General features: G+C 57.6%; 108 protein-coding genes and 2 tRNA genes (2 of these 110 only partly in view). 32 read left to right on the forward strand and 78 right to left on the reverse strand.

Annotation, left to right across the window (positions count from 1 at the left end; all coding sequences use genetic code 11):
- A protein-coding gene (gene ppsR, locus ACP2AU_RS02395) for a posphoenolpyruvate synthetase regulatory kinase/phosphorylase PpsR (protein ID WP_426374169.1) crosses the window boundary here: on the forward strand, positions 1–803 show its 3' portion. Its footprint begins 13 nt before the window's first position; only the last 803 of its 816 coding nucleotides appear in the window; the start codon falls outside the window, past its left edge; its stop codon occupies positions 801–803.
- Positions 804–843: 40 nt separating this feature from the next.
- Here the strand turns inward: ppsR and ACP2AU_RS02400 are convergent, their stop codons facing one another.
- Positions 844–3768 carry an insulinase family protein gene (locus tag ACP2AU_RS02400; RefSeq protein ID WP_426374171.1) on the reverse strand — a complete coding sequence of 975 codons (2925 nt, stop codon included), beginning with the start codon at positions 3766–3768 and terminating at the stop codon, positions 844–846.
- A gap of 99 nt (positions 3769–3867) precedes the next feature.
- On the opposite strand from ACP2AU_RS02400, the gene ACP2AU_RS02405 reads away from it, so the two are divergent.
- The 3 genes from ACP2AU_RS02405 (at position 3868) to ACP2AU_RS02415 (ending at position 6873) form a co-directional block, all read left to right on the forward strand.
- Positions 3868–4329 (forward strand): hypothetical protein, encoded by a 462-nt coding sequence (locus tag ACP2AU_RS02405; protein WP_426374173.1) that lies wholly within the window; start codon positions 3868–3870, stop codon positions 4327–4329.
- A gap of 114 nt (positions 4330–4443) precedes the next feature.
- Positions 4444–5724: a PEGA domain-containing protein gene (locus ACP2AU_RS02410; RefSeq protein WP_426374175.1), complete on the forward strand. Its 1281-nt coding sequence runs from the start codon at positions 4444–4446 to the stop codon at positions 5722–5724.
- Between the two features lie 51 nt (positions 5725–5775).
- Positions 5776–6873 carry a response regulator gene (locus ACP2AU_RS02415; protein ID WP_426374177.1) on the forward strand — a complete coding sequence of 366 codons (1098 nt, stop codon included), beginning with the start codon at positions 5776–5778 and terminating at the stop codon, positions 6871–6873.
- On the opposite strand, the gene ACP2AU_RS02420 is transcribed toward ACP2AU_RS02415, so the two are convergent.
- Entirely contained in the window at positions 6853–7560 is a 708-nt protein-coding gene (locus tag ACP2AU_RS02420; protein WP_426374179.1) for a nucleotidyltransferase family protein, read from the reverse strand. The genes ACP2AU_RS02415 and ACP2AU_RS02420 overlap by 21 nt on opposite strands.
- Here ACP2AU_RS02420 and ACP2AU_RS02425 point away from each other — a divergent pair.
- Positions 7552–8406, forward strand: coding sequence for a 6-pyruvoyl trahydropterin synthase family protein (locus ACP2AU_RS02425; protein WP_426374181.1), 855 nt, complete (start codon positions 7552–7554; stop codon positions 8404–8406). The genes ACP2AU_RS02420 and ACP2AU_RS02425 overlap by 9 nt on opposite strands.
- Positions 8407–8535: 129 nt before the next feature.
- Here the strand turns inward: ACP2AU_RS02425 and ACP2AU_RS02430 are convergent.
- The 3 genes from ACP2AU_RS02430 to gltX form a co-directional block, all read right to left on the reverse strand.
- Positions 8536–8611: transfer RNA gene (locus ACP2AU_RS02430), tRNA-Glu, on the reverse strand.
- A 7-nt stretch (positions 8612–8618) separates the two neighbouring features.
- Positions 8619–8694: transfer RNA gene (locus tag ACP2AU_RS02435), tRNA-Ala, on the reverse strand.
- A gap of 116 nt (positions 8695–8810) precedes the next feature.
- On the reverse strand, positions 8811–10292 hold the full coding sequence (gene gltX, locus ACP2AU_RS02440; protein WP_426374183.1) for a glutamate--tRNA ligase: 1482 nt from the start codon (positions 10290–10292) through the stop codon (positions 8811–8813).
- A 145-nt stretch (positions 10293–10437) separates the two neighbouring features.
- Between gltX and ACP2AU_RS02445 the strand changes: the two genes are divergently transcribed.
- Entirely contained in the window at positions 10438–11349 is a 912-nt protein-coding gene (locus ACP2AU_RS02445) for a zinc ABC transporter substrate-binding protein (RefSeq protein ID WP_426374184.1), read from the forward strand.
- Here the strand turns inward: ACP2AU_RS02445 and ACP2AU_RS02450 are convergent.
- Positions 11329–12243: an AEC family transporter gene (locus ACP2AU_RS02450; RefSeq protein ID WP_426374434.1), complete on the reverse strand. Its 915-nt coding sequence runs from the start codon at positions 12241–12243 to the stop codon at positions 11329–11331. The genes ACP2AU_RS02445 and ACP2AU_RS02450 overlap by 21 nt on opposite strands.
- 319 nt (positions 12244–12562) lie before the next feature.
- Here ACP2AU_RS02450 and rnk point away from each other — a divergent pair, with 319 nt between their 5' ends.
- Both rnk and ACP2AU_RS02460 read left to right on the forward strand, forming a co-directional pair.
- Positions 12563–12949: a nucleoside diphosphate kinase regulator gene (gene rnk, locus ACP2AU_RS02455; RefSeq protein ID WP_426374185.1), complete on the forward strand. Its 387-nt coding sequence runs from the start codon at positions 12563–12565 to the stop codon at positions 12947–12949.
- A 103-nt stretch (positions 12950–13052) separates the two neighbouring features.
- A complete protein-coding gene (locus ACP2AU_RS02460) occupies positions 13053–14207 on the forward strand; it encodes a cytochrome P450 (protein ID WP_426374186.1) in 1155 nt (384 codons plus the stop codon).
- 60 nt (positions 14208–14267) lie between these two features.
- Here ACP2AU_RS02460 and selD read toward each other — a convergent pair whose 3' ends face one another.
- Positions 14268–15332: a selenide, water dikinase SelD gene (gene selD / locus ACP2AU_RS02465; protein ID WP_426374187.1), complete on the reverse strand. Its 1065-nt coding sequence runs from the start codon at positions 15330–15332 to the stop codon at positions 14268–14270.
- A 68-nt stretch (positions 15333–15400) separates the two neighbouring features.
- Here selD and ACP2AU_RS02470 point away from each other — a divergent pair, with 68 nt between their 5' ends.
- The gene (locus tag ACP2AU_RS02470; RefSeq protein ID WP_426374188.1) at positions 15401–16573 is read left to right on the forward strand and encodes a trans-sulfuration enzyme family protein; all 1173 of its coding nucleotides are present in this window, start codon (positions 15401–15403) and stop codon (positions 16571–16573) included.
- A 13-nt stretch (positions 16574–16586) separates the two neighbouring features.
- Here the strand turns inward: ACP2AU_RS02470 and ACP2AU_RS02475 are convergent, their stop codons facing one another.
- Positions 16587–17390, reverse strand: a complete 804-nt coding sequence (locus ACP2AU_RS02475) for an SDR family oxidoreductase (RefSeq protein ID WP_426374189.1) — start codon at positions 17388–17390, stop codon at positions 16587–16589.
- Positions 17391–17598: 208 nt separating this feature from the next.
- Between ACP2AU_RS02475 and ACP2AU_RS02480 the strand changes: the two genes are divergently transcribed.
- Complete coding sequence (locus tag ACP2AU_RS02480) at positions 17599–18039, forward strand: methylglyoxal synthase (RefSeq protein WP_426374190.1); 441 nt, start codon at positions 17599–17601, stop codon at positions 18037–18039.
- Between the two features lie 204 nt (positions 18040–18243).
- On the opposite strand, the gene ACP2AU_RS02485 is transcribed toward ACP2AU_RS02480, so the two are convergent.
- Complete coding sequence (locus ACP2AU_RS02485; protein WP_426374191.1) at positions 18244–19158, reverse strand: ROK family protein; 915 nt, start codon at positions 19156–19158, stop codon at positions 18244–18246.
- A gap of 210 nt (positions 19159–19368) precedes the next feature.
- Here ACP2AU_RS02485 and ACP2AU_RS02490 point away from each other — a divergent pair, with 210 nt between their 5' ends.
- Entirely contained in the window at positions 19369–20001 is a 633-nt protein-coding gene (locus ACP2AU_RS02490) for an HPP family protein (RefSeq protein WP_426374192.1), read from the forward strand.
- Between the two features lie 33 nt (positions 20002–20034).
- A complete protein-coding gene (locus ACP2AU_RS02495; RefSeq protein WP_426374193.1) occupies positions 20035–20529 on the forward strand; it encodes a hypothetical protein in 495 nt (164 codons plus the stop codon).
- Positions 20530–20612: 83 nt separating this feature from the next.
- Here the strand turns inward: ACP2AU_RS02495 and ACP2AU_RS02500 are convergent, their stop codons facing one another.
- The 4 genes from ACP2AU_RS02500 to ACP2AU_RS02515 form a co-directional block, all read right to left on the reverse strand.
- Positions 20613–21617, reverse strand: coding sequence for a phage regulatory CII family protein (locus ACP2AU_RS02500; protein ID WP_426374194.1), 1005 nt, complete (start codon positions 21615–21617; stop codon positions 20613–20615).
- Between the two features lie 45 nt (positions 21618–21662).
- Positions 21663–23162: a hypothetical protein gene (locus ACP2AU_RS02505; RefSeq protein ID WP_426374195.1), complete on the reverse strand. Its 1500-nt coding sequence runs from the start codon at positions 23160–23162 to the stop codon at positions 21663–21665.
- A 140-nt stretch (positions 23163–23302) separates the two neighbouring features.
- On the reverse strand, positions 23303–23554 hold the full coding sequence (locus ACP2AU_RS02510; protein WP_426374196.1) for a hypothetical protein: 252 nt from the start codon (positions 23552–23554) through the stop codon (positions 23303–23305).
- A 61-nt stretch (positions 23555–23615) separates the two neighbouring features.
- Complete coding sequence (locus ACP2AU_RS02515) at positions 23616–24119, reverse strand: hypothetical protein (protein WP_426374197.1); 504 nt, start codon at positions 24117–24119, stop codon at positions 23616–23618.
- A gap of 404 nt (positions 24120–24523) precedes the next feature.
- Between ACP2AU_RS02515 and ACP2AU_RS02520 the strand changes: the two genes are divergently transcribed.
- The 7 genes from ACP2AU_RS02520 to ACP2AU_RS02550 all read left to right on the forward strand — a co-directional run bounded on the left by ACP2AU_RS02520 (position 24524) and on the right by ACP2AU_RS02550 (position 31506).
- Positions 24524–24988: a PEGA domain-containing protein gene (locus ACP2AU_RS02520; RefSeq protein WP_426374198.1), complete on the forward strand. Its 465-nt coding sequence runs from the start codon at positions 24524–24526 to the stop codon at positions 24986–24988.
- A 669-nt stretch (positions 24989–25657) separates the two neighbouring features.
- Positions 25658–26833, forward strand: a complete 1176-nt coding sequence (locus tag ACP2AU_RS02525) for a hypothetical protein (protein ID WP_426374199.1) — start codon at positions 25658–25660, stop codon at positions 26831–26833.
- Between the two features lie 197 nt (positions 26834–27030).
- A complete protein-coding gene (dusA, locus tag ACP2AU_RS02530; protein WP_426374200.1) occupies positions 27031–28035 on the forward strand; it encodes a tRNA dihydrouridine(20/20a) synthase DusA in 1005 nt (334 codons plus the stop codon).
- Positions 28036–28152: 117 nt separating this feature from the next.
- Entirely contained in the window at positions 28153–29118 is a 966-nt protein-coding gene (gene tal, locus ACP2AU_RS02535; RefSeq protein ID WP_426374201.1) for a transaldolase, read from the forward strand.
- Between the two features lie 26 nt (positions 29119–29144).
- Positions 29145–29594, forward strand: coding sequence for a TerB family tellurite resistance protein (locus ACP2AU_RS02540; RefSeq protein WP_426374202.1), 450 nt, complete (start codon positions 29145–29147; stop codon positions 29592–29594).
- A gap of 14 nt (positions 29595–29608) precedes the next feature.
- Positions 29609–30736, forward strand: coding sequence for a 3-deoxy-7-phosphoheptulonate synthase (locus ACP2AU_RS02545; RefSeq protein WP_426374203.1), 1128 nt, complete (start codon positions 29609–29611; stop codon positions 30734–30736).
- Entirely contained in the window at positions 30733–31506 is a 774-nt protein-coding gene (locus ACP2AU_RS02550) for a glycerophosphodiester phosphodiesterase (protein WP_426374204.1), read from the forward strand. Before ACP2AU_RS02545 ends, ACP2AU_RS02550 begins: the two co-directional genes overlap by 4 nt.
- 30 nt (positions 31507–31536) lie before the next feature.
- On the opposite strand, the gene sthA is transcribed toward ACP2AU_RS02550, so the two are convergent.
- The 10 genes from sthA to ACP2AU_RS02600 form a co-directional block, all read right to left on the reverse strand.
- Complete coding sequence (gene sthA / locus ACP2AU_RS02555) at positions 31537–32928, reverse strand: Si-specific NAD(P)(+) transhydrogenase (RefSeq protein WP_426374205.1); 1392 nt, start codon at positions 32926–32928, stop codon at positions 31537–31539.
- A gap of 70 nt (positions 32929–32998) precedes the next feature.
- Positions 32999–33241 (reverse strand): (Na+)-NQR maturation NqrM, encoded by a 243-nt coding sequence (gene nqrM / locus ACP2AU_RS02560; RefSeq protein WP_426374206.1) that lies wholly within the window; start codon positions 33239–33241, stop codon positions 32999–33001.
- Between the two features lie 11 nt (positions 33242–33252).
- Positions 33253–34302 carry an FAD:protein FMN transferase gene (locus ACP2AU_RS02565; protein ID WP_426374207.1) on the reverse strand — a complete coding sequence of 350 codons (1050 nt, stop codon included), beginning with the start codon at positions 34300–34302 and terminating at the stop codon, positions 33253–33255.
- Positions 34303–34311: 9 nt separating this feature from the next.
- The gene (gene nqrF, locus ACP2AU_RS02570) at positions 34312–35538 is read right to left on the reverse strand and encodes an NADH:ubiquinone reductase (Na(+)-transporting) subunit F (RefSeq protein ID WP_426374208.1); all 1227 of its coding nucleotides are present in this window, start codon (positions 35536–35538) and stop codon (positions 34312–34314) included.
- 37 nt (positions 35539–35575) lie between these two features.
- Positions 35576–36184 (reverse strand): NADH:ubiquinone reductase (Na(+)-transporting) subunit E, encoded by a 609-nt coding sequence (gene nqrE / locus ACP2AU_RS02575; RefSeq protein ID WP_426374209.1) that lies wholly within the window; start codon positions 36182–36184, stop codon positions 35576–35578.
- A complete protein-coding gene (locus ACP2AU_RS02580; protein ID WP_426374210.1) occupies positions 36184–36849 on the reverse strand; it encodes an NADH:ubiquinone reductase (Na(+)-transporting) subunit D in 666 nt (221 codons plus the stop codon). The genes nqrE and ACP2AU_RS02580 overlap by 1 nt, the downstream gene beginning before the upstream one ends.
- 2 nt (positions 36850–36851) lie before the next feature.
- Positions 36852–37655, reverse strand: coding sequence for a Na(+)-translocating NADH-quinone reductase subunit C (locus ACP2AU_RS02585; RefSeq protein ID WP_426374211.1), 804 nt, complete (start codon positions 37653–37655; stop codon positions 36852–36854).
- Entirely contained in the window at positions 37648–38856 is a 1209-nt protein-coding gene (locus tag ACP2AU_RS02590; protein ID WP_426374212.1) for an NADH:ubiquinone reductase (Na(+)-transporting) subunit B, read from the reverse strand. The genes ACP2AU_RS02585 and ACP2AU_RS02590 overlap by 8 nt, the downstream gene beginning before the upstream one ends.
- 4 nt (positions 38857–38860) lie before the next feature.
- On the reverse strand, positions 38861–40207 hold the full coding sequence (locus ACP2AU_RS02595; RefSeq protein WP_426374213.1) for a Na(+)-translocating NADH-quinone reductase subunit A: 1347 nt from the start codon (positions 40205–40207) through the stop codon (positions 38861–38863).
- A gap of 323 nt (positions 40208–40530) precedes the next feature.
- The gene (locus tag ACP2AU_RS02600) at positions 40531–42000 is read right to left on the reverse strand and encodes a glyceraldehyde-3-phosphate dehydrogenase (RefSeq protein ID WP_426374214.1); all 1470 of its coding nucleotides are present in this window, start codon (positions 41998–42000) and stop codon (positions 40531–40533) included.
- Positions 42001–42169: 169 nt separating this feature from the next.
- Here ACP2AU_RS02600 and mfd point away from each other — a divergent pair, with 169 nt between their 5' ends.
- On the forward strand, positions 42170–45691 hold the full coding sequence (gene mfd, locus ACP2AU_RS02605) for a transcription-repair coupling factor (RefSeq protein WP_426374215.1): 3522 nt from the start codon (positions 42170–42172) through the stop codon (positions 45689–45691).
- A gap of 61 nt (positions 45692–45752) precedes the next feature.
- On the forward strand, positions 45753–46517 hold the full coding sequence (locus ACP2AU_RS02610) for a CsiV family protein (RefSeq protein ID WP_426374216.1): 765 nt from the start codon (positions 45753–45755) through the stop codon (positions 46515–46517).
- Here the strand turns inward: ACP2AU_RS02610 and ACP2AU_RS02615 are convergent.
- The 5 genes from ACP2AU_RS02615 to ACP2AU_RS02635 are packed head-to-tail and all read right to left on the reverse strand — an operon-like array spanning position 46498 to position 50721.
- Positions 46498–47283 carry an S-methyl-5'-thioinosine phosphorylase gene (locus ACP2AU_RS02615; RefSeq protein WP_426374217.1) on the reverse strand — a complete coding sequence of 262 codons (786 nt, stop codon included), beginning with the start codon at positions 47281–47283 and terminating at the stop codon, positions 46498–46500. The genes ACP2AU_RS02610 and ACP2AU_RS02615 overlap by 20 nt on opposite strands.
- Positions 47280–48506 carry a mechanosensitive ion channel family protein gene (locus ACP2AU_RS02620; RefSeq protein WP_426374218.1) on the reverse strand — a complete coding sequence of 409 codons (1227 nt, stop codon included), beginning with the start codon at positions 48504–48506 and terminating at the stop codon, positions 47280–47282. Before ACP2AU_RS02620 ends, ACP2AU_RS02615 begins: the two co-directional genes overlap by 4 nt.
- A 24-nt stretch (positions 48507–48530) precedes the next feature.
- Complete coding sequence (locus ACP2AU_RS02625) at positions 48531–49031, reverse strand: L,D-transpeptidase family protein (protein ID WP_426374219.1); 501 nt, start codon at positions 49029–49031, stop codon at positions 48531–48533.
- 58 nt (positions 49032–49089) lie between these two features.
- Positions 49090–49767: a TetR/AcrR family transcriptional regulator gene (locus ACP2AU_RS02630; protein ID WP_426374220.1), complete on the reverse strand. Its 678-nt coding sequence runs from the start codon at positions 49765–49767 to the stop codon at positions 49090–49092.
- Between the two features lie 60 nt (positions 49768–49827).
- Complete coding sequence (locus tag ACP2AU_RS02635; protein ID WP_426374221.1) at positions 49828–50721, reverse strand: hypothetical protein; 894 nt, start codon at positions 50719–50721, stop codon at positions 49828–49830.
- 177 nt (positions 50722–50898) lie between these two features.
- Between ACP2AU_RS02635 and ACP2AU_RS02640 the strand changes: the two genes are divergently transcribed.
- Positions 50899–51516 (forward strand): riboflavin synthase subunit alpha, encoded by a 618-nt coding sequence (locus tag ACP2AU_RS02640; protein ID WP_426374222.1) that lies wholly within the window; start codon positions 50899–50901, stop codon positions 51514–51516.
- A gap of 1 nt (position 51517) precedes the next feature.
- Here ACP2AU_RS02640 and ACP2AU_RS02645 read toward each other — a convergent pair whose 3' ends face one another.
- The 5 genes from ACP2AU_RS02645 to ACP2AU_RS02665 form a co-directional block, all read right to left on the reverse strand.
- Positions 51518–52657 (reverse strand): class I SAM-dependent methyltransferase, encoded by a 1140-nt coding sequence (locus ACP2AU_RS02645; RefSeq protein WP_426374223.1) that lies wholly within the window; start codon positions 52655–52657, stop codon positions 51518–51520.
- Positions 52658–52718: 61 nt separating this feature from the next.
- Positions 52719–53774: a methyltransferase gene (locus ACP2AU_RS02650; protein WP_426374224.1), complete on the reverse strand. Its 1056-nt coding sequence runs from the start codon at positions 53772–53774 to the stop codon at positions 52719–52721.
- Positions 53775–53905: 131 nt separating this feature from the next.
- Positions 53906–54079 carry a hypothetical protein gene (locus ACP2AU_RS02655; protein WP_426374225.1) on the reverse strand — a complete coding sequence of 58 codons (174 nt, stop codon included), beginning with the start codon at positions 54077–54079 and terminating at the stop codon, positions 53906–53908.
- 124 nt (positions 54080–54203) lie between these two features.
- Positions 54204–54881 (reverse strand): carbonate dehydratase, encoded by a 678-nt coding sequence (gene can, locus ACP2AU_RS02660; protein ID WP_426374226.1) that lies wholly within the window; start codon positions 54879–54881, stop codon positions 54204–54206.
- Between the two features lie 68 nt (positions 54882–54949).
- Positions 54950–59827 carry an NAD-glutamate dehydrogenase gene (locus tag ACP2AU_RS02665; protein WP_426374227.1) on the reverse strand — a complete coding sequence of 1626 codons (4878 nt, stop codon included), beginning with the start codon at positions 59825–59827 and terminating at the stop codon, positions 54950–54952.
- A gap of 144 nt (positions 59828–59971) precedes the next feature.
- On the opposite strand from ACP2AU_RS02665, the gene ACP2AU_RS02670 reads away from it, so the two are divergent.
- Genes ACP2AU_RS02670 through ACP2AU_RS02695 form a run of 6 tightly spaced genes read left to right on the forward strand, consistent with a single transcriptional unit; the run spans position 59972 to position 66944 of the window.
- Positions 59972–60934 (forward strand): AAA family ATPase, encoded by a 963-nt coding sequence (locus ACP2AU_RS02670; protein ID WP_426374228.1) that lies wholly within the window; start codon positions 59972–59974, stop codon positions 60932–60934.
- Between the two features lie 30 nt (positions 60935–60964).
- Positions 60965–61906, forward strand: a complete 942-nt coding sequence (locus tag ACP2AU_RS02675; protein WP_426374229.1) for a DUF58 domain-containing protein — start codon at positions 60965–60967, stop codon at positions 61904–61906.
- A complete protein-coding gene (locus ACP2AU_RS02680) occupies positions 61903–62370 on the forward strand; it encodes a DUF4381 domain-containing protein (protein WP_426374230.1) in 468 nt (155 codons plus the stop codon). Before ACP2AU_RS02675 ends, ACP2AU_RS02680 begins: the two co-directional genes overlap by 4 nt.
- Positions 62367–63389: a vWA domain-containing protein gene (locus ACP2AU_RS02685; RefSeq protein ID WP_426374231.1), complete on the forward strand. Its 1023-nt coding sequence runs from the start codon at positions 62367–62369 to the stop codon at positions 63387–63389. Before ACP2AU_RS02680 ends, ACP2AU_RS02685 begins: the two co-directional genes overlap by 4 nt.
- Positions 63382–65214, forward strand: coding sequence for a VWA domain-containing protein (locus ACP2AU_RS02690; RefSeq protein WP_426374232.1), 1833 nt, complete (start codon positions 63382–63384; stop codon positions 65212–65214). The genes ACP2AU_RS02685 and ACP2AU_RS02690 overlap by 8 nt, the downstream gene beginning before the upstream one ends.
- Positions 65208–66944, forward strand: coding sequence for a BatD family protein (locus ACP2AU_RS02695; RefSeq protein ID WP_426374233.1), 1737 nt, complete (start codon positions 65208–65210; stop codon positions 66942–66944). Before ACP2AU_RS02690 ends, ACP2AU_RS02695 begins: the two co-directional genes overlap by 7 nt.
- Positions 66945–67003: 59 nt before the next feature.
- Here the strand turns inward: ACP2AU_RS02695 and ccmI are convergent, their stop codons facing one another.
- The 9 genes from ccmI to ccmA are packed head-to-tail and all read right to left on the reverse strand — an operon-like array spanning position 67004 to position 74248.
- Positions 67004–68278: a c-type cytochrome biogenesis protein CcmI gene (ccmI, locus tag ACP2AU_RS02700; RefSeq protein ID WP_426374234.1), complete on the reverse strand. Its 1275-nt coding sequence runs from the start codon at positions 68276–68278 to the stop codon at positions 67004–67006.
- Positions 68279–68313: 35 nt separating this feature from the next.
- Complete coding sequence (locus tag ACP2AU_RS02705) at positions 68314–68796, reverse strand: cytochrome c-type biogenesis protein (protein WP_426374235.1); 483 nt, start codon at positions 68794–68796, stop codon at positions 68314–68316.
- Positions 68796–69332, reverse strand: coding sequence for a DsbE family thiol:disulfide interchange protein (locus ACP2AU_RS02710; RefSeq protein ID WP_426374236.1), 537 nt, complete (start codon positions 69330–69332; stop codon positions 68796–68798). The genes ACP2AU_RS02705 and ACP2AU_RS02710 overlap by 1 nt, the downstream gene beginning before the upstream one ends.
- Positions 69329–71326: a heme lyase CcmF/NrfE family subunit gene (locus ACP2AU_RS02715; RefSeq protein ID WP_426374237.1), complete on the reverse strand. Its 1998-nt coding sequence runs from the start codon at positions 71324–71326 to the stop codon at positions 69329–69331. Before ACP2AU_RS02715 ends, ACP2AU_RS02710 begins: the two co-directional genes overlap by 4 nt.
- Positions 71327–71360: 34 nt before the next feature.
- Positions 71361–71840, reverse strand: coding sequence for a cytochrome c maturation protein CcmE (gene ccmE / locus ACP2AU_RS02720; RefSeq protein ID WP_426374238.1), 480 nt, complete (start codon positions 71838–71840; stop codon positions 71361–71363).
- A gap of 14 nt (positions 71841–71854) precedes the next feature.
- Positions 71855–72091 (reverse strand): heme exporter protein CcmD, encoded by a 237-nt coding sequence (ccmD, locus tag ACP2AU_RS02725; protein WP_426374239.1) that lies wholly within the window; start codon positions 72089–72091, stop codon positions 71855–71857.
- A gap of 3 nt (positions 72092–72094) precedes the next feature.
- Positions 72095–72838 carry a heme ABC transporter permease gene (locus ACP2AU_RS02730; protein ID WP_426374240.1) on the reverse strand — a complete coding sequence of 248 codons (744 nt, stop codon included), beginning with the start codon at positions 72836–72838 and terminating at the stop codon, positions 72095–72097.
- Between the two features lie 55 nt (positions 72839–72893).
- Positions 72894–73619: a heme exporter protein CcmB gene (gene ccmB, locus ACP2AU_RS02735; protein ID WP_426374242.1), complete on the reverse strand. Its 726-nt coding sequence runs from the start codon at positions 73617–73619 to the stop codon at positions 72894–72896.
- The gene (gene ccmA, locus ACP2AU_RS02740; RefSeq protein WP_426374244.1) at positions 73616–74248 is read right to left on the reverse strand and encodes a cytochrome c biogenesis heme-transporting ATPase CcmA; all 633 of its coding nucleotides are present in this window, start codon (positions 74246–74248) and stop codon (positions 73616–73618) included. Before ccmA ends, ccmB begins: the two co-directional genes overlap by 4 nt.
- A 160-nt stretch (positions 74249–74408) precedes the next feature.
- On the opposite strand from ccmA, the gene ACP2AU_RS02745 reads away from it, so the two are divergent.
- Both ACP2AU_RS02745 and ACP2AU_RS02750 read left to right on the forward strand, forming a co-directional pair.
- Positions 74409–75773: a flagellar hook-length control protein FliK gene (locus tag ACP2AU_RS02745; RefSeq protein WP_426374436.1), complete on the forward strand. Its 1365-nt coding sequence runs from the start codon at positions 74409–74411 to the stop codon at positions 75771–75773.
- Positions 75770–76090, forward strand: coding sequence for an EscU/YscU/HrcU family type III secretion system export apparatus switch protein (locus ACP2AU_RS02750; protein ID WP_426374246.1), 321 nt, complete (start codon positions 75770–75772; stop codon positions 76088–76090). The genes ACP2AU_RS02745 and ACP2AU_RS02750 overlap by 4 nt, the downstream gene beginning before the upstream one ends.
- Here the strand turns inward: ACP2AU_RS02750 and ACP2AU_RS02755 are convergent.
- The 16 genes from ACP2AU_RS02755 to flhA form a co-directional block, all read right to left on the reverse strand.
- Positions 76070–77173 carry an ATP-binding protein gene (locus tag ACP2AU_RS02755; protein WP_426374248.1) on the reverse strand — a complete coding sequence of 368 codons (1104 nt, stop codon included), beginning with the start codon at positions 77171–77173 and terminating at the stop codon, positions 76070–76072. The two genes, ACP2AU_RS02750 and ACP2AU_RS02755, sit on opposite strands and share 21 nt — an antisense overlap.
- On the reverse strand, positions 77170–79449 hold the full coding sequence (locus ACP2AU_RS02760) for an ATPase, T2SS/T4P/T4SS family (protein WP_426374250.1): 2280 nt from the start codon (positions 79447–79449) through the stop codon (positions 77170–77172). The genes ACP2AU_RS02755 and ACP2AU_RS02760 overlap by 4 nt, the downstream gene beginning before the upstream one ends.
- A gap of 26 nt (positions 79450–79475) precedes the next feature.
- Entirely contained in the window at positions 79476–79868 is a 393-nt protein-coding gene (locus tag ACP2AU_RS02765) for a DUF2802 domain-containing protein (protein ID WP_426374252.1), read from the reverse strand.
- 62 nt (positions 79869–79930) lie between these two features.
- Complete coding sequence (locus ACP2AU_RS02770) at positions 79931–80419, reverse strand: chemotaxis protein CheW (protein ID WP_426374254.1); 489 nt, start codon at positions 80417–80419, stop codon at positions 79931–79933.
- 128 nt (positions 80420–80547) lie between these two features.
- On the reverse strand, positions 80548–81324 hold the full coding sequence (locus ACP2AU_RS02775) for a chemotaxis protein CheW (protein ID WP_426374256.1): 777 nt from the start codon (positions 81322–81324) through the stop codon (positions 80548–80550).
- A complete protein-coding gene (locus ACP2AU_RS02780; RefSeq protein ID WP_426374258.1) occupies positions 81317–82114 on the reverse strand; it encodes a ParA family protein in 798 nt (265 codons plus the stop codon). Before ACP2AU_RS02780 ends, ACP2AU_RS02775 begins: the two co-directional genes overlap by 8 nt.
- A 189-nt stretch (positions 82115–82303) precedes the next feature.
- Complete coding sequence (gene motD, locus ACP2AU_RS02785; protein ID WP_426374260.1) at positions 82304–83086, reverse strand: flagellar motor protein MotD; 783 nt, start codon at positions 83084–83086, stop codon at positions 82304–82306.
- A gap of 18 nt (positions 83087–83104) precedes the next feature.
- Positions 83105–83845, reverse strand: coding sequence for a flagellar motor protein (locus ACP2AU_RS02790; RefSeq protein ID WP_426374262.1), 741 nt, complete (start codon positions 83843–83845; stop codon positions 83105–83107).
- Positions 83845–84993: a protein-glutamate methylesterase/protein-glutamine glutaminase gene (locus ACP2AU_RS02795; RefSeq protein ID WP_426374264.1), complete on the reverse strand. Its 1149-nt coding sequence runs from the start codon at positions 84991–84993 to the stop codon at positions 83845–83847. The genes ACP2AU_RS02790 and ACP2AU_RS02795 overlap by 1 nt, the downstream gene beginning before the upstream one ends.
- Positions 84994–85026: 33 nt before the next feature.
- Entirely contained in the window at positions 85027–87159 is a 2133-nt protein-coding gene (locus ACP2AU_RS02800) for a chemotaxis protein CheW (RefSeq protein ID WP_426374266.1), read from the reverse strand.
- Positions 87160–87177: 18 nt separating this feature from the next.
- Positions 87178–87963, reverse strand: coding sequence for a protein phosphatase CheZ (locus ACP2AU_RS02805; RefSeq protein WP_426374268.1), 786 nt, complete (start codon positions 87961–87963; stop codon positions 87178–87180).
- Positions 87964–87984: 21 nt separating this feature from the next.
- Positions 87985–88368 (reverse strand): chemotaxis response regulator CheY, encoded by a 384-nt coding sequence (gene cheY / locus ACP2AU_RS02810; protein ID WP_426374270.1) that lies wholly within the window; start codon positions 88366–88368, stop codon positions 87985–87987.
- A gap of 154 nt (positions 88369–88522) precedes the next feature.
- Complete coding sequence (locus tag ACP2AU_RS02815) at positions 88523–89266, reverse strand: RNA polymerase sigma factor FliA (RefSeq protein WP_426374272.1); 744 nt, start codon at positions 89264–89266, stop codon at positions 88523–88525.
- 32 nt (positions 89267–89298) lie between these two features.
- Positions 89299–90111, reverse strand: a complete 813-nt coding sequence (locus ACP2AU_RS02820) for a MinD/ParA family protein (RefSeq protein WP_426374274.1) — start codon at positions 90109–90111, stop codon at positions 89299–89301.
- Positions 90112–90181: 70 nt separating this feature from the next.
- Positions 90182–91477 (reverse strand): flagellar biosynthesis protein FlhF, encoded by a 1296-nt coding sequence (gene flhF / locus ACP2AU_RS02825; protein ID WP_426374276.1) that lies wholly within the window; start codon positions 91475–91477, stop codon positions 90182–90184.
- A 55-nt stretch (positions 91478–91532) separates the two neighbouring features.
- Positions 91533–93707: a flagellar biosynthesis protein FlhA gene (flhA, locus tag ACP2AU_RS02830; protein WP_426374278.1), complete on the reverse strand. Its 2175-nt coding sequence runs from the start codon at positions 93705–93707 to the stop codon at positions 91533–91535.
- A gap of 222 nt (positions 93708–93929) precedes the next feature.
- Between flhA and upp the strand changes: the two genes are divergently transcribed.
- Positions 93930–94568: a uracil phosphoribosyltransferase gene (gene upp, locus ACP2AU_RS02835; RefSeq protein WP_426374280.1), complete on the forward strand. Its 639-nt coding sequence runs from the start codon at positions 93930–93932 to the stop codon at positions 94566–94568.
- A gap of 2 nt (positions 94569–94570) precedes the next feature.
- A complete protein-coding gene (locus ACP2AU_RS02840; protein WP_426374281.1) occupies positions 94571–95827 on the forward strand; it encodes a uracil-xanthine permease family protein in 1257 nt (418 codons plus the stop codon).
- 52 nt (positions 95828–95879) lie between these two features.
- Here the strand turns inward: ACP2AU_RS02840 and flhB are convergent, their stop codons facing one another.
- The 20 genes from flhB to ACP2AU_RS02940 form a co-directional block, all read right to left on the reverse strand.
- Entirely contained in the window at positions 95880–97016 is a 1137-nt protein-coding gene (gene flhB / locus ACP2AU_RS02845) for a flagellar biosynthesis protein FlhB (protein ID WP_426374283.1), read from the reverse strand.
- Between the two features lie 2 nt (positions 97017–97018).
- Complete coding sequence (gene fliR, locus ACP2AU_RS02850) at positions 97019–97804, reverse strand: flagellar biosynthetic protein FliR (RefSeq protein ID WP_426374285.1); 786 nt, start codon at positions 97802–97804, stop codon at positions 97019–97021.
- Positions 97805–97808: 4 nt separating this feature from the next.
- Positions 97809–98078, reverse strand: a complete 270-nt coding sequence (fliQ, locus tag ACP2AU_RS02855) for a flagellar biosynthesis protein FliQ (RefSeq protein WP_011785457.1) — start codon at positions 98076–98078, stop codon at positions 97809–97811.
- Positions 98079–98087: 9 nt separating this feature from the next.
- Entirely contained in the window at positions 98088–98849 is a 762-nt protein-coding gene (gene fliP, locus ACP2AU_RS02860) for a flagellar type III secretion system pore protein FliP (protein WP_426374288.1), read from the reverse strand.
- A 4-nt stretch (positions 98850–98853) separates the two neighbouring features.
- A complete protein-coding gene (gene fliO / locus ACP2AU_RS02865; protein ID WP_426374290.1) occupies positions 98854–99303 on the reverse strand; it encodes a flagellar biosynthetic protein FliO in 450 nt (149 codons plus the stop codon).
- Between the two features lies 1 nt (position 99304).
- Positions 99305–99799 (reverse strand): flagellar motor switch protein FliN, encoded by a 495-nt coding sequence (fliN, locus tag ACP2AU_RS02870; protein WP_426374292.1) that lies wholly within the window; start codon positions 99797–99799, stop codon positions 99305–99307.
- Entirely contained in the window at positions 99792–100790 is a 999-nt protein-coding gene (fliM, locus tag ACP2AU_RS02875; protein WP_426374294.1) for a flagellar motor switch protein FliM, read from the reverse strand. The genes fliN and fliM overlap by 8 nt, the downstream gene beginning before the upstream one ends.
- A 40-nt stretch (positions 100791–100830) precedes the next feature.
- On the reverse strand, positions 100831–101331 hold the full coding sequence (locus tag ACP2AU_RS02880; RefSeq protein WP_426374296.1) for a flagellar basal body-associated FliL family protein: 501 nt from the start codon (positions 101329–101331) through the stop codon (positions 100831–100833).
- A 179-nt stretch (positions 101332–101510) separates the two neighbouring features.
- Entirely contained in the window at positions 101511–102686 is a 1176-nt protein-coding gene (locus ACP2AU_RS02885) for a flagellar hook-length control protein FliK (RefSeq protein WP_426374298.1), read from the reverse strand.
- Between the two features lie 94 nt (positions 102687–102780).
- On the reverse strand, positions 102781–103131 hold the full coding sequence (locus ACP2AU_RS02890) for an Hpt domain-containing protein (RefSeq protein WP_426374300.1): 351 nt from the start codon (positions 103129–103131) through the stop codon (positions 102781–102783).
- 9 nt (positions 103132–103140) lie between these two features.
- A complete protein-coding gene (locus ACP2AU_RS02895; protein WP_426374302.1) occupies positions 103141–104880 on the reverse strand; it encodes a SpoIIE family protein phosphatase in 1740 nt (579 codons plus the stop codon).
- 4 nt (positions 104881–104884) lie between these two features.
- Positions 104885–105190, reverse strand: a complete 306-nt coding sequence (locus tag ACP2AU_RS02900) for an STAS domain-containing protein (protein WP_426374304.1) — start codon at positions 105188–105190, stop codon at positions 104885–104887.
- Positions 105191–105327: 137 nt separating this feature from the next.
- Positions 105328–105771, reverse strand: coding sequence for a flagellar export protein FliJ (gene fliJ, locus ACP2AU_RS02905; RefSeq protein ID WP_426374306.1), 444 nt, complete (start codon positions 105769–105771; stop codon positions 105328–105330).
- Positions 105771–107162, reverse strand: a complete 1392-nt coding sequence (gene fliI, locus ACP2AU_RS02910; protein ID WP_426374308.1) for a flagellar protein export ATPase FliI — start codon at positions 107160–107162, stop codon at positions 105771–105773. Before fliI ends, fliJ begins: the two co-directional genes overlap by 1 nt.
- On the reverse strand, positions 107143–108030 hold the full coding sequence (locus tag ACP2AU_RS02915; RefSeq protein WP_426374310.1) for a flagellar assembly protein FliH: 888 nt from the start codon (positions 108028–108030) through the stop codon (positions 107143–107145). The genes fliI and ACP2AU_RS02915 overlap by 20 nt, the downstream gene beginning before the upstream one ends.
- A complete protein-coding gene (fliG, locus tag ACP2AU_RS02920) occupies positions 108030–109073 on the reverse strand; it encodes a flagellar motor switch protein FliG (RefSeq protein ID WP_426374313.1) in 1044 nt (347 codons plus the stop codon). The genes ACP2AU_RS02915 and fliG overlap by 1 nt, the downstream gene beginning before the upstream one ends.
- Positions 109066–110772 carry a flagellar basal-body MS-ring/collar protein FliF gene (fliF, locus tag ACP2AU_RS02925; protein WP_426374315.1) on the reverse strand — a complete coding sequence of 569 codons (1707 nt, stop codon included), beginning with the start codon at positions 110770–110772 and terminating at the stop codon, positions 109066–109068. Before fliF ends, fliG begins: the two co-directional genes overlap by 8 nt.
- Before the next feature lie 15 nt (positions 110773–110787).
- The gene (gene fliE / locus ACP2AU_RS02930) at positions 110788–111156 is read right to left on the reverse strand and encodes a flagellar hook-basal body complex protein FliE (RefSeq protein WP_426374317.1); all 369 of its coding nucleotides are present in this window, start codon (positions 111154–111156) and stop codon (positions 110788–110790) included.
- Between the two features lie 259 nt (positions 111157–111415).
- On the reverse strand, positions 111416–112861 hold the full coding sequence (locus tag ACP2AU_RS02935; protein WP_426374319.1) for a sigma-54-dependent transcriptional regulator: 1446 nt from the start codon (positions 112859–112861) through the stop codon (positions 111416–111418).
- 23 nt (positions 112862–112884) lie between these two features.
- Positions 112885–113538 carry the 3' portion of a sensor histidine kinase gene (locus tag ACP2AU_RS02940; protein WP_426374320.1) on the reverse strand. The gene runs 582 nt beyond the window's last position, so the window shows 654 of its 1236 coding nt (coding positions 583–1236); its start codon lies beyond the right edge, outside the window; it ends in the stop codon at positions 112885–112887.

The raw sequence follows: 113538 nt of genomic DNA on the forward strand, positions 1-113538 counted from the left end.
CGTTTTTTATCTCTGACGGCACGGGCCTCACCGCCGAAGCACTGGGGCATGCCTTGTTGGCCCAGTTCGAGAAAATCGATTTTGAGCGGATTACCGTGCCCTATATTGATGATGAGGAAAAGGCCCGGGACCTCGTCAGTCGCATTAATAAGGCGTCGGAAACCGACGGCGAAAGGCCGCTGGTGTTCGACACCATTGTGAACAGCGACATCCGGGAAATCATCAGTCGCGCCGACGGTTTCATGGTCGACATCTTCGGCACCTTCCTGAATCCGCTGGAGCAGGAACTGAACTCCTCGTCATCCTACACCGTGGGTAAATCGCACGCGATCAACAACGAGGGCAGCTACGAGCGCCGTATCCACGCCGTCAATTTTGCGCTGGATAATGATGATGGTGCAAGAACGCGCCATTACGATGAAGCAGATCTGATTCTGATTGGCGCATCCCGAAGCGGCAAAACGCCCACCTGTCTCTACCTGGCACTGCAGTATGGCATCAAGGCAGCCAACTACCCGATCACCGAGGAAGATCTCGACGACCAGAAGATGCCAACCGCCCTCAAGCCACACAAGCAGAAACTCTACGGCCTGACCATCGAGCCCGAGCGCCTGGCCACTATCCGGAACGAGCGGCGGCCCAATTCACGCTACTCCTCATTACAGCAGTGTATGCATGAAATCGAAGAAATCGAATTGATGTACAGACGGGAGCGGATCCCTTACCTCAACACCACAGCGTATTCTGTTGAAGAAATTTCAACACGAATTATGGTGGCAACTGGGCTGAAACGGCACCGCTAAGAAACCCGGGCAGGGAGCCGCAAGCCCCCTGCCCGGGCCATCAGAGTTCCTGGATTGCCAGGCCCAACGCCGCAGCGGTTCCGCGGTTTTCCGGGCTGGTCACCACGGCCACGTTTGCCGCCTCCGGAGTCAGCCAGGTTTCCGCCACCCGCTTGAGTTCATCCAGGGTGACGCCAAGCACCCGCTCGCGGAAACGCGCCCGCTGTTCCGGTGTTCGGCCAAACAACTGGTTATGGAAGGCGTGTCGGGCCGCTCCTGCCGGCGAGCGAGGCCGGTCCAGCTGGCCGATTACACCCAGAATCGCTTCTTCCAGTGCCTGGGGTTCGTGTTCGGCGGTATACAGCCAGTCCAGGGCGGCGTCGAAATCGTCCAGCGTTTCCGACAGGCGCGGATCCCGGTACGAGAAGAACCGGAAAACGCCATTCACGCTATCCTGGCCGGCCCCACCGCCATAGGCTCCCCCTTTCTCACGAATGGCACGATGCAAATAGCCGTTGCGCAGGAATCCCCCGAGTACGGTCAGTGCAGCTGCATCTGTGTGATCCACGGCGACGGTCCGATAGGCCTTGGCGCAAAAGTTCACCTGCGTTGACGTCAGCCAGGCTTCCCGGGTTCTGTAATCAACCGGCGCCATCGACCATTCGCTCTCATCCGACGCCGCACGGTCGGCCCAGCAGTCTCCCACCTCGCTCAGCATCGGCTTCAGCTGCTCATCCTCGCCAATCAGCAGGAAGTTCCGGCTCTGGCTGCGTATGCGGCTGTGCAGCGCGCCCAGCTTGCTGCAAAAATCGGCAAGCCCCTGCTCATCCTTGAGTTGCTGATCCAGCGCTTTGGTGGCCCGGATACCGGCAAGACCGCCCAATCGGTAGGACAGCCATGCTCCGGAACTCAAGCCCTGGGCTGCGGCACTCATGGCCAGCGCGTGACCGCTGCCGGTCACCGCTTGCTCACGCCGGGCGCGAATCTGGGCAATGATTTCGCGGATACGTTCTTTCTCGTCGAAACGGATACCGGTATACACATCTTTCAGCAAGCGGGTAAGTGCCGCGCTGTTTCGAGCCAGCGCCTTACCGCTGAAAATCAGGTAGCCGGACATAGCCTGAACATCATCGATCCGGCCCTTGGCAGTAAACGATGCGCCAATACCGCCCGATTCCGCCGATATACGGTCCTGCATCTGGAGATAATCCAGCTCGCCACAACCCACCTCGGAAATCAGCGCGGTGTAATAGGGCAGGAGCAGCAACTCCTCTTCTGTCAGAGCCGGCAGCGGCAGTACCACCTGCTGGTACACCAGACCGTTGGTCCCCCGGGAATACACGGTAGCACCGGTTTCCGCGTCGTACCGGCCCTCAGGCTCAGGCATCTGCAGTGGCACATCCCCAAGCCCCACCTTGGGCAGGATAGAATCATCGTCCTTGCGCATCTGGCGCTCTTCCAGCGCCTGCGCTCTCTGCACAATGTGATTGATTTCGTCATCAGACAGCTGAGCCTTGCGCCTGGCCAGGGCATCCTTGATGGCCTGCTGGCGCCGCCCCTCCAACTGTTCATCCGGGCGTAAGGTCAGCGTTACCCGGTGCGGGTTGTCCAGCAACTTGCGGCGAATCAGGCCGGGTACGTAGTCCGGATCTTTGATCTTCTCCCGCAGCGATGCCAGGACCGGCTCAAGATCGAGTAATTCGACAGGATCGCCGCCATGCACCATGGGTGCGATTGCACTCATGATCAGCTGCAAACCATACGGAAACTGGTCACCGGCGATTTCACGCTGATGCAACTCCAACTGATGCAGAATCGCTTCCAGGCGGTCCTGACTGACCCCTTCTTCAATAACGGTCTGCAGTGTTGATTCAATGAGCTGCTCCAGCGCCGCGCGATGCTCCGGCTCACTGCCCTCAATCCCGCAAACAAACGTCATTTCCCGGTTGGAGTCTTCCAGGCCGCACATCGGCGATGGCGCATGGCCGAGATCCGTGGTTTCCAGCGCCCGCATCAGAGGCGATGCGCTGTTTTCCAGTAAGACGGCAGACAGCAACTGGCCTTCCAGGTTTTCCTGCAGGTCGAAGCTGTGCCCCAACAACCAACCCATGACCATATGAGTCTTGTTCTCGGTTCCCTCGCCTTCATTAACGGCGTAGCCCTGCTCCACGCGAACCGGCGCGAACATACGCTTTTCGTCTTTAACCGGCAGCTCAATATCCAGCCGATCAAACCGTTTCAGGGCCAGTTCCTCGAACTTTTCATGATGCTCACGGGCCAGAATATTGCCGTACGTCGCAAATATGGCGTTGCTGGGGTGATAGTGGTGGCGATAGAACTTCAGCAGGTCCTCGTAGTCCAGGTCTACGATGTGGTCTGGCTCACCGCCACTGTTGTAATGGTAGGTCGTTGTCGGGAACAGGTGGCTGCTGAGGTTCTGCCACAGCTGCGAGGTGGGCGCACTCATAGCCCCTTTCATCTCGTTATAGACCACGCCGCGATAAACAAGATCACTGGAGGGGTCGTCCGGTTTCTCGAACTCCAGGCGATGGCCCTCCTGGGCGAAATCAAGCGGGTCCAGTTTCGAGAAAAAAACGGAGTCCAGATACACCGTCAACAGATTATCGAAGTCCTTCCGGTTCATGCTTGCGAACGGGTACGCCGTCCAGTCGCTGCTGGTGAAGGCATTCATGAACGTATTCAGCGACCGCCGGATCATCATAAAGAACGGATCGCGAACCGGAAAACGCTCACTGCCACACAGGGCGGTATGCTCCAGAATGTGCGCGACGCCGGTCGAGTCCATCGGGAAGGTCCGCAAGCCAACGAAAAAGACGTTCTCGTCATTATCCGCTGCCAGATGAAGATGGCGCGCACCGGTCTTTTTGTGACGATACTCCTCAACCTCCAGATTGAGGGTATCAATCCGGTGACTGCGAAGTTTCTCGAAAGCCGGATGGGTTGCGTTATCAGTCTCTGCAGCCATTAATAAATCCTGTGTATAGAACGATTGGAGAATTACAGGGTAACACGTAGTATCGGATATCATGCACCGAACGGACTCAACAAGGTAGCCTGGCCATCCATGACAGAACGCAGCCCAGACACACCCCATATCGACGCCCCGGACGTTGCCGCCTGGTGGGCGGAAAGACGCGACTACCTGGAGCGAATCCGGAAAAGCCCGGAGGTCCGACAACGATTCTGGCGGGAAGTTGCCATTTATCTTCTGCGCCGGCTGCTGTGGTCCTACGGGTTCTTTCCGGTATTTATCGCTTTCTGGCTGCCCTTCGTTCTCGCCAGCTTCAACCCGGTCGTCATGGCCGGCGATCTTATACCGCTACTGCAGGATTTCGTTAACTCGAATCCCGAGGAGCAAGCCACCGCCATCAGCACCCTGATCATTGCCTGGCTCTCCATAGGTACTTTTTTCCTTGTGTTCGATTTTGTTCTGACGCCGTTCCGCTCACCCTATCAATATGAAGCCGATGTCTACATAAAGTCCTGGGAGCAACTCAACCATGAACGACTTCCGGACAAAGTGTGATACGGCCTGCATTCTGATCAAGTTCAGACACTTTCTGTTACATAACGTTGCAGACAGTGTTTAAGATAAAGCCATAACAAAGCATCCGGAACACTTGGATCACGAGGTTTTGTCATGGTCGATTTCAGGCCGCTGCTGTTTCTCAATGCGCTTGCACTCATGCTGCTGGTAACCGCCGGTTTTGCATCGGTTCGCACCAATCCTGCTGCGCCCGATGCCACACCACCCGCCGTTGCCCAGACTGCAGAGCAAGCCACAACCCGGGGCACCTCCGCGCCGGAGCCGGAGCCTGACACCGCATCATCCAAGGTTCAGCCGCCCCCCCCGCCTGCAACGCTAAGTGAGCCCTTCGCCGTTGCCCCCCTGCCCGAGCGCTCCCAAATGGTGGCCAAAGCCGAGCCGGTTACCGCGATACAGCCCCAGCGCGACGTACCAGCAACGTCCCCGAAACCGGAGCCTCCGAAAACCGGCACACTCGTACTGCGTTCCAACGTGGTTGGCGACCAGGTCACCATCAACGGCAAAGCCTATGGCGCCACCCGGCTGGATCTGCAGCTTGACCCCGGCCGCTATGACATCACCATCCAAAAGCCCGGATACCAGTCCTGGAGCGACTCTGTAGCACTTGAAGCCGGCCAGGAAATGACCCTGGTCGGTAAACTCGAGGCCTTTACCACCGTTAATTACCAGGACGGTGAGTGGCGCGGCGGCATAACAACCGGCGATGGCACCTGGGAGGACACATCCGGCCTACGCTACGAGGGGCATTTTGTGGATGGCAAATTTGAGGGTACCGGCACCGCGTGGTATGCCGACGGCAGCCGTTACGACGGTGACTGGAAAGCGGGCCAGCGACACGGTGAGGGTCGCTGGCGCGACGCAGATGGCACCACGTATACCGGGCAGCTCCGGAACGACCAGTTCCATGGCAGGGGCACCCTCACACTTGCCAACGGCGACATACTGACCGGCGCCTGGGAACAAGGCCGTATGAATGGGCACGGCTCTCTCACCACGAGCGATGGCATGCTCTATGTGGGCGGATTCCGGCAGGACGAGTTTCACGGTCAAGGTGCTCTCACCTATCCCGACGGCCGATCTTATGAGGGGGAATTCTCGAATGGTGAGTTCCATGGCAGCGGGTCGGAGATTTTTGCTGACGGGAAAAAATACGACGGCCAATACATGGAAGGTAAATTCCATGGCAAGGGCCTGTTGCGCAACCCCAATGGCAGCTCCATTCAAGCAACATTTCGTCATGGCGAACCCTATGGACAGGTTCGCCTGACTACAGCGGCCGGTGAAGTGTTCACCGCCCGCACTACAGAACCCGGTGTCTGTTATCGGGAGAAAAGCTATCGGGCTACGCAATGCCCGTCTCTGGAAGGCTGGTAATTACCCGGTCACAGCACACACGCGTTTGCAGTAACAGGTTGAGGTAGTGACATGGCAATCAAAAATGCTCTGCTGGTGGACGACTCTAAAGTTGCCAGATTTGCTTTAAGCAAACTGCTCGAGAGTCGGGACATGGAAGTGAACATGGCAGGTTCTGCCGAAGAAGCGCTGGATTTCCTGAAAAGCCATAACCGGCCAGATGTTATCTTTATGGATCACCTGATGCCCGGTATGAATGGCGTGGAAGCCACCAAGGCCATCAAGAATGACCCTGAGACTGCTGACATTCCCATTATCATGTGTACATCCAAAAAGTCCTCGACTTTTATGGAGGAAGCCCGCAATTTCGGTGTCTATAACATTCTCACCAAGCCCCCGCACAATGAGGGCCTGAACCTGATGCTGCAGCAACTGGATACAGACGTCACAGAGGGCAATGTACCGGAGGCGCCATTCGCGATGAATGGTCATAATCCGGAGACACTCCAGGACGAGCCCATAGACATACCAGGCGATGCCGCTGTGCAGATGTCCCCCAAAGCAGACAGCAACCACAACGGCCAGAGCCAGGCAAACGTCGTCCCCCTGACCAGCGACCTGATTGAGCAAATTGCTCGATCGGCGGTAAAAACCCACATCAATAACCGCCTGCACGAACTGCTGAGCTCTTTGTTCGATGAACAATTCGATCACCTCAAGCGAGCGCTCGATGAGACTCGCCAGAAACAGGAAGAAACGATTGAGCTGCGCCTGGAATCACTTTCCAGAGTCCTGGACGAGCGCACCGTCAACCTGCGCGATGAGGTGGCTGCAGAAGTAAACCTTAACCTTGGCCGTGAGCTGAACTCCCTGAAAAAAGAACTGTCCAGAAATGCCGGGTTCACCGCCGAGCACATGGCAGAGCTGAAAGACCACATTACCAGCGTACAGACCATCGACACCGAATTCTGGCAAACTCTGCAGTCCGAAGCGATCCAGCAGGCTCACGAAATCTCGCGGGAGACCGCAGAAGACATTGCCCAGCGCACCATAGACCTGTACGTATCCCAACAACGCTCTGCCAACTCCAGAATCTACACCGTTGGCCTGGCCGTCAGCCTGAGCATTTTCAGCGTGGGTATCGCATGGCTATCCGGCCTGTTCGGTTAACTGCCGCCGGACTTTCAGCCAATCCTGAGGGGTGTCGACGTCCTGTTGCACCCCGGCAATATCAACCGGGTTTGCACCCACGAGATTAAGAACCCGCCCGGCTCCCACATCCCCTTCAAGAGCACGCAAATCCTGCCAGAGCGCCTTCGGTATCCAGGCCGGCACGCCAACCCGATTGCCGTAACGGGCTGCCCAGGCAACATCGGGCCGGCGACGGGCGCTTGCCGATAACGTGCCAAGCCCCTCGCGCGCCAGCAATGGCTGATCAGCCAGCAAAACAAACACCCCCAGAGCCTCTGCCGGCAGGTATTGCAGCCCCGAGATCAGTGAAGAAGACAATCCCTCCGCCCAGCGTCTGTTATTTATCCAGACCGCTGGAACGCGCCGACAGCGAAAACGCACCAGCGGGTAACCCGCACCGGCCACAACCAGAGTCTGCGCCGACAACTGCCGCGCCTGCCCGATGGCGTGGCTCAGCATCGTGGCACCTCCCGGCAGCTGGAGCGCCTGCTTCGGGCGCCCCATGCGGCTTGCCTTCCCGGCCGCCAGCACCAGTGCCGGAAACTGCGGATCCTTACGTCTGGGATTCGTGTTTATGATTCTTCTCCTGAACCTGCTGATTTCGGCGATTTTTGCTAGAATTCGGCCTTCATGCAACCTGACCACGCCGGAACTTTCATGGACCACCTGTTTGTTGACAACCTCACCGTCATTGACTTCGCCTATCTGGACCCTACTCGCGGGCTTGTGGGTGAAAGCTGGATTGCCGACGTGGTCCTCGGGGGCGAGCTGGACGAGCAAGGCATGGTGTTTGATTTCAGTAACGTCAAACGCACAATCAAGCGTGTCATTGACGAGCGAGTAGACCACCGGCTGGTGATTCCCCGTGGCTACGAAGGCCTTCACTGGAACGAGGACAGCCCCCACACGTTCCGCTGGTCACTCACCGGCGGCGGGGTTATCGAACACACTTCACCAGATGAAGCGGTGGTCTGGCTGTCGTCGGACCGTGTACTGCCATCGGCCGTCGCGCGCCTGCTCGAAAGTGAACTGAAAGCCGTTCTGCCCGGCAATGTCACTTCAATTGAGATCAGTCTGCGCGAAGAAGTTATTCAGGGCGCTTACTATCACTACGTGCACGGTTTGAAGAAACACCTGGGTAATTGCCAGCGTATTGCCCACGGCCACCGCTCACCTATTCGTATCGATCGCAATGGCCATCGGGCCTATGACCTCGAGCAGCACTGGGCGAACCTCTGGCAAGACATCTATGTGGGAACCGAAGAAGATGTCGTGCGGCGCTTCATTGGCAACGACGGCCTGGCCTACATTACCTTTGAATACGAAGCCAACCAGGGCGAGTTCGCCCTGACCCTGCCCGAACACCGGGTTTATATGCTCGATACCGACACAACCGTAGAATTGATTGCCGCGCATATTGCCGACGAACTCAAAAGCGAGTTTGCGGGTGACGAGGTTCGGGTAAAGGCTTTCGAGGGGGTAGGCAAAGGCGCCATTGCCGTAAGAGCTTAATCCGGCGCAGACCCCATTGGCGCGCCCTTTGATGGGGCGCCGCCAATTCGGCTTATTCCAGACACAAAAAAACCGCCCGAAGGCGGTTTTTTTGATGGCTATCCGGCGGACTAAACCGTCAAGCCTAATTGGCGTCCCCTAGGGGGTTCGAACCCCTGTTGCCGCCGTGAAAGGGCGGAGTCCTAGGCCACTAGACGAAGGGGACTAGAAATTGGTGGAGCCAAGCGGGATCGAACCGCTGACCTCAACACTGCCAGTGTTGCGCTCTCCCAGCTGAGCTATGGCCCCTCAACGGATGCGTATATTAAGGATCCGACCTGGGGGCGTCAACCGTTAATTTTCACTTTTTTCCATTTTTCTGAACATCCCTGTTCAGACCGATTACTTCTTAAACAAACCGCTCATCAAATGTCCAAAGCGGCGTATTCCTTCTCGACTTTCTTGGTTTCTTTCTTGGAAAAACCGCCCATCACCTCCAAAGCATGGCGCAAACGAGAGCGCGTCATGTCCGGCCCCATCAGCGCCATAGAATCCATAACCGACCAGGAGTTGGGGGTGCCCGCAATGGCAACGAAGATTGAGAACATGAAATCCCCCATCTTCAAATCCATCGCCTTTGCCAACGCCTTGATATCGGCAAAGATCGAATCCTTGCTCCAGTGGCGCTGGGCCTCCAGCTTCCAGAGCGTGAACTGCAGCACACGTTTAACCTGAGCCTCGTCGAGTTTCTTGTGCTCGAAATCAGATGGGCTGAGGTCCAGCATGCCACTGAACATGAACTGCGCCATAGGCGCCACGTCTGCAAAGACCTCGGCACGGCCTTTGATATGGGGCACCAGTGCCTTGAGCGCGTCCTCGTTAAACCACCACTGGCGCAGTCGGGCCATAAACTGCTCGTCAGTCAGTTCTTCGCGGATCCACTGGCCGTTCAGCCAGCGCAACTTCTCAACATCAAAGACCGGGCCACCCAGTGATACCCGCTGGATATCAAAGTTCTCGATCATTTCATCCAGCGTGAACTTTTCCCGCTCATCGGGCATGGACCAGCCCATGCGCCCCAGATAGTTGGTCACCGCTTCCGGCATAAAACCCATGCGCTCGTAGAAGTTAATGCTGGTGGGATTCTTACGCTTGGAGAGTTTGCTCTTGTCCGGGTTGCGGAGCAGCGGCAGGTGGCAGAGCTCTGGCATATCCCAGCCAAAATACTCGTACAACAGCTTGTGCTTGGGTGCAGAGTTGATCCATTCCTCACCGCGCAACACATGGGTAATCTTCATCAGATGATCATCGACCACGTTGGCCAGATGATAGGTTGGCATGCCGTCGGATTTCAGCAAAATCTGGCAGTCCACCTGGGCCCAGTCAATCTCGATGGTGCCACGCAGCATATCCTGAATCTCGCACACGCCCTCATCCGGCACTTTCATGCGGATCACGTAGGGTTCACCCGCCTCGAGGCGTTGCTTCACTTCCTCGGCAGACAATTCCAGGTCGCCTTTAATGCCTGGATTCTGCCCCGCCGCCTTGCGCTCTTCACGAATGGCATCCAGTTCTTCAGGCGTGCGGAAGCAGTAAAAAGCGTGCCCGGCCGTCACCAGATCCTCAGCGTACTGCGCGTACATATGTTTGCGCTCAGACTGGCGATAAGGACCGTAGTCACCACCCACATCGGGGCCTTCATCCCAGTTGAGCCCCAGCCAACGCAATGCAGTCAGAATATCATGTTCGGATTCCGTCGTGCTTCGAGCCTGGTCGGTATCTTCTATGCGCAGGATAAACTGGCCACCGTGCTGCCGAGCGAAACAAAGATTGAACAAGGCCACGTAGGCGGTACCAACGTGAGGATCGCCAGTGGGCGAAGGGGCAATTCGGGTACGTACTGTCATGAAACCATCCTGAAAATAAGTGGCCGATTGATAAAGGGCGCATTATAGCGGCCATACAGCCATTTCGCATGACCGGCTTTTGCACTCATCATCCCAGCTGTTATATTATAACATTACAAACACATTCAAGGACCCAGCTTCCGCCATGCAGCAGAATCTCTCCTCCCTCGTGGCCGGGCTTTTGGCTCTGGCCGTCACTGCCCCGGCTTCGGCGACCAGCGTCGTCGCTTCTATCAAGCCGGTGGAACTGCTGGTAAAGGCCGTCGCCGGTGACAGCGTTGAGGTTTCAACCCTCCTGCCGCCGGGCTCAAGCCCGCACCACTACAGCATGAAGCCCTCCCAGCGAAGAGCCCTGGAGCAAGCCGATGTTGTCTTCTGGGTAGGCCCGGATATGGAAACCTTCCTGGAGCGGTTACTCGACGGCAAAGAGTTTTCAGGCCGTGCCGTGGCTTTTCTGGATAGAGAAGTCCGGGCAAATGGCGCCGATGAACACGAAGCTGATGGCCACGATCACCATCACAACCATGGTGATGGCGAAGACCCCCATATCTGGATCGACCCGATACGGGCTCTGGAGATGGCGGGGGACATTCGCAACGCCCTGGCAGACATGGGCGGCGTTGATATGGAATTGCTGGACGCCAACCTGGCGCGATTTGAAGCGGATCTGCGAGAGACCGAAACGCGTATTCGCGCCAGTTTCTCAGGGCTCGATACCATCAGCCTGTTTGCCTATCACAGTGCCTTTGAACGATTCGCGGACCACTATGGCCTCAAACTCGAAGGCGTGCTGACGCTGAATCCGGAGTTATCACCGGGGGCCCGACATATCGCTGAAGTCCAGAGCAAACTTGCAACGGCAGAGCAAGCCTGCCTGCTCACCGAGCCACAGTTCAACCGGCAGTGGTGGCGCTCGATTACCGATGGCCTGAATGTGCAATTCAGCACATGGGATCCGCTGGCAACAGATATCAAATCAACGCCAACCGGCTATCTGGCCTTTCAGCAATCAATCGCCGATTCGGTCCTGGAATGCTTACCAGAGCAGGCTGAGTAGCAACGGAATAGACACCATTGCCAACAAGGTTTGACCGCTGATGATCCCGGCCATCAGCGGGGCATCCCCGCCAAGTTGGCGGGCCAGAATGTAGGCAGACGTAGCCGTTGGCAAGGCCGCCAGCAAAACTGCCACTTGCACCAACAGGCCCTCCAGCCCGAGTATCCAGGCCAATCCCGCCGTGGTCAGAGGAAACGCGACCAACTTCAGGGCCGACGACACGATAAACGGTAAAGAACTCCCACGCAGGGCGCTGAGGTGCAACCCGGCACCCACACACATGAGCCCCATCGGCAAGGCCAGGTTGCTCAAAGGTTCCAGAATACCCGCAAGCAAAGGGTGAAAGCCTATGCGGAAATAGCTCCAGCACACGCCAATGACCGAACCCACGATCAGGGGATTGGTCACAATCGCCCGCACAACACCGCTCGCATTGATGCGCTCACGCCCCGCCACCAGCGCAAACATCAAAATGCACAATAAATTCAACAGGGGCACCATGATCGCCACCGCAATAGCCGTCAGCGAAAGCCCTTCATCGCCCAGCAGCATCCCTCCTGCAGCCAGGCCCACGTAGGAATTAAAGCGAATTCCGCCCTGATACACGGAGGAAAATACCGGCCCGGACCACCGCCAAAACCATTGCGCGGCAACCAACAACAGGCTCATCGACAACAGCATGGCAATAATGAGTGTTGCGGTATCGGTGTATGCGGAGGGAGGCAACCGCGCCTGCCCCAATTTGAACACCAGCATGGCGGGAAACAGCACATAATAGGTGAAGCGCTCGGCACGGGGCCAGAAATCCCCACCGGGAAAATCAACACGGCGCAACCCATGGCCCAGCAAAATCATGACGAACACAGGAATAAGAGCCTGGACAACCACCGGCATCGACATTTCTCCATTCCATTTTGTGGCGAGTCGTTACGACACGGTTAACAGCCGGAGGACACTAGCACAGAATTTCAGCAAGTTCGTAGTTGCCATTTCTCGCACCCAAGGGTAGATTCAGGGTCTCAACAATTCTTCAGGCAAAGTGCGATTTCCGTGAACATTCCTGGTTCAGGCAATTACACCCATTCTCTGGCACTGCGATCTTCCCTTGGGAACATCGGCAGGGCTGCTATCCGCCTCTGATTCCGCTGAATCCCCCGCACTCGTCCGGATTCAGCGTTTAAACAACATCCTTTATTTTTACCCGGAGATTCCTATGGCTGAATTACCACCCATTACTGTTGCAGAAGAAGACTATAACCGCCTGAGTACCCTGCTCGAGCGCGTTGCGGGCCAGTCTGATGTGGCTGACAACCTGGAAGACGAGCTCAGCCGCGCCGATATGGTGCCCCTGGCCGATATGCCGGAAGGCGTGGTCACCATGAATGCCCGCGTGCGCTTTCTGAACGAGGATACCGGCGAGGAACACGAAGTGGCGCTGGTATACCCTCATGAGCTTGGCGACGGCGACCACAAGGTTTCCATTCTGGCGCCGGCTGGCGCCGCCATGCTGGGCCTGAGCATTGGCAACAGCATTGAGTGGCCAATGAAGGGCCGAAAGCCTATTCACCTGAAAGTGATCGGCGTGATTCGAAACGCATAAGCATTTCCCCTTACCTCATGGGGTTTTTGATATTTCTCCAAGGACAAAACGGCCTCCGGTGGTAGCATCTCTTCAAGTGCAAACCACACGCTAAGGAGGCCGCATGACAGCCCCGCATCGCGACGACTGGAACCCCCGCGCAGCCAGTGTTCAGGACAACCAGATTCAGGCTTACGACACCATGCGCAGAGAATGTCCGGTAGCCTGGAGCGAATATCAGCAATGGACTTTGTTCCGATATGCTGACGTCATGCGGGTGCTCGAAGACCCTGAAAGCTTCAGTAATGCGGTCTCGGCTCACCTCTCTGTACCCAATGGGATGGATCCGCCCGAGCACACCCGCTATCGTGACGTCATCGAACCCTATTTCGCACCGGAACCCATGGCCCGCTTTGAACCGGTATGCCGTGATGTCGCCAGACGCCTGGTGCAATCGATCCAAAAAAACCAACCGCTGGATGTAGTCAATACCCTCAGCCGCCCGTTTGCGTTGCAGATTCAATGTGCCTTCATGGGATGGCCAGAAAGCCTGCATCAACCACTGGCCGACTGGGTTCTGAAGAACCACCGGGCCACGCTGGCAGGAGATCGCGCCGCGATGGCAGAGGTTGCCGAGGAGTTTGACGGCTACATTCGCGGCCTGCTGGATGCCCGGCGCCAACCTGACGGCACGGCCAGTAACGATGTCACTACACAGCTCATGCGAGAACAGATCAACGGCCAGCCCATGGACGATGAAGAACTGGTCAGCCTGCTCAGAAACTGGACGGTGGGAGAGCTGGCCACTATTTCAGCCAGCGTCTCTATCCTGATCCACTATCTGGCTCAGCATCCGGGCCAACTCGACGCTTTGAAAGCCGCGCCGGATACGTTATCCAGCGCTATTGACGAGATCCTCAGAATAAACGCCCCACTTATTTCCAACCGACGCATAACCACTCGCGAGGTTGAAATAGGCGGCCGAACCATTCCCGCGGGTGAGAAGATTACGTTGCTTTGGGCTTCCGCCAACCGGGATGAGGATATTTTCGGAGATCCGGACCAGTACTGCCCCCATGACAATGCACCGAAGAATCTGCTTTACGGTGCCGGCATCCATGTGTGCCCAGGTGCGCCGCTGGCGCGGCTGGAATTGAATGTGTTTATGGAAGAACTGCTGAAACAGATTGATACCGTAGAGCCGGTAGCGAGCGAACAGCCCGAATTAGCCCTGTTCCCCGCCGGCGGATTCAACTCTCTGACTTTGGTTTTTCGATAAGGTTAGAGCAAAAAAGCCGCAGCGGAGCCATTCCGGTGCGGCTTTCTCCTACCCCGGAGATCAATCCTCGATAAACACCAGGCTCTCGTCAGAACCAGCAGCCTCCAGGCGTCCCAGCGGCTTGAGATCCAGGCCATGATCACGCGCTGCGGCCTCAAAGGCATCCCGACTGTCCGGTGCAACGCTGACCATAAGGCCACCACTCGTCTGCGGGTCACAAAACAGTAACTTGTCGGTATCGGTCATGCCAGAGATAGCCTCACCAAAGGCAGCAGCATTACGATGGGTGCCTCCGGGAATGCAATCGGCCTCAATGTAGGGCTTGAGATTGGGCAGCACCGGCACCGCCTGGCGACTGACGATGGCGGCCAGGCCACTGCCGCGGCAGATTTCCAGCAGGTGGCCGGCGAGGCCGAAGCCGGTGACATCGGTCATGGCATTGACCCCATCCACCTTGGCAAAGGCTTCTCCTACCTTGTTCAGGGTTGCCATACTCTCGACCGCTACTGCCAGATCCCCGGCTGTCACCTTACCCTTCTTCGAGGCGCTGGTCAGAATGCCCACACCGAGCGGCTTGGTCAGATAGAGAAGATCTCCCGCTTTGGCGGTGTCGTTGCGGATGATGCGATCCACAGCGACCTGGCCTGTTACCGCCAGCCCGAAAATCGGCTCTGGTGAGTCAATGCTGTGGCCGCCGGCCAGCGCAATACCTGCCTCGGCGCATACAGCGCGGCCGCCGTCGATAACCTTGCCAGCGATTTCCGGTTCCAGCTCATTCACCGGCCACCCCAGAATGGCGATGGCCATAACGGGCTTGCCGCCCATGGCATAGACGTCGCTGATGGCATTGGTCGCGGCAATGCGGCCAAAATCAAACGGATCGTCGACCACCGGCATGAAAAAGTCGGTGGTACTGATAATGCCCACACCATTCCCCACATCGGCAACCGCGGCGTCATCCCGGCTGCTGTTTCCCACCAGCAGGCGGGGGTCGTTAAATTCCGGGGCATCAGTGTGAAGGATGCGGTCCAGTACGTCGGGTGCAATTTTGCAGCCGCACCCGGCACCATGGCTGAACTGAGTCAATTTGATGGACAAAGCGTCTTCCTTCTTTCGGTTGAGCATCTCGAATGTCGTCACAGTACGCAACAGTCTACAATGCAGCTCACTCTCCGGCCACCAAAGGAGCAACCATGACGAACCCGGATCATCCCGGCCCAGCCACGCGCATCATTCACAATCGACGCCACCGAGATGCGTTTGGCAGCCCGTACTCGCCCGTTTACAACACCACAACCTACCGGTTTGAAAACACAGCCCAGTTGCTCGACGTGATTGAACGTCGCACCGAAGGCAACCTGTATACCCGGTGGGGAACCAATCCCAGCATCCAGGAACTGGAACAAGGCCTGGCCGGCCTGGAGCAGGCAGAAGCGGCACTGGCATTCGCCTCCGGTATGGCGGCGATTTCAGCCACTCTGCTGGCCCATGGTCGCCAGGGTATTGTCTGCGTAGGGGATCTCTACGGCGGCACCCAGGAGCTGCTGATCAATCATTGCCAGGCTTTGGGCATTCCCGTCACGTTTCTGTTCCGGGAAGACGTGGGCCAATTAAAAGATGCCCTGACTGAGCCCGGCAAGCTCGTGTACTTCGAAACACCGGCCAATCCGAATATGGCCATTCTGGATATTCGCGAGATCGCACAAACTGCCCACAAGCACGGTGCCCTGGTAGCCGTGGACAACACCTTTGCCAGCCCAATCAACCAGAAACCGCTGGCACTGGGCGCAGATCTGGTTTTGCACAGCGCCACGAAATACCTGGGGGGCCATAGTGACCTGACTGCAGGCGCATTAATGACTTCCACTGCTTTGGCACAGCCCGTAATCGCCTGGCGCAAAAATCTTGGTCAATTGATCTCGCCCGAAACCGCGACGTTACTCGCGCGCAGCCTTCGGACTCTTCCGGTTCGCATTCGGCAGCACAACGACAATGCCATGGCCGTGGCCGAAGCCATGGAACAACATCCGAAAATCACCAAGGTTCATTACCCCGGCCTACCTTCGTTCGAGGGCCATGAACTGGCGAAACAACAAATGAGCGGCTTTGGTGGTATGTTGAGCATTGAGGTCGCCGGCGGCCAGCAAGCGGCACAAGAAGTCGCAGACAGGCTGCAGGTTTTCCTTCTGGCCACCAGCCTGGGTGGTGTCGAAAGCCTGGTCAGCCAGCCCAGTGCCACCAGCCACCACGGCCTTAGCCGGGAGGAACGGCTCAAACGCGGCATTGGCGATGGTATGCTGCGCCTGTCCGTTGGCCTGGAAGATGCGGAAGACCTGATCGCCGACCTTAATCAGGCACTCTCCTGAGGCTTGGATCGCTTCAGCGGCTAACGAGAAAGTCAGCAAACTTGCGGGTAAGCGCGCCAGGCAAAAGCTTGTTCGTGAACCAGAGCCCCCTGGCTCGCCAACCCGGGATAATCATAAAACGGCGGCGGTCGATACCTTTGCGAATCTGCGCCACAGCAACATCCAGAGGCAAGGTGCCGGCCATCAGCTTCAGCGCTTCGGTTTGCCTGGGGCGGTTCAGCCGCTCGGCCTGCACCATAGGCGTTTCCACTTCCGGAGGGCACACCACAGACACATCAATGCCCCGGCTTGCCAGCTCGATGCGCAACACCTCGGCAAGCCCCACCACTCCATACTTGGAAGCACAGTAGGCTGCGTAGCCGTAGCAGCCCACCAATCCGGCCATGGAAGCAACCATCACCAGGTGCGCACCCGCTTTCATATGGGGCAGCGCACCAGCCACCACATTGCGTGTGCCCACCAGGTTGATGTTAATCACCCGGGCATAGGCATCGTCGTCTATGGCTTCGAAATCGGCCGCAATGGCAATACCCGCGCAATGAATAACCAGGTCTGGCGGTGAAGACTCCGCCGCGGATGCAAAGGCCTCTCTCACTCCGCCCGGTTTGGTTACGTCCATGGCGAACGCCCGAACGAAGGCCGGCTTGGCTATGGCCGCCAACGCCTGCACTGCGGATTCCGTGGGCTGAATATCAAACAAGGTAACCGCCGCTCCTGAACGCAGGTAAGTCCGCGCCAGTTCCAGGCCAATACCACTGGCACCACCGGTGATGTATACCTGCTTCTCAGAATGCTTGTGTGCCCTACCACCCGTCATACCGCACGCTCCGCAAATCGTTATTATCCCGCCAGCCTACCCCCGGCCAGCATAATCCTCCATGCCTTCAATGCCGGCCAATGCCCCGTGTTTGGCTATTGACGTAGCCGGTGCCGGTGTGGTGCCGCCATCGTCCTATTTCCCGGGCCAGGCGTTTATGAAACACTCTGCCCCTTTTGACGGAACCTCACAGATTAAAGGACGCAACATGGCCGTAAAATCCGTTGCCTTGGTGGCACACGACAACAAGAAGAAGGAACTGGTGGATTGGGCGAACGAAAACCGCACCCGACTTGCCCCGTTGCGTTTGTACGCCACCGGCACCACTGGCCGGCTACTGAGTGAAAGCCTCGGGCGAACCGATCTCAACGGTTTGCTGAGCGGGCCTTTGGGGGGCGACCAACAGATCGGCGCCAAGATTGCTGAGGGTGAAATCGACCTGCTGGTATTCTTCTGGGACCCTCTCGAACCTCAGCCCCACGACCCGGACATCAAGGCCCTGCTGCGCATAGCCGCCCTCTGGAACATCCCCGTTGCCTGCAACCGGGCCACCGCCGAGTTCGTGCTAACCTCAACCTACATGACCGACGACCAGCACCAGCCACAGAAGCCGGACTTCTCGGAATACACCGGTCGAAAAGTTCAGTAACCGAAAAAACAGCCAGACGTCCAGATCGGAACTAACATATAGGAACACTCTTGAAAGGAGCCGAGGGGAGAGACTATGTTGTGCAGGAGGCTATATACCGTTTTTTCAAATTTCGAAGATCTCCCGAGCTGTTCTCATTGAAAGGATCAATCAGCGACCACTGCCATATAGATCCCGCCAATTTCATCTGCAGGTTGCGATAGCCTATAAAGAATTGGACAACCAAGCCGCCCCTCTAACCCCACTGGAATCTCCATGGAAAGCTTTGGCTACGGGCGTACCACACTCACCACCAAACACGTAGCTGGAAAGCTTTCCCGGCAGTTCCCGATAAATCTGTTCCGCATTACTCATACCACCGCCCAGCACGATGATGTCCGGGTCCAGTACGTTGACCACGGCGGCCAGGCCCCGGGCCAGGTGCTCCTGGTATTGCTGTAGGGTTTCGGTAGCCCGGGGGTCGCCATTTCGCGCGTTTTTAACAATGATGTGGGCGGGCAGTTCCTTTCCGGTGCACAGTTTGTGAGTGAGTGACAGCCCGGTTCCGGAAAGAAAGGTTTCGTTGCAGCCGTACCGACCACAAAAGCAGGGGCGCCGTTGCAGATCGGCTTCCGGTGTCCAGGGTAACGGGTTATGGCCCCATTCGCCGGCTACACCATTCGGGCCGGTAAGCAGTTGGCCGTTCACGCTGATGCCGGCGCCACAGCCAGTGCCCAGTATGGCGGCGAATACCGTGGGGTGGTTGCGCCCTGCTCCGTCTGTAGCTTCCGAAAGCGCCAGGCAGTTGGCGTCGTTGGTCAGGGTTACGGGCCGTTGCAGCCGTTCGCTCAGATGTTGCTGCATGGGCTGGCCGTTCAGCCAGGTGGAGTTGGCGTTTTTAATGCGGCCGGTTTTGCCCGAAACGCTGCCAGGTATGCCTATGCCCACGGGTATCCCGGTGGCGCCAGCCAGGGCTTCAGCCTGTTGTACCAGGGCGTGGATGGCTTGCAGGGTGGCTTGATAGTCGCCAACGCTGGTTGGTACCCGGTGGCGGTAATGCTCCTGGCTTTGCCGGTCCATCAGGATGACTTCGGTTTTGGTGCCACCCAGATCAATGCCTATCAGCCAGTTGCTTCCCATAACGCACTCTTTGCTCAACGGTTTCCCAGAAAATACGGTGTTATTCGCGGAAAGGGAACCCGGCATTTTTATGCACTTTCTTTCTGACAAAAGCGCAGGTTATTCATAAAGCTCTTAACCATTATCGAAATTCCCTGTTTGCCTTGATATCCGTCAGTGCTTAATATCCCGCCCCTTCTAACGCACCAATCCAGGGCATTAACCGAGAATATGGGACGCAGGAACGAGCAACTTCGCTGGCAGTTGGCTAAAGGCCTGCTCCGGGCGCTGCACCTGGAGCGCCTGGCGAGCAAGTACAGCCGCACCACGGTGATGGCGGTGTTCAACCTGGTCAACGGTGGTTTCAGCATTGCTCTGGTGTCGTTTGTGGCGCTGGTTACCCAGGAAGCTTTTATTTTCCCCTCCCTCGGTGCCACGGCTTTTATTCTGTTCTATGTGCCCATGGCGCAACCGGCGTCCCCGAGAAATACACTGTGCGGGCACCTGATCGGTGCGCTGATGGGCTTGCTGGCCTTGTATGTTTTCGCCCTGCAAGAGCAACCATCGGCATTCGCAACCGGCGTTGATTTGCCTCGGGTGGGGGCGGCAGCGCTCTCGCTGGGGCTTACCAGCTGCCTGATGGTTGTATTGCGTGTGGCCCACCCGCCCGCCGGAGCCACGGCCCTGATTGTGTCTCTCGGCCTGATGCCTGATCCAGCGCAATTACCCGTTCTGATGGCCGGGGTGGGGCTGTTATTGGCCCACGCATTTATCATGAACAGGCTAGCTGGAATTCCATACCCGCTCTGGTCTGCCAGCGAGAGCCACGCACCGCTCCGGCAGCAGCCCATAGTCGCTGACTAGGTTTACCCAACTCCAAAACGCAAGGAACGCGTTATGATGTTTATCAGGCTCATCAAGATTGCCTCGGCCACCCTGCTCTTATCTATATCAGCCACTGCCGCCGGCGGTTGGCTAAACCCTCACTTCGATATCTACCCTCAATGCACACCGCCCGTCTCGCTCACTCATCACGGGCTTCTGGAATTGACCCAGGGCGGAAAATTGTTCTTAGCAATTGCCACCGCCAAAAGCGACGGCATGGATTCCATTCTTGCCCGTCGCCATGGATTCCAGGGGTTCATCTTTGACCAGGATATTATGAATCACGGGTACCCTCTTCCCGCGGGGCCCATTCGTTTCACCGGAACAATGGTGCGCAGAGACGCCAGCATTCCGGAAAGAGTGCTGGGAGGATCCCGGGGAGACAGCTTCTACTATGTGGTGGCCCTGAAATCCGGAGAGTATTTGCTTCATCCAGGATCTTTTGATCATTCAGACCTGCCGGTTTGCGACGCACTGCTAAAAGAATGGGACGGGGAACAACGATAAACTGCTTCGGCAGAGTATCGGTGCCGGTGGTAGACAGTTCATCCATCAATAGGGAAGGCTTTGACCAGTGAGCAATCCAGGGCTCAGGCCCCGGCTTTTCCCGCGGGCTCTGACATGATTCCAGCACTCATCACAAGCCTGACCTGAGCCTGATGCTCATCAACCAGCTCCTGGAAAATGCTTTTAAGCTCGTCGCTCGTGATCCACTCATCCTTTAACGCGTCACTGATTTTGCCCGTGGTCCCGGCTTGACGGGATTCCAACTCGGCATACGTGCGGATAAGGCTTTGCTCCTCGGAATGCCAGGCTAGTGTCGGCAGTGGGCTGATGCCGTAGCCAAGACTGGTAGCAAAGCAGTGGGCCAGCTCGCGGCTGCCGTCCAGAAACAGGACCTTCATAAAATTGGGAAGGGAAAGCTGTAACCCTTGATTGGGTTTCAGGGCCGCTCGGATGACCTGATCGGAAATGGTGCCGGTGGGATCTCCCCGCTCCGCCAGGCCTTCAACCTCCTCAGCGACACGTGCTTCGAGCGCCTGAAAACGAATCTGCCAGGGGTTACGAATGGCTTCGGCGGCTTCGCTGGCATGAATCAGGTAAGTGCCTTCCAGCATGAACAGCAGGTAAAGGCTTTCGCAGAAGTCCTCGTACATTTCCCGTAACACCGCCTCCCGCGCTGCGATCGTCGAGAAAGGGCGTTCCTCCTCGAGAATCTCACGCAAAAGAGACTGAGTCTGGGCAAGCTCGCGGTTGCGGCCGGCGAACACACCGAAAAGCGCGTTCTGGCTGACGGGCACCTCCCTTGGAACCGGTGCCACCAGCAGGTTCATTTGTCGGCAAAGGGCATGAACAACGCTGCGGTTATCCACCAGATCCAGCAGGTGCCAGAACTCGTCAAAGCGCAACTGGTGGGTTTCTGTCGTAGGGGTCAATGCATTCTGGAAGGCGCGCTCCGAATCCCGCACCGGTCGGCCGGAGATTTTCAGTTCGCGAAAAAGTCCTGCCGCCTTGCCGGCATGGTCGCGACAGGCAGTGTGTAACTGCCTGGCGACTTGCAGGCTCCAGTCCTCAAGAGTGGGCCATGTAAGCATTATTGTGGTTCTTTGCTGCTTGTGTGGGTTAATCCGGCATGGCTCTTACTCAGAGCTTACCCGGTAGCTTGTGTAGGGTTCGTTCAGCCGGTGCTGCAGCGGTATCGTATCCAGTTGCGCCTTAGCTTCATCATCAAGCACGCTGCTGGTGATGATGTTACCGAAAATTTCCATCAGGGCTAATTGGATACGGTCCTGAATCTGAATATCGGAATTACTGGTCGTCATTTTCACCAGGTGCTTCTGGAACGGCTCGGGCGGCACCCAGGCATCCGGGATGTCTGGCATTACCAAATGGCCTGTTGCACTGGCGGTAAACACACCCTGCTGGATGGCCTTGGCTCCGGCAGGTGCCTGACTGCCGGGCTCATACACGCGAATGCCGCCAGCGATCACGACGTCCGCACCATCACCGGTAAACGTGTAGCTGATGCTGTCGCCAGACATCGCCACGTTACCCAACGCATCCATATCCCTGTCTGGCAGGGTAATGGCAGTCACATCGTTAGAGAACCTCTGCCGGGTGATCACGCGCCGAGTCATGTCCAGGTTATTGATATTTCGTGTCAGGATCAGCTCCGGCTCATCCGAGCTGATGGTTCGAACCTCTCGCGCGGCCCCATTACCGGGCGTGAAGATCTCCAGCATATGCTGCAGATCCGTGCCCGGGTAATAGAGATCAACACTCAGGGATTCAAACGCTGAGTTTGGCGTATTCAGTGCCAGGGGAATCACCACAGGCTCCTGCACTGGATTGATGTTGACCTGGGTATTGTCGGTAACGGCTTGACTATTGATCAACTGATACTTGTCCAGGCGAGACACGAAACGACCCGCGGGCGAATTGTAGCCCAGCGCCAGTATGCCGAAGGGCTGATCCAGCCGGTTCAGAGTCTGAACAATAGGCCCTGAAAACTCCTGGTCAATGTTTACGCTGGTGCCGCCAGCAAGGACAGGAGCAATGGACACATGGCTGAAGTCCGCGGCATTGGTAACTGTGACATCGAAGGTTGACCCCGATACGGCATCGTAGTCCTCATCACTGCATTCACCCGTGATGCCGGCATACGCTTCGATAAACAGATCGTGGCCCGGCACCAACAGGGCGACTTCGGCAGAAAGCACCGAGACTGATTCGTCGGTTTCATTGGCGAGGGTCACGAAGTCCGTCGACTCCAGCCCGGAGATATCCACACGCCCGCTCTCGCTGACCGCCAATGCAGCCTTGAAATTGCCGTTGCGGTCATGGGCGCTGATGTTTGCATCAACCGCAGCGCAAGCGTGCCATTGGCCGTCGATTTCTCTGGAGGTAAAGATATCAATGGCGCGGGCCGGAGCGGTGTCGGCAACCGGCTCACCGGGATCTGCCGGCTCTTCCGACGGGCTGTTATCTGTTGAGTTGCTCTCGCCCTGCTCCGCCTGCTGACCGGACGGCGCACCATCGGCGGATCCATTTTCGCTGGACGATGAGTCACAGCCTTGAACCACCGCCATGCCGGAAATAATGGCTGCCAGTATGAGTTTTTTATGAATTAGATCAGTCATCTCGATTCCCTGCGCTGATTGCGTTTTACGGCTTGCGGGTTTATCAAGCCATCCACGCCATCAGTATCAGAGCCGACCAGCCGGAAGTGTACGAGAGATTCTCTAAATCCTCACATTGACGCTTGTAACGGGTAGCCTCATCAACGCTCTTTGTCTGCTCTCACGGTTTTGTCGATCAGTTTTGCCATCTTGATGGCCGCAGATACCGACTCTTTAATCTCATCATTTCCGACAGGCCCCGAGACCTGCCCGCTAGCGGTTATCCTGGCGGCCAGAATGCGTGTTGCCGCATCCAGCAGAGACCGCTCACTCTCCTGCAAAGAAACACCCACCCGGTTATCAATGGGCTCCTCTCCGAAATATAAACCTTCCTGATGCTCGTCGAATTGCATTTTCAATAACCTCGCGCCCATTGATTGTTAAAAAATCGCCGCGCAGTGGAACAGCGCCCCGCTATGAGTCCCGACTGGCCAAAAGCGAAAACATCTGTTCTATGTATCTGCGTTCAGCCGCCACTATCCGATCTGCGAATGCGTCATCGACCCGATCGCCAACACTGGCCGGGCAGGCAGCGGCAATTTCCAGGCAGGCCTGGAAAAGCTGATCTTTGAGGTAAAGCGAATCATTCTCTGCCATGCGAACACTCGCCTTTTCCTTCACCAGTTCGGCTGCAACGTCAAAAAATGGTGAGAGCGTGGCAGGCTCCGGTTTCTGCGCGATAAACAGACTGTCAAAAAGTTCAATATCCTCTCGCGGAACGACTTGCATCCCACCCGCGAGCTCGGAGAGTGCGCGGCAGTGGTTTTCGATAATGACATGAAGTTTTGCTCGCTCGGGAATCTGGTTCTTACCGTCGGCCCACATGACCTGAACGATAGGCAGAACCGGCGCAAGATAGATAAACGAGCTTGGGAGATCATGCTGTGACAGCAATGCGGTAAAGCGGGATTGAGGCATTCTTGTTTCCCTTTTTGAGACTGGCCAATCCTATCCGTCTTGAATTAACGAGGATTAACACTAGAGCAGATCTTCTCTGTTTCAAAGCTCACTGCGGCGTTTTTTTTCAAAAAACTACAATTTGCATAAACAATCTATTTTTCCATGGACCATCCACACAGGATCTATCCTGTGGGGCTCGTCGTCATGCCCTGAGCAAGGCCATTAGCTCCATGACACAAGATCTATCAAAGGCCACTTACTGGCGGAGAACAACGTGACGTTTTGCCAAATCTCCCGTGGCGATCACGCTCGTAATACCAGAGTTTTGCTAGGCTGCCAGAGCATCATGCAGGGGCAAGCACCGACTTGTTGTCAGGCTGAAATTTTAAAATCAACTCGTTGGCAGATGAAAAGGACACGCTGTGAAACCAAATGAAAGGCTCTTTGTTGTCGGCTGGCTATTGGTAGCATGTACCGTCGCCGGTTACTCCGTGCTGTATTACCCCCTTGGGCAGTCAGCTCTTCATGGACTGGCCGAAGCTTCCGCCCAAAAACAAGAGGCCCTGACTCCCTTTCCCGCCAGTTACAAGGGTGACGTGCTCAAGGTTGAGTATGAAGAACGGGGCTATGAAGATCCTTTCGCTGGTGTGAATCCGTTCGAGTGCCCCAAATGCACCATAATCTTATGGGTTGATGCGACCGCCCGTGAGCCAAAGATACAGGTCATGAATATCGTCGAGCCCTATCGGCGCGGTATGCGGTTGCCTTTTGGCAAATACCGGGTCCGGGTCAGTAAACCGGGGTACCAGACGGTGGAAGAGTGGGTAGAACTGACACCCTACGACAAACACTATGAGCGCCGCTTCATTAGAATGCCGGAGGGCTGATCAATGACCAATTCAGTGTCCCGAGACATCTGCAACCTGATAGATGGTGAGGCCGCCCGCTGGCTTGAAACTGTCGAGAACTGGCACTGTGTGACCGACTCTGTCAGCCATGAAACGGCCCCCCTGCTCCTGAGGATGCAGCTTGGCTGTGAGACGAAAACAACAACCAGCAGCAAGCCGGGTACGTTCGGTGGCTGTCCGGACAGGGCGACTGCCAAGGAACGCGCGGATAAGTTTGCCAGAGCATCAGTGGCGGGCGAACTGTCCGACCAACGGAAGCGGCTCATTGAGATGATTCGTTCCAACCCTTTGGATGTTGGTATGGAGCCGCTGGGGGAGCATACATCAAGCTGGGTGGAGAACTGCGGCCCGTGCAGTGGCAAGGGGCATGTCGACTGCGGAGGTTGCCGGGGCTCCGGAAAGGAAAACTGCAGTAGTTGTCACGGAGCCGGGGCAAACCGTTGTGTCGCTTGCCATGGCGAAGGATACAACCTGCAATGGGATCCCCACGATCAGGTACAAAGGCGCAAGAGATGTTTGGGCTGCGGAGGCAAAGGGTCCAACCACTGTCATTCTTGCTCGGGTAGCGGCAATAGAACTTGTGGCGGCTGTGGTGGATCCGGCCGGGAGATGTGCGCCACCTGCATCGGCCGGGGCAGGATCACTCATATGATAACTGTGACCGCTTATTCCAGCGTGAAACGGGTATTCACTCTGCTCTCCGAGGATCTCTCAGGATGGGTGAAGAACTACGTGCTGGGCGGCGACAAGACCCGCGCAGGGCAGCTGGCACCCCCGGCCAAAGCGGCCCGCTGGAATTTATCAGAATTGAGTTTCTCCGGGCAGACCGGCTATCCAATCAAGGCCGAGATGCCCGGTGAGCTGAATGCTGTGACTGCCCTGATCCGGCCGGACGAACGGTTTGCGAGCGAACCGGTAGAAACCCATTTCGTAGGGGACAAATTGCAGGCGGTGGAACTGGACGGAGTTCTGGATTCCACCCTCAATAAGTTGCTGGCAGATGATCCCGGCCCGGGAGTCACGGATTCAATGCGAACCAAACGTTGGCTTAATACCGGCATTGGCGAGAAATTACTTGGGATGAACTCGCCTGACGAATATTCCGAGCAGGTCATCGGCAAGCTTCAGCTCTTTACGCAGAGCGCCGTCAATCACCTGGACGAGCGTATCCGCAGCCTGAAAGACCACGTATCGCGAGAGCGATCCACTTTGGGCATCGGGCGTATGGTGCGGGGCACGCTCATAGGAATGCTGGTTTTCTACCTGTTGTTTGTGGCGCTGGATACATATGCACCGGGCCATATGCCCTGGAACAAGCTGGGCTTTGATGCAGCGGTGCGATTTATGCCTTTCCTGTACCAGGCGTTGGGTGATGGCGACAGCGTTGTCGGTGGATTGGCAATCACGACGCTGGGGGTCGCCATAGTAGTAATCGGCCTCTGGACGTGGCTGTTCGCCCAGCCGCGCCGGCGAAAGTTTCGCCACTTTGCCTTCCGGGTAATATTGATGACCCTGCTGGTGCCGCCATTTCTGGTGGGTAACGAGCGGGTACTGAAGTACCACGATACCTACGGCCTGTTGCCGCAGAGCCAGGAATCCGCGAAATACTATGCAAGCGCCTGGGGTGTGCCGGAGATGGCCGAGTATGATCCCGAGGCCGAGGCGAAGGCCGCTGCCATCGGCGTGCTGTGGGCCTTGCCGGATATTTTTGTGATGGCCAGTCTGCTCGCGTTGCTGCGTGAACGCCGCCGGAAAGACAAGCAAAGTAAATCCCGCGTAGAATTGCTTGAAAATGAGATATTGCTTAAACAATTGGGCTACTGATGCCAGAGGCCGCGCCGGGGTCCACACTCCTTCGCCAAAGCCTTACGGCCAAGGGTGCCGTTGCCGCGGTATAATCGGCCACTCATGAATCCCATGCGTGGAAGAAACGCGGCGTATCAATGCTGTAAGTTAATGAAAATAGGCACGAAATGGTAGAAAACAGTAACCAGAGAAAAGCAGGACATTCGCCAGAGAGCATGGCCAGCGCGCGTCAGGAACCCTCACGGCGGTTCAGCATTGCACCCATGATGGACTGGACGACCCCGCATTTTCGCTACCTTGCCCGCATCCTCAGTAAACGCGCCTTGCTGTATACGGAAATGGTGACAACGGGCGCCCTGATTCATGGCGATACCGGGCGGTTTCTACGCCATGATGCCTCGGAATATCCCCTGGCCCTTCAGCTCGGCGGCAGTGATGCCAGCGAGTTGGCGCATTGTGCGCGCCTGGCGCAGCAGTTCGGGTTCAGCGAAGTTAACCTGAATGTGGGCTGCCCCAGTGACCGGGTACAAAACAACATGATCGGAGCCTGCCTGATGGGGCACCCCCACAAGGTGGCAGAGGGCGTGGCGGCCATGATCGAAGCCACCGATTTGCCGGTTACCGTGAAACACCGTATTGGCATCAACGGCCGCGAATCCTGGGATGAGCTCTGTGAATTTATCGAAACTGTTGCGGCGGCCGGCTGCAAGACCTTTATTGTGCACGCGCGCATTGCGGTGCTCGAAGGCCTGAGCCCGAAAGAAAACCGTGATATTCCGCCACTGAAATACGACTGGGTGTACCGCCTGAAGGCAGCTTATCCGCATCTCGAAATCATCATCAACGGTGGTATTAAAACCTTCGAGCAATGCCATGAACATTTGGCCCACACCGATGGCGTGATGCTCGGGCGGGAGGCCTACCATAATCCCTGGCTGCTGGCTCGCGTGGACTCCGAACTCTTCGGTGAGCAGCCTGCCATTACCAGCCGGCATGAAGCTCTGCGCGCCATGTTCCCCTTTATCCAGCAGGAGCTGGACCGGGGCGTATACCTTACGCACATTACCCGTCATATCATGGGCCTGTTCCTTGGCCAGCCGGGAGGCCGCCAGTTCCGTCGCCATCTAAGCGAAAACGCCAACAAGCCCGGTTCCGGGCTGGAAGTGGTTGAACAGGCGCTGGCTAAAGTCAGAGAACCAGAACCTGCTCTGGAAAGCTGATCAGCCCCTTACTTATTGTCGTCTTGTCCCAGCTCTGCGCTGCCGTTATTGTAGTTAGTAAACAGGCACTCTGGACGGGTGCTCCAATAACACCGAAACATCGGGACGACAGGACGAATGAACAACAAGCTTGAACAACTCAAGACCATGACCACGGTTGTAGCGGATACTGGTGATATAGACGCAATTCGCCAGTGGCGCCCGGAAGACGCCACCACGAATCCGTCTCTCTTACTCAAGGCTGCAGCGTCTGACGCATACCGTCCGATGCTGGAAAAGGCCGTCGGGTTTGCGGTTAAACAGGGCGGCTCGGACGCCGAGCAATTGACGCTGGCCACCGATATGCTGGCGGTACTGGCGGGTAAGGAAATTCTCGAACTGATTCCCGGCGTCGTCTCCACCGAGGTCGATGCACGGCTCTCCTTCGACACCTCCGCAACGCTTGAGCGGGCGCGCCGGCTGGTTGACTTGTACGATCGCCAGGGCGCGGATACAAGCCGTGTCCTGATCAAGATTGCCTCAACCTGGGAGGGCATTCAGGCTGCTGAACAGCTGGAGAAAGAAGGTATCCGCTGCAACCTGACGTTACTGTTCTCCTTCGTGCAGGCCGTAGCCTGCGCCCAGGCGGGCGCCCATCTGATCTCGCCTTTCGTTGGCCGAATTCTCGATTGGCACCTGGCCAGCTCCGGCCGCGACTTTTATCCGCCGGCAGAAGATCCCGGGGTGCTCTCGGTAAAACGCATCTACAATTACTACAAGAGCAACGGTTTCAACACAGTGGTGATGGGAGCCAGCTTCCGCAACACTGGCGAAATCGAAATGCTGGCAGGCTGCGACCGTCTGACCATCAGCCCTGCCCTGCTTCAGGAATTGCAAGACGATCAGGGCTCCCTGGCCCGTAAACTCAGCCCGCAGGCGGCCTCCTCATCAGACCGGCCTGGCCAGATCCATGAAAAGCAATTCCGCTGGGAGTCTAACGAGGATGCCATGGCCACCGAAAAACTGGCCGATGGCATTCGTCGCTTTGCGGCTGACCAGATACAACTGGAGGAGCGGGTTCGCCGGCTGTCGCAGGCGGCCTGACATTCTATAGAGTGAAGTAGCTGATTATGATCGAACGCCTCAAACAACTGTTTTCTGTTTCCGCTGACGAACCGGTAACGCCGGATAATCATCAACTGGCCGTGGCGGCTACCGCGCTGATGGTGCAATTATCGCGAGTGGATAATCAGGAAGATGAACGAGAGCTCAAGACCATTGTCGATTGCGCGGTTAAAGCCCATCAGGTGACCCGGGAAGAAGCCGAGGAAATCCTGAGTGATGCGCTTGCCCACGCTGAGGACGCGACCTCGTTGTACCAGTTTACCGGGCAGATTAACGATCATCTGGATCAGCAACAGAAGCAGTCGTTGCTTGAGAGCATCTGGCGGGTCGCTTTTGCCGACGGCCGCATCGACAAATACGAAGAACATCTTATTCGCCGCATGGCAGACCTGCTGCATCTTAACCATCGCGAATTCATGCAGGCGCGGCACCGGGCGGAAGAGTCCGCCCACTGATTCAAGGAGATTCCATGCTAGCCATTCTTCACGCCAACACCGGGCTGGACAGCGACGCTTATCGCCAGACCATGGATTACCTGGAGCACCTTCCGGGCGTCAGTATTCGGGTACACGAAATTCAGGGTGCCAGCCAACGACTAACCGAGATCTACCTTCTGGGTGATACGAAATCGCTGGATAAGGAAGAAATTGAAGCCCTCCCCGCCGTAGAGCGCGCGATCCGCATCTCGGAGGACTATCGTATTCTCGGCCGCCACAAGGACGACAGGCGTCAGAGCGGTTTTACCTACAATGGTGTTGAGTTCAGCCAGGATAACCTGAACATTTTTGCTGGCCTGTGCGCCGTCGATGTTCCCGAGCACGTGGAAATGATGATGCAGGCGCTGGAGAGCCACGGCGAAGTCTGCACGCGCATGGGCGCCTACAAGCCACGAACCAACCCCTACTCGTTTCAGGGCCATGGCAAGGGCTGCCTGCCCTGGGTATTCGAGAAAGCCGGCAAACATGGCATCAAGGTGGTGGCCATGGAGATCACCCACGAAAACCACATCGAAGAAATCGACACCTGTCTGGAGAAACTGGGTCGGCCAACCGGCGTGATGTTGCAGATAGGCACCCGGAATACCCAGAATTTTGAATTGCTTAAAGCCATCGGTCGACAGAGCACGTACCCGGTCCTGCTGAAACGCGGTTTTGGCATTACCCTGAATGAATCCCTGAACGCCGCCGAGTATCTGGCCAGCGAGGGCAACGCCAATGTCATTTTCTGTTTGCGCGGCATGAAAACCGAAGCCGGGCAGCCTCACCGAAATATGGTGGATTTCGCCCACGTACCGGCCGTCAAGCGGCTGACCCGAATGCCCGTCTGTGTAGACCCCTCTCACTCTGTCGGCAGTCGGGAGCAATCACCCGATGGCATCCTTGATGTCATGCACGCCACCGCGCAAGGGGTGATAGCCGGCGCCAATATGGTACTGGTCGACTTCCACCCGAAACCGGAAAAAGCGCTCGTGGACGGCCCTCAAGCCCTTCTGATGAATGAATTGCCGGCTTACCTGGAGGACATTCGCCTGTGCCATGAAACCTGGAAAAAGCGCCAAGCCATTTATCAACGCCTCAGGGACACTTCTGCACAATGATTGTATATGGCCACCGCGGAGCCAAGGGAGAGGCCCCTGAAAATACCCTGCCGGGCTTCATACACGCTCATCGTCATGGTATTCGGCATTTCGAACTGGACCTGGTGCTGTCAAAAGACGGCATTCCCGTACTGGTGCATGATCTGTCTGTCGACAGGACCACCGGCCAGAAAGGCAGTGTTGGCCATTATACGGCAGCGGAACTGGCCGAGATGGACGCACGCCGTAACACCAGTGCCTGGTCCCGGAAAACGGGCATTCCGACGCTGGAGAACCTGCTGGATCAGTTCGATGACCTCGAACATCTTCAGTTAGAGGTGAAAAAAGATTCCCGCGCCCGACTGAATATCCTGTGTAACCGCCTGACCGAGATCATCCAGCGCCGGGATCTGTTCCAGACCGCAACCATCACGTCAGCCGACCCATGGTTTCTCCGGCAGATCCGGCGGAGGAACAAAAACATCCGGATTGGCCTGGTGGCCGAGCGAAAGTTTCCAAAACCGCTGAATCTGGCAACCCGCCTTGGGTGCGAATACTTCTGCGTTAACTGGAAAATACTGACCAAGGGTATGCTCGAAACCGCGCATCGGAGAAATATGCACGTTTCCACGTGGACCGTGAATCGCATTCACGACATGCTCGTGCTGGAAGAGATGGGCGTCGACAGCATCATTACCGACTATCCGACAAGTACGCGGATGTTCTTCGATAACCGGGCCAAGGCCTTGTTGAACCTGCCTATCCGGGAGGGGACGACGGAGCCGGCCTGAAGAAGGCCCGGCTCCGGAGCGTTGAACCGGTCAGAAGATCCGGTTCAGGCCGTTCAGGGCTGCCACACGGTAGGCTTCTGCCATCGTGGGGTAGTTGAACGTGGTATTGATGAAATAGTTCAGGGAATTCGCTTCACCTTCCTGGTTCATAATGGCCTGGCCGATGTGAACGATTTCGGCGGCCTGGTCACCAAAACAGTGAATGCCGAGAATTTGCCGGGTCTCCCGGTGGAACAGGATTTTCAGCATACCCACCGCTTCCCCGGTAATCTGTGCCCGGGCCAGATCCTTGAAGAAGGCCTGACCAACATCGTAAGGCACCTTGGCCTCAGTCAGCTCACGTTCCGTTTTACCGACCGAGCTGATCTCGGGAATCGTATAAATACCGGTAGGAACATCGTCCACAAACCGGAAATATTCGTCCTGATTGATATCGGACGACGCTGCCCGGCCCTGGTCGTAAGCCGCGCTGGCAAGGCTTGGCCAGCCGATGACATCACCCGCGGCATAGATATGCTCAACCTCGGTGCGGTAGTGGTCGTCCACTGCAAGCTGACCCCGGCCGTTCGGCGTCAGGTCAATGTTCTCCAGCCCCAGGTTCTCTGTGTTGCCGCTCCGGCCGTTACACCACAGGAAGGCATCCGCCCGGATTTTCTTGCCGGATTGCAGGGACAGCACAACCCCGTGATCATCGCCTTTAACAGACTCATACTGCTCGTTGTGACGCACCAGTACGCCATTGTTACGGAGGTGGTAGCTCAACGCGTCGGAGATTTCGTCGTCAAGGAATGACAACAGCCGGCTCCCCGGGTTGATCAGGTCCACTTTCACGCCCAGACCGGCAAAAATGGAGGCGTATTCCGAGCCGATAACACCGGCACCATAAATGATCAGCGTACGCGGCGTGTGGGACAGGTTAAGAATCGAATCAGAATTGTAAATCCGGTGATGACGGAAATCGACATCGGGCGGCAAATACGGGCGTGAGCCCGTGGCGATGATCGCCTGTTTGAAATGAATCGTTTCTACCGATTTGTGGCCCCGGATTTCCAATCGATGCGAATCGACAAACGCAGCACGCCCGTTAATCAGGTCCACCCGGTTTCGAGAGTAGAACTGGGTACGCAGCTTCACCTGCTTGCCAATCACCTTCTGGGCGTTCTGCAATACCCGCGGAAACGAGAACCAACGGGGTTCGCCGATGTCCCGGAACATCTGGTTGGTGTTGAAGGTTATGATCTGCTTGACCGAGTGACGCAGCGCTTTCGACGGAATGGTACCCCAGTGAGTACAGTTACCGCCGACGGTGGACTTGTCTTCGATGATGGCGACTCGCTTATTGTGCTTCGCCGCGTTCATCGCGGCCCCTTCACCCGAGGGACCGGCGCCAATAACCACTACGTCGTAATGATGCTCTGCCATGCGCGCACTGACTCCTTATCTACGTCTTTGAAGCGTAGCTATCGTTATTAATGTGTTGGGCCGGGAGCGGTTACTTATCGGCTTGAGTGGCATCGTAGGCCAGGTCTTCCGCTTTCACTGGCTCATCTGAGCCACTCCGGCTATCTTCGCACTTCTGGGTATTGCCACCGCAGATGTCACAGGACGTACTGATGCCCAGAGCACCCATGCCCCCGCAGCTCCCGCTGATCGGCTTTCGACCGAAAATAACACCAACCGACATACCGGCAATCAACAACACCACAATGGATAAAACTAAAAGAAAGGTACCCATAACTGCCCCCTTTACTGGACAAGGTAAGACGAGAATGCCGGTGACTGATGAGTCTCAAAACCGCTGTCTCGCCTTACGATAAAAAACGCGGGAATGTTTTCCCGTGTAGCCAGGCTCATCGCCCTCTCGAACCCCATGACATTGAACCCTGTTGCCAGCGCGTCTGCGGTCATGCAGTCCTCTGAAATAACGGTAACCGAGGCCAGCCTGTGGCCAATCGGACTTCCTGTCTCAGGGTCTATTGTATGGGAGTATCGCTGCCCATTCGATTCGTAATAGTTACGATAATCCCCGGAGGTGGCCATCGCCTGCGCATCCAGGGCCACCACGCTGTTGACTTCCCGGCCCTGCTCTGTTGGCTGTTCGATGGCCAGCCGCCAGGCACTGCCATCCGGTTTACGACCGGCAGTTCGCACTTCCCCACCGACTTCAACCAGGTACGCGCCAACGCCTTCGCTATCCAGATACCGGGCGACCGCATCAACGCCGTAGCCTTTGGCAATCCCTGATAGATCAATGTACTGGGGCTTCTCGCTGCGCATAGCTCGCGCCGTCGGATCAAACTCCAGGTGCTCCCAACCGGTGCCATCCAGAACCGAACGAAGCTCCTGTTCAGAAGGCACTTGTTCCGGCCGGGCCTGCGGCCCGAATCCCCAGAGGTTGACCACCGGGCCGATGGTGACATCAAACGCCCCGCCGGTCAGCTCGGCAATCTCGACAGACCGATGGATGACCTCGAATAACCCGGGGGAAAGCGCGGTCCAGGCGGACTGGTCTCCCTGCTGGTTCAACTGCGACAGCTCCGAGTCCGGCTTCCAGGTCGACATAGCGTGGTCAACCTGCTCCAGCGTGTTCTCGATACCCTGGGCCAGAGTTTGAAGGCGTTGCTCGTCTTCTGGCAATACGACGTTAATGTGATAGGTCGTCCCGAAAATCCCTCCCGAGATTTCCCAGACTTTTTTCTCTTCCTGAAACGAACAACCCGCCAGGGTGGCTACAGCCAGCGCCATAAAGACGCTGACCAAAGCTACCCTGGCGGGTCGGACCATGCGGGATGTCATGCGGTTTACTTAACCTCCGAAGTCATCCAGCATGATGTTTTCGTCTTCAACACCAAGATCTTTAAGCATCTTGATGACCGACGCGTTCATGATTGGGGGTCCACACATATAGAACTCACAATCTTCAGGCGCCGGGTGATCCTTCAGGTATTTTTCATACAACACGTTGTGGATAAACCCGGTCGGGCCTTCCCAGTCGTCGTTCGGCTGCGGATCCGAGAGCGCCACGTGCCACTCGAAGTTATCGTTTTCGGCAGCCAGACCGTCGAAATCTTCCACGTAGAACATTTCGCGCACGCTACGCGCACCGTACCAGAAGCTGATCTTGCGCTTGGAGTTCAGGCGCTTGAGCTGATCGAAAATGTGTGAGCGCATGGGGGCCATACCGGCACCACCCCCGATGAACACCATTTCTGCCTCGGTATCCTTCGCGAAAAACTCACCAAACGGTCCCATCACCGTGACTTTGTCACCCGGCTTCAGGTCGAATACATAAGTCGACATGATACCAGGCGGGTGATCGGTACCCGGAGGCGGTGTCGCGATACGAATATTGAACTTGAGCAGACCTTTCTCTTCCGGATAGTTCGCCATGGAGTAGGCACGAATAGTCTCTTCTTTGTTCACGCCCTTGTAGCGCCAGATATCGTGCTTGTCCCAGTCTTCGTGGAACTCTTCCTCGATATTGAAATCCTTGAACGGAATTTCGTAAGGAGGACACTCCAGCTGCACGTAACCGCCGGCACGGAAGTCAACTTCCTCACCTTCCGGCAGCTTCAGTACCAGCTCCTTGATGAAGGTGGCAACGTTATGGTTGGAAATAACCTCACATTCCCACTTCTTCACGCCGAAGAACTCTTCGGGCACTTCAATCTTCATGTCCTGCTTCACGGGAACCTGACAGGACAGGCGCCAACCTTCCTTTTCTTCCCGGTTGGTGAAGTGGGTCTTTTCTGTCGGCAGCATCGCACCGCCGCCATCGAAGACCTTGCACTTACACTGTGCGCAGGTACCGCCGCCGCCACAGGCGGAGGACAGATAAATACCACTGTTAGCCAGGGTGCCAAGCAGCTTGCCACCCGCAGCTGTTTTGAGCGTGTGCTCGGGGTCGTCGTTGATCTCAATAGTCACGTCACCGGTGCTTACCAGTTTGGAGCGGGCTGCAAGGATAATCGCAACCAGCGCCAGAACGATAACGGTGAACATGACCACGCCGAGAATAATTTCTGTATTCATGGTCTCGCCTTTTCGTTAAACCGAATCACCGGGTGAATTACAGAGAAATGCCGGAGAAGGACATGAAGCCCAGTGACATCAACCCGACCGTAATGAAGGTGATGCCCAGGCCACGAAGACCTTCCGGAACGTCGCTGTACTTGAGTTTCTCACGGATACCTGCCAGAGCGATGATAGCCAGGGCCCAGCCCACGCCAGCGCCAAAGCCATACACCACGCTTTCCCCGAACGTGTAATCCCGCTCAACCATGAACAGGGATGCACCGAGGATGGCGCAGTTAACCGTGATCAACGGCAAAAACACACCCAGCGCCGCGTACAGTGCAGGAATATACTTGTCCAGCACCATTTCCATGATTTGTACGATCGCCGCAATAACACCGATGTATGTCAGCAAGCCGAGGAAGCTGAGATCAACGTTGGCCAGGCCCGCCCATTCCAGTGCGCCTTCGCGCAGAATGGTGTTATAGAGCAGGTTGTTGACCGGCACGGTTACCGTCAGCACAACAACAACCGCAATGCCCAGGCCCGTCGCCGCTTCAATCTTCTTGGAGATTGCCAGGAAGGTACACATCCCCAGGAAGAACGCCAGAGCCATGTTCTCAACAAAAATGGCCTTTACCAGAAGACTAATATAGTGCTCCATCAGAAGGCCTCCTTGACTTTATGGCGAGACATTTTGTAATCCGCCTCTTCCACTTGCTCCGGCTTCCACACACGCAGGCCCCAGATTGCCAGGCCGATAATGAAGAAGGCGCTCGGGGGAAGCAGCAACAGTCCGTTCGGTACGTACCAGCCACCTTCGTTAACCACCGGCAACAGGCTGAAACCGAACAGGGAACCAGCACCCAGAAGCTCACGGAAGAAAGCAACGAACAGCAGGATCACGGAGTAGCCGAGGCCGTTGCCGATACCGTCAAGAAAACTCATAAACGGCGGGTTGTTCATGGCGAAACCTTCCGCGCGGCCCATGACGATACAGTTGGTGATGATCAGACCAACGAATACCGACAGCTGCTTGGAGATTTCATAGGCGTATGCCTTGAGGATCTGGTCCACCACGATAACCAGAGACGCAATGATGGTCATCTGCACGATGATCCGGATGCTGCCCGGGATCTGGGTCCGTACCAGCGACACCGCCAGGTTAGAGAATGCAGTAACCGCGATAACCGCCAGACACATGACGATACTCACGCTCATGCTGGTGGTTACCGCCAGCGCTGAACAGATACCGAGTATCTGCAGGGCAATGGGGTTATTGCTGAAGATCGGTTCGAAGAGAACCTGTTTGGCTGTCGAGCCTGCCATGGTCAGACCTCCCCTTCACGAAGTTTGTTCAGGAACGGGGCGAAACCGCGATCACCCATCCAGTAATTGACGAGCTGCTGAACTCCACGACTGGTCAGCGTAGCGCCAGACAGGGCATCAACTTTGTGCTCTTTGTCTTTCGCGTCGGAGCCGACACCGCCCTTCACCAGCTGGATCTTGGGTTCCGTGGGCTTGTCTGCGTAGACTTCCTTGCCGGTCCACTGCTGTTTCCAGCGTGGGTTGTCTACTTCACCACCCAGCCCCGGGGTCTCCGCATGGGAATAAAACCCCAGACCCTCAATCGTGTTGAGGTCACCTTCCAGTGAGATGAAACCGTACAGGGTAGACCACAGGCCGTAGCCGTGAATCGGCAGCACAACGCGAACCAGTTCGCCGTTGTCGCTCAAGGTATACACCTTGGCAACGTTCGGGCGGCGCTTGATGCCGGCTTTGTCTTCCGAAGACGGAATATTGGTCGACATGGCCGGATCAGAAGCAGCCTTGTACATATCGTACTTCATGGGATCCTGAACGCCTACGGCGGAGGGTTCCACGAAATCACCGGTATCGAGATCAACCAGCCGAACGTCAAAACGCTCGAATGTGTTCTCAATGTCCTCGGCTGTGGCACCGGCATTCAACATACCGGCGGCCGAGAGAATATTGGTTTTGATGTCCAGATTCTGATTCTGGATCTGCGCGGGACGAAGCATGACAGCAGCGGTAGAGACCACAACTGAAAACGCAATACTCAGAACCAGCGCAACCATCAGCGTTCTGGAGACGGTATCCTTGGGTTTAGCCACGAGCAAGCCTCCGTTTGATGTTGGCCTGAACCACATAGTGGTCCATCAACGGCGCAAACAGGTTAGCGAACAGAATCGCCAGCATAATGCCTTCCGGGAACGCCGGGTTCACAACGCGAATCAGCACGGTCATCACACCAACCAGAATGCCGAAGCACCAGCGACCGGTGTTGGTCATTGCTGCAGACACCGGATCGGTTGCCATGAACATCATGCCAAAGGCAAAACCGCCCATGACAAGGTGCCAGTGCGCCGGAATCGCGAACATTGGGTTGGTTTCAGAACCCACAATGTTCAGCAGCAGCGACATACCGATCATGCCTATCAGCACACCGCCAACAATGCGATAGGAAGCAATTTTCATGGTCAGCAGAATCAGACCACCGATCAACACCGCGATCGTTGAAGTTTCACCCATAGACCCCTGGATGGTGCCCACAAACGCATTCATCCAGCCAATCTGGGTTTCCAGGGCCTCTAGCCCGCCGGAGGCCGCCCAGCTCAGAGCGGTCGCACCGCTGAACCCGTCGACAGCCGTCCACACGGTATCGCCGGAAATCTGTGCCGGATAGGCAAAGTACAGGAAGGCACGACCGGTCAGGGCCGGGTTGAGGAAGTTCTTGCCAGTACCGCCAAACACTTCTTTACCGATAACCACACCGAAGGTGATACCCAAAGCCACCTGCCACAACGGAATCGTAGGCGGGCAGATCAGTGCAAACAGTACGGAGGTCACGAAGAAACCTTCGTTCACTTCGTGCTTGCGCACGGTGGCAAACAGCACTTCCCAGAAACCGCCAACGATGAACGTCACCGCGTAGATGGGCACAAAGTACGCCATGCCATAAACGAAGTTGTCCCACCAGCCAGCGCCTGCACCGGTCACGGCCAGCGCCGAAATAAAGGCTTCGCGCAGACCGCCATCAGCGATCATCGCGTCCGGATTGGACGCCAGATAACTGTTGGCCTGAAAACCGATATTCCACATACCGAAGAACATGGCCGGGAAGGTACACAGCCACACTGTGATCATAATGCGCTTGAGGTCAACGCCATCGCGCACATGGGATGTGGTGGACGTAACACTCGAAGGTGCGTAGAAAATGGTATCAACCGCCTCATACAGAGCATACCAGCGCTCGTACTTGCCGCCTTTCTCAAAATGATGCTCGATACCGTCGAGAAACTGTCGGATTGCCATCGTATTAGCCCTCGATCTCGATTCGGGTCAGATTCTCACGAAGAATCGGACCGTATTCATATTTGCCGGGGCACACGAAGGTGCACAGCGCCAGATCTTCTTCATCCAGCTCCAGGGCACCCAGTTTTTGTGCCATTTCAGTGTCTCCGACAATCAGCGAACGCAGCAGCTGCGTGGGAAGAATGTCGAGCGGCATAATCTGCTCGTAGGCACCGACCGGTACCATGGCGCGTTCACTGCCGTTGGTGGTGGTGGTGAAATTGAACAGCTTGCCCGGGGAGAACTTGGACAGATAAATATTCAGCACGGAGAATTTGTTCGGGCCCGGAGACAGCCACCCCATAAACTCGCGCTTGCTGTGCTCTTCGAGCACTGTCACCTGGTTGGCAAACCGGCCGAGGTAGGCACACGGACCGTCGCCACGACGACCGCCAAAGACGGAGCCGGAAATAGCGCGCACTTCGCTATCGGTCGCCACTTCACCCTCAAGCAGTTCAGGCAGGCTGGCGCCCAGACGGGTACGCACCAGGCGAGGCTTTACAGCCTTGGGACCGCCGATCGCCACAATCCGCTCAACCGGTACCTCACCAGTCTCGAACAGCCTGGCAATATCGATGACGTCCTGATAGTTCACAGACCAGACTATTTTGCTGGCCGATACCGGATCCAGATGATGGATGTGCGTCCCTACGTTACCCGCCGGGTGAACGCCATCAAACTGATGCACTTCAATGTTCTCGCCCTTGGGAACAGCCACATCGGAGCCGGGCTTGCCGGTCACGAATACTTTGCCGTTAGTCAGGCGCGAGAGGATCGTCAGCCCCTTCTCGAACGCCTTGCTGTTCTCCTTGATGATCACAGTCGGATCCGCAGCCAGCGGATTGGTGTCCATCACAGAGACGAAAATGGAATTCGGAGCGGAATCGATTTCCGGGACCTTGCTGTAAGGACGAGTGCGCAGAGCAGTCCAAAGGCCGGATTCAACCAGATTGTCGACTACCTGTTGGCGCTCCAGACCGGCCAGGTCTGAATCGCTGTAGCGGGCATAGGTTTCCGCCTCATCGCCATCGATCTCGATAACGATAGACTGGAAAACACGACGCTCACCGCGATTGATCTCTTTCACCACGCCTGCGGCGGGCGAGGTATAACGAACGCCTTCGGTCTTCTTATCCGTGAACAGCAGCGTACCGCGCTTGACACGGTCTCCCTCTTTCACAGCCATCGTCGGCTTCATGCCGTTGTAGTCAAAACCGATCAACGCCACGTGGCGAACCGGCTTGCCGTCAGTAATGGTCTGTTCAGGAGCGCCGCTGATGGGAAGATCCAGGCCTTTTTTGATCTTGATCATTAGCCTCATCCAATCATCAGAAACTATTCTGTGGATTTGTAACGCCCGGCCCCTGCGGCCCTGGTTTCCTGTCCGGATTGCGCCGAACGGCTGCACCTTGAGGTTCAAATGCCCCGGCACTTGCGGCCGATGAACATTTGACGCAGGAAAAGATGAGAAACGGGGTGCCAGACATACCCAAAATCGCGCCAATTATAGAGATTAAGGAAACCCATTTCCACCGCTAACGGGAATGGTTTTGTACCCCAAAGTAACACAAAACCCCGGCAGCTCACGCCACCGGGGTTTTGCAGTGATCAGGCGCCGGAAGCCGGCCTACGACTTTAGTCGCGGGCCCGCTTCGGAAAGATCGGGTAAGTGACGCCGGCCATCTGATTGACACAGCGGACAACCTGGGCACTGTAACCGAACTCATTGTCGTACCAAACATAGAGAATCAAGCGCTTGCCATTGGCAATAGTCGCCTGGGCGTCGACAACGCCTGCGTGACGGGAACCCACGAAGTCAGTGGAAACCACCTCCGGAGAGTTCACGAAGTCGATCTGCTTCTGCAGCTCTGAGTGCAACGCCATATCACGCAGGTACTCATTGACCTTCTCGGCATCGACATCGCTTTTCAGGTTGAGGTTCAGAATCGCCATGGACACGTTGGGAGTCGGCACCCGGATGGCATTGCCGCTCAACTTGCCCTTCAACTCCGGCAGCGCTTTGGCAACCGCTTTGGCGGCACCAGTTTCGGTAATAACCATGTTCAGTGCCGCACTGCGGCCACGACGACTGCCCTTGTGGTAGTTGTCGATCAGGTTCTGGTCGTTAGTATAGGAGTGGACCGTTTCAACATGGCCGTCTTCAATACCGTATTCGTCATGAATTGCCTTCAGAACCGGCGTGATGGCATTGGTGGTACAGGACGCTGCAGAGAGAATCCGGTCCTCGTCAGTAATCCAGTCGTTGTTGATGCCATAGACGATATTCTTGATATCGCCCTTGCCCGGTGCTGTCAGAATCACGCGACTTACACCCTTGGATTTCAGGTGCAGTCCCAGGCCGGCCTCGTCACGCCACTTACCGGTATTATCCACCACGATGGCGTTATTGATACCGTATTCGGTGTAATCCACCTTGTCCGGGCCGTCGGAATAGATAACCTTGATAAAGTTACCGTTGGCGATCAAAGCCGAGTTCTCGGTATCGACGGTGATGGTGCCGTCAAACGGACCGTGAACGGAGTCGCGGCGCAGAAGACTGGCGCGCTTTTCCAGATCGTTCTCGGCGCCGCCCTGACGAACCACAATCGCTCGCAGGCGGAGGTTGTTTCCGCCACCTGCCTTCTCAACCAGAATACGCGCAAGCAGGCGACCGATCCGGCCAAAGCCATACAGGACAACATCCTTGGTTTCTTCCTGAGCGTCCCGAGCCGCTTCTTCGGCGTACTTGCCCACGACCGTACCAACTTCCTGCTTCAGGAATTCGGCCAGGTCGCCCCCCTCATCCTTGAACTTGACCGCCAGCTTGCCAATGTCGATGTGAGCGCGCCCGAGCTCCAGCTTGTCCAGCGCTTCGAGAATCGGCAGGGTGTCGTGAACAGACAGCTCACTGTCCTCAACCTGGCGCACAAAACGGTGAGCGCGAATGATGTCGATCACGGACTGGTTAATGATCGCACGGCCGTATACGGACGTAACAACGTTGTTCTTGCGGTACAGACGGCCGATCAGGGGGATCATCGCCTCGGCGGTTGACTCCCGGTCAGTCCAGTTGGACAGGTGCTGGTTGATCTGTTCGTGACTCACAGTAGGAACCTCGTATAGCACTGGAAATAATGTGGGCGCACATTATCCAACTTATAAAGCGTTACGGCAAATAGCCGTTTGTCTGCCCCGGCCATGACAGTACCAGCACCGGGCGATAGAATAGCCGCGCCCGGGTTATCGATACACCATTCAGGAGAACGCTCGCCCCATGACCAAAGGCCAGGCCCACGCCACGCTCATTGCCCCCGCCGCCCCTGAAAAATCGGCTGACCACCGGAAATGGGGCCAGCTGAACGGCTGCGCAGACGCGCTGACCATTTGCGAAAGCGCCCGGGAGCACAAAGGCCTGACCCTGGTGATCACCCAAAGCACCAGCGAGGCGATTCAGCTGGAGCAATCCATCCGCTTCTTTCTGGGATTACCCACAGACGAAGACGGCGCCACGATCACCGAAGACGGTATTGAACTGCTTTCCCTGCCAGATTGGGAAACCCTGCCCTACGACCTGTTTTCGCCGCATCAGGACATCACCTCCCGGAGAATCCGCTCCCTGCACCGGCTGCCCTCTACCCGCCAGGGCATTCTGGTGGTGCCGGCCAGAACCCTGATGCACCGACTGGCCCCTCCAAGCTATCTGCAGGGCAATACCCTGCTACTGGAGGTTGGCCAGACCCTCGACATCGACAGTTGGCGAATGCAACTGGAAGCAGCGGGGTACCACCATACCGAGAATGTCTACGAGCACGGAGAGTACGCGGTCCGTGGTGCCATTCTCGATATTTATCCGATGGGGTCGAACCTGCCCTACCGGATTGACCTGTTCGATGACGAAATCGAGACCCTGCGGACATTTGACCCTGAAACCCAGCGATCTATAGACCGCACCGAGCGCATCGAACTTTTGCCAGCCAACGAATTTCCCTGGCACAAAGAAGCCCGCTCCGGATTTCGCAATCGCTGGTTCGAGTATTTCCCCAACGCCGACAAAGACGCTCCGGTCTATCAGGATGTCACCCACGGCATCACTCCGCCGGGCATCGAATACTACCTGCCATTGTTCTTTGATAAGACGGCCACCCTGTTCGACTACCTGCCGGATACCACGCTGGTCTTTACCGCCGGCGGGCTGAATGATGCGGTTAACGCCTTCGATGCCGAAACCCGGGCCCGCCACGAAGATCGCCGTCACGACCGCCTGCGCCCCATTCTTCCGCCCAACGAACTGTTTCTTCAACCGAATGAAGTGTTCGCGCAGCTGAAGCACTACCCCCGTATCACCTGCAGCGTCCAGGCCGAAGAGGGCGCCGGCTCCACCAACTGTGACACGCAATCACTCCCGGATGTCGCCATGGACGGGCGCGCCGCTGACCCGGCCGCGCGCCTCAAGCGCTTTGTCCGGGAATTCCACGGCCGCATTCTGATTTGCGCGGAATCGTCCGGTCGCCGTGAGGCACTCATCGACAGCCTGGAGGACCACAAGCTCAAGCCCGTGACCGTCCAGGGATGGTCTGAATTCATTCAGGCCGAAACCGCTACACTGGCGATAACCATCGCGCCCCTGGAACAGGGCATGGTGTTGCCCAGCCAGAACCTGGCGCTGATTTCCGAAACCGCTCTGTTCGGGGAACGGGTGCTGCAACGCCGGCGCCGTCAGAAACCGACTGAAACCGACGACGCGGGCTATCGGGACCTGTCTGAGCTGAGACTCGGAGCCCCGGTTGTGCATATCGACCACGGTGTCGGGCGCTACAAGGGCCTGGAGACCCTGACCGCCGGCGGCCAGTCCGACGAGTTCCTGACCCTGGAATACGCCGGCGGCTCCAAGCTGTATGTGCCGGTGTCCAGTCTGCACCTGATTTCCAGATACGCCGGCGCTGATGAGGAACACGCCCCGCTGCACAAGCTGGGCACGGAACGCTGGAGCAACGCGAAACAAAAAGCACTGGAAAAAATCCGCGACACCGCCGCGGAACTCCTCGATGTCTACGCCCGCCGCGAAGCACGAAAAGGTTTCCAGTTTGAGGATCCGAAAGAGGCCTACCGGGCCTTTGCCGCTGGCTTTCCTTTTGAAGAAACGCCGGACCAGCAAGTGGCCATTCAGGCAGTGTTTGAGGACATGACCGGCGAACGCCCCATGGACCGGCTGGTCTGTGGCGATGTCGGTTTTGGCAAAACCGAAGTGGCCATGCGCGCTGCCTTTCTTGCCTCCTGGTCCGGAAAACAGGTGGCCGTACTTGTGCCCACAACCCTGCTGGCACAGCAGCACTACGAATCCTTCCGGGATCGTTTCTCGGACACACCGGTCACCGTTGAACTGCTTAGCCGGTTCCGCAGCGGCAGCCAGACCAGCAAGGCCATTACCGCGATTGAAGAAGGCAAGGCCGATATTGTTATCGGCACTCACAAGCTTCTGCAGGGCGACATACAGTTCAAAAACCTCGGCCTGGTGATTATTGACGAGGAGCACCGGTTCGGCGTTCAGCAGAAGGAAAAACTGAAATCCCTTCGGGCGGAAGTCGATATGCTGACGCTCACCGCCACGCCCATTCCGCGAACGCTGAACATGGCCATGGGGCACCTCCGGGATCTTTCCATCATTGCCACTCCGCCGGCTCGCCGTCTGTCAGTGAAAACCTTTGTCCGCCAGCGGGACGACGCCATGGTGAAAGAAGCCATTCTGCGTGAGATTCTGCGGGGCGGGCAGGTTTACTTCCTGCACAATGACGTGGCAACCATCGAAAAAACCGCCGAAGACCTTCGCAGATTGATACCTGAAGCACGAGTGGGCGTCGCCCATGGCCAGATGCGTGAACGTCAGCTGGAACAGATCATGTCGGACTTCTACCACAAGCGCTTCAACGTGCTTGTGTGTACGACCATTGTGGAAACCGGCATCGATATTCCCAGCGCCAACACCATTGTCATTCAACGCGCGGATAAATTCGGCCTTGCCCAGCTGCACCAATTGCGTGGTCGCGTGGGCCGGTCCCATCACCAGGCTTACGCTTACTTGCTGACACCTCCGCCGAAAGCCATATCTGCCGATGCCAAAAAACGGCTGGATGCCATTACTGAATCCCAGGATCTCGGGGCGGGTTTCATGCTCGCGACCCACGATCTGGAAATCCGTGGCGCCGGCGAACTTCTGGGCGAAGAGCAGAGTGGCCAGATTGAAAGCATTGGCTTTACCCTCTATATGCAACTTCTTGACGAGGCCGTAAAAGCCATTCGCGAAGGCCGCACACCCAATGCCGATCTGCCCCTGAGCCACGGCACTGAAATGAATCTGCGCATTCCCGCACTGATACCAGACGATTACCTGCCGGATGTTCATAACCGCCTGATGCTCTACAAGCGTATTGCCAGCGTTAAGGACCAGGAGGCATTAAAAGAACTTCAGGTGGAGATGATTGATCGCTTCGGATTATTACCGGAATCGACAAAAAATCTTATGCACCAGACACAGCTGCGCCTGCAAGCCGAAGCGCTGGGTATCGTGAAAGTGGATGCGGGCAAGGAATGGGTGAGGTTCGAGTTTGGTGAAACCACGCCGGTCGACCCACTCGAGCTGGTTAAAAAAGTGCAAGCCGCACCGGACCAGCATCGGCTGGAAGGCGCCAACAGCTTCCGCTTCCGGCTGAATGATGACTCAACCGATGGTAAACTCGACGCCATCGCAGCGATGCTCGACGAACTGGCGCCCGGCAAGGCCCGGGCAAAGGCATCGTAACCCATAGGACTCTGGTGGAGTAACGCCCTTGCAAGCTCAACTTTTATGCTCACGGAAGCGATTGGCCAGTGCAACCCTGGCCCTCTCCGTGGCGCTCGCTTCCCCCGGCCTGTGGGCTCAAAGCGTTCCGGAAACCGTTCCGGACGACTACTATCGCGCCGAGATCGTGATCCTGCAGCGGCTGGTAGACCCCGCTGGCATCGAGGAGCAGATGTCCGGCAAGATCGTGGACACTGCGGAAGAACCCGGTAAAACACTCTGGGTGGAGCCTGAGACAGGCGAACGTATCACCGAGCTGAACCTGGTTCCGCGCGAAGAATTGCATCTGGGGCAAGCCGCTAACCGCCTTGAGCGCAGCGGCAACTACCGGGTGCTCGCCACCGCCGGTTGGTACGAGGCTTTTCCACCGGATTATCAGGGCGCGCCGCTGCAAGTGGCCACTGGCAACTGGCTAACAGAACCCGGGCAGCGAGCAGTGGAAGGACAGATCACCATCGACCGCAAGCGCTACCTGCACGTCAACGTGCACCTCAACCACTGGGCCGCCGGTACCGCCAGTAAAGAGGCCTCTCCCCTCCCCGAGGACCCGGCAGAGCCAGAGTCGACTCCGGAGGCAGCAGTAGATCAGAACAGGAACAATATTCCGAATGGCACGATCAACGATACCGGTGCCAACGCACTCCCGCCCGCATACGAGCAGAGCGTGGCGCCGCCCGAGCTAATTACCTGGATTCGGGAAACCCGGCGCATGCGCAGTGAGGAAATCCACTTCATCGACTCCCCCACTATTGGCGTTCTGGTGTTCTTCAAGAAGATCGAGGAGTAAGCACCAACTGCCCCAGGCCTGACATGGAGCGTTCGAGAATCTGCCGAACGCCCGCCATCCCCTGGCGAATGGCCTCTTCAATATCGGCCATGGTGATGATCTGCTCGCTTTTTCCGGCGGCCCAGTTGACCACCAGCCCCAGGCTGACATAACGCAGGCCCAGTTCCGCGGCCAGCGCCGCTTCCGGCATACCGGTCATGCCCACAAGATCACACCCGTCGCGCTCCATTCTGCGAATTTCGGCGGCCGTTTCCAGCCGCGGCCCCTGGGTCGCACCGTAGACTCCGAAATCCGAATGCGCCAGATTCAGAGACCTGGCGGTATCGATTAACAACTTGCGGGCCTCCCGGTCGTAAGGCCAGGTAAAGTCGATATGCGTCACCTCTTCCAGATCATTCTCAAAAAAAGTGCCTGGCCGGCCCCAGGTGTAATCAATCAGCTGGTCAGGAATGACGATGTGCGCCGGCCCCATATCGGGATGGATACCGCCCACGGCATTAACTCCAATCAGCACTCGCGCTCCGGCATCGTATAGCGCCTGGATATTGGCCCGGTAATTAACCTGATGCGGGGGAATCCGGTGCGGATTGCCATGGCGCGCCAGGAAAATGACCGGCTGATTACCCAGCTGCCCCCTGATCAGCGCAGACGATGGCGCCCCCCATCGCGTCTCGACCGCCTCTTCAGCCATAATGTCAAGATTGCTCAGGCTGGTCAGCCCGGTACCGCCGATGATACCAACGGCCGCGGTTTTATGACTCGTCATGAGTTCCCGTCTCCTGCCCCTGAATCGACTTCCCCATCATGGCTTCCCTCACTTGCCTGGCGAGGTCCCCCGGAAGCTCGGGACGATTCGGAGGAGCCGGGCTTACCTTGCTCATGCCCCTCTATGCTGACGCCATCCGGAAGATGCAATGTCCGCGTCGGGAATGCCACCTGAGCCCCATAACCCTCGATGATCTCACTGATTTTCAGCAATACATCTTCCTTCACCTCGTGGAACCGTACCCACTGGGTGGTTTTGGTGAAGGTATACACCATGATGTCCAGGGATGACGCATTAAAGGCCAGAAAGTTCACGATCAGCGTCTGGTCAGACTCGATCTCCTCATGCCCCTTCAGCATCTCACGAATGTCATCCACGATTTTCTTCATAGCATGGACATCGGCGTAACGAATCCCGATGGTTTCATAAATTCGCCGGTTGCTCATGCGGGACGGGTTTTCCACGGCGATGGTCGTGAACGCAGCGTTGGGCACGTAGAGCGGGCGCTTGTCGAAGGTCCGGATGGTTGTCAGCCGCCATCCTATGTGTTCCACCGTGCCCTCTATGTTGCGGTCGGGTGAGCGCACCCAGTCTCCGACCTTGAACGGCCGGTCGAGATGGATAATAAAGCCACCGAAAAAATTGGCCAGCAGGTCTTTCGCGGCAAAGCCAACCGCGATACCGCCAACCCCGCCAAACGCCAGCACACCGGAAATGCTGAAGCCCAGCGTCTGCAAGGCCGTCAGCACAGCGGTAATAATCACCACCGCACGAGACAGCTTGCTGATGGCACTCATCGTGGTGTAGTCCATGGGTTTGGACATCTTGATCGGCGAGGTGAGAACGCTCTCAACCTGCTTGATCAGCCGTATAAAAAACCAGACCACCACCCAGACAAAACCAATCTGCAGCAACACGCCGTTCGCCTTGAACACCTCGGCATCGGAAAAGTGGTGTGCCACCTCCGCAGCCCAGTACACGCCCTGCAGCCAAACAAAAGCTACAACGGGCCTCCGAACCGCATGGAGAATCACATCATCCCAAAGGTTCCGGGTGCTGGAAAACTTGTTCTCCAGGGCAGCAATCACGTGGCTGGCAATGTAGGCGATCGTGGCGGTTGCCAACACCAGCAGGAACACCAGAACCCCGGCCCGCCAGCCATCGGACAGCAACCCGAACTGTTCAATCCAGCCATTCAGTACACTCAAGACTTGGCCTATCATCCTTTCCCTCTGAATCGTTGCGGCTTAACCAATGCGGACCCGGGTACCCGCCGGAACCTGCTCAAAAAGCTCAATCATATCGGCGTTTCTCATGCGAATGCAGCCGTGAGAACGTGCCACACCCATGGGCTCTGTGTCTGGCGTACCGTGGATGTAAATAAATCGACGGAAGGTATCCACCCCCGGCCCACGATTATGCCCCCACTCGCACCCGCAAAGCCAAAGGATACGGGTGAGAATCCAATCCCGCCCCGGATAGGCATCGGCCAGTTCCTGGCTGTAGATCTCCCCGGTCGGACGACGCCCCCGGTACACGGTGTTGATTGGCTGACCTGCCCCGATGCGCGCACGCACGTAGTGCTCACCGGTCGGCGTGCAACCACTGCCATCCCGTTCACCAGGCCCATTCAGGCCAGTCGACACCGGATAAACAGCAATAGCACCACGCGAATCATCGAGAAGGGTCAGGCACTGGCGGGCGATATCAATGCACAGGGTAACCCCGAGGGGTGTGGTATCGGACATTGACGGCGTTTTCCCTCCGGTCATAAACCAGAGGGAAGACTACCCGAGGGGAGGGAGATCAGGCAACCGAAACCCCGGAAACGGTAGGCGGCACCAGCATTTTATCCGGCGCTTGCATACCCGCCGCCAGAAACGGAACCAGGCGCGCAGCAATTTCCTGAACAGACGTCTCAACGCCCAGCTTGTTTTCCAGAATATCGATCAGCGCATCACTGCTGGACATGGTGAAGGCCGTGGCTCCCAGCATGAACTGGATACGCCAGTACCGATCCACCGACGACAGCTCCGGGGTCGCTTCTTTCAGCAGACGCATGAAACGCCCGAAAGGTTCGCTGTACTCCTGCTCAAGAAACTTGCGCAAGTGGCCCTGGGATTGGGTATAGGCAAGCCCCAGCAGGCGCATGAAAATGGATATTCCTTTTTCATTCCGCTGAGGCATACGCACGGCGCTCTCGGTCAACGCCCAGAGCGTCTGATTCAGGGTCGGTGGCTGGCCATCACAACGCGCCTCAAGGTCATCGAAAGCGGTTTCCAGGGTAGCGGAGAATGGCGTCAGGAAACGGCCGAAAACGGCGTGGATAAGGGCGTTCTTTGAGCCAAAGTGATAATTGACAGCGGCGAGATTTACCTTAGCCTTACTGGTAATCATGCGAAGGGATGTTTCCGAGAACCCGCGCTCGGCAAACAGCTCTTCGGCAGCGTCAAGAATGCGGTCAACGGTATCGGACTGCGCCATTTTGTTGTCAGAGCCTCTAGCAAACGTCTGTTTGAAACATACGTTTGAAGGCGCATTATGTCAAGCCTGGTGTTCCGGAACGGCAGCCACCGAGCGCCACCCCCGGTCAATCGCTTCCTGGTTACCCTCAAAGAACGCCGCCTGAACTTTGCCATAGGCCTTTTCAGCCTCCAGCAGGTAGATCAGGTACAGCCGCACGTGGTCTCGCCGGGTAAGGTATCGGGGCAACACTTTCCGCTCGGACAACCGCAACAACTCAGTAAAGCGGGTATGACGTAACGCCGGATTGAACTCCGCCATGCGTGCGCATTGCCAGATCAGACCCTCATCGCCTTCCAGGTGCGCCACGTGTTTTCGGGCGTCCCGAAGCATTCGCTGCCGACGGATCATCAAATCCAGGTGCGACGGACTCGAGGTATAAATACGGCGAATGAACGGCACGCCCAGAAGCAGAATGATTACGAACGCACCAAAACCGCCTCCGGCTATCCAGGCCGGCACGAACCCCGTCAATCCGCTCAAAAAAAAGGAGGCCGCCACCAGAGCACTGAAAACCCAAAGGTCACGACTGCGCCGGGCGGCCGCCACTTGATAGTTATCAGGCCAGTCCGGCATCGCCAGCAGGTTGAAGTCCATCAGCAACACCCGATCACACTGCCGCAACAACAGTCGTAATTTGCGCTGCCGCGACTCTGCCTGCACCTGTCCACTCTCGGAAATTTCCTGCCCGGTGGCCGTACTTTCCTCGCCGGACGCCTCGTTATTGCCCTGCGGTTCGGGCGATTCGCCGGATTGCGCCGAGTCGTCTTCTTGCTGCAGAGCGGCCGTGCGCTGAGCGGCATTAATAGCAGAATCCGGTGAGGCCGGCACGGGGTCAGCGGCACGGCCAGGCCGCAGTACCGCTCCGGAGGCACCTCGCTGCTCCGAGTTCTCTGCTACTGGATTTTCCGCCATGGATGTCTCTTTTAATCGGCCTGTTAATGGTGGTATCGGCCTTTACCGGGCTTTCTTGAATATACTTGCCCCCGGCAAGGCTTACGGTACTCTCTGCGGTTACTGCGGGCCGTTTCTTGGCAAGCCTGCCGGGCACCGGTATGCTTGCGCCCATCAGCGATTTTCAGGAGAGCACGTATGTTTACCGGTATCGTTCAGGGTATGGCACAGGTTCAGGACGTCATTTCGGCTCCCGGCCTGAGCACTTTCGTGATCGAGTTTCCGCAAGAGCAGGTCAAGGGCGTCACCATCGGTGCCTCGGTCGCTATCAACGGAACCTGCCTGACCGTTACCCGGCAGGAAGGCAGCAACCTGTATTTCGACGCGATGCAGGAAACCCTTCGCCTGACCACCCTTGGTGATCTGAAGCCCGGAGACAGCATCAACTTCGAACGCGCTGCCCGCATCGGCGACGAAATTGGCGGCCACCTCCTCAGCGGCCATGTCCACACAACCGCCACCATTGTCGAGATCGTGCGCCCGGAAAATAACGTTACCCTGTGGTTCGAATTGCCGGAAGCCTGGATGAAGTACGTTTTTCCCAAAGGCTACATCGCCATCAACGGCGCCAGCCTGACAATCGGTGAAGTAGAGGGCAATCGCTTTAATGTGCATCTGATTCCGGAGACATTGAGGGCCACCACCTTTGGCCAGGTTAGCCGCGAACAAAAGGTCAATATCGAAATCGATAGCCAGACCCAGACGATCGTCGACACCCTGGCCCGTCTCGGCTACGACCGCCCGGCGGGGCTCTGAGTCACTGAGTGCTGTTCCAGGCCTCAAATACCACGAATTTGGGGCTTGCCGCTCTCTGCTCAACCCGATTGAAATACTGCCTTAAGGAGCGGTGGTATCCCAGATGGCGGTTTCCGACCACCAACACACGCCCTCCAGGCGCCAGATGTTTGGCGGCACCCGAAAATAATCGCAGAGCGATATGGTCGCCAACCACACCGCGTTCATGGAACGGAGGGTTCAGAAGAATCAAATCGAAGTCGGGCATATCCTCAGCAAGACCATCCCGATGCCACAGAAACGCATTTTTCCTGCCCAAACTCTGCTCAAGATTGTGCTCAACACTGGCAATAGCCTGGCTGGACACATCACTGAAATGAACGTCTACCGATTGCCCGCTGGCCAGAGCCGTCAAGCCGAGCACACCGTTGCCGCAGGCCAGATCCAGAACCCGGCCCGATGACGTAATCTGGCCAACGGCCCCCGGTACCCACGGCAGCAATTCCCGGGTACCAATATCGAGCTTATCCCGGGCAAAAACGGCGGGCAACGCCTCAATAGGGCCCGGCAATGCGTCCAGCCGATAACCTCGCCATTGCTCCGGCCACGACTCCAACCGGGCAGCACCCCGGCGGCAGACGACGACTCTTGCCTTTTTTCGGGCCGGCAAAACCTGCTCGGTGACCACCGCATCCGCAAACACATCGGTGCTGCGATCCGGCAAATGTTTGATCATTCCGCCGGCAAGCAGAACTCCATCCTCCGCCAGCACACTGTTTAGCCAGCGCAATAGCCAGGCCAGGTAACCAGCCTGCCGGGGTATACGCAACAACACCAGATCAAACGGACCCGAGGGCGGAGAGCGCCAGTCAGCCACGAAATAATCTTCGCTCTTGCCCGGGTTCAGTGCCGCATTCACCACCAGCGCGCCTGCAAGTGCCGCACTGTCGGCAACCGAATGGATACCCTGCCCGGCCAGACCGAGTGTCAGCGCACCGAATTGATCGTCCACCACCAGAACCCGCTGGCCAGTTGCCCGGTAGGGCTCAACCGACGCCAGCAGCAGCTCGTCGGCAGCGTCCCAGGCGCGCAATCCAGCGGCACCCCCCGGCCTTGCAAGACAAAGCTCACCCGTCGGAGCCTGAAATCTGGCTGTTGTCATGTCAGGAATCCGCTATCTGTGTCTGAAAATATCGGCGCTTTCAGGCTTTTTTGCCCGCCCCTCAGCCGAGCGTTTTGCGAACGGCTCGATAAACCGTAAAGCGCCGGTTTTGCGCCAGTTTTTCAACCGGGCCGACATAACGCCGGATCAACGCCTCGTAAGGCAAAAAACTGTTGGCAACCAACCTCAACTCGCCCCCCGGGGCAAGATGCCTCGCTACCTGGGAAAGAAATTGCTCGGTCATGGATGTGTCGGTCTTCACCCCGGAATGAAACGGCGGGTTACTGACGACTGCCGGCCAGCTTTCCTTGATGGCAGCCAAACCGTCGGCCGCAAAAATATCACCGCTCACCCCCGCGTTGAGATAGGTTTGCCGTGCAGAAAAAACCGCCTGAGCCTGAACTTCAATTCCATCTACCCGTATCGGCGAGCCTCCGGACACACGACGAAATCCGTGCAGCCAGGCACCGATGACACCGGCCCCGCAGGCAAAATCCAACACACGATCCGCCGTCAGCGGAGACTCCGCCAGAGTTTCCAGCAACAGGCGGGTGCCGTCATCCAGGCGCCCGACACTAAACACTCCCGGCAAACCGGCAACCGAAAGCTCGACCCCGGCACAGTCCACTCTGGACCAGTCCAGCCAGTCGGCCAGCCGAAACCGGGACAACGCATCAACGTTCCGACCAGACCAAACCTGGCAGTGCCGGGCGCTATCCACTTTGACGACATCGCCAGCGACAGCAGAAAACTGTTTTATTGCACCGGCAATGCCTTCCTTTTTCTCGCCGATGACCAGCAGCACAGCACCCGGTGCGGCAAGATATCGTGCCAGCGCCAGCCGCAGTTCGAATTCGGCCCGCGCCTTGGGTAAAAACACCACCACGGTGTCATAGCTCCCGCCCTGCGACGGCTCTGGTTCGTAGCCGTAACATCCTTCCCAAACCGTATCACCAGCAAGGCTCTGCCACAGGCCGGCGTGCTCAGTCATGGCCAAACCCGGAACAGGGCATTCTGGCAACAGACCGGCATCGCTGACGCCCAGCAAAGCCGGACGGCCTTCCACCAGGTTCAGGTTACGGAGCAAGACTTCGTGGGTGTTGGGTAATGCGGACATGGGAAACGGGCCATTGTCAGAATAATGAACCGCGTATGCTAACCGGAAAAAAGCCCCGAGTCTGCCCTGTTGCATCTATCGGGGCTCTTCTGATGGCGGCCGCCGGGGCACGCCCGAAAAAGCGCGCAGGCTTACTTGTAGCGCGCCACCGTACCCACCCTGAGGGCATCTTCCGGAGACATCCCCCAATCCTCGGGATTGCGGGCTTCATTGCGCTTGGCGTCCGTTCTCGCGCTGTCCATGGCAGAACTTTCATTTCTGCGATTGCCCAGTGCCTGCAGAGCTTTCTGCATCAGTTCTTTCATGGTTCACCTCCCTTTCTGCTTACAAGCGCTATTGTAACAGACGCAGAGGGTCACTTGTGTGATGACACTATGGGTCATAAAGTGACGAACATCACTTTTTTGACGTTTTTTTACATTCTGAGGATCATGTTTTTTGACGCCCGGACCGAACCGGCCGCTCAATAAGCTCATCGAGGCTGGATTGACGAATACTTTCCCTGTCCGCCTCACTGGTGATGGACAACCCCATGTCCCGCAGTAAACCGTCTGCCACGTCGTAGACAAAGCCATGGACGGTCAGAGGCTGGCCGCGGCGCCAGGCTTCCTGCACGATATTGTTCTGACAAACGTGCCCCACCTGCTCAACCACGTTCAGCTCACACAGGCGATCAACCCGGTCCTGCACATTCGGGATGGCATCCAACACATTCTGGTGGCGGTCGCGGACGTCCTGAACGTGCCGCAACCAGTTGGAGATCAGGCCAAAACCTTCATTCAACAAGGCAGCGCGAACGCCACCACAGCCGTAATGGCCAACCACCAGCACATGCTTGACCTTCAATACCTCGATAGCGAACTGCAGCACCGAAAGGCAATTAAAATCCGTGTGTACAACCACGTTTGCCACGTTTCTATGCACAAACAGCTCACCGGGCAGCAGGTCCACAATCTGGTTGGCAGGGACCCGACTATCGGCACAACCAATCCACAGATACTCCGGTGCCTGCTGGTTCGACAAGCGGTCGAAAAACTTGGGGTCTACCGACTTTATGCCGTTGGCCCAGGCCCGGTTCTTGTCGAGTAGTTGCTTCAGTGGTGCCATGGTCGAGCTGCTCCTGCTGTTGATTCCCGCTGCGGAATTGAACGGGAATCAACGGCATAACGCAATAGTCAGTTGGTGGCGTCGTCCGGATTATGATGCATGGTGCTCTGCGCCAGATCCAGAAGCTCTCTCAGCGCCACCGAAAACATGGCGTATTCCGGCTCCCTGACTCCTTTAAGCTCCGACAACATAGTATTCCACCGTGCAATCATGGGCTTGTGACGCTCGCTCCAGATTTGCACACTCTCGGCCACATTTTCCGGGCTTTGTGCCATTTTCAGAACGCCCGTTGTCAGCGCCCGCTGCTGCCAGTCCAGGTCTTCCCGGAAACTTTCCCTGGCCAGAGCCTGCCAATGGGAGCTCGGTGTCAGCCCGGCCACCGCGTCGGCGAACCAGGTCAGGTCAAGGCGGTCCCCCAGGTCGTAATACAGATTGGCAACCGTTTTCAGAGGCATCCCCGTGGCCTCCTGGGCTTCGATAATGCCAAGGGACGAGTACAGATACCCCGTACCCGCCAGAACAGAAGCAAGCTCCTTGGGCAAGCCAGCGGCTGCCAGTTCGTCGTGCCGTTTTTCCCAGTTAACACGCGCCTGCTCCCCAAGATACTCCGGCAGCCCGGAAGTGATCGCCCAGACACTGTCCGCAAAGCGTTCCATGTGGGTCTGGATATTCAGCTCCGCCCTGCGATTGCGCAGCAGCCAGCGCACGGAGCGCCGCATCAGGCGCATCAGGTCCTGCATCAATTCCATTTGCAGGTCTGCAGAAACGTGGTAATCCAGCGCCTCAATCTTGTCCCACCAGCTGTCAATGCGGAACACATCCCTGGTAATGATCCAGGCAAGGGCGATCGACGCCGGATCAGCACCGGTAGACTGGTTCAGACGTTCGACAAACGTAATCCCCATGTGATTGACCATATCGTTGGCAATCTGCGTGGCGATAATTTCCCGCCGCAACTGGTGCTCGCCCAGCTCCCTGGAAAAGTTCTTGGTCAGTTCCCGGGGGAACACCTTGTACATTTCTCCAGCCAGTAACGGGTCGTCCGGCAAAGTGCTTTCAATCAATACCTGCTTGAGATCACCTTTGACATAAGAGATCAGCACCGACAACTCGGGCCGTGTCAGCCCTTTCTTGGCCAGCTTGCGCTCAGACAGGGTTTCGTCATCCGGAAGGAACTCCAGCGCGCGGTTCAGCTTGCCCTCATTCTCGAACGTGTTCATCAGCCGGCGGTATTCTTCCAGCCGGATGGCGGCATCTTCGCTGGCAATACTGATGGCCTGGGTCTGACGGTAGTTGTTCTTCAAAACCAGCCTGGCCACATCGTCGGTCATTTCCTCAAGCATGACGTTGCGCTGCTTACCGGTCAGATCACCCATGGCCACGGCACGGTTGAGCAGGATCTTCATGTTTACTTCGTGGTCCGAACAATCAACACCACCGGAGTTATCAATGAAGTCCGTGTTCAGGCGGCCGCCTTTCAGCGCGTACTCAATTCGCCCCATCTGCGTGAAACCGAGGTTGCCGCCCTCACCCACAACCTTGCAGCGCAGCTCACCACCGTTAATCCGTAGACCATCATTGGCCTTGTCGCCGACATCCGAATGGCTCTCGCCACTGCCCTTAACATAGGTGCCAATACCGCCAATCCAGAGCAGGTCTGCCTGCGCCTTCAGAATATGGCTTATCAGCATATTGGGCGGCACACGATCGGCCTTGATGCCCAGCAACTTTTTCATTTCCGCACTGACGGGAATCGATTTGGCATTCCGGCTGAATACGCCACCGCCCTTGGAAATGAGCTTGGTGTCGTAATCGGTCCAGGCAGAACGCGGCAGCTCGAACAATCGCTTACGCTCTTTGTAGCTGCGCTCTGCATCCGGCTCCGGATCAATGAAAATGTGGATGTGGTTGAAGGCGGCCACCAAACGGGCCTTCTCCGAGCACAACAGGCCGTTACCAAAGACGTCCCCGCCCATGTCGCCGATGCCTATGGCGGTGAACTCGTCCTCGGCCGGGTTGATACCCATCTCCCGGAAATGCCGCTCGACCGATACCCAGGCCCCACGCGCGGTAATCCCCATCTTCTTGTGGTCGTAGCCGTTACTGCCTCCCGACGCAAAGGCATCGCCCATCCAGAATCCATACTCCGCCGCCAGGCCGTTGGCAATGTCGGAGAAGGTAGCAGTGCCCTTGTCAGCGGCAACCACAAGGTAGTGGTCATCCTCGTCCTGACGCACGACCCGCTCCGGCGGCTGGATGCCGGCGTCCACCAGATTGTCGGTGATGTCCAGCAGCCCCCGGATAAAGGTTTTGTACGCCGCGATACCCTCGGCCTGGAACGCCTCCCTGTCGGAGGGGTCGGGCAGGCGCTTGGCGACAAAGCCGCCCTTGGCGCCCACCGGCACAATCACCGCATTCTTAACCTGCTGAGCCTTGACCAGGCCCAGAATCTCCGTGCGGTAGTCCTCAAAGCGGTCAGACCAGCGCAGGCCGCCACGGGCCACTTTGCCGCCACGCAGGTGCACACCCTCGACACGCGGGGAATAGACAAAAATTTCATAAACCGGCAGCGGCAGCGGCATATCCGGAATCCGGGAGGGGTCAAACTTCACACTGATGTAAGGCTTGGGCTGCCCTTCGCCGTCGGGCTGATAATAGTTCGTGCGCAGGGTTGCCTGCATCAACTCCAGAAACAGCCGGAGTACGCGGTCTTCACTGAGGTTTTCCACCTCGTCCAAACCGGCATTGAACTCAATCTCGAGTTTCTGCTGGGCCGCCTCACTCTTGCCTTTGCTCTTGACGCGATCTGGATTGAAGCGCACCTCAAAGTAGTCGAGCAGTATCCGGGTCAGGTTGACGTGATTCACCAGGGTATTGGAAATAAACGTCTGACTGTTGGAGAAGCGGATCTGGCGCATATAGCGGGCATAGGTGCGCAACAGCGCGATTTCCCGCCAACTCATGTAGGAAGACAGCAACAGCCGGTTGAAGGCATCATTTTCGGCATCACCGTGCCAAACCCGACGGAACAGATCCTCAAAAATCGGCCGGATACGGTGGATATCCACCACCTTGCCGGTGTGGGACTGCAGCGTGAAATCGTGTATCCAAACGGTCTTGCCGGCGCGGTCAGTCACCTCAAACGGATGCTCACCAATTACCCGGAAACCAAGGTTGTCGAAAATCGGCATGACATCCGACAACGGCAGGGGCTCATTGGGATAGAAGAGTTTGAAATGCAGGGTGTTCTCGTCTTCCTCAAGGGCCCGGTAGAAACTCATGGCCAGATCATTATCACGGGCCGAGGCGGTGATATGTTCAAGGTCTATGGCTGCCCTGCGGGGCGAGAACATATCGGTGTAGCTTGCCGGAAACCCGCCGGCCCACACCCGATACAAATCGTTGCCCTGCTCCTCCCCGTAGGTTTCGCTTAAAGCCTCGCTTAGCCCGTCACGCCAGGACTGGGCCAGATCAATGACCCGATCACGGATTTCCGCCAACGGCAGTTCCCGGTTTTCCACCTGGGGTACGCGAATGGTGAACTGCACGCGAGCCAGTACCGACTCGGAGAAATGGGTGACGAATTCGATGTCCTCGGCCTGCAACCGGTCCAGCAAAACCTGTTCAACTTTCAGGCGCAGCTCGGTGTTATAGATATCCCTCGGGAAGAACGCCAGGCAGGTTACAAACTGACCATAAACGTCTTCACGGATAAACAATTCGATCCGACGGCGCTCCTGGATATACAGGATATTTTTCGCGACCCGCAACAGCTCGTCGGTTTCGATCTGGAACAATTCATCCCGTGGGTACAGCGTCAGAATCTGCTCCAGCTCCTTGCCAGCGTAATCGTCCGTCAGGAACCCGGAACGCTTCATCACCGTCTGGAACTTGCGCCGCAACAGCGGGATTTCGTCCGGACGTTCGTTATATACCCGGGCGGTATACAAACCCAGGAAGCGGCGTTCCCCCACCACTTCGCCTTTGCTGTTGAACTTCTTGACCGCAATGTAATCCGGGTAGGCTGGCCGGTGAACCCGCGATCGCTGGGCCGACTTGGCAAAGATAAAAATATCATCGGAACGGGTCATTTCGTGGCGCGTGCGCTGAGGCAGCTCGTTCAGACGGACCTGATCCGGGCGCTCGTTGTTAACCCGCAGAATGCCCAGCTCCGAGTTATCAACCCGTCGCACCGCCATTCCCTGCTTGTCGGTGGCGAAGTCATACTCATCGTATCCGAGGAAGGTGAAGTGATCATCAACCAGCCATTGCAGGAATGCCCGGGCTTCCTCTTTTTCCTCGCCGCTGATTCCCGCTGTGGTGGCGTCCAGCTCATTAAGAATTTCGCTGACTTTGTCTTTCACAACCGGGAAATCGCTGACCGCAATACGAACTTCATGCAACACCTGCTGCAATGCCTGCTCAAGGTCACTCAGATCTTCCCGGGCACTGTGGCGGTCAATTTCCAGCACGATAAAGGCTTCGTAACCGGCATCCTTCGAAGGCTTTTTCGTAGTGTGCAGTTTTTTCAGTTTGCCGTTGTCATCGCGCTCGACACGCAGGATGGAATGCTGGATTGAATGGGTGCCAATTTCCCTGCTGTTGATCGCCATACGCAGGGAGTCGATTAAAAACGGAATATTGGGATGGAGGATGAAAACAACAGTGTGAGTGGACTGCCAGCCATCACTTTCGAGCTCCGGATTGAAGACCGAAACCGGCGTTTCCTCCGCGCTGCGCTTTTGCAAAAACTGCCAGGCTGCCAGAACGGCGCCGTAGGTATCCGAGAAGCGGCGGCTTACCAGCTCCTCTAGGGGAATATGAGCATAATGCTGTCGCGCAAAATCGGCGATTTTCTTCGCTTCGGTTTTGGCGATTTTCTCTGAGAACGCATCGGCCAACTGCTCGAAAAACTGATCCTTGCTGGCGATTGTCAGCGCATTCATATTCAACCTCTGGTTTGTGTGAAAGAAACGTAATCAGGGTATCGTCACATAAGCATAGTCAAACCCTTGATTTTTGCCGGCCAGACGCCAAAACTGCGGCAATCACTTATGCAGCCTTTCCTAAATCAAGAGCAGTGATACTTCATGTCGTTACAGCAAATATTCGGTGATCTCAGAACCCAATTGGGCAAACGCATTATTGGCCAGGAAAAACTCGTTGACCGGCTTCTGATTGCCCTCCTGGCCGACGGCCACCTTCTGGTTGAAGGCGCGCCGGGGCTGGCAAAAACCACCGCGGTAAAGGCCCTTGCCGAGCATCTCGAGGGTGACTTTCACCGCATCCAGTTCACCCCGGATCTTTTGCCCTCTGACGTCACCGGCAGCGAGATATACCGCGCCGAGACGGGCGCCTTCGAATTCCAGCAAGGCCCCATTTTTCACAATCTGGTGCTGGCTGACGAAATCAACCGCGCCCCGGCCAAAGTCCAGTCTGCCCTGCTCGAAGCCATGGGTGAGCGCCAGATCAGCGTCGGCCTGCAAACCTTCCCGCTGCCAGAGCTGTTTATGGTTATGGCTACCCAGAATCCGATTGAGCAAGAGGGCACCTATCCGTTACCGGAAGCCCAGCTCGACCGTTTCCTGATGCACGTGGTAATTGACTACCCCTCTGCCGATGCTGAACGGGAGATTCTGCACCTTGCTCGCAGTGACTACCGTCAGGGAATCCCGAAGGTAGACATTCGTCTAAGCCAGACCGATGTCATGGCCGCTCGCCAGGCGGTGTCGGATATCCACATGGCAGAATCGGTAGAGCAATACCTTCTGGCCCTGATACTGGCCACCCGGGATGCGGCCTCGCTGGACCCCGAACTGGCACGCTGGACCGCCTTCGGCGCCAGCCCCCGTGGCACCATCGCGCTCGACCGCTGCGCCCGGGCAATGGCCTGGCTTGATGGCCGGGACTACGTTACCCCGGACGATGTCCAGGCCATGGCCTATGATGTTCTGCGCCATCGCATACTGCTGACCTTCGAGGCCGAAGCCGAGGGAATGACCGCAGATTCGGTGCTACAGCGGTTGATAGACCGGGTTCCGGTCGCTGCTTGAAACCAGAGTTAGGGAGGCAGTAACCGCAGAATGCCAGACACCACCAGCCCAGACACATTCATCAGCCTGCCACAGCTGGTGCGCCTACAGGCTGATGCGCGCGCCCTGAAGCTGCCCTCGGCAAAACCGGTGCGATCGCGCCAGGCCGGGCTTCGCCAGTCGCGCCAGAAAGGACGGGGCATGACCTTCGCTGAAGTGCGTCAGTATCAGCCCGGCGACGATATTCGCAGCATCGACTGGCGGGTGACAGCGAGGCGCCAATCGCCCCACACCAAACTCTATGAAGAGGAGCGCGAGCGGCCGGTACTGTTAATTGTGGATCTCGGTGCCACCCTGTATTTCGCCAGCACCGGCGCTTACAAACAGGTCCGCAGTGCGCAGGTAGCGGCGCTACTTGCCTGGCTGGCGCTCTGGGCCGGTGATCAGGTGGGCGGCCTGGTGTTCAACGATCAGGACCTTGCAGTGCTCCGGCCAGCTCGTCGCAGAAAATCAGTCCTGCGACTGCTGGACCACCTGGCAACTCATCAGCACCGTGGCGAGGCCCCCGCGCCAAGCCCCGAAGCCTCAGGCCCGGGATTGGACAGGGCGCTGGCAGAGGTCCGCCGGGTGGCACACACCGGCTCCAGAATCTTCATTGTCAGCGACTTTATGAATATCACCGAGCACACTCCCACCCTGATGGGGGCCATAAGCAGACACAACTCTATCAGCGCCATACGCATTCAGGACCCACTGGAAAAAGCCCTTCCCTCCTCCGGCAGGTTTGCTGTCGCCGGGCCTGACGGGCCGGTCTGGTTTGACGCCTCCAACCCGAGGTTCCAGAAAGCCTGGCAACAGAAAATCGAGTCCCACGAGCAGCGCCTGGAGAACTGTTTCAGAGCCTCCAATGTGATTTCAGCGACCCTTTCTACGGCGGAGGACCCGGCAACGGCCTTACGCCTGCTGCTGGGGCCGGGAGGCCGGATCGCATGAACGGGCAGGATCCTCTGGCAAAACTGCGCGATATCCGGTTGCCCGCCACAGATGGCTGGTGGCCCCCGGCGCCGGGCTGGTGGCTGCTTGGTACGTTTTTTCTGATCGCAGTGTCGACCCTGTTGTGGCTTTGGTTCCGAAACCGTCAGAAACAGCGCTGGAAGCGGGCTGCCCGCCACGAACTAGAACAACTGGAACAGTCGGCCAATGCCTCTGCCGCATGGTTCACAGGGCTTAATACCCTGCTTAAACGGGTTGCTCGGCAGCGCTATCCCAACAGACAGCCGCAGGCCCTGACCGGACAACAGTGGGTTGATTTTTTGCTCGAGACTGCGCCTGGCCATCGAATTGCCTCACGGCCGGTTGTCGAGGCCATGGTGGCCAGCGCCTGGCAGCCCCGGCCAAGTGCCGAAACCGGGCCGGCTCTGGCCTTCGCCAGAGAATGGCTGGAGGCACAGTCATGATCAGCCTGGCCTATCCCTGGGCGCTGCTGCTGGCGCTGTTGCCGCTCCTGTTTGCCGGGCGCAAACGACAGCAGACAGCTCCGGTGGACGCTCCTGTGATTCCCGTTGGGCACTGGCTTTCGGATATGCCGGGCGTCACCCGGCAGGGGCGTGTTACTCCCCGCTGGCAAGCATTACTGCTCCTGGCCGGATGGCTTAGCCTGGTTCTGGCGCTCGCCCGCCCGCAGTTTGTTGGCGAGGAAGTGCAAATGCCGGTGACCGGCAGAGACCTGATGCTGGTGGTAGACATTTCCCCGAGTATGGACGAACAGGACATGGTGCGGCAGGGCCGCAGCATCAACCGCTTACAAGCCGTGAAGCGTGTACTGAACGACTTCATTGATCAGCGGGAAGGCGACCGCCTGGGGCTGATTCTGTTTGGTTCGGAACCTTATGTGCAGGCCCCTCTGACCTTCGACCGGGAAACTGTCCGCACCCTGCTGTTTGAGGCCGGGCTGGGCATGGCAGGCCGGGCTACGGCCATTGGCGATGCCATCGGGCTGTCGGTCAAGCGCCTGCGGGAGCGGCCACAGGGTCAGCGGGTCGTCATTCTGCTGACCGATGGTGCTAATACGGCAGGTCAGGTCAGCCCCGACAAAGCCTCCGATATTGCCCAAGCCGCCGGCGTCAGGCTATACACCGTTGGCATTGGCGCCGACACCATGATCCAGCGCGGGCTGCTCGGGTCCCGAAGGGTCAATCCCTCCCGGGACCTTGATGAAGCACTGCTGACCCGAATGGCCCAGCAGACCGGTGGGCGTTACTTTCGGGCCCGCAGTCTGCCAGAGCTGGAAATGATCTACGACAGCATCAATCAGCTTGAACCGATAGAACAGGACGGCCAGTTCTATCGGCCGGTGACGGAACTCTATGTCTGGCCGGCGGGACTCAGCGCAGGGCTCCTGCTACTACTGATCGCGGTCCGGGCAATGCCTGCGCGGCACCGGGACCAAGGCAACGGGGAGGCAAGCCATGGCTGACTTCCATTTTCTTCGCCCCTTGTGGTTATTGCTGCTGCTGGCGCTTCCGGTGCTGGTGGTCACCCGCCACAGGTTGCGCCGGGGGGATACCGGATGGGCAAGATACATTCCCGCCAGCCTGTTGCAGCCTCTGGTCCGTTTGCGGGGCTCCGGCGCGGCCGGCGAGCGCCGGTCGCCACTGGTTCCGCTGAGTGTCGCCCTGGCCTGTCTGGCAGTAGCCCTTGCCGGTCCGAGCTGGCGGCAAGCGCCCACACCGTTGAAACAGCCCCAGGACAGCCTGGTTGTTCTTCTCGATCTTTCTCTGTCCATGCTGGCAACCGACGTGGAACCCGATCGGCTGACCCTGGCAAAACGAAAAGTGCGGGATATCCTGGCGCAACGACAAGGGGGCCTGACCGCCCTGGTGGTTTACTCGGGGGATGCCCACACCGTGACTCCTCTGACCGGCGACACCAGAACCATCGAAGCCATGCTGGATGTTCTTGACCCGATGATTATGCCAGCGCAAGGCAACCGGGCAGACCTGGCGGTGGATCTGGCCATCAACCTGCTTGATCAGGGCGCACCGGGCCAGGGCCGGCTGGTGCTGATCTCCGACACCATCCCTCAACCACAATACAGCAGAATAGGCCGGAAACTGGCTGACACTGCCTACCCCTTGAGCACGCTGGTAGTCGGCAGTCGCGATGGCGGCCCCATTCCTCTGGCAAAACGCGGATTTATCCGGGAGGGCGGCAACATTGTCATAAGCAAAGCGGATCCGGATGGCCTGGCACAACTTGCCAGCGCCAATGGCGGCAAAAGCCACCGGTTAACCCTGGATAACCGGGACATCCGTGCGCTGGCCCTGGAGCCCGCCAGATCCGGCGATTGGCAGGCAGACGAGCAAGAGCTTACCGTCGATCGGTGGCAGGACGATGGCTACTGGCTGTTATGGCTGGTCACGCCATTACTCCTGCTGGCATGGCGCCGCGGGGCGTTTGCTATTGTTGCGCTTTCGCTGATTCCACTTGCGCTCAGCCCCCGCCCGGCACAAGCAATGGACTGGGGCAGCCTCTGGCAACGTGAAGATCAGCGCGGCCCCGAACTGATCCGCGAAGATCCGGCCCGCGCCTCAGCCATTTTGGAGCAACCGGGATGGCGCGGCTCAGCCCTCTACCGCGATGGCCAATACGAAGCCGCCGCCGAAGCATTTACTAACCAGAAGGGCGCGATTGGCGATTTTAACCGTGGAAATGCCCTCGCCCAGGCCGGTCAGCTGGAGCAGGCCATCCAGGCCTATCAGCAGGCACTCGACAAACAACCGGAGTTTCCGGATGCCCGCTTTAACCGGGAGTTGGTGCAAGCGTTACTCGAGCAACAGAAAAAATCGCGGGGAGACGGTGACGGTAACGATACCCCGCCGAAAAACAAGCAGGATTCCGGACAGCAAAACGCCGGTGAGGAACCGGGCGATAAAAGTCAGAACAACCGCGGCGAACAATCCCCGAGCAACACCGGTGAGAATCAACACCAACAACCCAATAGCCAGCAGCAGCCGGGTACAAACGACGAAAACCCACAGGATACCGCCGGAGATGCTGACTCCGAAGAAGAGCAGTCCGGGCAATCCGGAAACCCACAGTCACCCGCGGAAGAGTCTTCCGGGCAGGCACAGGGCGCCGCCACTGCGCCTGCAGAAGTCTCGGAACAACCCCTGAGCCAGGGTCAGGAACAGTGGCTTCGCCGTATTCCGGACAACCCCGGTGGCTTGTTGCAGCGCAAATTCCTGCAACAGTATCAACAACGACAGACAACTCCTGATGAGGGCGACACACCATGGTAACGCGCGTGCTCTCACTCGCATTTCTGATCTTTTCAATGCTCGTTCCCGTGGCGGCCAGCGCGACGGAAAAACTGACCGTTGAACCGGACCGAACCCAGCTCTATGAGGGCGAGGTATTAACACTGACGGTAAAGGGCTCGATGAAAATTGATATCAATCTGAGCAATCTGTTCAGCTTCGACCTGTCGCAACTGCCTTCACCGGACATCGAGAAAGTGGAGCCGGATTTCGAGATTCTGGCCCGTAACCAGCGGTACAGCGTGCAAACCGTCAACAATGAAATGGTGGGCGAAATAACCTGGACCTATCAACTGGCGCCTACCCGTACCGGCGCGCTGAGTATTCCGGCGCTGACCTTCAAAGAGGCGGTTTCAGACCCGGTCAGCATCGAGGTCATTTCCGGAACGCCGCCAGACCAGTCCCCCGCAACCCGTGACAGCTATATCGAACTCTCTGCGGACAAGGCCGAGGTCTACGTTCAGGAACAACTGGTACTGACCATCCAGCTGTTCTTTTCCGGCAACCTGATACGGGGGGAATTGTCGGAGCCCCAGCACCCGGATGCGATCATCGAATCACTGGGCCAGCAACGGGAGTTTACCCGTTACCGCGACGGCATCCGCTATCGGGTGGTCGAACGGAAGTATGCTATTTTCCCGCAAACGCCGGGCACCCTGACATTGGCCCCCATACGATTCGAGGGCCAGGCACGGGATGCCGCCGGCAAGCTCCGCTTTCTGCGTGACCAACAACAGCTCTACGATGTGCCGGTCAAACCGGTGCCCCAGGCTTATCCGGAAAATCAGCCCTGGTTGCCGGCCAGCAATCTCGCCGTGCTTGACGAGGGCTTGCCCTCTGGTGAGCCTGTTTCGGTCGGCAGTAATCTGAGCCGGACATTGACATTACAGGCAGAGGGATTACCCGCCGAGGCGCTGCCACCAATCCGTCAGCAGGTCCCCGAGGCGATTCGCAGCTATCCGGAACAGCCCGTGCGCAATACAGAAACCACAGCAGACGGCCTGAACGCGAGACTGCAACAAGTTACCGCCCTCGTGCCCGTCAAGAGCGGCGACGTGATCTTGCCGTCCGTCCGCGTACCCTGGTGGAACACCGATACCGACCAACTGGAAGAAGCGGTATTGCCCGAGCGGCGCATCCGGATTGCCGGTAGCGGACAAACCATACCCCCACAGGCCCCGACCACCGAAAAACCTGAAAAAGCCCCATCCCAGGAACCAGCCAGGGCCCCGGGCCCAGACACCAGTCAAGGAATCTGGGTATGGAGCACGATGGCGCTTGCTGTGCTCTGGCTTGCGACCCTCGCGCTCTGGTGGCAAACACGCCGGAGAACAACACCTCCCGGGGACACCGAGGCAGACAGCGCAACGGCTAACGAACGCCAGGCCTTTCAGGCTCTGCTCAGCGCCATTGACCAGAAAGCCGGACAAACGTCGGCTTACCTGCTGCGCTGGGCCAGGTTACGATTCCCGAAACAAACGTTTCACCAGGTGTCAGATCTGGTCAAACTGACCAATGATCAGCACCTGGGCGCCGCCTTCGAGCACTTCCAGGCCAGTCTGTACTCTGGCCAGCCAACGAGCGGCACGGATGAGGCGCGGGAGCAGCTGAAACAGGCGCTCCACAAGCTGCGCAAACACAATCCTGAACATCCAACCCAGTCCGGAAGTGACCTGGCACCGCTTTATCCCGCAGACCTCACAGGGCGATAAAACGTGATGAAAGGTGTTAAAGTGAAAAAAAAGCCCGTCATTTCGACGGGCTTTTGCTTTCAGTTGGTGAGTTCCTGATTGATGACCAGTTCAACCGGTTGCTCAACCTCCGATGCCGGTAGCACCGAGGCCTCAACCCTGCCCTCCCAATCACCGGGTTGTGGGTTAACGCTACCGGAGCGGCTGACACGAGCCACGACAACAACATCATCCTGGCCGGAAATCGCCGAGTCGGGTGACATCGCATAGCGATCATCCAGACGGATCTCAGACGGCAGATCGCCGGCGGTCAGCTTTGCCACCGCAACCGGCGCGCCACCCGAGGCTCCCGCAGGCCGCGCGAAAATAAACAGCACGGCCTCGTTATCAATGTCACGTTTCAGACCATCATCGAGCGACACCCTGAGAGAAACGCCTGGGCCGGTCGGCTGCTGCGGCTCGGCTCCGGTCTGTTCTGGTGGCGTCTGGCCAAGGCGCCGATAGGCCTCCTCAATGCCTCCGCGGATGGCCGCTATCTGAGGATGATCCGGCGCAACGTCGAGGATACGCTGCCAATACTCGATGGCCTGCTGATAATTCTGGTCGCCAAAGGCGCTGATACCCATCAATCCCAGGGCATTCACTTCATCCGGGTTCAGGGCACGGGCAGCCGCAATGGCCTCTCGGACCGCCGGCGTCATTTCACCCTCACTGCCGAAGTACGTAGCCTGAGCAGCCAGGCCGAGCGCCACAGCGCTGGCGTTGGTGTCTTCAGCCATCACTTCCGCGAGCCGCTGATAGGCCTCGGCCGCCTTCCCATATTGTTCGATCCGCATATAGGTTTGGCCCAACATCGCCCAACCATCCGGGTTTTCCGGGCTTTCTTCAAGCCGAAGGCGTAGCTGTTCCGCCAGTTCGACCATGCGGGCCACCTGGTCACCCTGAGCGTCGCCCATTTCCTGCATGGCGATAAACTGCTCCACCTGATCCAGGGAGCCCCACCGCTCATAGCCGTAATAGGTGCCAACCGGCAAAACGATCAATGCCAGCAGTGCCACCACCATCGCGCTGCGGCGGCCGGGCACGCGCGGCTCGACCTCGGCATCCTCCGGCACGTCATCAAGCATCGCCCCAGCCAGCTCTTCTTTCAGTTGCCGGTAGCTGTCTTCATCGAGAATCCCCGCATCGCGTTCGTTCTCCAATTCCTTCAGCCTGGTCCGGTAAGCCAGCAGGTTCTGATTGCGAAGGTCGGCCTCAAGGCGAGCCCGGGGTTTATGGAAGAATACTGGATAAAGCACAAATGCCAGAGCAACCAGAATGAGTACGGTCCCGGCAATCCAGAAAGTATCGGTCATGGAAATATCGTCACGTCTCGAAATGAATGGGGTAATCAGCGTTTGGTCTGTTCACTCTGGCGAGCCAGAATCTGTTCTGCCCTGGCCCGGTCGTCGTCACTCAGCGGAGGCTCATCCTCGCGCCGGCGAGCCCGCCAGACCACGCCCAGAACAATCAGGAATCCGCCGATAGAAGCAATCGCCGGGAACGCCCAGAGAAAAATAGTGCGGCTATCCACCGGAGGCTTGTACTGAACGAACTCTCCAAAACGGTCGACCAGTGAACCCACGATGGCGTCGTTCGATTGGCCCTGCTGCATCATGCGGTAGACCTCATCACGCATATCAGAGGAAATGGGTGAATTAGAATCCGCAATATTCTGGTTCTGACACTTCGGGCATCGCAGTTCCGAAATCAACTGCTGATAGCGTTGCTCCTCGGCCCGGGTATCAAAGTTGTAGACTTCCTCTACCTCCGCAGACACCGGGCCAGACACTGCCGCCAGCAAAGCCCACAGCATAACTGGTAAATAACGCATCAACTGTTCCCCCTGGCCTCGACAATCACCGGTAACAGAATATCCTTCCAAACCTTCTCGTTTACCACACCCACATGGCGGTAGCGCACCACCCCGTCGGCATCAATCACGAAGGTTTCCGGCGCACCATACACACCCAGGTCGAAACCGAGCGAGCCTTTGGGATCAAAAATAATGGTGTCATAAGGATTGCCCAGCTGGTTAAGAAACCGGAACGCCGTTTCCCGCTGGTCTTTGTAGTTCAACCCGACAATCCGCATACCCTCGTCTTTTGAAAGCTGCATCAGGTACTTATGCTCATCCCAGCAGGATGGGCACCATTCTGCCCAGACATTCAGCAACGATACCTCGCCTTCGAAAACAGAAGGCGTAATGCGGGCATCCGGATCACTCAGGGATTCCAGGCTGAACTCAGGTACAGGTTTGCCCACCAACACCGATTCAAGCTTGGTGGGGTCCTTGCCAAGGCCGGCAAACAGGAACACGCCAACGCCTACCGCAATCAGAAGCGGCAGAAATAGCAAGACGCGCTTCATGATGAGGCCTCCGCGGTTTTACCCGGCACCGGCTGCATATCGCTTTTCACGGCTTGTTCGTCCCGCTCCCGAATGCGGTAGCGTTTGTCGGCAATGGCCAGGAAGCCACCGATCGCCATCACCAGAGAGCCGAGCCATAACCAGCGGACCAATGGCTTGTACTGCAGACGAATGGCCCAGGCATCATCGGTGATTCGCTCGCCAATGGCGACAAACACATCCCGGAACAGACCTGCGTCGATGTCGGCTTCGGTCATGACACTCATGCCTACCGGATACTGGCGTTTTTCCGGATGTAAATCGGTCACCAGCTTGCCATCAAGGTACACATCAAAGCTGCCGTATTGGGCCGTAAAGTTCGGGCCACGACGCTCGCCGATATCTTTAAAGACAATCTCGTAATCCCCCACCATGGCCCGATCGCCCGGCTGCATACGCACGTCCCGCTCGATGCCATAGTTGGAGACCACCGTGGCACCGGCCATCACCATGGCCAGTCCCAAATGCCCCAGGACCATGCCCCAGTAGCTCCGCGACTGGCGCTTCAGGCCGTGCCAGCGTCCATTCCGTGAGGCGGACTTGTCCCACAAGTCCCAGAATGTGGCGACCGCTACCCACACGGCGGCAAATACGCCGAGGAACGCCCAGGGCGTAAAGCCCCCGTAACCGAGCATCACCGCACCGGTGGCCACAAGACTGATCGCCAGCGGCCAAAGCAGCTTGCGGGCCAGCCAGCCACCATCTGTTTTTTTCCAGCGAGAGAAAATACCGGCGCCCATCAACAAGCCGGTCGCAACCGCCAGCGGGCTGAAGGTGGTATTGAAGAAAGGCTCACCGATAGACAGTTTGCCCAGATCCAGATAGTCCAGCACCAGCGGGTAAAGGGTACCGATGGCAACCAGCAACGTCGCCGAGACCAGCAGCACGTTGTTGAGCAACAGAAACACTTCCCGGGACATTGAACCGTAACGGGAGCGCACGTGCACCACCGGTGCCCGGAAGGCGTAAAGCGTCAGGCTGGCAAGGATGGTAATGCCCAGCAGGGCGAGCAGGAAGCTCCCCCGCTCCGGATCCGATGCAAACGCGTGTACTGACGTAAGCACCCCGGAACGCACCAGGAATGTACCCAGAAGGCTGAGGGCGAAGGTCACGATGGCCAGCAACACGGTCCAGCTCTTGAACACGCCGCGTTTTTCGGTCACCGCCAGAGAGTGCATCAGGGCCGTGCCGGACAACCAGGGCAACAATGAGGCGTTTTCAACCGGGTCCCAGAACCACCAGCCGCCCCAGCCAAGCTCGTAATAGGCCCACCAGCTTCCCAGCGCGATGCCCAGCGTCAGAAAAGACCAGGCAACGGTGGTCCAGGGGCGCGACCAGCGTGCCCAGGCAGCATCGAGCCGGCCGTTAATCAGCGCTGCGATGGCAAACGCAAACGCGACCGAAAAGCCCACGTACCCCATGTACAACATAGGGGGGTGCATAATCAGGCCAATATCCTGCAGCAACGGATTCAGATCCTGACCGTCCGCCGGGACATTCGGCAGTAAACGATCAAAAGGATTGGACGTCAGAATAATGAAAAGCAGAAACCCGACAGACACCATGCCCAAAACGGACAAAACCTGGGAGATCATCACCGAGGGCAGCTTCCTGCTGAAAATGGCGACAGCCAGAGTCCAGCCAATCAACATCAGTATCCACATCAGCAACGAGCCTTCATGCCCGCCCCAGACGGCACTCATTTTGTAGTACCAGGGCAACATACTGTTGCTGTTATTGGCGACATAAGCCACCGAAAAGTCATCCACCAGGAAGGCGTGGGTCAGGATGGCAAACGCCAGGGCGGTGAAAACAAACATGCCAGACGCCAGCGGTCTGGCAAAGGCCTGCAAACTGTCACGCCCGGTCAGAGCGCCCACCAGTGGCACCACCGAGAGCATGATTCCCAGCAGCAACGAGAGAATCAGTGCGAGCTGTCCGAGTTCCGGATACATCGGGTTTCTCCAACGTCAGAGATAAATTGAGCGCTCAATACGCGGTGGTTTCTGCCGCTTTGTCGACATCGGCAGACTTGTGCTGCCCTTTCGAGGAGCGCTCCAGCGCCTCGGCCACCTCCGGTGGCATGTAATTCTCATCGTGCTTGGCCAATACCTGATCGGCTACAAACAGGCCTTGTCCGTTCAGGCGCCCCATGGCAACCACACCCTGTCCTTCGGCAAACAGATCCGGCAGTATCCCGTCGTATTGCACCGACACCGACGAGTTGTAATCTGTCACGCGAAAGTTCACTTTCAGGCTGTCGGGGTCCCTCAGCACGCTGCCTTCTTCAACCATGCCGCCGGCCCGGATGCGGACATCGACCGGGGCGTTACCGGCAGCGATTTCGGTCGGATCGTAGAACAGGTTAATGTTTTGCCTCAGGGCATAGGTCGTAAGCCCGACCGCAATAGCGATGCCTGCCACCAGGAAAAGCACTATGGTCAGTCGTTTTTTTCGGATCGGATGCATGTCTTACCTGCTGTCTAGTCTTGGGAAACTTCAACACGAGCGAATGTGGCGGCTTGGTTTGGACGGGCGCCCATGGCTTGATTGTTCTGCTCCTGGTAACGGCGCTTGCATCCGTTCAGAACCGCCCGGTAATGACGGGTTGACCGGATCATCAAGCCAGCCAGTAATACAAAGAAAACGCCGTAACACCCCCAGACATAGGCACCATGGCCCTCCATCGTCAGGAATGCAGAAAAGGACTCGAATGCCATGGGTTAACCCCTCCCCGCCAAAACCAGATCTCTTACCCAACGGGTCTTCTGTTCCCGCATCACGATCTCCGTTTTCATGCGCAAACAGGCCAGCCAGCCAAACAGACAGTACAGACCCAATACCGAAAGCAGCAACGGCACCCACATTTCGGCCGGCATGGAGGGTTTTTCCGTTAACTTGAACGTGGATGGCTGGTGCAACGTGTTCCACCACTCAACGGAATACTGGATGATCGGAATGTTCACCACCCCCACAAGAACAAGCACGGCCACGGCCCGTGCTGCCGATTTTTCGTCATTGATGGCACGATCCAGCGCAATGGCTCCGCCATACAGGAACAAAAGAATAAGCATTGAGGTCAACCGGGCGTCCCACACCCACCAAGTGCCCCAGGTCGGTTTACCCCAGACTGCGCCGGTAAACAGGGAAAGAAAGGTGAAAATCAGCCCCACCGGCGCCACGGCCTTGACGAACACATCGGCCAGTTTCATCCGCCAGACCAGGGTAACGACGGCAGCCACAGCCATCATGATATAAATCGACTGGGCCAGAAACGCGGTAGGAACATGGATAAAAATAATCCGATAGCTGTTGCCTTGCAGGTAATCTTTAGGAGCGAACGCAAGCCCCCAGATCACCCCGGCCAGAAGAAGTATCGCACCAGCAGCCAGCAACCAGGGCATGAACCGGGTTGCAATCCCGAAAAACCATTTGGGAGAACCCAGTTTATGAAAAAATTGCCACATCAGTTGGTCACCATCTTCACTGTTAGTTAGCTGGCTGACGGTCGTGCAGAACCGCTCAGCTGTTTGAAAGACTGATTCGCAATGCCGCTGCCGAAGCAAAGGGGGCCAGAGTCACCGCCAGAACCAGAAATGCCCCCATCAGCGCCAGGTATCCAGCCACGGGCGCTCCCTCTGCCGCCGCCGCAACCGTGCCGGTACCGAAAATCAGCACCGGAATGTACAGCGGAATGATCAGCAGTGACAAGAGTACGCCGGCCGAACGTAGCCCGAGCGTCAGGGCCGCACCTATCGCCCCGATCATACTGAGTACCGGCGTCCCGATCAGCAGCGTTAGACACAGAATTGCAATAGAGTTCCCGTCAAGATGCACCATAACGCCCAGAACCGGAGCCAAAAGCACCAGCGGCAGGCCGGTCAGCACCCAATGCGCGGCTGTTTTCGCCAGAATCAACAGAAACAGCGGTTGCGGTTGCAGCACAAGCTGCTCCAGGGTTCCATCGTCAAAATCATGACGAAAGAGATGATCCAGCGACAACAGCACAGACAGCAAAGCCGCAACCCACAGGATACCGGCACCGGACTGTTTCAGAAATGCCACCTCCGGGCTAACTCCGAGGGGGAAAAGCGTCACCACCATAATGAAAAACAGCAACGGATTCAGGAGATCCTGCCGCTGCCGGAACGCCACCCGGACATCCCGTGCAAACACCGCAGCCATGGCTGCCAGAGGGCCAATGGAAGCAGAAACCGGTTTCAGAGCGGGACGCAGTTCCGCGTTCATGAATTCCCTCCCGCACCCAAGGTAATTCGTTTCATGGCCGGCAGCTGCAAATCATGATGCGTGGTTACCAGTACGGCACCTCCCTCCGCTGCTCGCTGTTGCAACAGAGACTCGATGGCTTTCACACCGTCGGAGTCGATCGCAGTAAACACTTCATCCAGTAGCCACAGGGGCTCATCGGCGATCAGCAATCGGGCCAGAGCCACCCGCCGTTGCTGTCCGGCCGACAGGTTGCGGCATGGCACGGCCTCAAACCCGGCCAGTCCCGTGCCGGCCAGGGCCTGAACAAGCACTTCGTCGTTAACCTCCCGACGGCCTGCCATCAGGGCTCGCAAGTTTTCCAGGGGGGAAAGCAACGGTTTGATGCCGGCTCGGTGGCCGATGTACAGAGTATTTCGCAGAAAAGATTCCCGTTGCCGGGATCTGGGCTCGCCACACCAGAGCAACTGCCCTGCCCAGGCATCGTTCAGCCCAGCAAGGATGCGTAACAAGGTAGTTTTACCGGTGCCGTTAGGGCCCTCGACACGGGTGACCGTACCGGGCAGTATGGAGAAGGACAGATTCTGGAACAACAGGCGCTCGTCCCGTTCACACTCAAGATCTATCGCCTGTAGTAACGGCTCGGACATCAGGGCTCCGTTTCAGAGCGATGGATGCGCAGCGGGCATCAGGTGCATGTAATGAAGGACACACAGGTGCCAACATGAGATCAGGGCATTCACTGCCAGCGCGGCGTATTATAACGAATACGTCAGCAATTTACTCTTGCCCGACATCAAATCGACACGAATGAAACTGAACGGCGGACAATCACCTATCTCTCCCAAGCAACCGGCCCAGCCCCAGACCGTCGGGAACTCGGGAAAACCGGCTGCGGGCGCCAGTCCGGAAATCGGCGCGGCGCCATCTGCCCGGCAACAACTGGCCAGGCTGAAGCTTGCCAACCGGGAAACGGTGCTGGCAAAAGTCGCCGATATTCTGCACCAGAAAGGGGGCAGTCACGAGCTACTGCTGGAGTTGCGCGGCCAATCGCTGAAGGTGAATGCCGGCCAACGGCCTCCGGATCTGTCAGTCGGCGACCTGATTAAAGTCATGCGTGCCGGCAATGAGTTGCAGCTGATTGGCAAGCTGGCCGGGGGCCAGGAAAGTTCGGTCGCCCGGGCTCTGGCACAGCGACTGCCCTGGCAACAAAACCTTCAGGCCGGATTGGCACAGTTGTTCAGCGCATTGCAGCTGGGCCTGAAATCGCCGCCCCAGCCCGGGCAATTGCCATCCACCATGAATGCACAACCTCTGCCAGCAGCCGCGCAACAGGTATTGCAAAACCTGATCAACCAGTTACCCAGGGCCGACGCACTGCTGCCGGGAGCCGGCAAGGCGGAACCGATGGCCAACCAGGTACGCCAGTGGTTGTCCGAAAGCGGTCTGTTTTCCGAAGCAAGGCTGTTGCAGACCAGCACGTCTGCGGTGACTCCGCCGGATCTCAAGCTGGCGTTGGCAAAGGTGGTGTCCGCTTTACTCGCCAGCCAGAATCAGGGGCCTGAGCAATTCAACCGACTGACACCGTTAACCAGCAACGACCTGCTGCAGGCGCCATTACAGTTCCCTCGTGCGCCAACACCGGCCACACCGCAAAACACCGGGGAGCCCGCCACGGTCGGACAAACACTTCGCCTGCTCGCAGGTATGTTGAACCGGATCACGGTGAATCAGCTACACAGCCAGACGCTGAACGCCCGGGCCGGGGCAGAACCCGGCGCCCCCGTAAACACTTTATTGATCGAGGTACCCTGGCTGACGCCACAACAGGAACCCAGAACCGCCCAGTTGCGACTGGAACAATACTCACAGGAGAAGGACGACAACAAAACCCCGGGACGATCCAGCGCCAGTGAATGGCGACTGGCCTTATCGATGGATCTGGATGAGGCTGGCCCCCTGCATTTCGACGTCACATTCCGGCCGCCGTCCGTGAGCGCTCTCGTCTGGGCTGAAAAGCAAACCACCTTGAGAGCTGTGCACCGGGAACTCCCCCTGCTGCGGCAGAGCCTGAACGACCTCGGTCTGGACGTGGCTGACCTGGACTGTCGCAGGGGCAGCCCGGGGCAAATACAAACACGATTGGAACATCGACTGGTGGATACCAAAGCATGACAGACAGTTCACAGGACAACATCCCTGCGGCCGTTGCTCTCAAGTACGACGGCGAACGCGCCCCGGTGATTTCGGCAACCGGCACCTGGGAACTGGCCGAGGAAATTATCCGCATCGCCCATGACCACGATGTTCCGCTGTACGAAAATGCAGAGCTCGCCGGAATTCTGGCCCGCCTGTCCCTGAATGAGGAAATTCCGGAAGAGCTGTATCGCGTCATCGCAGAAATTCTGGCCTTCGCCTTTCATATCAGGGGCCGCACCCCCGGTGATGCCGCGCCGGATGACAGTGACGAATCAGTGGATCAGGGAACGTAACGCCCAGGCCTGCTGCCAGACACTGCCTTTACGCATGGCCACCGTAGTCTCGAAATAATGCTTCAGGCGTCGACGGTCTTCCGGTTGATCCTTCAGCGCGGAGCCGATCAGATGATGCATCATATGCTCCACAGTCATCGCGCCACCACCGTAATACCAGGCATTCAGGCTCGCTGCATGGGCCACAGAGACCGCCTCGGCGGTAGACAAAGCGGCACCGGCCAGGCGGTCGGTGCTCCGGCCATCCAGGGTCTGGCCATTGCGCAGTTCGTGGAAAATGGTCACCAACACTTCCACCACCGCTTGCTCCAGAGCCACCTCGATACCTGCGCGCCGATTGGCTCTGGCCACTTCGCGCATGACCACACCAATCTCATCATCCAGGTGTCGTATCGGTCGGATTTCCTCGAAATCCATCCGTCGTTTCAAAGCGGCACTCATACTGTGCACACCCTCATCCACACTGTTAGACGTGGCAACCAGGTTGAACCCCTCTCGAGCCAGGATCACACCGTCGTCGCCCGGCAGCTCCGGAATCACAACCACACGATCCGACAGCACGGAAAGCAATGCATCCTGCAACGCCTGGGGACAGCGGGCGATTTCTTCAAAGCGCACCAGACGGCCCTCCATCATCCCCCGAAGCAGCGGCGATGGTACCAGAGCCTTCCGGCTGGGGCCTTCAGTGTGCAGCAACGCTTCGTTCCAGCTATATAACAGCTGACTGACCTGGCTGATGGCACCGCCCTGCAGGGTCAGCGTGGAGTTACCGGAAATCGCGGCTGCCAGGAGCTCCGACAACAGGGATTTTGCCGTGCCCGGCTCGCCAACCAACAAACACCCGCGAGACGTACACAGGGAGATAATAATTCTTACCACCATGGCGCGCTCGGCGACGAACTTACGCTCGACACCCAACTTCTCATCACCCAGCAGAAACTTTTCCACGCCCCGAGGCGACAACAGCCAGCCGGGAGGGCGGGGCCCGGGATCCATGGACATCAGCTTGTCCAGCTCGTCGCGATAAACACTTTCAGCCGGCTCGCGCTGAGCACCTTTGGTCACAACCGGGTTATTCTTCATCCAACACTCCTGCGGCCACCGCGAACTTCCGGTGCCATCCTTTCTCTGGGCAGAATACGAGGCAATTCACAGAGCGGAATAATACCCTCAATCACATGATCCAGCGCGCTATCCCGCATGGTTATGAGCCCGGCATCCAGAGCCCGCCAACGCAATTCTCCAACCGGCGGTTGGCTGGAAATGGCATTGCGGATATCCGCATCCACCTCCATGTACTCTACAATCGCTACCCGGCCCTGGGTGCCGCGACCATTACACTTGTCGCATCCCGCTCCCTCGAAGCAGCGGAAATCCGCCGGTGCACCATCCGGAAAAACTTCCGCCATGATGACGGGATCTGGTTTGACCGGCTGACGACAATGGCTGCAGATGCGCTTGGCGAGCCGTTGCGCAATCACCGCCAACAACTCACCGGCAATCGAATTGGGATGAATACCCAGGTCATAGAGCCTCTGCAGGGAATCGACGGCATCGTTGCAGTGCAGTGTAGAGAGCACCACATGGCCAGTCTGTGACGCGCGAATGGCCTCCAGAGCTGTCTCCTGGTCGCGAATTTCCCCGACCAGGATCACATCCGGGTCTTCCCGGACAAAAGCACGCATGGCGTCGGCAAAACTGAAACCGATATCTGAACGGACACGGGTTTGCTGGATGTTATCGATCGAGTACTCGATCGGGTCTTCCACTGTAATCACTTTACGCCGGCCATCGTCCGCGAGGGTCTGCAGACCGGCGTAGAGCGTGGTGGATTTACCCGAGCCGGTGGGGCCAACCACCAGCACCAGCCCCGCCGGATTATCCAGCAAGCGCTGGTAATGGTTACCAATGGCCTGCGACATCCCCAGCTCGGCAATGGTCATGGCACGCCCCGTTTGCGGTAGCAGACGGATAACCGCATTTTCACCATGTAGCGACGGCTGTGTCTGAATCCGCAAATCGTAGAAGGTGTCGCCCAGCTGCAGCCGCGAGCGCCCACCCTGTGGCAGCCGGTGCTCGGCAATGTTCAGCTCGGCCCGGAGTTTGATGACGTTGATCACCCCGCGAATCTCCCGCCCCGATAACTGATATTGGGGGAGATCATGCAGGTCGCCGTCTACCCGCAGCCGAATGCGAACCCGGTCCTCATATTGTTCAATGTGAATATCACTGGCCTTTTCGCTGACCGCATCTAGCAGTATGGCTTCGTACACCGACACCAGGTAAGGGCTGATATGCTTATTATGCTCCTGGCCCAGAAGATCCTTGCCGGCCGCAACCGGCGCTTCTGCGGCGCCCCCCGTAAGCCCCTGCTCGGCCACAAAGTGACTGCCCTTGACCGTTAGATCCAGTGCCGACCAGACGCGCCGAAAATCCGTCGGTGTCACCAGCAGGCAAATAATGCGGTGAGACGGCGCCAGGCGCTCCAGTTGATCGGTGCGGGCGTCGGGATCGTCGGTTACCACGGTCAGAGTCGTGTTTTCCTCCGACACAGGGATGACGCGGGCAAGATCCAGAAACGTGCGGGAGAAACGCCGGAACAATCCGGTATTCAGATTGTTAAGTACGTTTTCAGCATCGGTAAAATTCATACCACGCTGCTGGGCCAGCGATCGATAGAGGTCGATTTCCTCAAGATTCAGCCTGCGCCGCAAAACATCGAGAACCCGCTCGTTTCTGGTTGCCGCCTCTGCGCGTGCCTTTGCCAGTGCAGGTTCACTGACCAGGCCGAGATCAATCAGAATCTGCTCGGAATTACGGTTAAAATCTATCCAGCCGAGGGTACGAACGCGGTCAAGCGTATCGCCCTTGCGGCGGAACATGGCAACGCTTGGCACGGGACCGGCGCGCCCTTCCAGGCACACCAGATTGCCTCCCTCACGTAAACAGGGCGCCAGCGCCTTGGGGTCGGAAATAAAAGTGGTGCACAGAACCAAATCGCAGAGCGTGTCTACCTCCAGCCCGTCATCGGCTGCGCGCTGGATTACATCTATATTGTGCATTCCGTGCTCGAAGAACCGCTCCCTGGCTTTGTCCGCCAGTGCCGGATTACGGTCGACGTAGATCACCCGGTGCGCCAAATCCGCCAGAACAGCGGTCAGGTAACCAGAGCCGCCGCCGATGTGCATAACAACCTGATCAGGTTCAATCTCGGGCAGAAGGCCAAGGAGGTGACCGACGGTCTCTTCGCGGGGAATGGAATGGCCGGTAATGGAGGGGACGAGATCGGCACCGGTGACAAAATCGGCGCGGGAAACAACAGCAAGGGCCTCAGCGGCCCTCTGATAGAGCTTTTTCATTCAGCTGCATCCGATAGAACGCCGGATCAGGCCACCTGTCGCTTTTTGAGTGCAGAAACCAGCTCGGCCTCCGGACGGGAAATTCCGCAAGTGTTCATAAGATCGTCGATATCGGCGCCGAGATCAACCAATCTGGAAGCCTCATCATAAGAAATTCGCAGCGGGTCATTTTGCCGCATTTCCTCCAGCGTATTTTTTAGCTCGTGGAGCTGGCGCTCACAGGCAACCAACCGCTGGCCAACCCCAAGGCTGCCGCTGGTGGTTGCGTGCAACTCACGGCCCAGGGTATCGCACCGCTGTTTGACTGTGGCCTGCAGGGCCCGTATACGCCGGCCATGGATAACGCCTTGAACCAGAACCAGAGTAACAGCGGCGGCCGTCAGGGCCCATGGCAGCCAGGAGGGAATGATGAAACTCATGATGGACGTCTCCGTTGTTGGTGACCACGGAAAGCGTCCATCACTGCGCTGTGAAAAGCCGGTTACAGCGACGCGATTTCAGCCCACTCGTGGTCTGACAGCATCTTGTCAAATTCGACGAGAATAATCAGCTCGCCGTTCTTGTTGCATACACCCTGGATGAACTTGGCACTTTCCTCGTTCCCCACGTTGGGCGCAGTTTCAATTTCGCTGGCCTTGAGGTAGACCACCTCTGCTACCGAATCCACCAGAACGCCCATTACCTGGCTGGATGATTCCATTACCACGATGCGGGTGGCATCGGTAACCTCGGCATCCGCCAGACCAAACCGGCGACGGGTATCGATAACCGTAACCACGTTACCCCGCAGGTTGATGATCCCCAGGACATAGTCCGGGGCTCCGGGAACCGGCGCGATTTCCGTGTAACGCAGTACTTCCTGAATCTGCATCACATTGATGCCATACGTCTCGTCATCCAGGCGGAAAGTCACGTACTGCAGTACCTGATCGTCCTGGGCCTGATTTTGCTGTCCGCTCGGGGATGCCATAGCACTCTCTCCTTCTCGGCTGCCCGGCGGGCAACCTGATCGTCAAAAATTCATCATCAGTGCCCAATACTATAGTTAAGGGCACAAACCGTGCCAGCCTCGCACGGTTTCATTGAGTAACGGACCGGCTAACTCAGGTCCAGGTGGTGCTCACGTTCCGCCCGGACCAGCAAATGAGCCATGGTGCGCACATCGATCAGGGCACACATATGGTCCACCACCGTACCTGCCAGCCATGGCCGCTTGCTGCGGGCCGTGCGCCAGCGCACTTCGTCTGGCTTGAGAGTAAACGACTGGGCGACATCGTCACAGGCCAGCCCCCATTCGCTGTCATCAAGCCGGATTACAAACCGGTAGTTGTCGCGGGCACCGGGCGGAACCCGGCCTGCCATGATCCACTCGGCCGTGTCCACTACCCGCAGATTGTGCTGCTGGTCCGGCCGTATCCCCATGTACCACCGGGGGCTGCCCGGGATAGGACGGATCTCTTCCTCGATACGATGAATGGCCCCCAGCAATACCAGTGGCACAGCAAGCTGTAATCCCGCCACGGTAAAGATCAGGCATTCAAACGGCTCTTCGGACCAGTCCGGCCTTGCCGGCGGCACGTCTCCCTCCTTGCCGGGCGCAGGGGCGGGGGTTGGAGCCTCTACCTTGACCGATGCTGGCGCCTTCTGCACCACCACCGGCTCCTTTACTGCAGGGCGAACCTGCGCCCGGGTTCGCGGCACTTCCGCGGGCTCCTCGGTCCGGACCGGTCCGGGCTTTGCCACCACCGGCTCTGGCTCGGTCTTGACTTGTTCTTCCTGCAAAGCCGTGTGAGTGGCCGTGTGTAAAAGCTCGTCCAGATAGCTGGCAATCGCCGCTTCCGGCGCTGCCAATTCCGTCAGTTTTTTGTCAGCCATGCTGACGCTCCTGCACCGAAGTAATCCGCTTCAGAAGGTCATCCAGCAAATGATTATAGGCTCTGACGCCATGGGTCTCGGCATCCAATTGCGAAGGTATAACCCCAGCCTGGCTGGCATCCCGGAATTTCGTATCAACCGGAACAGCAAAACGCCATAGGGTGTCCGGGTAGGTTTTACGCAACAGATTGAGACTTTTAACGGACGCCTGGGTCCTGCGATCGTACAGGGTAGGGACAATCATGAACGGCAATTCGTTTTTCTGCGAACGCATGATCATCTGCAACGTATGCAGCATTCTCTCCAGCCCTTTGATCGCCAGAAACTCCGTCTGTACCGGAATAACCAGAAATTGGGCCGCAGCCAGCGCATTTACCATCAGCACGCCCAGTGATGGCGTGTTGTCGAGAATCACGTAGTCAAAGTCATCCCAAAGCTGAGCCAGCGCACGGGAGATAATCAACCCCATCCCCTCAACGCCGATCATCCGACGCTCCAGCGTCGCCAGAGCCGTGCTGGCTGGCAACAAAGACAGCCCCGGGCAACCGGTATCCGTGATCAGCTGCGCGGGCAGACCATCCGGCACTTTGCCCTGGTGCTGGAACAGGTCAAACACGCTATGGGCAATGGCATCAGGGTCGTAACCAAACCAACTGGTCAGCGACCCGTGTGGGTCCAGATCAACCACAAGCACACGCTTGCCACGCTGGGCCAACAAGCCGCCCAGGGCAACGACCGAGGTTGTCTTTCCTACTCCACCTTTCTGATTGGCTACCGCCCAGATACGCACGCTTTGTTCTCCGGTTACAGCTCAGCCAGCTCCGGGCCGGCCTTTGTTCAACTTAACGGCAAGGACACGGGTAACTTGAAAGCTGCCTCTATGCTTTTGCGGCAAACCCTTGCCGATTTGTCACGATGAACAACAGGTAATACAGGAAGTGTGCCAGCTCAGCTATACGCACCTGCCACCCCGTGGCAATCAGCGCACCGCACCGCGGATACTGGCATCGCGGGAGATCAACAATACAACCCTCCGGTTACGACGGCGCCCCTCTTCGGTATCGTTCCGGGCAACCGGTTGATACTGGCCGTAACCAACGGCGGCAAGGCGTTCAGGTTCAACGCCCTCCATCATCAGCATTCGGGCCACTGCAGCTGCCCGGGCGGTGGACAACTCCCAGTTGGAGGGAAAGCGACTGGTGCGAATAGGCTGGTTATCGGTGAATCCCTCAACCTTGACCGCATTATCCCGCCCTTTCAGCACACCGGCGATTTTTTCAATCACCTCGAACGAATCATAATGGGGCTCGGCATCGCCGCTGCTGAAAAGCATACTGTTAGGGAGGTTCAGTTCAATCCACTCGCTGCTGGTTTCGAGGCTTACAACGCCCTGAGTGATCAGCTCGTCAAACTCCATGGCCAGTTGATTGGCCATCGAGCGCAGGGCCTCGGCACGATCCCTGGCATCAAGCTCGGAGTTTCGTGGTGCCTCCGCGACCGGCGGAGCAATGACGTCTTGCCGGTCCTGCTCTGGCGCCCGGACCGGCTGTTCGCCCACCGCCACGGGCTGCAAGGAGCGCTGCGGTGCGTTGAATACGCCGGTAAAGGTCTCCGAGAGCACTTTGTATTTGCCCTCGTTTACCGAAGAAACAGAGTACATCACTACGAAAAAAGCGAACAGAAGAGTGATAAAGTCGGCGTAGGAAATCAGCCAGCGCTCTTTGTTATGAAGATCGTCCTGAGGTGGTCTGCGACGGCGCATAGCAAGCCCTGGCCCGGGTTACTGCAGGAAGCCCCGCAGCCTCAATTCAATGGATTTCGGGTTCTCACCCTCGGCGATGGCAATGATGCCATCAATCATCATATCCTCATAGCGCGAGCGCTCCCTGATGATACCCCGCAGTTTATTACCCACGGGGAAAAACAACAGGTTGGCCAGCGCCACGCCGTAAATCGTTGCCACGAACGCGGTCGCGATACCGCCACCAAGGGATTGAGGGTCCTCCAGATTGGTCATCACCTGAATAAGCCCCATAACCGCACCGATAATACCGATGGTTGGCGAGTAACCGCCCATGGCCTCATAGACCCGTGCAGATTCCAGATCCCGCTGCTCGCGGTTCTCCAGATCCACCTCCATGATACTCCGGATAGACTCCGGCTCGGCACCGTCGACAAGCAACTGGAGCCCTTTGCGGGCGAAGGGTTCCGCCTCGCGTTCAGCCAGCCCTTCCAGCCCCAGCAAACCCTGCTTACGGGCTTTTACACTCCAGTCAATGACTTTGCCAATACCATCTTCCAGAGAAATATACGGAGGAACAAAGACCCAGCGGATCTGACTGAACGCTCGTTTGAGCATGGGCCAGGAAGTTTGCAGAATGGTTGCCGCCAGCGTTCCGCCAACCACAATTAACCCCGCGGGACCATTGAACAGGGAACTTACGGCGCCACCTTCCAGCAGATTACCACCCAGTATCGCCACAAACGCGAGGATGATTCCGAGCAGGCTCAGAATATCCATTAGCTCACCCCTTCAACCAACCGGGGGCCAATATCCTCAAGCGGCAGAATTTCGTCACTGAGCCCTGCTTTGGCCACCGCCATGGGCATACCATAGATCACAGAGCTTTTCTCGTCCTGCGACCAGATCACCGAACCGGATTGTTTCATCATCCGGCAACCATCTTTGCCATCGGCGCCCATGCCGGTCAGAATCAGACCAAGCGTCTTACCCGGAAAGCTCCTCGCCAGGGACCCGAAAGTAACATCCACGCACGGCTTGTAATTCAAACGATCATCGCCCGGAAGAATGCGAATCCGAGCCTGACCGCTGCGATTTTCGACCATCATCTGTTTGCCGCCCGGAGCCAGCAGCGCCAGCCCGGGACGAAGCACATCGCCATCTTCCGCCTGGCGCACCTCAATGCGGCACAGCTTATTCAGCCTCTCGGCAAAGGCCGGCGTAAAGCTGGCTGGCATATGCTGCACCAGAACCAGAGGTGCGGGAAACGAGGCAGGCAGATGTGTCAACACCTTTTGCAGCGCAACCGGCCCACCCGTGGATGTACCAATGGCAACCACGCCGTAGTGCTTTGTCGCGGTTTTACGACCAGACCTGCGAGCAGGCTCGGCGGCAGACGGTGCCTTATGGGATTCGGGCGCTGCCGGCCGGTTCAGCCGTGTACCGGAGCGTTCAGCCGGCTGACGGCGCGCCTCCGGCACGGCGGGTGCCGCCGGCTTCGGGGCGACCGTTGCTGCCCGGCCTCCCGGGCGACTGCCGGCAACATCCAGAATGCGCTGGATCAGAATCTTCTGAAGCTGGCTGGTATCCCGGGCGATTTCTTCAAAATTCTTGGGCAGAAAATCCACCGCCCCGGCCTCAAGGGCATCAAGCGTAACCCGCGCCCCTTCGTAAGTCAGAGATGAAAACATCAGCACCGGCACGGGGTGCTTGCGCATGATCTCTCTGACGGCCGAGATGCCGTCCATCACCGGCATCTCGTAATCCATGGTAATAACATCGGGACGCAGCTTTTCTGCCAGCTCCACCCCTTCGCGCCCATTGGTGGCAGCGCCTACCACTTTGATCTGGCCCGAAGCCGTCAGAATTTCCGTCAACCGTTTTCGAAAGAAGCCTGAATCATCTACGACCAGGACAGAAACTGTCATCCATTTCTCCTACACAATCCCGGAAATTCCTGTTCAGCCGTAATGCTGAAGGAGGCTCGGCACATCAATAATCAACGCGATACGACCATCGCCGGTGATGGTTGCGCCAGCCATACCTGGCGTCCCCTGAAGCGCCCGACCCAGCGGCTTGATGACCACCTCTTCTTGGCCAATCAACTGGTCCACCACAAAGCCAACCTGTTTCGTCCCCATGGCGACAATCACCACGTGCGCATTCTCCGGTTCGGCCTGGCCTGCCGCCCCGTGAACCAGCCAGCGCTTGATGTGGAACAGCGGGAAGACTTTCTCACGCACAACGATGCATTCTTTGCCATCAACAATGTTGGTTTTGGTCAGGTCCAGATGGAAAATTTCGACCACGTTCACCAGTGGCAATGCAAACGACTGATCGCCCAGCATGATCATCAGCGTCGGCATGATCGCCAGGGTCAGCGGCACTTTGATGATGATGCTGGTGCCCTTGCCCTTGTCAGACATGATATTGATCTGGCCATTTAACTGGCCGATCTTGGTTTTCACCACATCCATGCCGACACCCCGGCCGGAAACGTCTGAAATCTGTTCTTTCGTCGAAAAGCCGGCGGCAAAAATCAGGTTAAAACATTCGTTGTCGGTCAGTCGGTCTGCGGCATCCTGGTCAAACAGCCCCTTATCCACGGCCTTTTGACGCAGGACGTTGGGGTCCATTCCAGCGCCATCGTCTACGATCGACAGCAAAATGTGGTCCCCCTCCTGCTCTGCCGAGAGGGTCACTGTTCCGGCTCGCGGCTTGCCTGCGGCCTCACGGACATCCGGCGCTTCCACACCATGGTCAACGGAGTTTCGGACCAGATGCACGAGCGGATCAGCCAGGGCCTCAACGAGGTTTTTGTCCAGATCCGTTTCTTCGCCGTGCATGACCAGATTAACTTCTTTCTTCATGCTGCGGGCAAGGTCGCGGACAACCCGGGGGAAGCGGCCAAATACTTTCTTGATCGGCTGCATCCGCGTTTGCATCACAGCCGACTGCAAATCGGTGGTCACCACATCGAGATTGGCAACCGCTTTGTGCATATGTTCGTCTTCGCTTTCGGACCCCAGGCGCTGCAAACGGTTACGCACCAGCACCAGCTCACCGACCATATTCATGATGTCGTCAAGCCGCTTGGTATCCACGCGTACCGTCGTTTCTCCGGCAGGCGCAGCCTCCCGGGCGGGCGCGGGCGCCGGGGCAGATTTGGCGGCCGCTTTTTTATCGGCAGCAGGATCGGCTTTCTTTGGCTCGGGCCTGGATTTGGGCTCGGCTTTGGCAGCAACAGCCGGGTGTTCCGGCTGATGCCCGGCCGGGGTAGCACTCGGGCCAGCACCTTTGCCGTGGAGTTCGTCCAGCAGGTTTTCGAACTCGTCGTCGGAAATCAGATCCGCATTCCCGGAGGCAGCTTCGGAAGCGCTGCCCGGCGACTCTGCGGCCGGCGTCGATTCCTCTTCCACTGGAGCAGCCGAGAACTGACCTTTGCCGTGGAGCTGATCGAGCAGCGCCTCAAATTCATCATCAGTGATTTCGTCACTATCGGACTGGCTGCCGGTATCCGCTGGAGTGCTGGCGGATTCACTTGCTGCGGGTGTCTGGCCGTCGGATTTCTCGTCTGCCAATGCATCCAGCAACTGCTCGAATTCCTCGTCGGTGATATCGCCCTGGTCAGCGGCAGCAGTGCTTTCAGGCTCGGCTTCAGAGGCTTTTTCCGGTGAGGCATCGGCCTCCGGGGCATCGTCTGCCTCAGGTTTGGCCAGGTCGTTGAGGGCTGCGATCAGTTCATCCGGGGCAGGCGTTGGCTCCTCGCGGTTGCGAACTTCCTCGAACATGGCATTCACGTGGTCCAGCGCTTCCAAAACCACATCCATGAGATCCGAGGTGACCGTACGCTTGTGATTACGGAGGATATCGAACACGTTCTCCGCAGAGTGGCAGCAATTAACCAGCGCCTCCAGTTGCAGAAAACCAGCGCCGCCCTTGACGGTATGGAAGCCACGGAAAATGGCGTTCAGCAGATCGCTGTCGTCAGGATGCTGCTCCAGGTCCACCAGCTGCTCCGACAACTTTTCGAGTATCTCGCCGGCTTCAACCAGGAAGTCCTGCAGGATCTCTTCATCAGCATCTAACGCCATGCGTCACCCTCTTTATTATCAGAATCCGAGACTGGACAGCAGATCGTCTACGTCGTCCTGCCCCGAAACTACATCTTCCCGTTCTTCAGCCTTGATCTGGGGGCCCACCCCTTTCTCGGCCGATTCTTCGTTTTCTTCAATCTGGTGAACCGTGCCGGTCAACTGATCCACGTGACTGGCCATCACAACCAGACTGAGAAGGTTGTCTTCCACTTCCTTCACCAGAGCGGTGACTTTCTGGATAACCTGTCCGGTAAGATCCTGAAAATCCTGGGCAAGCAGAATTTCTGACAAATTCTGGTAAAGGTTGTCAGAATCCGAGCTCAGACTGACGAAGAATTTATCGATACGGCCGTACAACTCCCGGAACTCTGCCGGTTCCATCTCGCGTCGGCGCAGCCTCTGCCATTCATCCCGCAGGACCACAGCCTCGTCCCGCATGGCATGGGCCACTGGCATACTTTCCTCCACCAGATCCATGGTCCGGTTCGCCGCCTGCCCGGTCATCTGTACGACGTAGGCCAGGCGATCCGAGGCATCGCTCATTTTCGACAATGCCTCTTTCTGCTCGGCATTGCGCGGGTCTATCTGAAAATTCCGGATTGCCTCATGGAGGCTGCGAGTCAGTCGCCCCACTTCCCGGTACAGACTTTGATCCCGAACCTCACCGAGTTCATTGATCAGAGTCATCGCCTCAGCATAATTCCCGGCGTTAACGTTCTCGACCAGGTCGGCAGCCTGCTTCTGCAGCTTCTCAGCCACCTCAGGATCAAGGCTCTGATGGTTCTGTTTGCTATCACTCATGACGAGCCATCCGACCTCTGGTTACTGGATTCGTTCGAAGATTTTCTCGATCTTTTCCTTGAGTACGGCTGCCGTGAAGGGCTTGACCACATAACCGTTCACCCCGGCCTGGGCCGCGGCGACAATCTGGTCCCGCTTGGCTTCCGCTGTCACCATGAGGACTGGCAGGCTCTTCAGATTTTCATCAGCCCTGACCGCTTTGAGCAAGTCAAAACCCGACATACCGGGCATATTCCAGTCCGTCACCAGGAAGTCGTACTTTCCACTTTTGAGCATGGGTAACGCCGTGTTGCCATCGTCAGCTTCATCCGTGTTAGTGAAGCCAAGATCTCGAAGCAGGTTCTTGATGATTCGTCGCATCGTGGAAAAATCATCCACGATGAGGATTTTCATATTTTTGTCCAATGGGACCTCCAGTCAGTAACACCCGGAATTCATTCAGCCTTTTGAAAGTCTAGCAGGCTGCTACCTTAACCGCTTATTGTGTGGCGTTTGCGCACGTTGTAAAGCACCGGTTACCAAAAGCTACACAGCGAACAGGAACACTGCGCTTTGTCCGTCAGGCTTTGCCATCATCCTGCCAATCGGATAGCCGACCGCGCAGGCGCAGTGCTGCCTGGCTATGAATCTGACTCACCCGGCTCTCGCTGACCCCCAGCACCGCCCCGATTTCCTTCAGGTTCAGCTCTTCCTGATAATAAAGGCTCAATACAAGCTTTTCCCGCTCAGGCAGTTGCTCAATGGCTTCCGCAAGACTCCGCTGAAACGCACCGGACGCAATCCCGTCGAGGGGATTATCACTGCTCTCCGCTTCTTCTATCGGCAGCTCACCGGATTCATTGAGCTCATCGAGGCTAAAAAGTCGGCCACTGTTGGCGTCCGCCAGGGACGCGTAGTATTCGTCGAGGCCGGTACCCAGCTCCTCGGCTACCTCGGCGTCCTGGGCCTCGCGCCCGGTACGGTCTTCTACGGCCTTGATAGCGCTGGCAATACGCCGGGAATTACGGTGCACGGAACGGGGCACCCAGTCGCCTTTGCGGATTTCATCCACCATGGCGCCACGTATACGGATACCGGCATAGGTTTCAAAGGTTGCGCCCTTGCCCGAGGTGTATCGCTGTGCCGCCTCCAGCAACCCGATCATGCCGGCTTGCATGAGGTCTTCCAGCTGGACAGACGCAGGCAGCCTGGCCATCAGATGAAGGGCGATTTTCTTGACCAGTGGCGCATGCTCTTCAATCAGATCAGAAGGATTGGCAGCACCAGCGTGATGGTAAATTCCCAGATTTTTCGCCAATGTCATGTATCCGGTTTTCTTGTAGGACTGGATTCAGATCAGACTTCGACGAGCCGTTCCACGAAAAACTCCAGGTGGCCACGGGGGGACGACGGTAACGGCCAGCTGTCCACCTTTTCAGCCAACGCCCGGAGGGCGATGGAAGCTTTCGCCCGCGGGTAGGCATCCAGCACGGCTTTCTGCCTTTGAACCGCTTTCTTGACGGCCTCGTCGTAAGGCACGATACCCACGTATTGTAGTGCCACATCCAGAAAACGCTCGGTGACCCGGGTCAGTTTTTCAAAGAGATGACGCCCTTCCTGCTCGTTACGGACCTGGTTTGCCAGGATGCGGAAACGGTTGGTGCCATAGTCCCGGTTCATCAGCTTGATCAGAGCGTAGGCATCGGTAATTGATGTGGGCTCATCACAGACCACCAGCAGAAGCTCCTGGGAGGCCCTGAGAAAACTGACCACCGACTCCGAAATGCCGGCCGCGGTATCTACGATCAGGACGTCGATCTGGTCTCCCAGTTCGCTGAACGCGTTGATCAGCCCCGCGTGCTCCATGGCACTGAGCTGGGTCATGCGCTGGGTTCCGGACGATGCGGGCACGATTTTGATGCCACCAGGACCATTTACCAGCACTTCCTTGAGGTCGCAGTCGCCGTTCAGGACATCCTGGAGATTGCGATTGGCGGTGATGCCGAGCAAAACATCGATATTGGCAAGGCCCAGGTCCGCATCCAGCAAGACCACCCGCCGCCCCTTCTGAGCAAGGGCGATACCGAGGTTGACCGAAACGTTGCTCTTACCGACACCGCCTTTGCCGCCGGAAACCGCAATCACCTGAACCGGATGTGGTCTGCTCATACTGTTATCAGTCTCTCACTACGTTCTTGGTCGGGCACGAGGCCGATGTTGTGTCGGTTGCCAGCATAACTCAGGCGCCTTCTGCAATGGCCTCGGCACCCTGTACCGTCCTGAGCCGTTCGACACCCAGGCGAACCAGCGGAACCGCTGACGCACGGTGAAGATCCTCGGGTATTTTCTGGCCGTCTGTATACCAGGCTACCGCCAAACTGGTTTCCATAACGAAACCCAACGCCTCGCCCAGTGTTAGCGCCTCATCGATCTTGGTGATGATGCAGCCTGCAAGATCCGCCATCTTATAGCAATGCCAGACGGATTTCATGATGCGTGGCTGACTGGTCGCCGAGACCACCAGATGCGTACGGATATTGTGGTCGCAGCGGGCGAGATCTGCCAACTGTTCCTGATACCCCCGGTCGGCACTGGTCAGGCCGGCAGTATCGATGAGCACCAGATGGCGATCGGAAAGCTCTCCCAGGATATCGTCGAGCGTATGGCTTTCATCAACCACACGGACCGGCACATTCAGAATACGGCCGAACACGAACAACTGTTCATGGGCGGCAACCCGATAACGATCGGTGGTTACCAACGCCAGGGAATCAGCCCCATGTTCGAGGACGTAACGAGCCGCCAATTTGCCAATGGTCGTGGTTTTTCCGGAACCGGTGGGCCCGACCAAAGCATAGATGCCGCCAGCCTCCAACCAGTCCTCCCGGCCAGTGCGCACACCGGTGGCAAGCATTTTCAGTGACTGCTTCCAGCCATCCTCCAACCGCCCCGTGCGATGCCTGCGGGCAAGCGAACCAGACAGGTCTGCCCCCAGACCAAACTCCTGCAACCGCTCGGCCAACCGCTGCTGAACCGGATTACACCCTGGCTCCGACGGTTGGGCAGGGGCAGTGCGGCCACTCACCAGGTCGCGCAGCGAACTGATTTCCGCACGCATACTCGCTAACTCGTCAGCGTAACCGCCGGCACCGGCATCGGCCTGGCTTTCCGCCTTCGCATCAGAGAGCAGCGACGAAAAGTCGGCAGCGTCAACGGCGTCGGCCTGCGGAGTACCGCCGCCCGCCCGCTTTTCCCGGACCTCGCGAATGCGACTCCTGGAACGGTTGAGCTCGGCCTCCAACTGGCGATGCTGGTCGGCTTGCATTTCCGCCAGGCGTGAACCGTTAGTCGCGTCTACGGCTTTATCGCCCAAACGCTGGCGCGCCATGTTTTCGTCGTAGTCGAGCGCTGTCACGATTTCGACACCGCCATCTACCCGGCGATTAGACAGAATAACGGCATCCGGCCCCATTTCATGACTTACCTGCTTGAGAGCCTCTGCCATGGATTGTGCAAAAAACCGTTTTACTTTCATGCTATTTCATCCTCCCGCCGGCAAACCCGTTGGTTTCCCGTGATACTCCGCCGGCTTATTGACCGACCGAGGCGACTATCGTGATCTGTTTGTTATCCGGGATTTCCTGGTACGAGAGCACGTGCAAGCGCTCTACTCCATAGCTGGCAAACTTCGCCAGCACTGGCCGCAAGGGCCCGGAAACCAGCAGGATGGCTGGCTTGCCGAGCATCTCCTGGCGCTGCACGCTGTCTTGTAAGGAGCGCTGCAACTTTTCCACCATATTGGGCTCGAGTACCAGACCGATGTCATCCTGACCGCCGGATTGTTGACTCTGTTGAACAGACTTCAGCAATAACTGTTCCAAGTCTGGGTCGAGGGTAATCACAGGGATTTCGGCATCGTTTCCGCAGATACTCTGAACAATCATCCTCCGCAAAGCCTGGCGAGCCACGGTGGTCAGCAGTTTCGGGTCCTGGGTACGGGGATGCACGTTCACAATAGCCTCGGCAATCGAGCGCATATCCCGAACCGGCACTTCCTCTTTCAAAAGGTTCTGCAAAACCTTCAGCAGAATGCTGATAGAAATAGTGGTCGGCACCAGCTCCTCGGCCAGCTTGGGCGAGATCTTCTCCAGCTGATCCAGCCATTTCTGGGCCTCTTCATGGCCAATCAGCTCATGGGCGTGTTTCTGCAGGATCTGGTTCAGATGGGTGGCCACAACGGTGCTGGCATCGACGACGGTGTAGCCAAGCGTCTGGGCCTGGTCCTTCTTGTCGGACTCAATCCAGATCGCGTCCAGACCGAAGGCCGGATCTTTACCGGCTATACCTTCGACTTTGCCAAACACCTGCCCTGGATCGATCGCCAATTCCCGCTCGGGATGAATCTCGGCCTCCGCAATGGTTACGCCCATCAACGTGATCCGGTAAACGTTTGGCATCAGGTCCAGGTTGTCACGAATATGTACCGAGGGCATCAGAAAGCCGAGATCCTGAGACAGCTTCTTGCGCACCCCTTTTATCCGACTCAGCAGCTGCCCCCCCTGGGATTTATCCACCAGCGGAATCAACCGATAACCCACTTCCAGCCCGACGATATCGACCGTTGCAACATCATCCCAGCCCAGTTCCCGGGTCTCACCTGGCGCCGGCAAGGCCTGCCCCTCGCCGCCCTGTCTGTCCGGCGAGATTTCAACACCCTGCCGGGCAGCACCACCGGACATACCTCCGTGACCGACAAAACCACCCTCCTCTTCAATGGTTTGCTGTCGCTTCTGCCAGATAAACCAGGCGGCAACCGCCGCCATCGCGCCAAGACCGAGAAATGCAACGTGGGGCATACCGGGAATCAGGCCCAGAAGTATCAGAATACCGGCTGCGATCCCCAGCGCCTTGGGTGCACTGAACATTTGCTGGATAATCTGCCCGCCCATGTCCTGGCTGGATGTCACCCGCGTAACCATGATCGCCGCCGAGGTGGAAAGCAGCAGCGACGGAATCTGCGCCACCAAGCCGTCACCGATGGTGAGCAAGGCATAACGTTCCATCGCCAAGCCAAAATCCAGCCCGTGCTGCAACATACCGATGGCAACGCCACCCACAATATTGATCGCCAGAATCAGCAAACCCGCAACGGCATCGCCTTTCACAAACTTTGAGGCACCGTCCATAGAGCCGTAGAAGTCTGCCTCCTGGGCGATTTCCGAGCGCCGGGCCTTGGCATCCTCCTGATTGATCAGGCCGGCGTTCAAATCCGCATCGATGGCCATCTGTTTACCGGGCATGGCGTCAAGCGTAAAGCGTGCGCTGACTTCAGAAACCCGGCCGGCACCTTTGGTGACCACCAGGAAGTTAATAATCATCAGAATCGCAAACACCACCAGGCCGACCGCATAGTTTCCGCCAATCAATACGGCCCCGAAGGATTCGATCACCTTACCGGCAGCATCCCCACCCTCATGGCCATTCAGCAACACAATCCGGGTGGAGGCGACATTCAGGCCCAGGCGCAACAGCGTTGCTACCAGCAACACGGTTGGAAAAGCGGCAAACTCCATGGGCCGCAGGGCATAAACACAAACCAGCAGGATGACGATAGACAGGGTAATGTTGAAGGTGAAGAACACGTCCAGCAGAAACGCCGGCATGGGCAAAATCATCATGCCGAGCAGCCCCATCAACATCAGGGGCACACCGAGATTGCCCCGCGTCAGGGATTTGACGTTGTTAAGGACGAGCGCTCTGTCCATTCCGGATTTGTCTCCACGTATCTGGGCTAGCGGGTAATTTCAGGGACGAAAATCTGACACCGCGCGTTGCTTTTCGGAGGCAGTCGCAAGAACCGTACCAGCCCTGTCACAATTTGATGCTCCAGGCGTGTTCAACGCCTGACGCAGCGGCCCAGATACGGTATCCTTGCGCCATTTGCAATACGACAATCCAGCCAGAACCCCGAACACGCAGGTGACCCCATGCCAATCCACGAAGTGAAGCACCCCTTGATCCGCCACAAGCTAGGCCTCATGCGCCGCGCCGACATCAGCACGAAGAACTTTCGGGAGCTGGCACAGGAAGTCGGGGCGTTGCTGACCTACGAGGCCACCAAAGATTTCAACCTTCAGGAAAAGACCATCGAAGGCTGGGCCGGCCCGGTTCCGGTGGAGCAGATTCACGGCAAAAAGATAACCATCGTCCCCATCCTCAGAGCAGGCCTGGGTATGCTGGACGGCGTCCTGAGCCTGATTCCGGTTGCCCGCGTAAGCGTGGTTGGCCAGATCCGTAATGAGGACACACTGGAAGCCGAGACCTATCTGGAAAAACTGGTGGGCGAACTGGATCAGCGCATGGCACTGATCATCGACCCCATGCTCGCGACCGGTGGCTCGATGATTTCGACCATCGATCTGCTGAAAAAAGCAGGAAGCACTGAAATCCGCGCCCTGGTTCTGGTCGCGGCCCCGGAAGGCATCGAAAAGGTTCTGGAAAAGCACCCGGATGTGTCTATCTACACCGCGTCAGTAGACGATTGCCTGAATGATAAAGGCTACATCCTGCCGGGTCTCGGTGATGCCGGCGACAAAATCTTCGGCACCAAGCAGAAGGACGTCTGAGTATGCAGGAACATACAAACGAGCCGGTCTGGAAGCAGGCTATTGCAGGTTCCCAGATGCTGCTGGTTGCCTTTGGCGCGCTGGTGCTGATGCCGTTGATTACCGGGCTGGACCCGAACGTGGCACTGTTCACCGCCGGTATCGGCACCCTGATTTTCCATATCGTCACCGGCGGCCAGATTCCGATCTTCCTGGCGTCATCGTTTGCCTTCATCGCACCGGTCCTGGCATCCAAAGGCCGCTTTGGGCTGGAAGAGACGCTGGGCGGCCTGATGGCAGCCGGCATTCTTTATATTCTGCTCTCCGGTGCCATTCGTCTGCGAGGCACCGGCTTTATCACCCGCCTGTTGCCCCCCGTCGTTATTGCTCCGGTGATCATGACCATCGGGCTGGGGCTGGCTCCCGTTGCGGTGTTCATGGCCACCGGCAAAACCGGAGACGGCCAGACCCAGCTGGTGCCCTACAACACCGCGATCTGGATCGCGATGATCTCATTGGCAGTGACCATTATCATGTCGGTCTGGGCCAGGGGTATTTTCCGGCTGGTCCCGATCATGTTCGGCGTCATCGTTGGCTACATTCTCTCTGCCATCATGGGCATTGTAGACACCACGCCGATACAGCAGGCCGAGTGGCTGGCCGTACCCAACTTTGTGGCACCGGCTTTCAGCTGGGGCGCCATCCTGTTCATGATTCCGGTTGCCATTGCCCCCGCCATTGAGCACATCGGCGACATACTGGCCATCGGCAATGTCACCCGCAAAAACTATCTTGAGAAACCCGGGCTGCACCGCACCTTGCTTGGTGATGGTCTGGCCACCAGCGCGGCGTCTCTGCTGGGGGGCCCGCCCAATACCACGTATTCAGAAGTGACCGGTGCGGTCATGCTCACCAAAAACTTTAACCCGAAAGTAATGTGGTGGGCCGCAGTCGTTGCCATTGTGCTGGCCTTTGTCGGGAAGTTCGGCGCCGTGCTGCAAACGATTCCGGTACCGGTTATGGGCGGCATTCTCTGCCTGCTGTTTGGCTCTATTGCTGTGGTTGGCCTGAACACCCTGATCCGCCACCAGGTGGATCTGTCCCAATCCCGTAATCTGGTAATCGTTGGCGTCACTCTGGTGTTCGGTATCGGCAACATGGCACTGGGCCAGTTGGAAGGCATCGCCCTTTGCGCGGTCGTGGCCATCATTCTGAACCTGATCCTGCCCGGCGAGCGCGAAGCCTGGGGCAAGCGGATTCACGAGCAAGAAACCAACTGACGCCTTGGGCAAGGTTGTGGACCTCTATTCCGGTTTGCAGGAATAGAGGTCTTCAGATATCCCGGCGCATTTCAGGAGGTATCGGGAAGTCCGGCATACCGGGTTTCGGCCCACGGCCCTTGCGGAACTGGCGCAGCTGGAAAAGATAAGCCAGCACCTGCGCAATCGCCATATACAACCCATCCGGAATCTCGTCGCCAATGTCGGTATTGTGGTAAACCGCCCGAGTCAGTGGCGGCGTCCGCAACACATCAACCTTGCTCTCTCTGGCAATTTCCATAATCTTGAACGCAACTTCATCCGCACCCTTGGCCACCACCACCGGCGCACCCATAGAGGCCTGGTCGTATTTCAACGCCACAGCGTAGTGAGTGGGGTTGGTAATCACCACATCCGCTTTGGGAACGTCCTGCATCATCCGGCGCTGGGCCATTTCTCGCTGGAGCTGGCGAATCTTGCCTTTGACTTCCGGCTTGCCCTCGGTGTCTTTGTATTCGTCTTTGACCTCTTGCTTGGTCATGCGCAATTTTTTCTGGTGATCGTAAATCTGGAAAGGCACATCGATTGCCGCAATGGCAATGGTGGCGCAGGATAATGCGAAGAAGCTCCAACCCAGCGTCCACAGGACGTGCCTCATGGCCGGTACGGCGGGCTCTTCGGCAATGGCGAGCAGGTCCTCGGTGCGCAGATTCAGGATCAGGATGGCCACAGCCATTACCAACCCGACTTTGGCAATGGCTTTGACCAGTTCAATCAGCGAACGCATGGAGAACATCCGCCCAAGCCCTTTGATCGGGTCCATCCGGTTGGCCTTCGGGGCAATGGCCTTGCCGCTGAACAGCAGCCCACCAATACCAATCGAGCCCACAATCGCGGCAATCAGCAGCATCACCAGAATCGGCGATAGCGCCCAGGCCGCCTCTTTGGCTGCAACAATTAACTGCACGCTCATATGGCGGGTGTCAAAGATTGCGGAACGCTCGAGCGAAAAGGAATCGCGCATGATGGCCTCAAGGGACGCCCCCAGCGAGGCCCCAAAAACCAGCAGGCCACCGGCGCCAGCCAGGAGCACCGCCATGGTGGCCAGCTCTTTGGAACGGGCGGTCTGGCCATCCTCCTTGGCCTTTTCAAGGCGTCGGGGGGTCGGCTCTTCGGTTTTTTCCTGACTGTTGTCGTTTTCTTCGGCCATAATCAGGGCTGCCCCTGCAAAGCGCGCATGAAATCGAACGTTTCCCGGGTGTACTGATCGAAGTGTGGCAGAAAGTTGGCGTGCAGTACCCAGATGGCAAACAAGCCGAAAATCAGACCGATTGGAAAACCCAGGGCAAAGATGTTCATTTGCGGGGCGGCCCGGGTCATTACGCCAAAAGAAATATTCACAATCAGAACGGCGGTAACCGCCGGCAGTGCCAGCAGCATGGCGGAGGCGAACATCCAGCTGATACGGTGAGCCAGTGCCCAGACACCGCCCTGCCCGAGTCCCTCCAGCCCAATGGGCAAGGTATAGAAACTCTCGATAAACACCTCAAAGGCCACCAGATGGCCATTCATGACCAGAAACAGCAGGGTGATGGTGATGGTATAAATCTGGGCCAGCACCGGCACGTTCACGCCGTTTGCCGGATCCACCATGGAGGCGAACCCGAGCCCCATCTGCATGGCGATCATCTGGCCGGCAATCACGAACAACTGCCACAGCGCCGTCAGCGCAAACCCCATACCCACGCCAATCAGTATCTGTTGCAGGGAAATAACCACAGCATCGGCGCTCAAGGCCTCTACAGCCGGCACCGCCGGAATCATCGGCGCAATCAGAACCGTCATCAGCAACGCCAACCCCAACCGAACCCTGGCGGGTACCAGCTGGGTGCCGAATATCGGTATTACCATCAAAAAGCTGGCCAGCCGGAACAACGGCCAGATATGCTGCCCGACCCACTGGCCAATAAGGTCTGTGCTGAGTTCAGCCGGCAGCATGGGCTCAGCCGATCAGATACGGAATGCGGGAGATCAGCCCGTTGGCGTGGTCCAGCAGGGTGGTCAGCATCCAGGGGCCCGCAGCAATAATGACGATCAGGGTAATCAGCAGGCGTGGCAAAAAGCTCAGGGTCTGCTCGTTAATCTGGGTAGCCGCCTGGAAGGTACTCACCACCAGCCCGATCACCAGGCCGGGGCCGATAATCACAGCGGACAACAGAACAATCAGCCAGAGCGCCTCTCTTAAAATATCGATCACCGTTTCCGGAGTCATGATACCCCCCTAGATTCCGTAACTGGCCGCCAGGGTACCCATAATCAGGGCCCAGCCATCCACCAGCACAAACAGCATGATTTTAAATGGCAGCGAAATGATGATCGGTGACAGCATCATCATACCCATGGCCATCAGAACACTGGCCACGACCATGTCGATAATGAGAAACGGGATAAACAGGATAAACCCTATCTGGAACGCCGTTTTCAGCTCACTGGTGACAAACGCCGGCATCAGTACCCAGAAGGAGACATCCTGCGGCGTGTCGTATTGGACGTCGGCAATTCTCATGAACAGGCCAAGGTCGTCTTCCCGGGTTTGCTCCAGCATAAACGCCCGGAACGGCTGACTGGCCAGTTCCACCGCTTCCAGCGAGGTAACCTCCTCCTGCAAGTAGGGCTGAAGCCCCACCCGATTGGCTTCTTCCAGCACCGGTTTCATAATGAAGATGCTGAGAAACAGCGCCAGCCCGAGCAGAATCTGGTTGGACGGGGTGGCCTGAAGGCCCAGAGCCTGCCGAAGAATGGCAAAAACCACGATAATGCGCGTGAACGACGTCATCATCATGAGCATGGCCGGCAGGAACGTCAGCGCCGTCATCAGCGCAAGGATCTGCAGGGTTACCGAATATTCCTCGGTGCCATTGTCTCCGGGCTCAACGGTAAAGGCCGGGATGCCCGGCAAATCGGCCTGGGCAAGGGCCGGCAGACAGAGGCCGGCGATCAAAAAGAGACCGGGCAAACAGCGCTTGAGCATAGCCACAACCATGACGTTAGTCTTTCCTCTCCGGAGCTGACCAGTTTTTACCGATCATGGATTGCAACTTGCGGGCAAAATCACCCGAACCTGCACTGCCGGCAGCCACCACGGGATCATCGAACACGTGCAGGGTCCGGATCGCATTGGGTGTAATTCCGAGCAGAATCTGCTGCCCGCCTACTTCCACCAGTGCAATGCGCTCCCGCGCACCAATTGCCAGTACCGACACCACCTTGATGGCATTATTGTTCATCCCCGTCATGCCACTCATTCGCCGTATCAGCCAGGCACAACCATAAATAACCGCCACAACCGCCAGCAGGCCCACTCCCAGGCTCATGACTGTCGCCAGCGTGTCCGGCGCCCGGGGGCTTGCGGCAGCACCATTGCTTGCACTGGCCGATTCCTCGGCCAGCAAGGGCAGAGAAACCCAAAGCAACAACCAGCCGGTGAGTTTTCCCATGTTATTTCTGCAACCGTTTGATCCGCTCACCCGGACTGATCACATCTGTGAGACGGATACCGAACTTTTCGTTCACCATAACCACCTCACCATGGGCGATCAGGGTGCCATTGACCAGAACATCCAGCGGCTCGCCCGCGAGCCGGTCCAGCTCAATCACAGAGCCCTGGTTCAGTTGCAGCAAGTTCCGTATCGGTATCTGGGTGTTACCGACTTCCATTGAGATGGTCACCGGAATATCCAGAATGACATCGATATCCGGAGATTCACCCCCGCTACCCCCCTGGTCTGCGCCGAACTCCTCCATGGGCGCAGCCCGCACATCCTGGTGTCCGGCTTCGGCGCCACTACCTTCAGCTTCGGCCATGGCTGCCGCCCATTCATCTTCCGCAGAGTCCTCGCTGTCGCCGGATTCCTCCATCGCAGCTTCCCACTCGGCTGCCAGCTTTTCATCTTCGCTGAGTTCCTGGTCGTCTTTCTTGTCGTCGTCAGCCATTGCGTCCCACCTTCAATTGTTTCTTTACCTTGGGCAGCGTGGCCCGGTCATGAATCCTCAACGCCAGCTTGTTGTCGCGGGTGCCCAGCGTTGCCTTGTAGATTGGAATACCATTGGCGGTTACCGTCAGATGCTCGGGAATTTCAACCGGAATAACATCGCCCTCTTTCAGTTTTGCGATTTCACGCAGAGAGATGCGGCGCCGACAGACAGTGGTGTTGACCGGCACATTCACTTCTTTGATGTCTTCCTGCAGAGCATTGACCCAGCGCTCATCCACATCATCAATATCGCTCTGGACCCCGGCATCAAGCACGTCTCTGATTGGCTCGATCATTGAGTACGGAAGCGCAAAATGAAGTTCGCCACCCCCGCCGTCGAGCTCAATATGAAACGTGCTCACCACCACCACTTCGCTCGGGCTGACAATATTGGCCATAGCCGGATTAACTTCCGAGCTGAGGTAATCGAAGTCGACCTTCAACACCGCGTGCCAGGCCTCCGCCATGTCCTCAAAAACCTGGTTGAGCACCATCTGGACGATACGCGTTTCAGTGGGCGTAAATTCCCGACCCTCAATTTTGGCGTGTCGGCCCTCTCCCCCGAAGAAATTATCGACCAGCTTGAACACCAGCTTGGCGTCCAGAACGAACAACGATGTGCCCCGGAGCGGTCGGATTTTGCAGAGGTTAAGGCTGGTCGGCACGTACAGGGTGTGGATGTACTCACCGAATTTCATGATCTGGACACCACCGGTGGACACATCGGCGTTGCGGCGCATCAGGTTGAAGAGACTGATCCGGGTGTAACGGGCAAAACGCTCGTTGATCATTTCGAGCGTTGGCATACGACCACGGACGATCCGGTCCTGACTGGCGAGGTCGTAGGTTTTTACGCCGGTTTCATCGGCCTCTTCGTAGGTATCGATGTCGCCATCATCCACTCCGTGAAGGAGGGCATCGATTTCGTCCTGCGACAGTAAATCCTGCATACCTGTTCCTGCCTACCTGTTGGTTATCTGCGCGGTACGATTACTGGACCACAAAATTCCGGAACAGCACCCGGTCGATGACCGGCTCCCCTTCCTGTTCCAGAACCTGATTCACTGTCTGCAGCATACTGTCTGCCAGCGCCTGGCGACCCTCAGGCGTTTGCAATTCCAGGAAATTGCTGCTGCCAAGCACCATGACCAGCTGGCTCCGTATAAGCGGCATATGAATATCTGCCGCGGCCAGCGCGAGCGGGTCCCTGGCCTCGAGCGACACATAGACCTGGGCATACCGCTGCCGCCCGTCGGCCTGAACGGTGGTCACCAGGGCTTTTTCGAGGTCTGTGTAACTGCTGGCAACAAATGCGGGTTCCGTCGCCGCTTCGGGCTCGCTTTCGTCGGAACCGGGCAAGCTTCCCCCCAAAAACCAGAGTGTGCCGGCTATGGATAGCCCTACCGCAAGTATAATAATGATCACCAGCATGATGATCAGTTTCAGCTTGCCTTTCTTGGCAGGCGCATCAGTTTCGGTATTTTCCGCCATAACGCTCGCTTGTCACTTTTTTGTCACCCGGAAGATGCCAGGCGACTTTTTTGAAAAGTGATGCAAAGGCTGGGCCAGACGCCCATCCCCGCATTCCAGACCCGCAGTTTAGCGTTGCCGAAGGGGATGGGCAAAGAAGTCAGAGACGGCAGGGAGAATTGCTCAAAAAACAACCCGATTCAGGCAAATACATCCACCTCGCCCCGCCAGCCCAGATCAAGCTGACCCGCTCCAACAGGATCCAGCTCTGCATCCTGGCTCGCCAGCGATGTTCCTCCCCGTGAATGGGCATCACCATCACCGGCCTCACCGCTTTCGCCACCTCCGGACTGCTGACCAGGCTGGTCCGACACATCGAACTGACCCAGCGAAAGCCCCTGCTCACCCAGCATGTCACGCAGCCGGTGAGAGTTCTGCTCAAGCTGCTCCCTGACCACCGGGTTAGCGGCATGCACGGTGACACTGGCCTGATCATGATGGACTTTAACCTTGACCTCCATCGGCCCCATATCGGGAGGTGTCAGGTGGATCTCGGCGACCGACATATTTCTGGCTGTGAGCCAGCTGAGCTTGCCCATAACCTTGTCACCCCATTCCGCCTGGCCAACTGGAACGTCAACCGAGGTGGTGTAGCCCCGCAGCGGGACATTGGCATCGGCAACCAGCTTGCCGGCCGGGTTCGACTGCTGGCTGGCAGCTTCCATCACATTCTGGAACCTGGGCGTTGTCAGCAAGCTGGACGGATCGACGGGCCTCGAGCTTTCACCGGTGGCGCCGCCGGTCAGCAGATCCGTAAGCTGCATACCGGGAATCAACGCTGAACCGTTACCGCTCTGGGACTGGCCTGGCTGGCCCCTGACCAGACCGGGAGCCGCCTGGGAGCCGCCCAAAGGGAGGTTGGAGGCCAGGCTGACCGGGGTATCGACGGCCTGCTGGCCGGATGCAGCTGAAAACATGGCCTGCAGATTGGCAAAGGTCACCGGTGTCACGGGCTCTTCAATAGCCAGAGCGGAATCCGGCTGCCCGTTGTCATCGGCCGCTTCGCCAAGGGGCCCCTCCGGGCTATCGGCACTGGCTGAACTGGTCGCATCCTCAGGTTTTTCGGTGTTGGACGGCCTATCACCGGCTGCCTGGGCCTTCTCTTCAGCCCGCTCTGCCGCTTTGTTTTCCTGGGCGGCGCTGGCCTGTTCCTTGTGCTCCTCGCGCCTGGCATCCAGCCGCTTCTGCTCGGCCCGCGAGAGTTCTTCGAAACGGCTTTCGCCGGCCTCGGTGTCTTTAGGGCCTGCCGGTTTAGATGGCGCTGCCTCCGGCTGAGATGTTTTCGCCGGAGCCTGGGGAAGTATGGTTTGTTGCATGGCAACCTCTTGCCGCTTCAGGTCTCAGATCGCCCCATCCGGGGCCTTTACCTGAACTCAGCAAAAGTGGTGCCAGATATCAAATATTGCAGGCTCACTCTTCCTGATCGAAATTCTGCAGCCGCTGGGCCACTTCCTGAAACTCTGCCTGAATAGCGTCCAGCATAACCCGGCCCTGTGCCAGATCCCCGTCTTTGCCCAGCTGTTCAGCCTCGAAGCACAACCCTCCTAACCGCGGAGCTCCGATATTGATGCAACTGCCTTTGAAACTGTGAGCGGCCTTTGCAAACTGCTCCGCGCTTTCTGCCTGAAGTGCCGCGTCAAGACTTTCGATACGCGAACGGGAATCCGCCAGATACGTCTGGATCAGAACCTCAAATTCGTTCTCCATAACATCCTGCAGTTCGGCCAGAGCCTCCACATCAAGATGGGGTTTGTCGTTCATGCGCTGTCCTCAATTGTCGGCACATTTGCGCCGCGGCGCGACATGGGGGAACCACCAATCATAGACGATTTCCACCCGATTGCCCCGACCATGCACAGTCAGGCTTCGAGCCACACGACGCAAAATCTCAAGGCCGCGACCGGAATAATCCCCGTTCTGGCCGACCCTGCTACCCGTTACTGTGTCAGAACTCGAGGTGAAATCAAAACCATCACCGCTGTCTTCGCAGATCACGGTCAGCGTGCCACCACCGCTGTGCGGCTTGTGACTGACCGTAAACCGTATAAAATGCCCATCGGTGTTGCCAAGCCTGCGCGCGCGCTCCCGGTAATACTGACTGAAACCGTCAGACGACGTTTTCCATTCAGAGGACAAAGCCAGAACACCATGTTCCAGAGCATTGTTGTATAACTCGGATAACAGCGTGTAGATCTCTCCGCTCCGGCTTCGCAGGCCCGGCACCTCCATACAGATGTGAAGCAGCAGTGGAAGCGGGTTGAAATCCGCAAGGCTCTGGTGCCGCAACTCGTAAACACAATGCCAGTCAGACGGGCCCGCCAGCGCCGAGTCCGGCACTGGTCCAGTCGCAGGCTCCGGCGCATCGGCAATCACCATTTGCAGGCAACACAGCGTCAGATCGTCGGCCGGCACCGGCTCTCCAGTGTGCTGCTGCATCCCGGCCAACAATGCCTCAAAGGGTTCCTGCCCGGGCTCAAGACCAGCCAGAACGGACCGAACCCCCTCCTCCCCCAGACACACACCATCACGGTCGGATGCCTCGGGGAAGCCATCTGTCATCAGGACCAGCCAGTCCCCCTGCTTGACCTCCAGCGTGGTCATGGCAGCCGAGAACCGGTCTGCCGCCTGCACCCCCAGAGGCAAGTGGCGCGAGGGAATCGCCACACGATCACCCGTTGCCCGTACCAGCCAGCCATCTGGCACACCACCATTCCAGGCACGCAGACTGCCGTGTTTGAGGTCGGCCTCGACCATCAAACCACAGCAAAACATTCCCACAGGCAGTATCTGACGGAGCTTGCGATTAATTTCTGTGAGGATATCGGTGGCGCCAAAACCTTTGGCCGCCATGCCATAAAAAATTTCAGCAACAGGCATAGCACCGATGGCGGCCGGTAATCCGTGCCCGGTAAAGTCTCCGAGAAAAACCAGCGTCCCGCCGCCGGGGCGTTCAGCGGCAAAAAGTACGTCGCCGTTAAATACCGACAACGGCGAGGCGTGATAACGGATATTGGGCGCATCCAGGCATCCGGTATGGGCAACATTATCGAACACGCGCCGGGCCGTGCGCTGTTCGTCCAGTAGTTGCTGGTTATGTTGTCGTACCTGATCCCGTTGGTCCGATAACGCCTGATGAAGCGCCCTCATTCGATTGAAGGCATTGATCTTGGCTTCGAGAATCACGCGATTGTAGGGTTTGACCAGAAAATCATCGCCACCGGCTTCAAGACATCTGGCCAGATCACTGGCGCCTGACAGAGACGTGAGAAAGATCAGAGGCACCAGGCGTTCACCGGCAAGCAATTTCATCTGCCGCGCGGCTTCCATGCCATCCATCCGGGGCATCAGCGCATCCAGCAACACCAGATCCGGCTGGGTCTTGCGAAACAACTCGACCGCCTCGGTACCATCCCCGGCCTCGACCACCTCATGACCAAGCCGCTCTACCAATCGTGCCAGAATCAGCCGGTCGCTGTTGCTATCCTCGGCGATAAGAATCTTCAAGGGCATTGCCTCAGCCGATGCTGAACAACTGCTCAAAGTTGGAGATAGAAAGGATTCGCCGGACATCGCTGTTGCAGTTCTTGATGGCAATGCTGGCGCCGTCCCCCCCGGCATGGTCTCTTAGCAGAAGCAACATCCCCAGGGCGGAACTGTCCAGATACGTAGTACCCGAGAGGTCAACAACGTAGTGACTGACGGAGGAATCACTGTGCTCATAGGCATCCCGAAAGACCTGGTGGGTACTGAAATCGAATCGGCCATCCACGCAGATGGTAAGTGTTCTGCCGTCATCGCTCCGGTGTGTCTCTATGGCCATTACTGAACCTCCAGGTACATTCCACCAATGACTGTGGGATTGCTCCTGCCACTGATGGCAAGTTCACCCGGTAAAGGATAGCCAAATTAACGGAAATTGCATCCAGCTTTTCTGATACAGGTCATTGAGGAAGAGGGTTATCGCTGACGCCTTGCAAAGGCGCGGCCAGCAGCTTCGTCGGCCAGCTTCTGGTCTTTCAGGTCCTGTTCACGCCGCTCCTGCTGCCGGCAGGAATCGATATACTTCTCCATGCCACGGCGACGCTCCCAGGCCTGCTGCCATTCAGTGCGCCGTGCTTCAAACACGCTTTCCGCCTGTTGCAGCTGCCGCTGTTGCTGCGAAATCACCTGGTCCAGCTGGGCAATAAAGGCTTGCCAGGCCTGCAACCGGGCAACCGGCACAACCCCCTGCTGACTGGCCCGAATCTGATCTCGGTATTCCTGCTGATAGCGCTCCAGGTTTTCCACCTGCTCCCGGTGCGCCTCCACCTGCTTGCGCGCTTCGCCGAGACGCTCCAGTGCTTCCTGCTCTTTGCGCTCCTCCAGGGTGAGCACCACTTCCAGTCGTTTCGAGCGCAGCATCAGGCGTTACCCTGGTTGCCGGCAGGGTTTGGCACAGCCGTTTTCCGGCGTTCCGGCGACCGGCGCTCTGGTACAACTGCAAGCAGCTGATCAATCGCCTCTGTTAGGGGCGCACTCTCGTTAAGCCCCTGCTGGAGAAACTGGCGCATATTGCTGATGTGCTGGATGGCGAAATCGGTTTCCGGATCAGAACCTTTCACATAGGCGCCGACACTGATGAGATCCCGGGCCTGCTGGTATCGGGAATACACCTGCTTGAAACGCTGGGCCCGCGCAAAGTGTTCCGGGTCTGTCACCTGGGGCATCACCCGGCTGATGGAGGCCTCGACATCAATGGCAGGATAATGCCCCTCTTCCGCCAACCTACGGGACAGGACGATATGACCGTCCAGGATGGCCCGCGCCGCGTCGGCAATCGGGTCCTGCTGGTCGTCACCTTCGGTGAGAACGGTATAGAACGCGGTGATGGAACCACCGCCCGGGCGACCGTTACCGGTGCGCTCCACCAACTGGGGAAGCTTGGCAAATACCGACGGCGGGTAACCCTTGGTGGCAGGCGGTTCACCCACCGCCAGGGCGATCTCTCTCTGGGCCTGGGCATAGCGGGTCAGGGAATCCATCAATAACAGTACGCGCTTGCCCTGATCCCGGTAATATTCGGCAATGCGCGTTGTCAGCATGGCAGCCCGCAAACGCATGAGGGGCGAGTCATCCGCGGGTGAAGCCACCACAACGGAACGCCCTAGCCCTTCGTCGCCAAGAATGTCCTCAATGAACTCTTTGACCTCCCGGCCCCGCTCACCAATCAGGCCCACCACGGTAATGTCGGCATCGGTAAACCGGGTCATCATGCCCAGCAACATACTTTTGCCCACACCACTGCCGGCAAACAGGCCAAGACGCTGGCCCTGGCCGACCGTCAACAGTGCATTGATGGCACGAATGCCCACATCCATGGATTGGCGAACCGGTGCCCGGTTCAGTGGATTGATGATATCCCCGGTCAGCTGAACCCGGGCTTCGGCCTGCAGTGGCCCCTTGCCGTCAAGAGGGTCGCCGGCACCGTTCAGTACCCGACCAAGCATATGCGGGCCAACCGGTACTCTGCTGGCAGACGCCAGCGGAATCACACGGGCCCCGGGCCTGAGCCCCTCAATCGCCGTCAACGGCATCAGGTAAACCCGGTCTTCCTCAAAGCCCACTACCTCGGCTTCCACACTGGTACCGCTTTCGCCCTGAATCAGGCAACGATCGCCAACCACCATCGGGCAGCCCACACACTCCAGCGTCAGGCCCACCATACGAGTAAGTCGCCCGGAAAGTTCCGGTGAAGGCTCAGCCTCTATCGCACTCTGAAGTTGCCTCAGTCGCTCAGCCAGGCGCGTTGTCATCGTTACGCTCCTGGCGAGGGGGTTCAGACTCAACAGTCGATGGCGCCGCCATGCCGGAGTCACTCAGTACGTCCCGGTGGAAATCGGTCAGCGCCCCCATGTTGGGTACCACATCCTCCTGATCCTTGCCTGCGGGCTCAACCAGCTGCTCTTCCAGCATCCCCTGCACCACTCGCTGGAAGCGTTTTTCAACGGTAAAGTCCACCAGACTGTGCCGGGACTCGACTTTACAACCACCGGCCATCACCGACTCATCTTCGACAATCACGGCGGCCGTTTCCAGTCGTTCCGCTACTTCCCGTACCGGCTCAATATCATCGGGATGGATGTGAATGCGAAGGCTGTCAGCGGTGGAGGGAAGCTCAGACAACGCCCTGCGCACGACCTGCCGGATATGTGAAGAATCCATGCTCAGTTCACGAAACACCACCGCCCGGGCCAACACGGTCGACAAGTTGACCAGAACCGATTCCAGCTCTTCTTCGTGGCGTTGAATCGGCAACAGCAGCTCGCCCATGAGGTGCTCCAGGCGCTCCATGCGGGACGCCACTTCCTGCCGGGTTTGCTCCTGCGCCTGCTGTTCACCGTAGGCGCGCCCTTCGGCCTCACCGGCCGCATAACCCGCCTGGTGCCCCTCAGACCGGCCTTGCTCGAAACCTTCCGAATGGCCGGCGGCGCGCCCCTCCTGAAAACCATCCTCACGGGCCGCTGTACGAATTTCCTCCAGATCAGAGGCTGTGAGCGGCCGGACTTCCTCTTCCTGCGCCACCTGGTTACCGCGTTCATCAAGCAGCGGTAACTCCCACCGTTCCCAGGCAGTCATCTGCTCTTTCGGTCTGTCTTTGGCACCGTGGTCGGAATCTTTCATCACATCATTTCTTCGCCGCTACCGCCCAGCGAAATTTCGCCGGCTTCCGCCATACGGCGGGCAACGGTGATAATGTCTTTCTGGGCGGCTTCCACCTCGCTGACTTTGACCGGGCCCTTGGCTTCCAGGTCGTCTTGCAGCAACTCTGCCGCTCGTTTGGACATATTTTTGAAAATCTTCTCCTTCACCGCTTCATCCGCACCTTTGAGCGCCACCACAAGTACTTCCGACGACACTTCCCGCAGAAGCGCCTGAATGCCGCGATCGTCAATATCCTTGAGGTTATCGAACACAAACATCAGGTCTTCGATGGTGGAGGCCAGATCCGGGTCCATGTCCTTGATGGAGTCCATCAGCGAGCCTTCAACGCCCCGATCCATAAAGTTCATGATGTCCGCCGCACGCTTGACGCCACCAATGCGGCTGGTCTGGGAAGCGGCGCCGCCGGAAAACTGCTTTTCCAGAATGTCGTTTAATTCCTGCAGAGCCTGGGGCTGGATACTCTCTAGCGACGCGACCCGCATCATTACGTCCAGCCGCACTTTTTCGTCAAGAGTGGCCAAAATCTCGGCGGCCTGATCCGGATCAAGATAGGAGATAACGATGGCCTGAATCTGGGGATGCTCATAGCGGATAATGTCGCCCACGGCACGGGGCTCCATCCACTTGAGTGTGTCCAGGCCCGTGGTGTTGCCACCAATGAGAATGCGGTCGATCAGGCTTGCGGCCTTGTCATCACCGAGCGCCTGGGTGAGCATCGCCCGGATGTAATCATCGTTACCGACGCCCAGGCCAGTCTGACCGCCCACGGCATCCACGAACTGGTTGAGAACGTAGGTGACATCGTCTTTGCTGACGTCCTTCATCTGCGCCATGGCCACACCCACGCGCTGGACTTCCTTGGGCCCCATGTGCTTGAGTATCTCGGCGGCGTCCGCCTCCCCGAGTGACATCAGCAGAATGGCTGCCTGCTCAACCCGCGGAATCTTGCGCTGCGGCTTTTGGGAGCTGTCACCCTTTAACTGGCCGTTCTCTTCAGTCATCAACGTTCACCCACTGGCGCATAACCTGTGAAACCCTGGCGGGATCTTCCGCAATCAGGCCTTTGAGTGCATTCAACTGTCTATCATAACTGTCTGTGGCCCCGGGCAAAAGCAGATCGTCCTGAGACGACATCGCATCCCGCAATGCCTGCCCGCCCTCGATACCATCAAGGCCTGAATACTCGCTGTCATCACCGCCATCCGAGTGTTCACGGCGACCGCCACCAGACAGGGTTTTCAGCGTCGGCCGCAGCAAGCCCAGTACCAGAATCAGAATAACCAGCCCCGCCAGGACCTGCTTCATCAAATCCCAGAACCAGGGTTGCTCCCAAAAACCCGGTGTCTCGAACTCCACCGCCTCTTCTGGTGCGAACGCAGTATTCATCACCGTCACACTGTCGCCCCTGGCCGCAGAGTACCCGACGGCATCGCGCACCAGCATACTCAAGCGTTGCAGCTCAGCTTCCGGCCAGGGCTGATAACTGACTTCACCGGTCTCCGGGTCCACCACTTTCATGTCATCAACCGCCAGTGCCACGGTTACCCGCTTGACCGCACCCAGTTCCTGGCGGGTGTAGCTCACGGTTCGATCCAGTTCATAGTTGCGTGTGGACTCCCGCCGAACATTCACCGGTGGCGCTGCCGGGGCACCATCTTCATCGTCGCCGGCATTGGCTTGTTCAGGCACCGTGGCGGCGCCAGGCGGCTGATTCGCCAGCGCACCGGGGATACCGCCCGACGCTCCAGTCGCACGCTGCTCCGAGAGTTCCCGCTCACTGCGAATGGCCTGTTGCTCGGGGTTATACAGCTCCTCCGCGCGCTCGACGGCAGAAAAGTCGAGATCCGCCGTGACTTCAGCACGATAACGCCCTTCTCCCACGATCGGCGCAATCAGTGAGGCCACCCGGCGCGTCATGCGCTCTTCAACCCGTGAGGTGTATTCGTACTGGTCTTTCATCCGGTCCGTTTCGGCTTTTACCTCGTCGCCGGTCAGCAAATTGCCATTCTGGTCGACCACGGTTACCTGGTCCCGGTTCATCATCGGGATGCTGCCGGCCACCAGGTTGACAATGGCACGAATCTGCTCCTGTTCGGGACGCCGGCCGGCAAACACCTCCAGAAAAACCGACGCGGTAGGCTCCCGAGCATCGCGGATGAACACCGAGCGCTCCGGAATGGCCAGATGAACCCGGGCATTGCGGACACCGCGCATGGCAGCGATGGTTCGCGCCAACTCGCCTTCTAATCCCCGCCGATAGCTGATGGTTTCCATAAACTGGGACGTTCCCAGCCCACGTTCCTGGTCGAGCAGTTCATACCCCATAGTCTTCTGGTCGGTCACACCCTCGGCCGCCAGCTTCAGGCGCGCGTTGTAAACCTGCTCGGAGGGCACCAACAGTGCCCCGGTGCGGGGGTCCATCTTGTAATCAATGCCGTTGCTGTCGAGGATCGTGGTCACGTCCTGCGGATTGTAGGCAGACAAATCGCCAACCACTGGCTGGTAGTTAGGTTCCTGGGCCCAAAGAACAACGGCCACGCCCAATGCCACGCTGGCCGCCAGCCCCACCATCAGGCCGACCTGACGCAGCAGGTGCAATCGATTAAATCCGAGCAAAAGATTGCTACGGCCCTGAGAGGCGTCGGCCTCCTGGCTGGCCGGCAGGTCAGAGGCGGCGGTTTCCGCGGGTACGCTTGCCATGCTTGTGCTCCGTTATCAGATCGGCATATTCATGATGTCTTCATAGGCACGAACAACCCGGTTGCGCACCTGGGTCAATGCCTCGAAAGACACGGAAGATTTCTGGGCAGCAATCATGACCCGGGTAATATCCACGTTTGGATCGCCCATTTCATAGGCGGTTCTCAACTCCCCGGTCTGGCCCTGCAGTTCATTCACATTGTTCACGGCCTTGCCCAGCATATCGCTGAAGCTGGGCGTTTCCTGGGTTTCCTGCACCGGTCTCGGGGCATCAACACGGCCACGAATGGACTGATCCTGTTCAACCCGCTGGTTCTGCATCATCTGGGTGCGCAGAGTCCGGATCTCTGACAGAACACTGTTAATGTCGGCGCGCTGAACCATCATCATCTCCCGGTAGCCCACTTTAAGGGGCCTGTCTTGTTGCTGACTTACCACAGCAAAAGCAAACACCGGGCCAGAATCTATTATCGTATATTAATCAGAACACTAGCGATCTATAGAAAAGCGCACCCCGCCCTCGCGACAAACATTTGACAGGGCAGCGGGACGACAGCAGGAAAAGAAATACGAAGAGAAAGGATAAAAAACGGCACCCCGAAGGGTGCCCGAAGGAGTATAGGATGGATACAACAGCTTCACATCAGGCCGTGGCCAACTCTGCCTCAAGATCGATGCCGGCATCACGCATCTGGGCCAGTTTGTAACGGAGCGTTCGGGGGCTGATTCCCAATTGCTCCGCAGCCCGGTTGCGCCTTCCGCGCTCTTTCTTCAAGGTCTGGATAATGATACGGAACTCTTGCTGGCGCAGATCATCACCAAGGGAGCCGATTTCCCCGTCCGCATCTGGAGCAGGCTCAGATACAGGTTCGCGAAATTCGCGATCCGGGATACCTTCCGACAGCGCCTCCCCGGGTGCGACGGGGCCGGCTGGCGCACCAAAGTCAGCGGTGCCGGTGATACCCAGCTCCAGACAAAGATCGCCGGCATGGATTACGTTACCCTGGTGCAGCACCAGAGCTCGCTGAATGGCATTATCCAACTCCCGAACGTTGCCTGGCCAGGGGTGCCCCACCAGGGCTTTTCGGGCATCGTCGGCGAACGAAATCCCCGTCAGCTTCATCTTGCGGCAATGCTTCTTCAGCAAAGACCTGGCCAGCGGAATGATATCCAGCGGCCGATCCCGCAACGGCTGCCACCGCATCGGGAACACGGTCAGGCGATAGTACAGATCCTCGCGGAAACGCCCTTCTCGCACGTAATCCGCCAGATCACGGTTGGTCGTGGCCAACACCCGGACATCAAGCGCAATGGTCTTGCGACCACCCACCCGCTCGACCTCGCGCTCCTGTAGTACACGCAGTATTTTGGATTGCAGCCCAAGATCCATTTCCGAGATCTCATCCAGCAAAATCGTTCCGCCGTTGGCCTGCTCAAACTTGCCCGGGGAAGCCGCAACAGCACCGGTAAACGCACCTTTCTCGTGGCCAAACAAAATGGCCTCGAGCATATTCTCGGGAATGGCCGCGCAATTTATAGCAACAAACGGCTGCTCAGACCGCGGCGATTGCTGGTGAATGTAACGAGCCAGCACCTCTTTGCCTGTGCCGCTTTCGCCGGAAATCATCACAGTGGAGTCGCTGCCTGCGACCTTCGAGGCCAACTGGAACATACGTTTACTGACAGGATCTTCGGCAACCGGCTCGTCGCCGGACTTCTGACGCCCCCCACCTACCACGCGGCTAACCGCATCGACCAGAACCTGGGGCTCGAATGGCTTGACCAGATAATCGATCGCGCCGGACTGCATGGCGGAGACCGCATGACTGATCTGACCATAAGCCGTAATCAACATCATCGGCAAACCGGGATACAAACGCTGTACTTCTGCAAGCAGCTCATGCCCCGAAAGACCTGGCATATTGACATCACTGACCACCATATCGACCGGCGCGCGCGCCAGGCTGGCCAGCGCTTCTTCAGCGTTGGCCGCCTCACGAACCTGAAACTTTGCCAGCTCCAGCGTGGTTACCAAAGCCTCACGCAAGTCGTGATCATCTTCTACAATCAGAATCTGAGCCTTTGCCATGCTTTATGCCTCCAACCTGTTCATTACGCCCGGGCCGACAGAGCCGGCAACCGAATCATCGCTTCCGCGCCCTGCAAGCCCGGAGAGGCGATCGAAAACTCCCCCTGGTGCGCCTTGACCACCGCCTGAACCACCGCCAGCCCAAGCCCGGTACCATGGGACTTCGTGGTATAGAAGGCCTCTGTTATGCGCCCGGCCTGCTCTGCATCAAATCCCGGCCCATTGTCGGAAACCCGGACTTCCAGAGCGCCAGCGGTGGCAGATACGATCATTACCACCTCCGTCGCCCCCGCCTCGAGGCTATTATTCACGAGGTTGGTACAGGCGCCGACAAGTGCATCGCGGTTACACATCAACCGGCACCTTGTCTCAATCCGGTTATCGAGGACAACACGCACGTTGTCGCCCAACTTCAGCCCATGAATGGACGACTCGAGCGCATCGACCAGACGCGAGGCATCCAACTCCTCAGCCAGACGGGTTTCGCCCCGGGCAAAGATCAACATATCCCGGACCTGCTGTTCCAGGTGCGTCAAACGGGACATCAACCGGGAAGCACAGCGCTGGCGCAGCTCCTCATCAAGATCCGGCTGGCTGAGATGCCCTCCGTAAAGGATGGCGGCTGAAAGCGGCGTGCGGATCTGGTGCGCCAGTGACGCCACCATTTTACCCATGGC

Source organism: Marinobacter sp. VGCF2001 (genome assembly GCF_049943275.1).
Lineage (GTDB): Bacteria > Pseudomonadota > Gammaproteobacteria > Pseudomonadales > Oleiphilaceae > Marinobacter.

What these genes read in the sequence shown, in the direction of transcription:
- ACP2AU_RS02400 (WP_426374171.1), bottom strand. Translation starts at nt 3,768, where the DNA reads ATGGCTGCAGAGACTGATAACGCAACCCATCCGGCTTTCGAGAAACTT.
- ACP2AU_RS02405 (WP_426374173.1), top strand. Translation starts at nt 3,868, where the DNA reads ATGACAGAACGCAGCCCAGACACACCCCATATCGACGCCCCGGACGTT.
- ACP2AU_RS02410 (WP_426374175.1), top strand. Translation starts at nt 4,444, where the DNA reads ATGGTCGATTTCAGGCCGCTGCTGTTTCTCAATGCGCTTGCACTCATG.
- ACP2AU_RS02415 (WP_426374177.1), top strand. Translation starts at nt 5,776, where the DNA reads ATGGCAATCAAAAATGCTCTGCTGGTGGACGACTCTAAAGTTGCCAGA.
- ACP2AU_RS02425 (WP_426374181.1), top strand. Translation starts at nt 7,552, where the DNA reads ATGGACCACCTGTTTGTTGACAACCTCACCGTCATTGACTTCGCCTAT.
- gltX (WP_426374183.1), bottom strand. Translation starts at nt 10,292, where the DNA reads ATGACAGTACGTACCCGAATTGCCCCTTCGCCCACTGGCGATCCTCAC.
- ACP2AU_RS02445 (WP_426374184.1), top strand. Translation starts at nt 10,438, where the DNA reads ATGCAGCAGAATCTCTCCTCCCTCGTGGCCGGGCTTTTGGCTCTGGCC.
- ACP2AU_RS02450 (WP_426374434.1), bottom strand. Translation starts at nt 12,243, where the DNA reads ATGCCGGTGGTTGTCCAGGCTCTTATTCCTGTGTTCGTCATGATTTTG.
- rnk (WP_426374185.1), top strand. Translation starts at nt 12,563, where the DNA reads ATGGCTGAATTACCACCCATTACTGTTGCAGAAGAAGACTATAACCGC.
- ACP2AU_RS02460 (WP_426374186.1), top strand. Translation starts at nt 13,053, where the DNA reads ATGACAGCCCCGCATCGCGACGACTGGAACCCCCGCGCAGCCAGTGTT.
- selD (WP_426374187.1), bottom strand. Translation starts at nt 15,332, where the DNA reads ATGCTCAACCGAAAGAAGGAAGACGCTTTGTCCATCAAATTGACTCAG.
- ACP2AU_RS02470 (WP_426374188.1), top strand. Translation starts at nt 15,401, where the DNA reads ATGACGAACCCGGATCATCCCGGCCCAGCCACGCGCATCATTCACAAT.
- ACP2AU_RS02475 (WP_426374189.1), bottom strand. Translation starts at nt 17,390, where the DNA reads ATGACGGGTGGTAGGGCACACAAGCATTCTGAGAAGCAGGTATACATC.
- ACP2AU_RS02480 (WP_426374190.1), top strand. Translation starts at nt 17,599, where the DNA reads ATGGCCGTAAAATCCGTTGCCTTGGTGGCACACGACAACAAGAAGAAG.
- ACP2AU_RS02485 (WP_426374191.1), bottom strand. Translation starts at nt 19,158, where the DNA reads ATGGGAAGCAACTGGCTGATAGGCATTGATCTGGGTGGCACCAAAACC.
- ACP2AU_RS02490 (WP_426374192.1), top strand. Translation starts at nt 19,369, where the DNA reads ATGGGACGCAGGAACGAGCAACTTCGCTGGCAGTTGGCTAAAGGCCTG.
- ACP2AU_RS02495 (WP_426374193.1), top strand. Translation starts at nt 20,035, where the DNA reads ATGATGTTTATCAGGCTCATCAAGATTGCCTCGGCCACCCTGCTCTTA.
- ACP2AU_RS02500 (WP_426374194.1), bottom strand. Translation starts at nt 21,617, where the DNA reads ATGCTTACATGGCCCACTCTTGAGGACTGGAGCCTGCAAGTCGCCAGG.
- ACP2AU_RS02505 (WP_426374195.1), bottom strand. Translation starts at nt 23,162, where the DNA reads ATGACTGATCTAATTCATAAAAAACTCATACTGGCAGCCATTATTTCC.
- ACP2AU_RS02510 (WP_426374196.1), bottom strand. Translation starts at nt 23,554, where the DNA reads ATGCAATTCGACGAGCATCAGGAAGGTTTATATTTCGGAGAGGAGCCC.
- ACP2AU_RS02515 (WP_426374197.1), bottom strand. Translation starts at nt 24,119, where the DNA reads ATGCCTCAATCCCGCTTTACCGCATTGCTGTCACAGCATGATCTCCCA.
- ACP2AU_RS02525 (WP_426374199.1), top strand. Translation starts at nt 25,658, where the DNA reads ATGATAACTGTGACCGCTTATTCCAGCGTGAAACGGGTATTCACTCTG.
- dusA (WP_426374200.1), top strand. Translation starts at nt 27,031, where the DNA reads ATGGCCAGCGCGCGTCAGGAACCCTCACGGCGGTTCAGCATTGCACCC.
- tal (WP_426374201.1), top strand. Translation starts at nt 28,153, where the DNA reads ATGAACAACAAGCTTGAACAACTCAAGACCATGACCACGGTTGTAGCG.
- ACP2AU_RS02540 (WP_426374202.1), top strand. Translation starts at nt 29,145, where the DNA reads ATGATCGAACGCCTCAAACAACTGTTTTCTGTTTCCGCTGACGAACCG.
- ACP2AU_RS02545 (WP_426374203.1), top strand. Translation starts at nt 29,609, where the DNA reads ATGCTAGCCATTCTTCACGCCAACACCGGGCTGGACAGCGACGCTTAT.
- ACP2AU_RS02550 (WP_426374204.1), top strand. Translation starts at nt 30,733, where the DNA reads ATGATTGTATATGGCCACCGCGGAGCCAAGGGAGAGGCCCCTGAAAAT.
- sthA (WP_426374205.1), bottom strand. Translation starts at nt 32,928, where the DNA reads ATGGCAGAGCATCATTACGACGTAGTGGTTATTGGCGCCGGTCCCTCG.
- nqrM (WP_426374206.1), bottom strand. Translation starts at nt 33,241, where the DNA reads ATGGGTACCTTTCTTTTAGTTTTATCCATTGTGGTGTTGTTGATTGCC.
- ACP2AU_RS02565 (WP_426374207.1), bottom strand. Translation starts at nt 34,302, where the DNA reads ATGACATCCCGCATGGTCCGACCCGCCAGGGTAGCTTTGGTCAGCGTC.
- nqrF (WP_426374208.1), bottom strand. Translation starts at nt 35,538, where the DNA reads ATGAATACAGAAATTATTCTCGGCGTGGTCATGTTCACCGTTATCGTT.
- nqrE (WP_426374209.1), bottom strand. Translation starts at nt 36,184, where the DNA reads ATGGAGCACTATATTAGTCTTCTGGTAAAGGCCATTTTTGTTGAGAAC.
- ACP2AU_RS02580 (WP_426374210.1), bottom strand. Translation starts at nt 36,849, where the DNA reads ATGGCAGGCTCGACAGCCAAACAGGTTCTCTTCGAACCGATCTTCAGC.
- ACP2AU_RS02590 (WP_426374212.1), bottom strand. Translation starts at nt 38,856, where the DNA reads ATGGCAATCCGACAGTTTCTCGACGGTATCGAGCATCATTTTGAGAAA.
- ACP2AU_RS02595 (WP_426374213.1), bottom strand. Translation starts at nt 40,207, where the DNA reads ATGATCAAGATCAAAAAAGGCCTGGATCTTCCCATCAGCGGCGCTCCT.
- mfd (WP_426374215.1), top strand. Translation starts at nt 42,170, where the DNA reads ATGACCAAAGGCCAGGCCCACGCCACGCTCATTGCCCCCGCCGCCCCT.
- ACP2AU_RS02615 (WP_426374217.1), bottom strand. Translation starts at nt 47,283, where the DNA reads ATGACGAGTCATAAAACCGCGGCCGTTGGTATCATCGGCGGTACCGGG.
- ACP2AU_RS02620 (WP_426374218.1), bottom strand. Translation starts at nt 48,506, where the DNA reads ATGATAGGCCAAGTCTTGAGTGTACTGAATGGCTGGATTGAACAGTTC.
- ACP2AU_RS02625 (WP_426374219.1), bottom strand. Translation starts at nt 49,031, where the DNA reads ATGTCCGATACCACACCCCTCGGGGTTACCCTGTGCATTGATATCGCC.
- ACP2AU_RS02630 (WP_426374220.1), bottom strand. Translation starts at nt 49,767, where the DNA reads ATGGCGCAGTCCGATACCGTTGACCGCATTCTTGACGCTGCCGAAGAG.
- ACP2AU_RS02635 (WP_426374221.1), bottom strand. Translation starts at nt 50,721, where the DNA reads ATGGCGGAAAATCCAGTAGCAGAGAACTCGGAGCAGCGAGGTGCCTCC.
- ACP2AU_RS02640 (WP_426374222.1), top strand. Translation starts at nt 50,899, where the DNA reads ATGTTTACCGGTATCGTTCAGGGTATGGCACAGGTTCAGGACGTCATT.
- ACP2AU_RS02645 (WP_426374223.1), bottom strand. Translation starts at nt 52,657, where the DNA reads ATGACAACAGCCAGATTTCAGGCTCCGACGGGTGAGCTTTGTCTTGCA.
- ACP2AU_RS02650 (WP_426374224.1), bottom strand. Translation starts at nt 53,774, where the DNA reads ATGTCCGCATTACCCAACACCCACGAAGTCTTGCTCCGTAACCTGAAC.
- ACP2AU_RS02655 (WP_426374225.1), bottom strand. Translation starts at nt 54,079, where the DNA reads ATGAAAGAACTGATGCAGAAAGCTCTGCAGGCACTGGGCAATCGCAGA.
- can (WP_426374226.1), bottom strand. Translation starts at nt 54,881, where the DNA reads ATGGCACCACTGAAGCAACTACTCGACAAGAACCGGGCCTGGGCCAAC.
- ACP2AU_RS02665 (WP_426374227.1), bottom strand. Translation starts at nt 59,827, where the DNA reads ATGAATGCGCTGACAATCGCCAGCAAGGATCAGTTTTTCGAGCAGTTG.
- ACP2AU_RS02670 (WP_426374228.1), top strand. Translation starts at nt 59,972, where the DNA reads ATGTCGTTACAGCAAATATTCGGTGATCTCAGAACCCAATTGGGCAAA.
- ACP2AU_RS02675 (WP_426374229.1), top strand. Translation starts at nt 60,965, where the DNA reads ATGCCAGACACCACCAGCCCAGACACATTCATCAGCCTGCCACAGCTG.
- ACP2AU_RS02680 (WP_426374230.1), top strand. Translation starts at nt 61,903, where the DNA reads ATGAACGGGCAGGATCCTCTGGCAAAACTGCGCGATATCCGGTTGCCC.
- ACP2AU_RS02685 (WP_426374231.1), top strand. Translation starts at nt 62,367, where the DNA reads ATGATCAGCCTGGCCTATCCCTGGGCGCTGCTGCTGGCGCTGTTGCCG.
- ACP2AU_RS02690 (WP_426374232.1), top strand. Translation starts at nt 63,382, where the DNA reads ATGGCTGACTTCCATTTTCTTCGCCCCTTGTGGTTATTGCTGCTGCTG.
- ACP2AU_RS02695 (WP_426374233.1), top strand. Translation starts at nt 65,208, where the DNA reads ATGGTAACGCGCGTGCTCTCACTCGCATTTCTGATCTTTTCAATGCTC.
- ccmI (WP_426374234.1), bottom strand. Translation starts at nt 68,278, where the DNA reads ATGACCGATACTTTCTGGATTGCCGGGACCGTACTCATTCTGGTTGCT.
- ACP2AU_RS02705 (WP_426374235.1), bottom strand. Translation starts at nt 68,796, where the DNA reads ATGCGTTATTTACCAGTTATGCTGTGGGCTTTGCTGGCGGCAGTGTCT.
- ACP2AU_RS02710 (WP_426374236.1), bottom strand. Translation starts at nt 69,332, where the DNA reads ATGAAGCGCGTCTTGCTATTTCTGCCGCTTCTGATTGCGGTAGGCGTT.
- ACP2AU_RS02715 (WP_426374237.1), bottom strand. Translation starts at nt 71,326, where the DNA reads ATGTATCCGGAACTCGGACAGCTCGCACTGATTCTCTCGTTGCTGCTG.
- ccmE (WP_426374238.1), bottom strand. Translation starts at nt 71,840, where the DNA reads ATGCATCCGATCCGAAAAAAACGACTGACCATAGTGCTTTTCCTGGTG.
- ccmD (WP_426374239.1), bottom strand. Translation starts at nt 72,091, where the DNA reads ATGGCATTCGAGTCCTTTTCTGCATTCCTGACGATGGAGGGCCATGGT.
- ACP2AU_RS02730 (WP_426374240.1), bottom strand. Translation starts at nt 72,838, where the DNA reads ATGTGGCAATTTTTTCATAAACTGGGTTCTCCCAAATGGTTTTTCGGG.
- ccmB (WP_426374242.1), bottom strand. Translation starts at nt 73,619, where the DNA reads ATGAACGCGGAACTGCGTCCCGCTCTGAAACCGGTTTCTGCTTCCATT.
- ccmA (WP_426374244.1), bottom strand. Translation starts at nt 74,248, where the DNA reads ATGTCCGAGCCGTTACTACAGGCGATAGATCTTGAGTGTGAACGGGAC.
- ACP2AU_RS02745 (WP_426374436.1), top strand. Translation starts at nt 74,409, where the DNA reads ATGAAACTGAACGGCGGACAATCACCTATCTCTCCCAAGCAACCGGCC.
- ACP2AU_RS02750 (WP_426374246.1), top strand. Translation starts at nt 75,770, where the DNA reads ATGACAGACAGTTCACAGGACAACATCCCTGCGGCCGTTGCTCTCAAG.
- ACP2AU_RS02755 (WP_426374248.1), bottom strand. Translation starts at nt 77,173, where the DNA reads ATGAAGAATAACCCGGTTGTGACCAAAGGTGCTCAGCGCGAGCCGGCT.
- ACP2AU_RS02760 (WP_426374250.1), bottom strand. Translation starts at nt 79,449, where the DNA reads ATGAAAAAGCTCTATCAGAGGGCCGCTGAGGCCCTTGCTGTTGTTTCC.
- ACP2AU_RS02765 (WP_426374252.1), bottom strand. Translation starts at nt 79,868, where the DNA reads ATGAGTTTCATCATTCCCTCCTGGCTGCCATGGGCCCTGACGGCCGCC.
- ACP2AU_RS02770 (WP_426374254.1), bottom strand. Translation starts at nt 80,419, where the DNA reads ATGGCATCCCCGAGCGGACAGCAAAATCAGGCCCAGGACGATCAGGTA.
- ACP2AU_RS02775 (WP_426374256.1), bottom strand. Translation starts at nt 81,324, where the DNA reads ATGGCTGACAAAAAACTGACGGAATTGGCAGCGCCGGAAGCGGCGATT.
- motD (WP_426374260.1), bottom strand. Translation starts at nt 83,086, where the DNA reads ATGCGCCGTCGCAGACCACCTCAGGACGATCTTCATAACAAAGAGCGC.
- ACP2AU_RS02790 (WP_426374262.1), bottom strand. Translation starts at nt 83,845, where the DNA reads ATGGATATTCTGAGCCTGCTCGGAATCATCCTCGCGTTTGTGGCGATA.
- ACP2AU_RS02795 (WP_426374264.1), bottom strand. Translation starts at nt 84,993, where the DNA reads ATGACAGTTTCTGTCCTGGTCGTAGATGATTCAGGCTTCTTTCGAAAA.
- ACP2AU_RS02800 (WP_426374266.1), bottom strand. Translation starts at nt 87,159, where the DNA reads ATGGCGTTAGATGCTGATGAAGAGATCCTGCAGGACTTCCTGGTTGAA.
- ACP2AU_RS02805 (WP_426374268.1), bottom strand. Translation starts at nt 87,963, where the DNA reads ATGAGTGATAGCAAACAGAACCATCAGAGCCTTGATCCTGAGGTGGCT.
- ACP2AU_RS02815 (WP_426374272.1), bottom strand. Translation starts at nt 89,266, where the DNA reads ATGACATTGGCGAAAAATCTGGGAATTTACCATCACGCTGGTGCTGCC.
- ACP2AU_RS02820 (WP_426374274.1), bottom strand. Translation starts at nt 90,111, where the DNA reads ATGAGCAGACCACATCCGGTTCAGGTGATTGCGGTTTCCGGCGGCAAA.
- flhF (WP_426374276.1), bottom strand. Translation starts at nt 91,477, where the DNA reads ATGAAAGTAAAACGGTTTTTTGCACAATCCATGGCAGAGGCTCTCAAG.
- flhA (WP_426374278.1), bottom strand. Translation starts at nt 93,707, where the DNA reads ATGGACAGAGCGCTCGTCCTTAACAACGTCAAATCCCTGACGCGGGGC.
- upp (WP_426374280.1), top strand. Translation starts at nt 93,930, where the DNA reads ATGCCAATCCACGAAGTGAAGCACCCCTTGATCCGCCACAAGCTAGGC.
- ACP2AU_RS02840 (WP_426374281.1), top strand. Translation starts at nt 94,571, where the DNA reads ATGCAGGAACATACAAACGAGCCGGTCTGGAAGCAGGCTATTGCAGGT.
- flhB (WP_426374283.1), bottom strand. Translation starts at nt 97,016, where the DNA reads ATGGCCGAAGAAAACGACAACAGTCAGGAAAAAACCGAAGAGCCGACC.
- fliR (WP_426374285.1), bottom strand. Translation starts at nt 97,804, where the DNA reads ATGCTGCCGGCTGAACTCAGCACAGACCTTATTGGCCAGTGGGTCGGG.
- fliQ (WP_011785457.1), bottom strand. Translation starts at nt 98,078, where the DNA reads ATGACTCCGGAAACGGTGATCGATATTTTAAGAGAGGCGCTCTGGCTG.
- fliP (WP_426374288.1), bottom strand. Translation starts at nt 98,849, where the DNA reads ATGGTTGTGGCTATGCTCAAGCGCTGTTTGCCCGGTCTCTTTTTGATC.
- fliO (WP_426374290.1), bottom strand. Translation starts at nt 99,303, where the DNA reads ATGGGAAAACTCACCGGCTGGTTGTTGCTTTGGGTTTCTCTGCCCTTG.
- fliN (WP_426374292.1), bottom strand. Translation starts at nt 99,799, where the DNA reads ATGGCTGACGACGACAAGAAAGACGACCAGGAACTCAGCGAAGATGAA.
- fliM (WP_426374294.1), bottom strand. Translation starts at nt 100,790, where the DNA reads ATGCAGGATTTACTGTCGCAGGACGAAATCGATGCCCTCCTTCACGGA.
- ACP2AU_RS02880 (WP_426374296.1), bottom strand. Translation starts at nt 101,331, where the DNA reads ATGGCGGAAAATACCGAAACTGATGCGCCTGCCAAGAAAGGCAAGCTG.
- ACP2AU_RS02885 (WP_426374298.1), bottom strand. Translation starts at nt 102,686, where the DNA reads ATGCAACAAACCATACTTCCCCAGGCTCCGGCGAAAACATCTCAGCCG.
- ACP2AU_RS02890 (WP_426374300.1), bottom strand. Translation starts at nt 103,131, where the DNA reads ATGAACGACAAACCCCATCTTGATGTGGAGGCTCTGGCCGAACTGCAG.
- ACP2AU_RS02895 (WP_426374302.1), bottom strand. Translation starts at nt 104,880, where the DNA reads ATGCCCTTGAAGATTCTTATCGCCGAGGATAGCAACAGCGACCGGCTG.
- ACP2AU_RS02900 (WP_426374304.1), bottom strand. Translation starts at nt 105,190, where the DNA reads ATGGCCATAGAGACACACCGGAGCGATGACGGCAGAACACTTACCATC.
- fliJ (WP_426374306.1), bottom strand. Translation starts at nt 105,771, where the DNA reads ATGCTGCGCTCGAAACGACTGGAAGTGGTGCTCACCCTGGAGGAGCGC.
- fliI (WP_426374308.1), bottom strand. Translation starts at nt 107,162, where the DNA reads ATGACAACGCGCCTGGCTGAGCGACTGAGGCAACTTCAGAGTGCGATA.
- ACP2AU_RS02915 (WP_426374310.1), bottom strand. Translation starts at nt 108,030, where the DNA reads ATGAAAGATTCCGACCACGGTGCCAAAGACAGACCGAAAGAGCAGATG.
- fliG (WP_426374313.1), bottom strand. Translation starts at nt 109,073, where the DNA reads ATGACTGAAGAGAACGGCCAGTTAAAGGGTGACAGCTCCCAAAAGCCG.
- fliF (WP_426374315.1), bottom strand. Translation starts at nt 110,772, where the DNA reads ATGGCAAGCGTACCCGCGGAAACCGCCGCCTCTGACCTGCCGGCCAGC.
- fliE (WP_426374317.1), bottom strand. Translation starts at nt 111,156, where the DNA reads ATGGTTCAGCGCGCCGACATTAACAGTGTTCTGTCAGAGATCCGGACT.
- ACP2AU_RS02935 (WP_426374319.1), bottom strand. Translation starts at nt 112,861, where the DNA reads ATGGCAAAGGCTCAGATTCTGATTGTAGAAGATGATCACGACTTGCGT.